The following is a 115,343-nucleotide window of genomic DNA, read 5'->3' as shown; positions in this document are numbered from 1 at the left end:
TGTCCATGTATGATGTTTTAATTATCGGCGCTGGCCCGGGCGGCATTTATGCCGCCTACGAGCTGATGAAGCTGCAGCCGGAGCTCAAGGTCATCGTCTTTGAGACCGGCCATTCGCTGGAGAAGCGCCGCTGCCCGATCGACGGAGTGAAGGTGAAATCCTGCATCAACTGCCCGGTCTGCTCGATCATGACCGGCTTTGGCGGTGCCGGCGCTTACTCGGACGGCAAATATAATATCACGAACGATTTCGGCGGCACGCTCTACGAGTATATCGGCAGGGAGAAAGCGCTCGACCTGATGCACTATGTAGACGAGATCAACATGAGCCACGGCGGCGAGGGGACGAAGATTTATTCCACCGCGGGCACGAAGCTCAAGAAAATCTGCATGCAGAACCAGCTGATGCTGCTGAACGCCCAGGTCCGCCACCTGGGCACCGACATCAACTACGTTGTCCTCCAGAATCTCTACAACGAGCTGAAGGATAAAGTGGAGTTCCGCTTTGACACCCGCGTCCATCACCTGGAGAAGCTGGAAAATGGCTACCGGGCGGAGTACGAGGGCGGATACGCAGACGCGGAGAAGTGCATTATCTCCGTCGGCAGAAGCGGGAGCAAATGGATGCAGACTGTCTGCCGCGATCTTGACATCGCGACGAAGTCAAACCGGGTGGATCTCGGCGTCCGGGTGGAGCTTCCGGCGGAAATCTTTTCCTCCATCACGGACGAGCTCTACGAGAGCAAGATTGTCTACCGGACGAAGAAATTCGAGGACAATATCCGCACGTTCTGCATGAACCCCAGAGGCATCGTGGTCAACGAGAACACGAACGGGATCATCACGGTGAACGGGCACAGCTTCGAGGATGAGTCGAGAAAGACCGACAATACGAACTTCGCGCTCCTCGTCTCCAAGCATTTCTCGGAGCCGTTCAACGATTCCAACAGCTACGGCGAGAGCATCGCGCGGCTCTCCAATATGCTCGGCGGCGGGGTGATCCTTCAGCGCTTCGGCGACCTCGAGCGCGGGCGGAGGAGTACCGTGAAGCGGATTCAGGAGTGCACGGTGCACCCGACGCTGAGCGCGACCCCGGGAGACCTGTCCCTCGTGCTTCCGAAGAGGATTCTCGACGGGATCATCGAGATGATCTACGCGCTCGACAGGATCGCGCCGGGCACGGCCAACGACGACACGCTTCTCTACGGCGTGGAGGTCAAGTTCTATAACATGTCGGTCGACCTGAACGAGCGGCTGGAGACCCGCTATCCCGGGCTCTATGTCATCGGCGACGGGAGCGGGGTGACGCATTCCCTGTCCCACGCCTCCGCGAGCGGGGTATTTGTCGCGGACGAGATTGTCGGCAAGGCAGAGTAAATCGCATAACGGGAATTCCCACACCCGGAGAGGCGAAGCCTCACGGGACAGGGGGATCCGGATGCCTGCGGCGGGGAGGAGAGCTCCCCGCCGCTTTTTGGGTGCGCCCGGCGGCGGAGGGTGGGAATTTTCGGGTTAATGTCCAGGCTCCGTGCATTGGGGGATATTGCCAATAAATTTCTGCGGAGAGGAAGAAATAAATTTCCGTGAACTTTAGTTACTTTAGAGAATATTTATATTTACCGTTATTATCCCCAGGAAAATTAGCTATAGACTGAAATAATATAGGCAGAATACACAAGAAATATCGCAAATTTTGGCCGTTTTTCATCTTGTGCATCTTTCACAACGAGACTACACTGTAGGCGATCGATGAAAGGCATGTGCCATTTCATCAAATTTATCGAAAGGGGTTTTGTTATGGTAAGCTTTATTCTCTGTCTCCTGCTGCTGATCGGCGGCTACTTCACCTACGGCAAGTTCGTGGAGAATACCTTCGGTCCGGACGACCGCGAGACGCCGGCAGTCGCCATCAACGATGGCGTCGATTACGTTGTCATGCCGGAGTGGAAGCTGTTTATGATCCAGCTCCTCAACATCGCCGGCCTCGGCCCGATCTTCGGCGCCATGCAGGGCGCTGAGTGGGGACCGATCGTCTTCCTCTGGATTACCTTCGGCACGATCTTTGCGGGCGGCGTGCACGATTACATGTCCGGTATGCTCTCCGAGAGAAACCGCGGCGAGTCGATCTCTGAGGTTACCGGCCAGTACCTCGGCCCGGTCATGAAGAACATCATGAGAGCCTTCTCGGTTGTCCTCCTGGTGATGGTCGGCACCGTATTTGCCGTCGGCCCGGCGGGACTTCTGGTCACCCTGTGCAAGAACAGCGGAGCTACGGGCATCCTGATCAAGTCCGCATTCTGGCTGGCCATTATCCTGACGTATTACTTTATCGCAACCTTCATTTCCATCGATAAGATCATCGGTAAGATTTACCCGATCTTCGGCGTCTGCCTGATCATCATGGCGGTCGGTGTTGCCATCGGCCTTCCGCTGAACGGCTATCACACCCCGGAAATCTGGAGCCACTTCTACAACATGCATCCGGCGGCGACACCGGTCTGGTCCTTCATGTTCATCACCGTAGCCTGCGGCGCGATCTCCGGATTCCATTCCACACAGTCCCCGCTGATGGCGAGATGCATGAAGAGTGAGAAGCAGGGCCACTTCGTCTTCTACGGCGCCATGACTGCCGAGGGCATCATCGCCCTGGTTTGGGCAGCGGCAGGCTGCTCGATCTACGAGACCTCCGCGAACGCGGCCGGGGTGCTCGTGAACAGCGGCCTTGCGGAAATCCTGAAAGACGGACAGTCCGCGGCGATCTATGATGTCTGCTCGAAGACCATGGGCGGCATCGGCATTGTCCTCGCCATGCTGGGCGTTATCGCCTGCCCGATCACTTCCGGGGATACGGCCTTCCGTTCCGCACGGCTTACCCTCGCCGACTGGATGGGCATGAGCCAGGAACATGCGGCTAACCGCCTGAAGCTCTGCATCCCGGTTCTCGGGATCGGCGCCTTCCTTGGTTTTGGACAGTCCTTTGGCCTGTTCAGCTACGCGGTCATCTGGAGATACTTCTCCTGGACAAACCAGACGCTGGCCATGATCGTTCTCTGGTCCGCATCCATGTATCTGGCGATGGAACACAAGAACTTCTGGATTACCGCTGTTCCGGCAACCTTCATGAGCGCGGTTTCCGTAACTTACTTTGTTATGGCAAAGGAGTGCCTGGGCATGATTCCTGCCCTGACCTTGAATACGGCAGTTGCCTATCCGGCGGGTGTCATCGCCGCGGTCATTTTCCTGGCAATCTTCCTGAGCAAGTCCAAGAAATACAGAACTGCGTAAGGAACGTTAGTGTGCTATAATTGCATAAGTCCATCAGAGGGTGGCGGGAAAATGGAAACATTTTCCCACCACTTTGCGGTTTTCAGAGAGGTGAATGTGATGCTGTTTGTCCCGAAACCCCTCGGGAACATTGTGCTTAAGCGGGATGTCCTGGAGGAGGATAAAAAGAAGTGCCTGAAGATCGGCCCCTGTGGGATCGGGAAGAAGGCGGTCTATCTGAACAGCTTCTATATCGACCGCTGCTATTATGTGGCTTACGCGGACATCCGGCGCTGCTTTAAGAGAGTCGCGATGTCGAAGGGCGGTTATTCCGGAAAGGGTGCCTTCGGCAGCATGGCTTATCTTGTTGTCCAGATGTCAGACGGAACCGAAAAGCAGTGCAATTTCAAGTTTGAAGACCAGGTTGACCAGTTCCTGCGGGTGCTTGCTGAGGATCATCCGGAGATCCCGACCCACAGCGCCGCCGCGGAGAAGAAGCTCGCCGAGGCGGAAGAAGCGGAGAAGAAGAAATATCTGCAGGAGCTTTCCCCGGAGGCGGAGCGCTCCGTGGGGAATCTCCGGAGCGCGCAGGATTATCTGGACAGAAATCCGGATCTGTCGAGGCAGCTGGCTTATGCCGCGAGGGAGAAGCGGACGATCGACCGGATCAATCCGACCTACCAGATTTTTGCCGTGATCATTGTACTGGCGGCGGCAGCAGCGGTCGCATTTGGTATCTGGGCGATGCTGAACCGCAAGGGATGGGCGGTCTACTTCGTCCTGTTCGGCTTCGCGTTTATTTTCCTGGTTTCGGCGACGCGGATCCTGCCGACGGCAGGAAGGAACCGCCGGTCCGCCCAGAGGGACTGGGACCAGGCGCTCTCGGAAATGCGTGCTTTTGTGTCTGAGGATCCGGGATTTCCCATCCCCGCGCAGTACGCGCACCCGATCGTGCTGGAGCGGATGATCCGGGCGATCCGGATGGGCCGCGCGGTGACGGTGGCAGAGTCCCTCACTGTGGTCAAGGAGGACTTAAAAGCCCTCAATTCCCAGGTGAAGGTCTCCCAGAAGGAATACGACGAGGTGGTGGCGGTAAAGCCGCTGTTTCTTGTCATGAATTATGAATAGAGAGAGTAGAGGAAAATCCTGTCATGGCTGATGAACATCGCTTGGAAGAACTCCTGGAATTTCTGCGGAAGGAGGGGGTCCCGGAGACCCTGGTTGACGGTGTAAGGAAATATCGTGCCGATTATCCGGTTCCCCCGGAGGCGGCGGACCGAGTGCCCTGCCCGGATTACCGGTATTACGGAAAAGCGGTCTGGGAGAAGGCGCTGGCGGTGCTTCTCACGGGGGAAAATCTTCTCCTGGCGGGACCGAAAGCGACCGGGAAGAACGTCCTTGCTGAAAATCTCGGCCTGGTTCTCGGCCGCCCATGCTGGAATATCAGCTTCCACATCAATGTTGACGCTGCCTACCTGATCGGGTCAGACACCTTCGACGGCAGCAGGGTCGTCTTCCGTCCGGGGCCGGTGACGCTCTGTGCCAGGAACGGGGGCATCGGCATTCTGGATGAAATCAACATGGCGAAGAACGAGGCGCTCGCCGTACTTCATGAGACGCTGGATTTCCGGCGGGAGATTGAGATTCCGGGCTATGACCGGATCCCGCTCGACCCGGCGTGCCGGTTTATCGGGACGATGAATTACGGCTATGCGGGTACCAGGGAAATGAACGAGGCGCTGACCAGCCGCTTCGCGGTGTTGGATATGCCGGTGATTGACGAGGACGACCTGGCACGGCTGATTACAGATCAGTTCCCAACAATGAAGAGGAGCGCCCGCGGGCAGTTTATCAGGCTTTTCTACGAGCTGGAGAAAAAGACGGAGAATGCCGAGATTTCCGACCGATCACTTGACCTCAGGGGCATGCTGGATGCCATCCGGCTGATTTCCGTGGGGATCTCCGCGGGAGACGCCCTGGATATGTGTATCACCAACAAGACCTTCGACCGGTACGAGCAGGGGCTCATCCGGGATGTCATCCGGGCGAGGATCCCGGAGAAGCTGGCCGGGAAGGATATCTTTGCCTGAAAACGGCGGAAGGATGCGGATGCCTGACTTATGCTGAGAAGACATTACAGCGGCGAGCAGCGCCGCGCGCTCAATATCATCTGGAATGCGGCGGGCCGATACGACTTCGACCCGCCCTTCATGGCCTTTGACGAGCACGGAAATGCCGATTTCTATATGAATACCGTGATCGGCCTTGCCGAAAAGTGGCTGGACATGGGGAAACTTTCCCGCTTTTTTGAAAGCTTCGCGGCAAGCCCCCGGGCAAATGCCTTTGACGAGGTTTGCTGGCTCGGGATTGAGAACTGCGTCTACGAGAAGGAAATTCCGGAGAGGCCCATTCTCCAGGCGCTCCGCCGGGATCACGCGGAGGACTTCTTCCGGTATCGCGAGACGCTGTCCCGGCAGGAGATGATGAGCCGGAATATGCGGGTATTCACCCAGCGGGAGGCGCGATTTGCCATGGCCTGCGGACGGAAGCTCCCGATCCTTGCCCCTTGGGAGAGGGAGCTCTATGATGGGCTGATGCTCCCCGGGGATCTCGACACCGACGGCCTGATCGACAGGCTGCAGGAGATCCTGATCCGGTATTTCCGCTTTGACGATTTCTCCCTTGGCGGTGAGCGGGGGAGAACCGTGCTTTCCGAAGCGGCCGGCAATGTTCTCCGCCGGTTTTTCCACAGGGAGGTCAAGCACGTGGACTCCGCGGTGATCCGGATGGCCGCGCCGGCGGAGGGAGACGGCCATGCCGATGTGCACAGCGCGTCTCTCCGGGAAAAGCATGACGCGCTCCGCACGGAGGAGGATGAGGAGTACATCCGAGCCTGCTTCGGGGAGAGCATCTACGGGCAGAAGGAGCGCCGCGCGATGGATAATGCCCTCTGCAGCGGTGCCCACGGGGATTGCAGGCTCTGGTTTACCCGGGGAGAGCCGGCGAAAAACGCCGGAGCCTTCGAGGACGCTGTCCGCGCCGCCCATGACGCCGCGGAGCAGCGGAGAAAAAACGAGGCATACTTTTCCTCCTCCGGGGTGCTGATCGCCTCCGGCATCCGTCGGCTGTCCTCCCGCCTCCAGGTCATCCTGGAGAGCTTCGAGCAGCCGCTCCCGGTGCAGGCAAGATCCGGGCGGCTGTCCTCCGGGCGCGCCTGGCGCCTTGGTGTCCTGGATGATCCTTACGTTTTCGAGAAGCCGGGGGATGAGGTCGAGCACAGGTTGAAGGTAGACCTGCTTCTTGACGCCTCCTCCTCCCGGCTGGGCTCCCAGGAGGAGATTGCCGCCCAGGCGTATATCCTGGCGGGAAGCCTCGCCGAATGCCACGTCCCGGTGCGGGTCACGGCTTTCCGCAGCCTCCGGGGCTATACCGTGCTCCAGCTCCTCAAGGATTACGGGGAGAAGGATATCCGCCGCCTGACCGCCTATTACGCATCCGGCTGGAACCGGGACGGGCTCGCGATCCGGGCCGCCGCGGACCGGATGAAGGCGGGGGAATCCGCGGGGGAAGGTTACGTTTCGCCGGAGCACGAGTTTGACGGCAGGATCCTGATTGTCCTTACCGACGCCCACCCGGATGATTCCACCAGGATGCCCCCGGACGAGGGGAATATTTTCCCCCGGGAGTACGACGGCGCAGCCGCGGTGAACGAAACCGCGGAGACAGTGAAGGCGCTCCGGAAGCGGGGGCTTACGGTCTGTGCCATTTTCCTCGGCCTCACCGGATATCTGGAGAATCTCCATGTGATCTATGGGGATTCCTGCGTCCGCATCCAGAAGGTGTCCCAGCTCGCGGCGGGCGCGGCGGAGCTTCTGGAGAAAATTCTCCGGGAAGAATAGGTGCACTTTACAGGAAATTTACATTGTAATGATATTGGATTTGATCTTCCTCCACTAGTATGTAGTTGTCTGAGACAGCAGGACACATACTAAAGGAGGAATTTTTAATATGAAGAAGACAAAGCAGATTCTCGCGGCAACAGTTTCCGTGATGTGCATGGCAGCAGCAGTCGGCTGCGGCAGCAGCGGTTCCGCGACGACAACGGCAGCGGCGGGCACAAAATCCGCGGAGACCACGAAGTCGGCAGCGGCGGACACAAAGGCCGCGGAGTCCACGAAGGCAGCTGCTGGCGGCAATCTGTCCGGCACCGTGACCACGAACGGATCCACTTCCATGGAGGAAGTGATTGGTGCCCTGTCTGAACAGTTCATGTCGGATAACCCGGGCGTGACTGTCACCTATGATGCCACCGGTTCCGGCACAGGCATCGAGCAGGCAAGCAACGGTGGCTGCGATATCGGCCTTGCCTCCAGAGACCTGAAGGATGATGAGAAGGCGAAGGGCCTTGAGCAGACCACGATCGCCCTGGACGGCATTGCCATCATCGTCAACGAGAATAACCCGCTGGAGGACATCTCCATCGACCAGATCGCTTCCATTTACACCGGCGAGACGACCAACTGGAAGGATGTCGGCGGCAGCGATTCCGAGATCGCGGCGATCGGCCGTGAGGCAGGTTCCGGCACCCGCGACGGCTTCGAGTCGATCACAGGCACAAAGGATAAATGCAAGCTTTCCCAGGAGCTGACCTCCACCGGCGCGGTGATCGAGGGGGTAAAGAACTCCCCGAACGCGATCGGTTATGCTTCCTTCTCCTCTGTGGAGAACCAGAGCGGCATCAAGGTTCTCAATGTCGAGGGCGTGCAGTGCAGCGAGGATACCATCGCTGACGGCTCTTACAAGATCCAGAGAGACTTCAACCTGATCACCAAGAACGGCGAAACCCTGAGCCCGGCAGCACAGGCATTCTATGACTACTGCACTTCCGCGGACTCTGCGGACCTGATCAGCGGCGCCGGTGTCGTTCCGGCAACAAAGAAGAATTGATGAAACGGTAATCCATACATCCGCCTGAGGATTCAGACGGGATACCGCCACGGACTTTCTGCGAAGGTTCGTGGCGGTATCCGTACCAGGCGGTCCTCTTCCGGACAGAGAAAAAACGGAAATATTCGCGGCTTTTCAGGAAAGCAGGTAAACATATGAAAAAGGTTTCTGCGGGAAGGCGGGTTTCGGAGATCATCCCCCATGCGCTCTTCTTCATCTGCGGCGCCATGGCGGTGGCCTTCGTGATCGCCATCTCCATCTATCTGGTGATTTCCGGGCTCCCGGCGATCGGCCAGATCGGCATTGGAAATTTCCTCTTCGGCACGGTGTGGGCATCCACGGCCGCGGATCCGAAATACGGGATTCTCCCCTTCATTTTAACCAGTTTCTACGGCACCTTTCTCTCGGTGCTGATCGGCGTGCCGATCGGTCTCATGGTTGCCGTCTACCTCTCCAAGGCGGCACCGAAGCGGATCGCCGCGGTGATCCGCACGGCGGTACAGCTCCTTGCCGGTATTCCCTCGGTGGTTTACGGCCTCGTCGGCATGATCGTGCTGGTTCCGGGAATCCAGAGGGCTTTCCGCCTCTCCTCCGGGGCGACCCTTCTGGCAGCGATCGTCGTCCTGGTGATCATGATCCTCCCCTCGATCATCAATGTCTCGGAGACAGCGCTCCAGGCTGTCCCCAAAGAGTATGAGGAAGCGTCGCTTGCGCTCGGCGCGACGAGAGTGGAGACCTGGTTCAAGGTGTCTGTGCCGGCGGCGAGATCAGGCATCGCCGCAGCGATCGTCCTCGGTGTCGGCCGTGCGATCGGCGAGGCTATGGCCATCATCATGGTCTCGGGGAATGTCGCCAACATGCCCGGGCTCTTAAAGCCGGTGCGGTTTATGACCACGGCGATCGCCTCCGAGATGTCTTACGCTTCCGTGGGATCTCTGCAGAGAAATGCGCTGTTCTCGATCGGTCTTGTCCTTTTTATTTTTATCATGATCATCAATATTGTCCTGAACATCTTCATCAAGGGAAGGAGCAAGTGATATGGATTTGCGCCGAAAATTGTACAACCGGTTCATGACGGTCATTCTCTATTTCTTTTCCGCGCTGACCGTTGTTCTTCTGGCCTTTCTGATCGGGTACATTTTCTATAAGGGAATTCCAAACATCAGCTGGCAGTTCCTCACCACACAGATCAGCTACCGTAACCACACGATCGGCATCCTGCCGAATATCCTGAACACCCTGTATATCATCATCGTGACGATGGTGATTGTCCTTCCCCTCTCCGTCGGCGCGGCGATCTACCTGACGGAATACGCCGCCAATAAGAAGATCGTGGCGGTTCTGGAATTTGCCACCGAGACACTCTCCGGCATCCCGTCCATTATCTTCGGCCTGGTCGGCATGCTGATGTTCATCCAGGTGCTTGGCCTGCAGCCCGGGATCCTGGCCGGCGCATTTACCCTGGTGATGATGAACATCCCGACGATCCTCCGTACAACGCAGGAGAGCCTGAAAACTGTCCCGGACAGCTACCGCGAGGGCTCTCTCGCCCTCGGCGCCGGCAAATGGCACATGATCCGCACCGTGGTTCTCCCGAATGCCATCGACGGGATTGTTACCGGATGTATCCTGGCGGTCGGCCGGATTGTCGGCGAATCCGCCGCCCTCCTGTTCACCGCAGGCTTCGGGCTGAAGCTGCTCGGGTTTGCGGATGCCCTGCAGACATCCTCGGCGACGCTGACCGTTGCCCTCTATGTCTATGCCAGCGAGCGAGGGGAAACCGGCGTTGCCTTCGGGATCGCCGTGATCCTGATCCTGCTGACACTTCTCATGAACTTTCTGGCTGAGATTGCAGCGAGAAAGCTGAGAAAAGTTTGATTCCGTATTTCCGTATAAGGTAAGGGACAATACCCTGGAAAGTGAGAAGATGATGACGGCTTCAGCCGAAAAAAAGCAAACAGACAAGGAACCGATGAAAACTACACAGAAAACCGCGTCGGATATCCCGATGGCAGGAAAGAGGAGTGTGATGTCCTCCGCCATTGCGGCGGCAGCCGGGCTTACGGACACCCCCTTCGAGCCGCCGGTGATGGGGGAGGCCGCGATCGAGGTGAATGGCCTGAACCTCTGGTACGGCGACCATCACGCCCTGAAGGATGTCTCGGTCAATTTGCCGAAGAACCAGATCACGGCGCTGATCGGCCCGTCCGGATGCGGAAAATCTACCTTCCTGAAAACCCTGAACCGGATGAATGACCTGGTGCCGGACGTGAAGATCACCGGAAGCGTCCGGTTTGACGGGATGGACATCTATGACCCGTCGGTCGATGTCACCGATCTTCGGAAGCGTATCGGCATGGTCTTCCAGAAAGCCAATCCGTTCCCGATGAGCATTTATGACAACATCGCCTATGGCCCGCGCATCCATGGGATCCGGAACAAGGCGAAGCTGGACGAGATTGTCGAGCGGTCCCTTCGCGGTGCGGCAATCTGGGATGAGGTGAAGGACCGCCTGAAGACCAGCGCGCTCGGCATGTCCGGCGGCCAGCAGCAGAGGCTGTGCATCGCCCGCGCCCTCGCCGTCGAGCCGGACATCATCCTGATGGACGAGTCCACCTCCGCCCTCGATCCCATTTCCACGGGGAAGATTGAGGAGCTGTGCCTTGAACTCAAGAAAAACTATACGGTGATCATGGTTACCCACAACATGCAGCAGGCAGTGCGTATCTCTGACTGGTGCGCGTTCTTCCTCCTGGGAGAACTGGTAGAATTTGGAACGAGTGAACAGATCTTCTCGATGCCGAAGGATAAGCGCACGGAGGATTACGTCACAGGGAGGTTTGGCTGATATGCGCGCGAATTTTGATGAACAGCTGGAAATACTGAACCAGGAAATGATCCGGATGGGGATGCTCTGCGAGACCGCGATCTCCAGGGCATCGGATTCCCTCCTGAACTATGACATGCATGAGGCGAAGTCTCTGGTCGACCTTCTTGAACAGGTCAACCAGAAGGACAGGGAGATCGAGGCGATCTGCCTGCAGCTTCTTCTCCGCCAGCAGCCGGTGGCCAGGGATCTCAGGACCATCTCCGCGGCGCTGAAGATGGTCACCGATATGGATCGTATCGGTGTGCAGTCCGAGGAGATCGGGGAGATTGTCGCCAGGGGGTCGATCCGGAATGTGGATGACAAGCTGCCGATGGCGGATATGGCCGGCAGCGTCATCCGCATGGTCACCGAGGCTGTCGATGCCTTCGTCAAGAGAGATGCCGAAATGGCCAGAAATGTGATACACTATGACGATGTAGTAGACAACTATTTTGACGAGGTGAAGAGGCTCCTGATTGAACAGCTGAAGAATCAGGGGGAGAGCGGGGAGGCCGCGGTTGACCTGCTGATGATCGCGAAGTATTTTGAGAGAATCGGCGACCATGCGGTCAACGTGGCGAACTGGGTGATCTTCTCGATCACGGGAACCCGCGAGCAGGTAGACTGAATGATGATTTTTTGCGTGGAAGATGATGACAGCAGCCGAGAACTCATGGTTTACGCCCTGGCGGCTGCCGGCTATGAAGTGCAGGGATTCGCGGACGGCACCGCGTTCCGGGAAGCATTGAAGCACATAACGCCGGATCTCGTCCTGTTGGATATCATGCTGCCGGATGAGAACGGGATCACTATCCTGAAGAAGCTCCGGAACCGGGCGCAGACCGCGGATGTTCCGGTGATCATGGCGTCGGCCAAGGGAACCGAGTATGACAAGGTGGTCGGCCTCGACCTGGGCGCGGATGATTACCTGGCGAAACCGTTTGGCATGACGGAGATGGTCTCCCGGGTGAAGGCGGTGCTCCGCCGCTCATCCCGGCATAAGGCGCCGACACTGCTCAGGGCCGGCCAGGTCGAGCTCAACGAATCGGCACACACGGTTCTTGTTCACGGCAAACCGGTGGAGCTCACCCTCAAGGAATATGAGCTGCTCCGGCTGTTCATGGGTAATCCCGGCAAGGTGTTTTCCAGGGAAGCGCTTCTCGCGAGCGTCTGGGATATGGATTTCGGAGGCGAGACACGGACGGTGGATGTCCACGTCGGGACGCTCCGGATGAAACTGCAGGATCAGGGGGAGCTGATCCGCACCGTGCGCGGTGTAGGCTATAAAATGGAGGACCGCTGATGACCAGGAAGATATTCCGTTCCATATTTTTTGCGACTTTTATCGGCCTCTTTGTGTCCTTTCTCCTCACGCTCGGCGCCCTGTACCAGTATTTCAGCGGGCTTTCCGGGCGGGAACTGCATACCCAGCTGGATCTCGCCGCGCGCGGTGTGGAGAATGAGGGGATCACTTATCTCAAATCCCTGGATCTTCCGAACAGCCGGATCACCTGGATCGATGCGGAAGGGAATGTCCTCTATGACAATGAGGCGGATCCCGGAACCATGGGCAATCACGCGGGACGCCAGGAGGTCTCCGAGGCGCTCTCCTCGGGATACGGCGAGAGCAGCCGCTATTCCGACACGATGACAAAACGCCTTCTCTACTCGGCGGAGAGGCTCTCCGACGGAACCATTCTCCGGATGTCTGTCAGCCAGTACAGTGTCTTTACGCTGGTGCTCGGCCTTCTGCAGCCCCTGATCGCTGCGGTTGCGCTCTCCCTGGCCTTCTCCGGCTTTACGGCGATGCGTCTCGCGAGGCGCATCGTCCGTCCGCTCAACGAGATCGACCTGGATCACCCGCTGGAAAATGCCGGGTACGATGAGCTCTCCCCGCTGCTTCACCGCATTGACGCGCAGCAGGATGAGCTGGCGGAGCGCGAGGGGGAGCTCGGGCAGAAACAGCGGGAGCTGGATACCATACTTGAAAATATGGCGGAGGGTATGATACTCTTAAAGCGCAGCGGGAAAATCCTCGCCATCAACACGGCAGCGGCGGAGCTCCTGGACACGGAGCGCGGGGTGATTGGGCGCCAGATTCTCACGGTCAGCCGAAACCTGGACCTCCAGAATGTGATCGAGAAGGCACTTGCCGGGGAGAGGGCGGAGAAGGTTGTCCCCTTTCACGGGGAGAGCTATCAGGTCAGCGCCTCCCCGGTCGAGGCGGATGGAGAAATCCGCGGCGCCGCGGTTATCATGTACGATGTGACGGAGCGGGAGCAGGCGGAGCAGATGCGCCGGGAGTTTTCAGGCAATGTGTCCCACGAGCTGAAGACACCGCTTCACGCAATCTCCGGATATGCCGAGCTCATGAAGGACGGCATGGTGAAGCAGGAGGATATCCGGCCGTTTGCCGGCAAGATTTATAAGGAAGCGCAGCGGGCGATTCAGCTGGTCCACGATATTATCAGCCTGTCCCATCTGGACGAGGGTGCCGACGACATGAAGCGGGAGAAGGTTGACCTCTATGCGGAGGCAAATGCCGCGGTCTGCCGGCTTCTCACCGAGGCGAAGAATGCGAAGGTTACCCTGACGATCGGCGGTTCCCATGCGGAGATGACCGGCGTCCCGGATCTTCTGGAGGCCATCACCTACAATCTCTGCGACAATGCGATCCGCTATAACCGGCCGGGCGGGCTGGTGCATGTGGAAGTCCGCGGGGAGGGCAGCCGCGCTGTCCTCGATGTCCAGGACAACGGCATCGGGATCCCGAAGAAGGACCAGAAGCGGATTTTTGAGCGCTTTTACCGGGTGGACAAGAGCCATTCCAGGGCAGTCGGGGGGACCGGGCTCGGGCTCTCGATTGTGAAACACGCGGTCATGATCCACCACGGGCAGATCGACTTAAAGAGCGCGGAGGGCAGGGGTACGCGCATCACGGTGTCATTTCCCACAGATCTCAAGGCGGACGAGCCGGTACAATACCTCCCGGAGAGCGGAAGAGAGGACAAGGCGGAATGAAGATCAATTTTAACGAGAAAAAAGGGTTTATCTGCGACATGGACGGCGTGATCTACAAGGGCAACCAGATTCTGCCCGGGGTCACGGAGTTTATCGACTGGCTCCAGCAGGAGCACAAGAATTACCTTTTCCTGACGAACAACAGCGGGATGACGCCGAAGGAGCTCCACCAGAAGATCATGCGGATGGGCCTGGATGTGCCGATGGAGCATTTCTATACCAGCGCGCTTGCCACCGCGCAGTTCCTGAAACAGCAGGCTCCGGGATGCTCGGTCTTCGCGATCGGCGAGGCCGGCCTTCTGAACGCGCTCTACGACGCGGGGATCACGATGAACGATGTCAATCCGGATTATGTCGTCATGGGCGAGGGCAGGACCTACTCGCTGGAAACGCTTACCCAGGCGGTCAACCTCGTTCTCGGCGGGGCAAAATTGATCGGGGCAAATTCCGACGTGACCGGGCCGATTGAGGGCGGTATCGCGCCCGGCTGCCGCGCCCTCGTCGCGCCGGTGGAGATGGCTACCGGAAAGAAGGCGTATTTCTGCGGAAAGCCGAATCCCCTGATGATGCGGACCGGCCTCCGGATACTCGGCTGCCATTCCGAGGAGGCGGTGGTTGTCGGCGACCGCATGGACACGGATATCGTGGCCGGCACGGAGAGCGGCATGTCCACCGTCCTTGTGCTCTCCGGCGTCTCCACGCCGGAAACCGTGAAGCGGTTTGCCTATCAGCCGACGATGATCCTGGACGGCGTCGGCGATATTGTCACCGAGGCGGAATCGTCCCTTCCGGGGGCGGAGAACGCCTCATAAACCGGCGGCTTGCCGCCCCGGCCAGACCAAACAGAATACGATCCCGGCACTGGCATGTTTCGATCTGCCTGTGCCGGGATTTTTGTCTGTCCATGAGGGCGGAATAATGTTAAGATGGAATCGGCCGGACGATTTGTTCCGGCAGATGGACACGATTGGGAAGAAAGGATGTGCGGGGATGCACAGGATATTGCTTTTTGACCTGGACGGGACACTGACGAAGTCTGATCCGGGGATTGTGAACGCGGCGTTATACGCCCTCGAACATATGGGAATCACGGTGGATCATCCGGAGGAGCTCCGGAAATTCATCGGGCCGCCGATCCGCCGGTCCTTCGAGGAGGATTACGGGATGAGCGGCAAGGAGGCGGAGACGGCGCTCGCCTATTACCGCGAGTATTACACCCGGAAGGGGCAGTATGAAAATTCTGCCTATCCGGGAATCCCGGAACTGCTGGAAGCGCTCCGCCGCAGGGGAAGGACGCTCATGGTCGCGACAGCCAAGCCGGACGCCTACACGGAGGAGATTCTCCGGTTCCTCCATCTTGACCGGTATTTTGACTATGTGGCGGCAGCGACGATGGATGGCTCAAGATCCGAGAAGATCGATGTCATCCGCTATGCCATCAGCCTTGTCGGCGCGGGACACCGGGAGGACATGCTGATGGTCGGCGACCGGGAATTTGATATTCTCGGTGCCCGCGGGACGGGCTTGGACTCTGTCGGTGTTCTCTACGGCTATGGAAGCCGCGGGGAGTTGGAGGCTGCCGGCGCCGGTAAGATCGCGGCGACCGTGGAGGAACTCGGCGGCATTCTTCTGCATGAGGAGTAAAGATGAGGAAATTCATGCGTTGGGCAGGGATATTTGTCCTGGCAGCCTGCCTTGCCTTTGCTGTCCCAGCCGCGGGGCGCGCGGATTTCGGAGACTATTCCGGAAACAGCGACTATAACAGCGGCGGCAGCAATGGCGGGGACCGCGGCAGCTATGGCGGGGACTACGGCGGCTATGGCGGAGGCAGCTACGGCGGCAGCTATTACGGCGGCTACCCGGGGTTTTATGATCAGGATGATGGCTCGGAGGATGGTGCGGATCCGGCCGTGATCCTGTTCGTCATCGCGGTGATCACACTGATTATCCTGGCCAATATGAAGCGGCAGGGCAGAAAGCGGGGGATGCGGCGGGAAGTTCCGGTGATGACCAGGGAGCCGTCAAAGGGAAAGCCGATATCCACTTATCGGGAGATTGACCCGGGATTCGATGAGGCGGCTTTCTCGGAGAAGCTCTCCAATCTCTATGTCCAGATGCAGGATGGCTGGACCAAGAAGGATATTGCGCCGCTCCGGCCGTACTTTACGGATGCGTTTTTCGCCCAGATGGAGAGGCAGCTTGAGCAGAAGAAGGCGGCGCACGAAACCAACTATGTTGAGAGGATTGCCGTGCTCTCCGCCGCGCCCACGGCCTGGTACCAGGAAAATGGTATGGATCACATTGTGGCTGTCCTCCAGACGAGGATTGTGGACTATACACTGAACGACGACACCGGGGAGCTCGTGTCCGGGAGCCGGACCGCGGAGAAATTCATGACCTACGAGTGGGATCTCGCGAGGGAGACCGGGAGCAGGACAGAGAAGAATCCGGAGATCCGGACCGTGAACTGCCCGAACTGCGGCGCCCCGGTGCGGATCAACGCGACGGCGAAATGCCCGTACTGCGGTTCTGTGATCACGGTGAAGCAGAAAGATTGGGCCATCACCGGGATCCGCGGCCTCGCGCAGCGGACAGGCGGCCGATGAGGCGCTTATTTCCGGCCGGTGTTTTTGCCGCTGCCGGGGTGGGACTTCTTGCGGCGGCGGACCATTTCCCCGCATTTGCGGAGTGGTACCGCGCCCATATCTACCGGTCGCTCTCCGCGGCGTTTTCCCTGGTGAGCGGTATATTCCCTTTTTCCCTTTCCGAGATCGGGCTCTGCCTCCTCGCGGCCGCGGCGGCGGCAGATCTTGTCTGCTGCCTTGTCCGGGGCGGTGATGGAAAATGCCGGATCAGGAGGCTGTCCCGCCTCGGAATCCGCCTGGCCACCGCAGCCGCGGTACTGTTCTTCCTCTACGCTGTAAATTGCGGGGTGAATTACCGGAGCAGGACATTTTCCGAGCTCGCCGGGTTCCGGCGGGAGGAGGCGTCCGCGGAGGAGCTTTACAGCCTCTGCGATGATCTGGCGGAGGAGATCCGGAAGACGGATGATGAGCTCGGGACCAGCGCGGGCGCAGACGGGCAGACGGCAGAGACGCCCGCGCCGGATTTTGCCTATTTCCGGCGGACTGGGAAGCTCTGCCGGAGCGCCATGCAAAACCTGGGGGAGGCCTGGCCGGAGCTTCGCTTCCACTATCCGATGCCGAAGCCTATTCTCTGTTCGAGGTTTTTCTCCGAGCGCCAGATCACCGGCATCTACTCCCCGTTCACGGTGGAGGCCAATGTCAACCGGGAGATCCCGTACTATAACATCCCGTTTACCATGTGCCATGAGCTTTCCCATCTCTGCGGCTTCATGCGGGAGGATGAGGCAAATTTCATTGCTTTTCTTGCCCTCGCCGGGGAGGAGGATGCGGAAATTCGGCGGAGCGGCCTGCTCTGCGGCTTTGTCTACGCGGGAAATGCGCTTGCGGCGGCGGATCCCGAGCGGTACGCACTCTGTTACGGGAAACTCACGGACCAGGACCGGCAGGATCTTGCCTGGAATAATGCGTTCTGGGACCAGTTCCGGGGAAAGGCCGCCGAAACCCACGAGAAGGTCAATGACGCCTATCTCCGGGCGAACGGGCAGGCGGAGGGAACCGCGAGCTACGGCAGGATGGTTGATCTGATGCTCGCGTGGCACAGAAAATTATGATATACTGTTACTGTTCAGCACATGCGGAGGGAGAGCCCGCAGACCGGCCGCTCGCGGATGGCTTTGCGGGCTCTCCCTCCGCATGTGGCAAGACGCCGCGGGTGCTCGGAACTCCGCATCCCGCGAAGCAAAGCCCCGCGGGGGGCGGTGGCTGAACAGTTACAATAGCTTTAACTTCATCCATGCAGTTGCGGTTCAGCGCCGGAATGCGGGAATTCGGCCGCCCGGCGGGGGAAGATCGGGAAGGGTTTATGCTGAACGAGGATAAAATCCGTCGGATGACGGATCTTGCCATGTTTGAGAAGGAGCACAGCAGGGCAATCGGGGATGCCGGTCTCTATCATCAGGAGGATTATGCCGCGCGCTATGCGATCCGCGGCTTTTTCGGCTATACGGGCGCTTTCATCCTGGCCATCCTGATCGCGGCCTTCTGCCGCCTGGATCATTATCTCGGGGGCTTGACGATGGAACTTCTTGCCGCCCGTCTCCGGGAGCTGGCGGTTTTCTATGCTGCCGGCCTCCTGATCTATCTCGCCTTAGCCGTCTCAGCGGCGCTCCGCGCCTACGAGAAGGCGCGGGAATACCGCGGTATCTATCTGACTCGGCTGCGTTATCTGTCCCGCAGGTATGATTTTCAGCACCGGAAGGAACAGCTCTTGAGGGAGGAAAAGCGGGGATGAGAGCATTGCTGATTTTTCGGGAGCGCCTCCGGGCGTTCTATGCCAGATACAGCCAGCCGGTAGATTACGCGCTGCGCTTCCTGGCAGCCTTTGCGGTACTTCTCCTGGTTCTCCGGATGACCGGCTACCGGGAGGAGATCCACGGAATCCTTCTTGCCCTGGCCGCCGGACTGTTTCTGGCGCTTCTCCCGGCGGGAGCCGCCGTACTGTTCTCCGCCGGCCTTATCCTGGCGGAGTTCTCCGCGGTTTCCGTTGAGCTCACTCTGGCATCCGTCATGCTCTTTCTGGCCTTTGCGATGATCATGTTCGGCTTTCAGGTGCGCCATACGATCCTGATCCTTGTGGCGCCGCTGTTTCTCTATCTGCGGCTTCCCTACGCACTTGCCCTCGCGGTGGGCCTTCTGGGAACGTATGTCTCCATCATTCCCGCCGGAATCGGGATCTTTGCCTACTACCTGATGCTTTACGCCAGGCAGAATAACAGCATGTTCACGATCGGGGAAAATACGGACCGACTGGATATCCTGTCCCAGGTATTTTCCGGTGTCCTCGGCAATCCGTCGATGCTTCTGGCGCTTTCGGCCTGCTGCCTGTCGATCGTGGTTGTCCTGCTGATCCGGGACCTTTCCATCAATTATGCTCCCCTGATCGGCATCGCCAGCGGGCTCATTTTCCAGCTTCTTGCTGTTCTCATCGGGAGCCTCATGCTGAAACTGACGGTGATGCCGGTTTCCACCGCGCTCTCTGCCCTTGTCTCCCTCGGGGCGGCGCTCATCCTCTGGTTTTTCCTGTATTCGGCGGACTACTCCCGGACAGAGTATCTCAACTACGAGGATGATGACTACTATTATTATGTGAAGGCGGTTCCGAAGATGAAGGTTTCGCTGACCGACGTCCGGGTGACGAAAATCAACCGGGTGCATAAAGACGAATGATTTCGCGGAAATCCGCGGTTCAGCTATTGGAGGCAGTATATGTCATCGGCGTTGTCTTATATTTATGCCTGGTTCTCATTTGTGCCGAGAATGACAGTCAAGAATTTCATCGAGATTCTGATCATCAGCTATGTGCTCTATCAGATCCTGGTGTGGTTCAAGAATACCAAGGCCTGGACCCTTCTCAAGGGTATTCTCTTCATCCTGGGCTTCTTTCTCTTTGCGGCGGTCCTCCAGCTGGATACGATCCTCTGGCTGCTTGAGAAATGCTCGGTTATCGCAGTGACGGCGATCCTGATCATCTTTCAGCCGGAGCTGCGCCGCGCGCTGGAACAGCTCGGCAGCCAGGACGTCTTCGGGCGCTTCTTCCAGACGGAGACGGTGACGGAGGACGAGGAGTTCAGCAAGAAGACGATCCATGAGCTCGTCCGCGCTTCCTTCGAGATGGGAAAAGCCCGCACCGGCGCCCTGATGGTGCTGGAGAGGGAGAATTCCCTGATGGATATCGAGAGGACAGGGATCGCGGTGGACGGCATCGTGACCAGCCAGCTGCTCATCAATATTTTCGAGCACAATACCCCGCTGCATGACGGCGCCGTGGTGATCCGCGGAAACCGGGTCAGCGCGGCGACCTGCTACCTTCCCCTGTCGGAAAATATGACCATCAACAAGGCTCTGGGAACCCGCCACCGGGCGGCGGTCGGTATTAGCGAATCCACGGATTCCGTGACGATCGTGGTTTCCGAGGAGACCGGGAGAGTGTCTGCGGCGATCGGCGGAAGCCTCCGGATCCTGTCCAGCGAGGAGGAACTCGCGAATTTCCTGCAGATCCAGATGCTTGGCCCGGAAACGCGGCGCACAGGGCGGCTTCGGGACATCTGGAAGAGAAAGAGGATCCGCTGAGAGACATCCGTTCATTTTTGCTTTAGGAGAAAATATTGAAAATGAAGGAAATATTCCTGCGAAATCTCAGCCTCAAGGTTATCGCATTTGTCGCCGCGTTTTTTGTGTGGCTGGGGGTGGTCAACGCGGCCAATCCCGTGATCACCGTGACGCGCGATGTGGAGGTGAAAATCACCAACGAGGAGGTTCTCGAGAAATCCAACCTGACCTATGAGGTGGTGGGGAAGAATACAGCGACCGTCAGCTGCCGGGCGAGAACCCGTGACGCCTCCAGGATCCGGGCGGAGGATTTCTATGTCTATGCCGACCTGTCGGACATGTACGATGTGACCGGCGCCATCCCGGTGTATGTGGAGGTTACCGATAACGCGAACCTGATCCAGGGCACCCCGACGGTGACCCCCGGGGTGATCAAGGTCCAGACGGAGCCTCTCCAGACGAAGCAGTTCACCCTCAAGGCGATCACCTCAGGCACCGTGGAATCCGGCTATGAGACCGGCGAAATCAAGTTGGATCCGAAGACCGCCGTGGTCAAGGGGCCACAGTCCCTGGTCGGCCAGATCAGCTCCGTCGGCGTGGCCATCAATGTGGACGGCGCGGCGCAGGATCTTAACGGAACCGCAAAGCCGGGGTTCTATGACGCGAACGGGAACGCGATGACGATGAGTGAGCAGGTGCAGATTGAGGGCGGGGATGTCGCCTACAGCGTAGATATCCTCCGGCTGAAGGAGGTGCCGTTAAACTTCATTGTTGCCGGGAATGTTGCTGCCGGCTATGAGTATGCCGGTGCCGAGGCGACGGTCGCCACGGTGACCATTGCCGGGGAATCTTCGGCACTTGAGTCCGTGAGCGAGATCAGGATCCAGAACCCGGCGCTCAATGTGGAAGGGGCGACAGGCAATGTGAAGACCACCGTGGATCTCCGCGACTACCTGCCTTCCGGTGTCAGCCTGAGCGGCATGGACAATACAGAAATCTCCGTGACGCTGAAGGTTGAGCAGCTCCAGACACAGCGGGTTACCGTGCCGGCAAGCCAGGTCAGCCTGACCGGGGAGAACTCAGCCTATGACTATTCGGTCAATTCAGGGTTAGTCACCGTGCAGGTTCAGGGCCTTGCCGAGGATCTCGCCCGGCTGACCCAGAAGGAGCTCACGCTCAGCGCAGATGTCTCCGGCGCGGATGCCGGGGTTCACGCGGTCTCGGTGGATGTCTCGCTCAGTGCCGATTTCGCCGACCGTATGGAAGTCCTCAGCGCGTCACCGCTTTCGGTCACCGTCCGGTCCCGGAACGCGCAGGCGCCTCAGACGACGGCGGCGGAGACGGCGGCAAGCACCGATGCCGCGGAGGGAGACACCGGTTCGGACACAACCGCGGAAGGGGGAACGACAGGAACATGATGAAGGCAAAGGTCCGGATGAACATTCCCGGCGGGCTGCACCTGCGCCCCGCCCAGGAGCTCTGCAGCCGGGCGATGTGCTTTAAGAGCACGATAACCATGGAGGTACGGGGGGCGGAATACAATGTCAAGAGCGTGCTGAGCGTCCTTGGTGCCTGCGTGAGATCCGGGGAGGAGGTCGAATTTTCCTGCTCCGGGGATGACGAGGCATTTGCCCTCCGGGATATGGTGGAGGCCGCGGACAGCGGCCTTTCCGAGTACATGCGCCTTCTCCGCTCCGGGAAAGAGGAGAGGGCCGGGGATGCCGGGGAGGATGAGGAATGACCGTTTTTCTGTTCTGCCAGGCGGCGGCTTTCCTGTTCTCCCGCTGGAATGCCAACCTTCCCGCGGGGCTTGGGATTCTCGCTTCCGCCGCCTATCTCTACGCGGCGGAGGCGGGACGCTCCGGGTCAAAGCTTTCTCTCCGCGGCCTGTTCCTGCTCTCTTTTGTCGGTGGTGAGGGCCTTGCCTGCCTTAAACTCTCCTTCATCGGGGAAATGTGGTGCCCCGGGATGTGGCTTTCCGTGACGCTGGCCGTTCTGGGATTTTCCACGGCGTACGGCCTTCTCTCGGGGGAAAGCCTCCGGGAGATCTTTTTCCCGGGAATGGCGAGGGATGGCGCGTCCTCCTGGTCCGTCCATGCGGCATTCCGCGAGCGGGAACTCAGGGATGATCCGAGACGGTTCAGGGACGCCTCCGGTCCGGTGCTTCTCGCGGCCTGCGGCATCGCGATGGTTTCCCTGCTGAGCTTTCTTCTCGAGGCCAGGATCCTGGGGTACGTCCCGTTCTTTGTCCGGGGGGTCCCGCATGCCTATTCCGCCTTTCATGTCCACGGCCTGCATTATTTCACGGTGAGCTGCGTGCTCGTGCCGCCCCTATCGGTGATTTATTTCCGGACGGGGACGGGAAGGACATTCCGGGGCGATATCCTGGCGGGAATTGCCCTGGCTTGCGGGCTTGCGGTCCCGCTGCTCTGTGTATCACGGTTCCAGCTTGTCTTCGCGGTGTTTCTTGCCGGAGCGGTTTACTTCCGGATGGGTGGAAAAATCCATCCGGCGCTGATGGCTGCCGGCGGGGCAGCCCTGGCCGCGCTGCTTGTCATCCTCACCGCGGCGAGAAGCCACAGCGCGGAATACCTGAACGGGATCTTCGAGATGAAGAACAGCCGGCTGCCGCTGTTTGTGAGCCTGCCCTACATCTACATCGCGATGAATTATGAGAATCTGGATTATCTGATCCGCGCCCTCCCCGCGCATGCCTTCGGGAAGCGGATGCTGATGCCCCTGTGGACGTTCACCGGGCTGAAATCCATGTTCCCGGAGCTCGTCAATGCGCCGCTCTACTTTATTAAGGAAGAGCTGACGACGACCACGCTCATCTATGACGCCTGGTATGATTTCGGGACGGCCGGGGTGCTGCTCTTCGCGGCTGCCCTCGGCGCAGTGTCCGCCAGGATTACCGAAGCGTGCGACTACTCGGACAATCCGGTGGCATTCCTGTTCTACGCACAGTTTGCGGCGTACCTGGCCTTTTCCTTTTTCTCGGCATGGTTCTCCCTGCCGGTCACCTGGTTTTACTTCGGCGTCACTTTCCTCGCGGGCCTTATGGCCTATCTCGGGATCGGACGGCGCCGCTGAACAATAATGAAAATCTTCAAGGAGGAACAATCCCATGATTTCGCAGAAAATGCTTCCATTTCTTCAGAACAATTCCGCCATCCGTGCCATGTTCGAGGAAGGTAAGGAGATGGCAAAAAAGTATGGCCGGGAAAATGTCTATGACTTCAGCCTCGGCAACCCGTCTGTACCCGCCCCGGAGGAGGTGAACCAGGCCATCCGCGATGTCCTCGATGAGGAGGATTCCCTGTTCGTCCACGGCTACATGTCCAACAGCGGCTACGAGGATGTCCGGGCGGACATCGCCGCATCCCTGAACCGGCGGTTTGGCACGGCCTATGCCGCGAAAAACCTGATCATGACGGTCGGCGCAGCGAGTGCGCTCAATATCATCCTGAAATCCATCCTGGATCCGGGAGATGAGGTCATCACTTTCGCCCCGTTCTTTGTCGAGTATGGCAACTATGTCCGGAATTATGACGGGAAGCTGGTTGTCCTTCCGCCGGCAAGTGCGGATTTCCAGCCGGATCTCGCGGGGCTTGCGAAGGCTGTCACGCCGAAGACGAAGGCGGTCATCATCAATACGCCGAATAACCCGACCGGGGTCATTTACTCCGCGGAGAGCCTCCGCGGCATGGGGGACGTTCTCCGGGAGAAGGAGAGGGAGTTCGGCACAGACATCCTGATCATCTCCGATGAGCCGTACCGCGAGCTCGCCTACGACGGCTGCTCGGTCCCGTGGGTGCCGGATTTCTATGAGAATACGGTTGTCTGCTATTCCTACAGCAAATCCCTGTCGCTTCCCGGTGAGCGGATCGGCTACGCCCTGATCCCGGATTCCGTGTCGGACAGCGAAGACCTGATCCAGGTGGCAACGATCGCCAACCGCGTGAACGGCAGCGTGAACGCGCCGTCCCTGATCCAGCGGGTGATCCGCCGCTGCCTCGCCGTGAAGGTCAATGTTGCTGCCTATGACAGGAACCGAAATGACCTCTACAATGGCTTGACGAAGCTCGGATTCACCTGTGTACGCCCGCAGGGCGCGTTCTATCTGTGGGTGAAGTCCCCGGATGAGGATGAGAAGAAATTCGTCGCGGCCTGCAAGGAGGAGCACATCCTGGTTGTTCCCGGAAGCTCATTCTTCGGACCGGGCTATGTGAGAATCGCTTACTGCGTGTCGAATGACATGATCCACCGGTCGATGCCGGCGTTCGCGAAAGTGGCGGAGAAGTACGGCCTGTGATCGCTGCTCCACGAAACTCGGACTGCGCTTTCCCTTGTCCTCATCAGGTGGCTGGTTATTGCTAAGGGCTCTACTAATAAGGAGGCACCCGGATCAGAAGATCCGGATGCCTCCTCGTTTCAGTGAAAGCACTGGTTGGTTTACTTTCCCTGAAGGCTGCGTGCTTTTCGGAGATTCCTGAGTAACGGAGCAATGCATTGGAGTTTCGAGTTTCCTTTTCTTGAATCAGTTACCCTGCCGAGCCAGCACACAGATTTGTTTCTCCGTTCATAAGGTTAATGCGTTATGGACGGAATTTATTGCAAAACCGCCGAAAAAATTTCCGGCGTTTTTACCGACATTGTTCTATTTTATTCGATGGAAATTCTTTGTCAAGGTCAAAACCGAGGGAACGGAGATATTCGAGGATCACCCGGGCAGCTCCGGCAGGGCCGATCCGGTCGGTGGAGATGACCAGGTCATAATTCTGGGCATCCGCCCAGTCCCGCCCGGTGTAATAGCGGTAATACTCCCCGCGCTCCCTGTCCATCCGGCGGATAGCCTTCTCGGCATCCGCCTCAGAGCCGGCGGTTTTCTCCCGGATGCGGGAGACACGTTCCGCCCATGAACCGATGACATGAACGCGCAGAAGCACATCATAGTGGTCGAGGACATAATCGGCGCAGCGGCCGATGAACACACAGGATTCCTCCGCGGCAAGCTTCCGGATGACTTCCGACTGGAAGCGGAAGAGGTTGTCCGCAGACATCAGGTCCGGGCCGAAGGACGGAGCCCCCTCCTCAGGCGTCAGGTTTTTCATGATCCGGTAGAGCAGGCGGTTCCCCGCTTTCTCGTCAGCCAGGTGAAAATAGCTTTCCCGGATGCCGCTGGCATCAGAATTGATTTTCAGGATGTTTTTGTCGTAGCAGCAGATCCCGAGCAGTTCCGCCAGGATCCGGCCGGTTTCCGCGCCGCCGCTGCCGTACTGGCGGCCAATCGTGATGACCATGTGTTTCCCTGCCATAGCGCGCACCTCCTGTCCGAAGGCATGAAGCCTGTCAGTTTCCCTGAAAAAGGCCAGCTTCCCTTAAGCCGTCAGCTGTTCTCAAATTCGCCGGAGAAGACCTCCACCGCGGGTCCTGTCATATAGATGGTGTCCTTGTCCTGGTCCCAGGTAATGCCCAGATGGCCGCCGAGGAGGGCAATATCCACGGTGTTTTTGGTGAGCCCTTTCAGGATCGCGGCAGCTGCCGACGCGCAGGCACCGGTTCCGCAGGCGAGCGTCTCGCCGGAGCCGCGCTCCCATACCCGCATCTCCAGATGGCTGCGGTCGATCACCCGCACAAACTCTGTGTTTGTCCGATCCGGAAAACGGGGATGGTTCTCAAAATCCGGACCGATCTCCGGAAGATTGAGGGACGAGACATGATCCAGGAAGACGACAGCGTGGGGATTGCCCATGGAAATCCCCGTGAAGTTCCATGTCTTTCCGTCCACGAGAATTTCTTCGTCGATCTTCGACGTCAGCACCGGTTTTCCCATATCCACGGTGGCGGAGACAACTTTCCCATTTTCCGTCTGCATATCCAGCGTCCGGAGGCCGGAGCCGGTGAGCACCGTGATCCGCGTCCTGTCGACGATCCCGTGGTCATAGACATACTTGCCCACGCAGCGGATGCCATTGCCGCACATTGCGCCGCGCGAGCCGTCCGCGTTGTACATGACCATCTCGCAGTCCGCCTCCTCCGAGGGGCAGATGAGGATCAGGCCGTCAGAGCCGATGCCGAAATGCCGGTCGCTGACCTTTTTCGCCAGCTCCGACGGGTTCCGGACGATCTCCCGAAAGCAGTTGACATAGACATAGTCGTTGCCGATGCCCTGCATCTTAGTAAATTTCATCAGATTACCTCCTGTGCGGCCGGAAGGAACACTCCGGATCCGGCGGTCCGGCTCAGTCGAGGGCGCGCAGCTCCTCGCAGAAGCCGTTGCCGAGGACAATGCTGCCTACATAACCGACGCCGGCGACCATGTAGACTTCCCCGTCGTCCCGGATTTCCACCTCGAGGAGGCCGCCGGGCATGTGGACATACATATTCCGGTCGGCAAGGCCCATGCGGTAAGCTGCCGAGGCTGCCGCGCAGGCGCAGGAACCGGAAGCCAGCGTGTAGCCGACCCCGCGCTCGTAGATCTCAATCTGGATATTGGTCCGGTCAAGGACATTCAGCAGCTGCGTGTTGACTTTCTCGGGGAAATACTCGGCGGATTCGGAAATGTTCCCGATCCGGCAGACCAGCTCCTTCGAGATCTCATTCATCCAGATCACGCAGTGCGGATTCCCCAGGGAGAGGCAGGTGGTCACATAGGGGATCTTGTCAAAGACAAGGATCTCGTTGATGACCTCGCGGCGCTGCCCGGTCATGGGGATCTCATCGCTCCAGAAGGACGGGAGCCCCATCGAGACCTTGAGCCGGGTTCCCTCCTCATTCAGATAGAAGACGTGCTCCACCCCCGCGATAGTGTCGAAGGAGATGCTGTTTTTCTGCACATAATTGCGGTCGCGGAGGTAGCGCGCGATGATCGCCATGCCGTTGCCGCTCTTTTCCGCCTCGCTGCCGTCCGCGTTATAGATTTTCACGGACATCCGGTCATTGTCAAAGCAGGGGCCGACGAGAATCCCGTCCGCGCCGATTCCGAAATGGCGGTCGCACAGCCGGGCGATCGCCGCCCGGTGCAGTGGCATCGGGTTGCGGTTCGGGTCGTAGACCAGGTAATCATTGCCCATGCAGTGATACTTTTCCATGGTAATTTGTTCCATATGCAAGCTCCCATCCGGCCGGCAGAATGCCGGCCCAAGACTTTCCAACTGTTAACATTATATCCGAAATAAGAAAAACTTTCCACCAATTCCGACGTTTCAGGCGGAAATGCGCTATACTTGTCACTGTTCAGTACATGCCGGAGTTGAACCGTAATCTATGCGTAAAGGGGCAGAATTTTCTCGGGGAGGGAAAATACATGAAGACAGAGTTTGACGCGGGGGAGATGAACAGGCTGATCCGGGCAGTCGCCCGGGGGCTTGACCTGGATCCGACGGAAATCACCCCGGAGAGCCGGTTTGCCGAGGATCTCCTGGCGGATTCCTTCGATATGGCGATGATCCTTGCGGAGGTGGATGAGGCGTTCGGGACGGCGATCCCCTCCGAGGAGGCCGAGGTCATCCGAACGGTCGGCGACCTCGCCGCGGAGGTCCGCGCATACCCGGCATCGCGGAGGAAGGCGAGGCCGGTCCGCTGGTCGTCGGGCAGCACGCACTGACCGGCGGGAGAGCAGGAAGGCGGGGCATCCGGCAGCGGGGTTCTAGCCGCGGCCGGCCGTCGGGAAAGGGCGCAAAGGAACTGTTCACGCCACAGGGATCCCGAACAGTTGCGGCACAAAAAGAAATTCCCGGGAAAATCACATCTTGCTCTTGTATTTTTCCGGGCAGCCCGCTATAATAAGTCTGAATTGTTACTAGTTTAACAATAAAGGAAAATCTTAGGAGGATTCAAGCATGGCTGTAAGAGTAGCAATCAATGGTTTTGGCCGTATCGGCCGTCTGGCATTCAGACAGATGTTCAACGCGGAGGGTTATGAGGTTGTTGCCATCAACGATCTTACTTCCCCGGAGATGCTTGCATACCTGTTAAAGTATGATACCACGCACGGCAGATATCCGGGCAAGGTTGAGGCTAAGGAGCACTCCATCGTCGTAGACGGCAAGGAGATCACCATTTATGCCGAGAAGGATGCCGCAAATCTTCCGTGGAAGGCACTCGACATCGATGTTGTCCTTGAGTGCACCGGGTTCTACACCTCTAAGGATAAGTCTATGGCTCACATCAATGCCGGCGCTAAGCATGTCGTTATCTCCGCTCCGGCTGGCAAGGATCTGAAGACCATCGTTTACAATGTAAACCACAAGACGCTGACCGCTGATGACCAGATTATCTCCGCAGCTTCCTGTACCACGAACTGCCTTGCACCGATGGCAAAGGGCCTCAATGACCTTGCTCCGATCGAGGCCGGCTTCATGACCACGGTTCACGCTTACACCGGTGACCAGATGGTTCTCGACGGACCGCAGAGAAAGGGCAACCTCCGCAGATCCCGCGCGGCTGCCATGAACATCACCCCGGCTTCCTCCGGCGCTGCCAAGGCAATCGGCCTGGTTCTTCCGGAGCTTGACGGCAAGCTGAACGGTGCTGCCCAGCGTGTTCCCACCGCAACCGGTTCCACCACCATCCTCGACGCGATCGTGGACAAGGAAGTTACGGTTGAGCAGGTCAATTCCCAGATGAAGGCTGAGGAGACCGAATCCTTCGAGTACAACACCGATGAGATCGTTTCCTCCGATATCATCAACAGCACGGCCGGTTCCATTTTCGATGCCACCCAGACCAAGGTTCTTCCGATGGCCGGCGGCAAGACGCTTGTCCAGGTTGTTTCCTGGTACGACAATGAGAACTCCTACACGAGCCAGATGGTTCGCACCATCAAGTACTTCGGCTCTCTGATCAGCAAGTAATTTCAGAACGGTCAGGATATAGCAGAGAGGTCCGGTCCAGCATTGGGCCTGGCCTCTCTTTTCATCAGAAAAAAACATGTGTGTCCGGGCACATTTCCCGGATCCCCGAAAGGAGAGAATCATGGCAGCATTAAATAAAAAGACGGTAGATGATTTTGACGCGAAGGGCAGGAGGGTTCTTGTCCGCTGCGATTTCAACGTGCCGCTGAAGGACGGAAAGATCACCGATGAGACCAGAATCAACGCGGCACTGCCTACGATCGAGAAGCTGATCGGCGAGGGCGCCAAGGTGATCCTCTGCTCCCATCTCGGCAAGGTGAAAAAAGGGCCGAACGAGGGCGAATCCCTGAAACCGGTAGCCGCCAGCCTGTCCGCGAAGCTGGGCAAGGAAGTACACTTCATCGATGACTGGAATGTCACCGGCCCGGATGTGACGAAGGCAGTCTCCGAAATGAAGGACGGCGACGTCATTCTTCTCCAGAATACCCGTTTCAGAGGCAAGGAGGAGACCAAGCCGGAGGAGGCCGGCGACAAGTTCGCGCGTGAGCTCGCCGATCTCGCGGATGACTATGTCTGCGATGCCTTTGGTTCCGCGCACAGGGCACATGCTTCCGTATCCGGCGTGACGAAGTTCATCCGCGAAAAGGGCGGAAACTGCGCGGTCGGCTACCTGATGCAGAAGGAGATCCGCTTCCTCGGCAATGCCGTGGAGAATCCGGTCCGCCCGTTTGTCGCCATCCTGGGCGGCGCCAAGGTTGCGGACAAGCTGAACGTGATCTCCAACCTGCTGGAGAAGTGCGATGTCCTGATCATCGGCGGCGGCATGGCGTACACCTTCGTGAAGGCTCAGGGACATGAGATCGGTGAGTCTCTCTGCGATGAGACCAAGCTGGATTACTGCCGTGAGATGATTGCCAAGGCAGAAAAGCTCGGCAAGAAGCTGCTCCTTCCGGTTGACGCGGTTACGACCGACCATTTCCCGGATCCGATTGACGATCCGGCGATCGCGGTTGAGGTTGTGGATATCGACAAGATTCCGGCCGACAGGATGGGCATGGATATCGGACCGAAGACGATTGCCCTCTATGAGGATGCGGTGAAGAGCGCCAAGACCGTGGTATGGAACGGTCCGATGGGCGTATTCGAGAACCCGGTGCTCGCTAAGGGCACAAAGGCAGTTGCTGCCGCTCTCGCTGCGGCGGATGCCACGACGATCATCGGCGGCGGAGATTCCGCTGCCGCGGTGAACCAGCTCGGCTACGCCGACAAGATGAGCCACATTTCCACCGGCGGCGGCGCTTCCCTGGAATTCCTCGAGGGCAAGCAGCTTCCGGGTGTATACGCGGCGGATGATAAGGACTGAGCGCAAACGCGGATTTCCTCCGGCGCCTGGGGTTTCCCGGGTGCCGGAATCCCACGAATTGGAGGAAAATCATGAGTCGAAGAAAAATTATTGCCGGCAACTGGAAAATGAATAAGACCCCGTCCGAGGCGAAAGCCCTGGCGGAGCTGTTAAAGCCGCTGGTGGACAATCCGGATGTGGATGTCGTTTACTGTGTTCCGGCGATTGATCTTCTTCCGGTAGCTGAGGTGATCAAGGGCACCAACGTGATGCTGGGCGCGGAGAACGTCTCCGACCAGGATGCCGGCGCCTATACCGGCGAGATTTCCGCGGACATGCTGGTGGATGCCGGGGTTAAGTTCGTCATCATCGGCCATTCCGAGAGAAGACAGTACTACAGGGAAGACGACGCCTTCCTCAACCAAAAGGTGCTCAAGGCATTGGAGAAGGGACTTACCCCGATCCTCTGCTGCGGTGAGACGTTAGAGCAGCGGGAGGCCGGCGTGACCCTGGACTGGATCCGCCTCCAGCTCAAGAGCGACCTTCAGGGCGTCACCAAAGAGCAGGCTGCCTCCATGGTCATCGCCTACGAGCCGATCTGGGCGATCGGCACCGGGAAGACCGCGACCAGCGATCAGGCTGAGGAGGTCTGCGGCGCCATCCGCAAGCTGATTGCGGAGATCTATGACACCGACACCGCGGAGAAGATCCGCATCCAGTACGGAGGATCCATGAAGCCGTCCAACTGCCGTGAGCTTCTTGCCAAGCCGGATATCGACGGCGGCCTGATCGGCGGCGCTGCCCTCAAGGCGGATTTCGCGGATATCGTCAATTACAACAAATAAGATACACAAATCAAAGACAGGGTAAGAGAATTTATGAAAAGACCTACTTTATTACTGATTCTTGATGGCTACGGGATCTCCGACGACCACGAGCACAACGCGGTCTGGGAGGCAAAGACCCCGAATATGGACCGTCTGGAGAAGGAATATCCCTTCGTCCGGGGCAATGCCAGCGGCCTTGCGGTCGGCCTTCCGGACGGCCAGATGGGCAACTCGGAAGTCGGCCATATGAACATGGGCGCGGGGAGAATAGTCTACCAGGAGCTGACCCGGATCACGAAAGCGATCGAGGACGGGGATTTCTTCAAGAATAAGGCTCTCCTCGAGGCGGCGGAGAACTGCCGGAAGAACGGCTCTGCGCTCCACCTGATGGGGCTGGTCTCACCGGGCGGCGTGCACAGCCACAACACGCATATCTACGGCCTTCTGGAGCTCGCCAAGCGCGAGGGGCTGAAAAATGTCTATGTCCACTGCTTCCTCGACGGCAGGGATACTCCGCCGGCTTCCGGGAAGGGGTTTGTCGCTGAGCTTGAGCAGAAGATGCAGGAGATCGGTGTCGGCGAGGTCGCCTCGGTTTCCGGGCGCTATTACGCGATGGACCGCGACAAGAACTATGACCGCGTGGTCAAGGCCTACGATGTCCTGACGAAGGCGGAAGGCCAGAAGGCGGAGAGCGCTCAGGCGGGGATCCAGGCTTCCTACGACAAGGGCGTGAATGATGAATTTGTCGTTCCGTTCTATGTGGAGAAGAACGGCGCTCCGACCGCCACGGTGAAAGACGGCGACTCGGTGGTCTTCTTCAATTTCCGCCCCGACCGCGCGAGGGAGATGACCCACGCATTCTGCGATGATGAGTTCACCGGTTTCCCGAGGGAGAAGCGCCTGGATACCTGCTTTGTGTGCTTCACGGACTACGACCCGACGATCCCGCACAAGCTGGTGGCCTTCGGCAAGGAGGAGCTGAAAAATACCTTCGGTGAATATCTGGCGAAGAAGGGCATGAAGCAGCTGCGCATCGCCGAGACCGAGAAATACGCGCATGTCACCTTCTTCTTCAACGGCGGTGTAGAGACTCCGAACGAGGGGGAGGACAGGATCCTGGTTCCGTCCCCGAAGGATGTTCCGACCTATGACCTGAAACCGCAGATGAGCGCCCCCGAGGTGTGCGAGAAGCTCTGCGCGGCGATCCGCTCCGGAAAATATGATGTCATCATCTGCAACTTTGCGAACCCGGATATGGTCGGTCATACCGGCGTGGAGCAGGCGGCCATCCGGGCGATCGAGACTGTGGATACCTGTGTCGGCAAGGTGACGGACGCCATCCGTGAGGCAGGCGGCCAGGCATTCATCTGCGCGGACCACGGCAATGCCGAGCGCATGGTCGATCCGGAGACAGGAAAGCCCTGGACGGCGCACACGACCAACCAGGTTCCGTTCATCCTGTTCAATGCGGATCCGTCCTTCGGCCTTCGGGAAAATGGCCGCCTCTGCGACATTGTTCCGACCCTGATCGAATGCATGGGGCTGGAGCAGCCCGCGGAGATGACGGGAAAGTCCCTGATCGTCCGGAAATGAGGATGAATTACTGACGATCCGTGCATGATGAGATCCTCCTCCGGGATCTGGCCTGAGCCGGGCGGAAAAGCCCGGCTCTTTTTCTGTGTATACTTGCCTTTTTTTAATAAACAAGTATAATAATAGCGTGTTTAATCTGTTTCAACATCACGATGAAAATATAAAGGCAATCCGGCTTTTCCCGGAAGCACTTTTAGGAGGAAAAAATGACCCTGCTGACGTATCAGATTTTCAAGACGGTTGCTGATATGGGGAGCTTTCACAAGGCGGCGGATGTGCTCGGCCTCACACCATCGGCCATCAGCCACGCGATCTCTTCGATGGAGAATGAGCTCGGGTTCACCGTGCTCACCCGCAATAAGTCGGGCGTCACGCTGACCGGCTACGGCGAGCACCTGCTCCCCTACATCAATGCGGTGCTGAACTGCGACGAGAGCCTTCAGCAGGTTGTGGCAGAGTTCAAGGGGTTAAAGAGGGGAAAAGTCCGGGTGGGTACATTTGCCAGTGTCTGCTCCAACTGGATTCCCCAGATTATCACGTCGTTCCGCGAAAAATATCCCGCAATCACGATCGAGCTCTACCAGGGAACCTACGATGACGTGTCCTACTGGATCAAGAACGGGATTGTGGACTTCGGGTTCCTGTCCACTTCGAGCGCGGGGGATCTCCCGATCAGCCCGTTTTACCTTGACCCGCTGCTCTGCGTGGTACCTCACGGTTTCCGCAAGGAAGATTCTTCCGGCAGCATGACGGTTCATGAGATGGCGAAGCACCAGTTTGTCGTCCAGGCGAAGTCCACGGACGCGGATGTCCAGATCTACATGAAGGAGAACCATCTGGAGGTCAATTCAAGCTACCACGTATCGGACGACCTCTCCATGATCACGATGGTGGAAAATGGCCTCGGCATCTGCATTATCCCGGCGCTGACCGCGGAAAAGATCATGGATAAGGCGAAGGTGGACGTCTATCCCGTGGAGCCGGCTGCCTCGCGGATGATCGGGCTCTCGGCACTCAATCCGAAATCGATGGCTCCGGCGGTGCGGACGCTGTATAATCATATCATTGAGACGTACCAGAATACCGCACAGGATGCCTAGAGGGGAGAACCGTGATCGAAGTTTTTGAGCGCACAGAGCACGAATCCGCCTGATGGCAGCCATCAAAGGGTGCTCACCGCGCCGGTGGAGGCCGGAACCGCACGGAGAAACTCCGATACGTATTCTCTGGAAGACAGCAGCATGGGAAATGTGATAGAATAAAGTAAGCCGGAGAACGCCGGAGATTTTGCAGAAAGAGGCAAGGTGGCATAAATCCGGTATTTCCCAGCAAATCATTCATCTCAACAGGGAGGCAGTAAGTAATGTTCTATTCCAACATTTCCATCGCGGAAAAGTACGATTATCTGGACGACAAATTCAAGGCGGCATATCGCTGGCTCAGGGAGACCGATATCAAGGATCTTCCGGCAGGCGCTTACCCGATCCTCGGCGACAAGGTGGTCGCCAATGTGCAGGAATATACGACCGATGCGAAGGAGAATCATTTCTTCGAGAGTCATAAGAAGTATTTCGACATCCAGTATATGGTTTCCGGCGAAGAAATGTTCGGGATATGTAAGGTGGATGGCCTGAAGCTCAGGGAGAGCCGCGAGGAGAAGGATCTGTATTTCTATGAGGAACCGGTATCTTCCGGCGAGGTTTATCTCCAGGAGGGCGACATGGCCGTTGTTGCCCCGGAGGATGCCCACAAGCCGAGATGCTCGGCAGGGAAGCCGATGGCGGTGAAAAAAGTGGTCATCAAGGTGGCTGTCGACTGAGCCGGAAGTTTGGCTGATACATCATCATTTTTGCCGTTCAGGAGGAAGGACAATATGCAGGCAGTTTATGATTTGGGAAATGGCATGAGGCTGATCGACCTCTCCAAGCTGGTTGATCCGGCAACCGAGACCAGGAGGTGCAAGCTGCACCGCTTTAACACGGGCGGGCCGATCCCGGATTTTCATACGAATTTTGATATCATGACCCATCTCGGCACGCATGCGGAGTGCCCGTATCATCACAATGATGACTGGCCGGATGTGACCGGGGTTCCGCTCACGACATTTATGGGCCGCGCGGTCTATGTGAATTTCCGCGATACCGTGAAGCCGAACGGGCACATCACGGCGGCCGACCTTGACCGCGAGGCAGGGAAAGTGAAGGAAGGCGATATTGTCATCATCGATTCCGACTACAAGCTGAATCCGTTCACGCCGGACACCAATACGGAGAAAGATCACCGGCTCTGTGTCAATGCGGAAACTGCCGAGTGGTTTAAGAATAAGAAGGTCAAGGCGGTAGGCTTCGGCGACGGCGTCTCGGTGGAGAGCAGCAATGAGGATGTCAAGCCGTTCCACGATATTCTTCTGGCGGAGAATATCGTATTCATCGAGGTGCTGAAGAACCTCGAAGAGCTGAAGCGGGATGTGTTCTTCATGTCCTATGCCCCGCTGCCGATCAAGGGCCTGGATTCCAGCCCGGTTCACGCCTACGCGATTGAAGGAATAAAAGAATTTTCGTGACGGTTCGGAATACAAGAGACAAGAGTTTTTTCAGTGTTCCCGGGAGCTTAAAGCTTCCGGGAATTCTTTTTAATGTTTTTTGTCCTGAGTTTGCCAGCATTGACGCAAATGATGCGGTAGGCGGAAAATGTTGCCCGGAGACAGAAAAAAACCCGCTCGGGGGAGCGGGTTTTCAGAGGGGGGTATGAAAAAGGTATAGGCAAAGGCTTTCGCCTTAAAATCGGGGGGAGGTGGCGGGAATGCAGGCATTCCCGCCAGCGTATGAAAAAGTTGCAGCAGCAAGATAACTTGTTTTTGTTATCTTGATCATACTCTACCCGGAAATTGTGTTCAATTCGTGTCCGGAAAATCAAACTTTTGTGAACAACCGGGGCGAGGACTTTCTTCCTCCCACGTCCGTTCACTGATGATGTACCTCGGCCGGTGCTTAGCTTCCATGTAGGTTTTCCCCACGTACTCGCCGATGATGCCGAGGCTGAGCAGCTGGATGCCGCCGAGAAAGCAGACGATGCAGACGATGGATGCCCAGCCGGCGACCGTGTTGCCCGTGATTGCCATGGCGATTGCCCAGAGAATCCCGAGAAATCCGAGCAGGCTGACGATGGCGCCGGTCCCGGCGATGAGAGAGATCGGCTTGATCGATAAGCTCGTGATGCCGTCAATCGCGAGCGCGAGCATTTTCCGGAGCGGGTAATGGCTCTGCCCGGCTATGCGCCCATGGCGCTCGTAATACACGGAAGTGCTCTTGAAGCCGACGAGGGGGAACATACCGCGGAGGAAAATGTTGACCTCATGATAATCGGCGAAGTGCTGCAGCACCCGGGAGCTCACCAGCCGGTAGTCCGCGTGGTTGTAGACGACCTCAACCCCCATCCGGTTCAGAAATCTGTAGTATTCCTGCGCCGTTGTTCGCTTGAACCATGTGTCTGTCTCCCGGGAGGAGCGGACGCCGTAGACGATCTCGCAGCCCTTCCGGTACTCCTCGACCATTTTCCCCATGGCGGAAATGTCGTCCTGCCCGTCGCAGTCAATGGAGATGGTGATGTCGCACCGTCCTTTTGCCTCCATAAGGCCGGCGAGCACCGCATTCTGGTGTCCCCGGTTCCGGCTCTGCGCGATGCCGAGAAAATGCCGGTCTTTTTTGGACAGATCGGAGATGATCTGCCACGTCCGGTCTTTCGAGCCGTCATTGACAAAGAGAATCCGGCTCTCTTCATCGATTTTTTCAGAATCTATCAGAAGCTGGAGCTCATCCAGGAAGAGAGGTGCCGTTACCGGCAGCACGTCCTGCTCGTTGTAGCAGGGGATGACGATCCATAAGATCGGTTTTTTCATAATAAATAAAATCCTTTCCCGACAAAAATCCAGATGCAATCTCTTCTATCTTAAATCATGCTGGAAAATTATTCTACCATGATCTTGGTGCTACTACCTAGGCGGTGCCGCGGGCAGTTGTGGCAGGTAATTTTCTGGCATGAAGACATATCCTTGCAATCTGTCTATAAAGATAGTAAAGTATGTTATTGAACGTATAATATCAGTTAATTTTGTAAATTAACCGAGATTTACCTAAATTTGCTCCGGCCGGCGGCATTGTGCCCGGGCGGAAACTTTTCAAGGGAGGAAAAGCGTATGAGAAAGTGTCGGCATCGCATCGCCGCGGCAGTTTCCGCGGCTGTCTTTGCCCTGATGTCCAGCCTGGGAGGATCCTCCTCGATGCAGTCCCTGGCGGACACAGGGGCGTTTACGAAGCAGGACACCGAAAAATACTCCGGGGGTATAGCATCTGAAATTCCCCTGCCTTATGCCACACCAGCGGAGATCGGGGAAGAAGGGAAGACCGCAGAGAAGGAAGCGAGCGAGGGGTCTTTGGCTAAGCCGGAGATTCCCCTGGTCAATGACCTTCCGGCAAATGAACATGCGGCGGAAACCCCGGCGGCGATTTCCGGAGCGGAGATGCCGGCGGTAGATTTCGATCCCGTTGTCTTCGGCGACGGCTCCAGGGTTGTCGTCAGCGCACCGGAGGGCGCATTTCCGGCAGGGGTTTCTCTCTCAGTCACCAGGGTGATGTCGGATCAGATTCTTGACGCGCTGAAAACGGCCTCCGGTACGGATAATCTCTCGGAGGAAAATGCCGCGGCCTATGATTTTGATTTCTATACGGAAGCGGAGGATCATCTCGAGCCACAGCAGGAGATTTCCGTGCGTTTTGAGAATCTAGGCCTTGCAGGCGCAAGCCGTCCGGAGGTCTACCATCTGCCGGATGAGGATGCCGATGATGCGGACCGCTTCGCGGCGAAAACTGACGAGGGTGCAGATGGAAAGATAAGCGCCGAAATCAGTACGGCGGAATTTTCCATCTATGCTGTTCTCCGGGCACCCGCGGATGAGACAGGCAGATTCTGGATTAACGATGCTTCGGATAAAACCTACACAAAGCTTCAAGAGGCGGTCATTGCGGCTTCTGTCGGAGATACCGTCCACATGAAAGGCCGGTTTGACGCAGAGGCGGTTTCCGGGGCAGCAGTGGATAGGGAGATTACGCTTGAGGCGGCAGGGAATACATCGATCGAAGGAGGAGATAACAAGAATGGATTTATCCTGAAATCTGGTTCCACAATCCGGACAGCGGATGGCGCCACCTTTACCATGAGCGGCTTTAATACCGCCCTGACCGTTGAAGACGGTGCTGCTATCAACGACGGCAGCTATGTCTTTGACAATGTCGGAAAGGGCCTGGTACTCAAGGGTAAGCTTGAGGGGACAGACAGGGAGAAGCTCAAGGTATCGATCGCTGCGAAGCAAGGCGCGGAGGGATTTGATACCGGGGCAGCGGCGACGATCAAAAAGGCGACGCTGGACTGGAAGGGCGGACATTACGATGGTTACACTTCCAGAAATCTTACTGCTGATGACGCGGATATCGAGATTGATGACGTGTGGTTGCAGGCAAATCCGATTCATGTGTCAAATTCTTATTTCAAGCTCAGCGGGAGGTTTAATAAAGACTCTTGGAAGGGTGGGCTTGTCCTGATCCTCACGAACAATGATGCTACCTTTATCAATTCCACCTTCGTGATTGAGCAATCACGGGTCACTATTGCCGGCGGAAGGGTTCTAACATTTAAAAATACCGATGTCACAGTCAAAAACAGTCCTGACGGTGGCTTCAATGTCAACGATGGGGCAACGCTTGCTGTCCATGATTCGGTGATCAGGGCGGAAAATGTGTCTCGTTTTCCACTAATTGGTGTTGGCATCTTCGAAACCGCCCACCTGGTGTTTGACGGTTCCTCCCGAGTGGAAACTCAGGCAAAGTCTTCAATGGATTCTGTAGGCGCAATGGACGGAACCTACGTTGTGACCGGCGGAAGCTACCGCGTCTATGAGGAGTCACTGTCCAATGCTGGGGCAATACCGACGAATGGGGCGGATAACGGGGATGAAAAGCTGACTTTATTTACTCTGGCAGACAGTTCGGTCACTGAGCTTCATCCGGTGAACTGTCTGGGGAAAAAATACACTTACCCTGTCAAAGACGCTAATGAAGACGGCAAAAAACATGTCTGGTGCCCGAAAGTCACGGTTACCTACCGGTTGAATAATTCCCGGGCGGTTTATGCCAACGAGCCACAAAAAGGCGACCGGACGTTCGAGACCATCCGCGGCTACAGTCTCTCTGCGGTGGAGGGATTTACCGATCCGGGCACTCCCCGTGATCCCAGCGGAAAAGAGTTCCAGGGCTGGTATTACCAGGACAGTACCGGGAAAGAGCAACCGTTTGACCCGCAGAAGACACGCCTTACGGCGGATACCGAGGTTTATGCCCGCTGGGCAGGGAAAATGGTGATCTATCACAATGGCGGCGGGGTTAATGCCATCCGGCAGCTGGATGAAGCCGGCACGTCTTTCCCTGCGGATTCTTATGAGCAGATTTCCGGGGATGAGCCGAATTTCCCAGTGGCAGGCAAGATATTCCGCTTCTGGACACGCGATGCAGCCGGAACAGGAACCCCGATCCAGCCGGGCGACCAGATTTCTTTCGGCAGCGGGGAAACTAAGGTTGAGCTCTACGCGCAGTATGACGACCTGCAGTATTCGGTGTCATTCTCCGCGAACGGGGGAAAGTTCAGTCAGAATTCGATCTATCATGATGCCAAATATTTCACCATCAGCAAGGACGCCAATGGCGGGGAAGTCGCTACGCTTAACCGGAAGGCGACCTATGGGAAGCAGCTTCAGGATATCCTGGGAGAACTGAATCACAATCAACTGAAGCTTTCAGCTGATATCGCGTCCATGCCGGGATTCAAGCTAAAATCGAGCACCGACTGGTACAAAGATCAGGCAGGCAGCGAACCCATCCGGTTTGTTGATTATTCCTGGTGGAGTGGGGAAAACCCGGTGATTACCTCGGATGTGACGTATTATCTCGGCTGGGAATGCCGCCTGGATCCGGTCGACAATAAGGGAACCATTGATGCCGACCTCTGGAACGGAGACCCATCAGATGAGGCGGGTAGCGAGGACATTACCCCGGTACAGACTGGGGATGCGATTTCCCTTACCGGTGCGGTGGATGTCAGCAATATTAAGTCACAGATTACAGCGCTAGCGGACAGATATAAGATTGACGAGACCGGGTATAAAAACATCCAAATCATTCACCCGCAAAGCGAATTTACCGCGGTTCTGGCGCTTCCGGAGAATGTTGAGATTCCGCAGAGCGCGGATCAGCTCAATGCCTCTGCGGAAGGCTTGGGGGACTGCTTTACGCTGGATCCGAAGATTGTGCTGGATCAATCCAAACGGACGGTGACGGTCAGCTTTCTCCTGAAGGAGGGAGTGACGAATTTCCAGACCCTCTTTGACCGGGTGAACCGTACGGGTGTACAAGCGAACTTGACCAATGGAGCGTCCGACACGATCCTGATCACAGTGGGCGGGTTTGCGGTTGGAAGTGGGCAATCCGGCAGCCAGTTTACGGTAACCGGAACTGTTCATGGGAACTTCTCTGCGGTTGCCAGCATGGGCGCTCAGGAGGGGCAAGGCGCGGATTTGCCTGCGGAAGCGCCGCAGAACATGCAATACTTCACCTTTGAATGGAATGGCGTGCAGAGCAGCCAGGGAAAGGATAAGGGGAGCAAGCAGGGCATTACGGCGACGTACAGGATTTATGAACCGGTTCACCTGGAACTCCCCGGAGATATCACGACGGTCGATCCTTCGGCTTCTCAGGACGCTCACGCAGACAGCAGGGCTGTCCGCGCTGTCTTCCCGGGAGAGACACTGGACTACGTGGGCAGGCTGGACATCAGCAGCATCCAGGAGCAGATCAAAGGTATCTGGGAGGATTACGGCAAGAGCGGCACTGCTGATCAGGAAGATATTGCGACAAACAAGGTGAGGAGTTTCTTCACGGCGGAAATCACGTTCCCGAAGGGGCTTACGGTTTCGGCATTGAACAAGGATAGTGTCGGATTTACTGAGAACGATCTCTTTGAAGTGACTGATGTGACAGCAGACAAGGAGAAGAATGCTGTCCGTGTTGTCATGGGCTTGCGGAAGACATACCAGAATTTTGCAGACCTTTATCGGGATGTGACCGGTGTACCGCCGATTCTTGAGGTCACAATTCCCGGAATCACGGTTGATCAGGAAACTTTAGGGGACACGGTTCTGACCGCTGTCGGGACAGTGACTGGCGATTTCTACGGTGAGGCGGTGAAGACGGACAGCGGGGCAGCAGTCCCTGCGCTTCGGATGCTGGACGCGTTCAGCGAAAAGCCGGCACAGCAGGACAGCAAGGCAAAAAAAGTATTCGCCTTTGCATGGAATGCGGTTCAGGGACTGGACGGTAAGGACGATCACCAGGCGAAGGAGGACGAGCGGACCATCGCGTATAGTGTGAAAACGGCAGCACGCCTCACCCTCCCCGGGGATCTGCTGATCAACGGCGATACCTGCCATGATTCGGTCTATCCGGCGAAGACGGGGGAGGAACTGGCCTACCGGGCAGAACTGGATGTCGCTGGGATTCAGGAGCAGATGAGGGCTGTCGAGGGCAGTTTTGCTGTCAGCCAGGACAGGTACGGTGATATTTCCCTGAATGGCCTCGCAAGTGAGTTCACTGCGGTTTTCCAGATTCCGAAGGAACTGGCGGCGGTGTGGCCGGCTAAAATCGGAGAATACCAACTGGAAGGCACGGGAGCATACAACATCAGCTCGGTGGAAAAATCGGGAACCACGGTGACCGTCCGGATGACGCTCCGAGAAGGGATAACAACCTATGAGGAGCTGAGAAGGGCGGTTCTGAACGATACCAATTCTACGCTGGCGCTGGAAGTTTCGTCGTTTGCGGTTCCGGATAGCCTTGCGGAAAAAACCATGTACACGGTGACTGGGACATTGGGCGGAATGATGAAGGCAAGTGCGGTTCTGAATGGAAAGACCCGGAGCTTTGCTTTCTCCTGGGAGGCTGAGCAGCGAAAAGATCCTGATGGGACGGACGCCATTCTTCCCAGCGATGACCGGACAATCAGCGTGACAGCGGAGATTCTGCGTCAGTCCACTCCGGATCAGCCGGTCACCCCGGATAACCCGCCTGACCCGCATCACAGCGGCGGCAGCGGAGGCGGCGGAGGCAGCCATTCCGGCGGAAGCTTCCGCCCCGGGGCGGTTGTGCCCCCGGAGAATGAAGATGTCCCCGGCATTGTTCATGGGGGATCCGAGGGGGACAATACATTTTCTACGTCGCAGCAGGCGGGGGATCTTGAGCCGGCAAAGGGCTCTGCCCCATCCCGCTTGCTCCGCCGTATCGTGAAAACGGGCGATAGCACGCCGATCCTGCTGTATCTGGCGGTGATTCTGGCTTCCGGCGGCCTGCTCGCGGTCTACGTGATGAGGAGAAGGAAGAAATAAAGGCTGTCAGCTCTGGATCCCACGTTCCGTGCAGCTTTGCCCACGGCATGTATGGAACAGTATTAAGTGAGCACAGGACACTCTCACGGCGGTGCCGCGGGCGGTGTGCGGGGAAACCGCGCTGCCCGCGGCACCGCTATTGTTTTCCCCTGCCCGGGCGTGCTATGATGGTGCAAGAGATGATGTGATTGGGAGGAATGCGTATGGCAGTGAAGTCAGTGCTTCTTTTTGAACTCCCCTTTGCGGAGGAGATGAGGCTCTCCGCGTTCTGCCGCGAGCATGGCGCCGAGGTTCGCGCCGTCCCGCGCGAGGAGTATGGGAGAACTTTGGGACAGATCGCGGGAATCGGGAATTTTCCGGGATTTCCCGGGATAAAGGGTGAAGATGGCCGGGCGCCGGCGGAGATCCCCGGCGCGCCGATGATGGTGCTGGCGGGATTTGCCCGGGATGAGCTGGAGGCGTTCCTCGCGGCGATGGGCGGGGAAAAGGTCCCCCCAGTGGAGCTTAAGGCTATGCTGACGCCGGTGAACGCGATGTGGACGCCGGGTATGCTCTATGAGAACCTCGCCGAGGAGCATGAAGCGATGACAGGCCGCCGACCTGGCAGGGACAGGAAGGACACGGAAGGATGACCGGCTACCAGCTGAAGGAGGGGACCTTCGACCGGCGTCCGCTCACCGAGGATGAGCTCTGGAACGGCATCTGGAATTATCTCGGCAGCGGGACCATGAAGCAGGCCAGCTATATTTTCGCGTTCTTTAACGCGATCCTGGAATCTCTGGATGAGATGGACGGGAAGGGGAGGATTTCCTACGATCGCCTGTTCGACAGTTTCGCGGAGAGCTATTGGATCCTGGTGTTTCGTTACGGCATCGAGCAGCGGCCGGTGCAGGGCAGTGCCGAGAGCTCTGTCCGCCTGGGGATTCTTTCCGCGGCAGAGCGCTGCGGGATCCATGCGTATGTCCCGTACCGCCTGCTGTCCCCGGAGGTTCGGAAGGCGCTTGCGGATGAGATGAAAGCCCGTACCCGCCTCTACGCGGCAGGCACACTGTTCGAGGCAACCGGGCAGATTCTCTATTCCTTCAATTCCCAGGAGGAGTGGGTCGAGATGAATCCGGCGGCGGTACCCTTTCTGCGGGAAAACCTGAGAAAGCTCAAATCCCTCAACTTCGACGCCTGGGCTGCTTATCTTGCCCGGATTGACGGGAAGAAGGCTCGGGAGGAGACCGCGGGGAAGCTGTGCCGGGAGCTTCAGCACGAAGGGGAAAATCTGTATAAAACGGTGTTCTACCTGAATTTTTAACGGTTCAGCGCATGGCGGGGATGTCTGCAGGGAGGCTGCCTGCCATCCGGCGGATATTTCCTGCTTGACAACTGGGTACATGGTGCGATAAATGTTAGACAGGGTTCCCAGCGGGAAGATTTTCCGCAGCGAGGGGATCCGCAAGGGCTAAGACAAGATGAGGAGGCACCAGATGGAGAATACTTTCAAGGGAATTACGGATCCGTTCGTCCTGAAAAATGGCGTCAGGATTCCCTGCGTCGGGCTGGGAACCTTTAAACTAACGAATGATGCGGAAGGTGTGCAGGTGATTGAGAGCGCGATCGTTGATTGCGGATACCGGCATATCGATACCGCTGCCGCTTACAAGAATGAGGCTTCTGTCGGGAAGGCAGTCAAGGCGAGCGGTGTTCCGCGCGAGAAGCTTTTTGTCACCACGAAGGTATGGAACGTGGACCGCGGCTACAGCCAGGCGCGCCAGGCGTTTGACCTGTCCCTGGAGCGGCTCGGCCTGGATTATGTGGATCTTCTGCTGATCCACTGGCCGGCGACGCAGAAGCACTACATGCGCTGGGAGCAGGTGAATATCGATACCTGGCGGGCGCTCTCCGAGATTTATGCCGCGGGGAAGGCGAAGGCCATCGGTGTGGCGAACTTTAAGCCCTCGCACCTGGAGGCGCTTATGGACGAGGAGATCCAGCCGATGGTAGACCAGATTGAATTCCATCCGGGCTATTATCCGAAGGAGACCGCGGAGTTCTGCCGGGAGAATGGCATCCTGGTGGAGGCATGGAGCCCTCTCGGCCGGGGCAAGGTTCTCGAGAGCCCGGTTCTGGAGAAGATTGCCGCCGCGCATAAGAAGAGCACGGCGCAGGTCGCGCTCCGCTGGATTCTCCAGCATGACGCCCTCCCGCTGCCGAAGACCACGCATCTTGAGCGGATGGAGGAAAATGCGGATATCTTTGGGTTTACGCTGACGCCCGCGGAGATGAAGGCGATTGACGAGATGCCGGAGACCGGCTATACCGGGCAGGATCCGGATACGGTCGATTTCTGATCCCCGGCTGCCGGAGAAACACCGCAGGATCGAGGAGGGAACACTGCCGGATCGAGGAAGGCCTGCCGAGGAACCGCGGGAGGTTCTGAACAGATCCCTGATTTGCGTATAAAGGCGGAACTTTCACAAAAACGATAATAAAAGCAAGAATAAAAACTCCGCCCGGACATCTTTTCCTGAAGATGTCCGGGCGGAGTTCTCTTTATGCAGAGCACTTAACAAGCGTGAGCCTGGTGCGGGTTATGCGAATTTGCTTTGTGAGGACACGCATAAGCGCAGTTCGAACCTGGCAAATTTGCTTCACACCGGCTCGTCGTGCGCGCTCTGCCAGCGGATCAGGCGGAACACGAAGATATACATGAAGATGATGAACAGGACGAAGACAATGTTGGAGAGGCTTGTCCCGAGCATCGCGCAGGTGTCGTAGATGCCGTGCATTATGACCGCGAAGAACCAGCCGAGGAACAGGCAGAAACGGCTCGCGTGCTCATTATGGAGATCGGCGTAGAGCCTTGCCTGGCCGTAAAATGTCCCCATGACCACGGCGAAGCCCATGTGCCCGGGGATCGCGAGCAGCGCGCGGGGAAGCGCGACGCCGAGGCCGTACTGGAAGACGTAATTGATATTTTCCACCGCGGCAAAGCCCAGGGAGACAAATACCGCGTAGACAATCCCGTCGAAACGGTAGTTGAAGCACCGCTCATGGAAGCTCATCTTATAGAGAAAGAAAAATTTGCTTCCCTCCTCGACGACGCCGACGACGAGGAACGCCAGAATGATGGTGTAGAGGGCGTCGTCCCTGTCCGGATAGCTGAAGTTCAGCAGCGTCTCGCCGATGAGCTCCAGGACCATGGAGACGATGGTGGCGAGGAAGCCGCCGGCAAGCAGCCGCCGGAGGATCCACCAGGGTTCCTTGTCTGCCTTATCCTCGTTGTAGATATACCGGAGCAGAAAGACGGCCGGCAGGATCGCCGCGAGGACGTAGATCATGAGGTAGGTGTGAAAGGTGACGATAGGAAAGAGAAGCATGTGGGATACCTCCTTGCGGGAAATTCAGGGGTCCTGGTGCCAGGCCCGGGGAAAGCTTGCAGCGGCACACCCGCGCGGGACCCGCCGGTCTGCCGGCAGCTGCGTATAAAGGCATCGGCACGCGGTGGTGGAAGCACGCAGGCATTTTCCAGGATTATCATAGCGCAGCGGGGACTTGGACGTCAATCCTGGGGCAAAACCTTTAACCGGTGGCAAATTGGCGGGAAATGTGCTATTCTAAGACAAGATTTACAGCCTGATCAGCGCCCGTTTCCCGGAAAACGGGGCAATCGGAGATCTGCCTCAGGAAGAGAAGGAGAGCTTATGGAATACATGCTCTGTTATCCGTCTTCGGAGAACATGAACCGCGAACATTGTGAGAAGGTACACAATATTCTGGCCAGAATGTCGGAAAGGTATAAACTCAGGATCGAACCGGAACCGGTGAAGAGTATCTACTATAAATGCCCGGATTTTTACCACCGGTTCAAGATTTACAAGCCGCTTCAGGAATCCGCCGCCAGCGGCGGGGAGGCTTATCTGTCACGCGAGGAGGAGGAGATGATCCTCAGTGTGTGCCGGAGCCCGGAGGAGGAGCAGATCATGAAGGACTGCATCTACGCCTACCCCAATGAGAGCGGCATGGTGCTGAAAGCGTTCCGCGACCGGGGGGATAAACGGGCGAGAGCAGGGCGCGGCTGAGGGGACAGAATGAGCGGAAAATACTACCCAGAGAATAATCATCACAGAGAGAATCCGTTCCTGACGGTGCTGGCCATGATCCTGGAGATCTTCTATGCCACCTTCAAGACGCTGGCCGTGCTCGGCATCGTGACGGTGCTCGCCGGCGGCGGCTTTGCCTGGCATAAATTTATGCCTGTGGTGAAGGGCTACGAGAAGGAGGTTGCAGATGTCGTGGATCGAAGCGATCTCGACACCTTCCGCCTTCAGGAGACCAGTTATATCTACGACGCGAAGGGCGACGCCCTGGCGAAGCTGACCGGGGACGAGGATTCCAGCTATCTTTCCTATGAGGATATCCCGAAAAGCGCGGTGAATGCCTTTGTCGCCGTCGAGGACAGGACCTTCTGGGAAAATCCCGGGATCGATGTGAAGGGAATCGCCCGCGTGATCGTGCATTATCTGCGTTCGACCGGCGATGAGATGCACGGCGCTTCCACGATCACCCAGCAGCTCGCGAGAAACCGTTTCCTGACCAGGGAAGTTTCCCTCGAGAGAAAAATTAAGGAAATGATCATTGCCCGTGACCTGACGAAGAAATATTCCAAGGAACAGATCATGGAGTTTTACATCAATGATATCAACTACGGCAATTACTTTTACGGCCTGGAGGCAGCGGCTAAAGGGTATTTCGGAAAGAACGCGAAGGATCTCACCTTAAGCCAGATCTGCTATCTCTGCGCGATCCCCAATTCCCCGACCTACTATAATCCGTACAATCACCCGGAGCGCGCGCTCGAGCGCCGGGACAAGATTCTCGACGATATGAAGGACTGCGGGTTCATTTCGGAGGAGGAGTGCAAACAGGCGAAAAATGAGCAGATCACCGTCGCAAGGCAGAAGGTGCCGCTGCACAATTACGAGACGACCTATGCCATCGACTGTGCGGTCCGCTACCTCATGGAGAAGGATGGTTTTTCCTTCCAGTATGGCTTCCGGAATAAGCAGGATTATAAGGATTATGTGAGCCGCTACAACGAGGCCTACGAGCAGGAGAGAAATGCCCTGTACACCGGCGGGTACAGCATCTATACGTCGCTCGACCCGTCCATGCAGTTGAAGCTCCAGGACGCGGTGGACAGCACCCTGTCGTTCAGTGACAAGACCTCGGACAATGGCATCTATGCCTTCCAGGGAGCCGCGACCGCCGTGGACAATGCAACCGGGAAAGTGGTCGCCATTGTCGGCGGGAGGACGCAGGATACGACGACGTACACACTGAATCGGGCGTTTCAGAGCTACCGCCAGCCGGGCAGTACCATCAAGCCGGTGATCGTCTACACGCCGGCGCTGGAAAATGGCTGGACCTCGGGCAGCATGGTCACCGATATCGATGTCAGTGAGGCGAAGGTGCCGGGAACCAGTGTGCGCGAGCTCTCCGGGGATACGATGACGCTCCGCAGGGCGGTTGAGCGGAGCCGTAACGGCGTCGCCTGGTCGGTCTACGACAGCCTGACCCCGGATCTCGGGCTGGCTTATCTCACACAGATGCGGTTTGACAACATCGTCCCGGATGACTACAACGATGCCACGGCGCTTGGCGGTTTCACCTACGGTGTAACGACCGAGGAGATGGCCGGCGCGTACTCGGCGATCGCGAATCATGGCGAGTACCATAATCCCACCTGTATCGTGAAGCTGATCGATAATTCCGGTAATGACGTTTTCAAGGATCCGGAGGGAAGTCAGGTGTACCAGCGCGAGAGTGCCGATGTGATGGTCGACATCATGAAGGGCGTCATCACGGACGGTACCGCGTCGAGCATGGGCTGGGACAGCGATGTGGAGGCGGCAGGAAAAACCGGAACCACCAATGGCAGTAAGGACGGCTGGTTCTGCGGCGTGACGCCGTACTATACGATTGCCGTCTGGGTAGGCTATGACCAGCCGAAGGAGCTCTCGAACCTGTACGGCGCCACTTACCCGGCCGCCATCTGGAAGAAGGGCATGAGCGGCCTCGTCGAGGGCAAGGCCGCAGCAACCTTTGACAAGCCGAGCCTCGACAAGGGCTACGGCACCGGAACCTATCTCGCCTCTTTGGAGGATTCCGCCAAGATTTCCGACGGCTATACGGTCCGCCAGTTCCGTTCTGATCATGTCCTCGCCGATGAGGCGCTGCAGCTGCTGGATTCCTATTATAACGGGGACGGCGGCGACACGGAGACGGACCGCGCGGAGAACCTGATTGACAGCATCCGTAGCGATTCCATGAAGCTTCGGATGCAGGATATCCTGAAACGCGGAAATCCGGGAAAGTCCTCCCGGCGGAGTTCTTATACCGATAGCTGGGAAACGACGGAAGCCTACGAGACGGATGAGAATGGCAATGCGGTGACCAGGGATGCCGGTGAGGGCACACAGGGCGGAGCCGGTGAAGGGGCGTCCGCGACGAAAGCCGTAAAACCCGAAAAGCCCGAAAAGCCCGCGGAGCCGACAGCGGAACCCAGGGAGGAGAATCACCCCGTGGAGACGGCGAGCGGCCGCGTGACACCGGTTGAGGTGCCAACGGAAGCCGGCGGTGCGGACGCTCCGGGCTGATGGGCGGATAGACTGCATTCTTGTGGGAATTGCCGGAAGAACCGGATTTTTCCGCACAGATTCGGGCGGATTTGGGCAAGGGTTCGGAAGCCTTATGCTGCCCGCTTTGGTGAATATTGCGAATTTCCCCCCGGGGATATTCCCGCTCTCTGCCGATATTTTCTACAAAATTCGGAGATTTACCGGAGTTTTCGGACGATGAATTGACAAAGAAAAAACACCGTTTTATACTTCTAGTTAATCCAGACATCTTAGGAATTGCTCAAATTATAGATTTATTAAGTGGATGTGTTTCAGGGAGGAACGAACGATGGTTGTCAAGAAGGAGTTCAAGCGTGTAAGCGCGAAAGCAGCTACCCGTCCGGCAGAGAAGACCGTAGAGGTTAAGAAGGCAGAGCCGGTAAAGGCCGCTGAGGAGAAGAAGGCGGAGCCGGCAAAGGCTGTAGAGGCTAAGAAGGCAGAGCCGGCAAAGGCTGCCGAGGAGAAGAAGGCGGAGCCGGAGAAGGCTGCGAAGAAAGCTCCCGCTGCGAAGAAGGCTTCCGCGGTCAAGGAGAAGGTATTTGTCCAGTATGCCGGCAAGGAGCTGGATACCGAGAAGCTTGTTGCTGCCGCGAAGAAGGCCTATGAGAGAAAGACCGGGAGCAAGGCGGACGAGATTAAGTCGGTTGACCTCTATATTAAGCCGGAGGAGAATGCCGCTTACTATGTCATCAATGGCAGGGGCGAGGATGACTTCCGGATTGATCTCTGATCACTGGCCCTGCTTTGAAAAATTACCGGTTATCCGGTGGACGGAACACCCTGTGGATGATGAACATCTCCGGGGGTGTTCCGTTTTTTTTAGCAGAGCACTTAACTGCTTGTCCCTACAGGGATAATGAAAACCATCGATTTTTATAAGTTTCGGGAGGGTGAAGATGAGATTGCCGGAGGAATTTTGCGGGCGCATGCGGAAGCTTCTGGGTCCGGAGGCGGAGGAGTTTTTTCAGTCGTATGAACGCGGCCGAAATTACCGCGCGCTCAGGGTCAATCCGCTCAAGGGGAGCGCGGAGGAATTTGACCGGAAATGGCCGGAGACGCTGCGCCGCGTGCCCTGGACGCCGGAGGGAAGGTATTTTGGGGAAAATGCGGCTGCTTCCGCGCGCCCCGGAAGGCATCCGTATCACGCCGCCGGGGCATTCTATATCCAGGAGCCGTCCGCGATGGCGCCGGCGGAGCTCCTTGCCCGGGGAGAAAGCCTTGAAGGGCTTCGGGTGCTGGATCTCTGCGCCGCACCGGGGGGAAAGACCACGCAGCTGGCCGGGAAGATGGCGGGGCTCGGTGTCCTCGTCAGCAATGAGGTGATCCCGGAGAGGGCGAAGATTCTCTCCCAGAATGTTGAGCGGATGGGCATCCGGAATGCTTTTGTCATCAGCGAGGAGGTCGGCAGGATCGCTGCCGCATTTCCCGGCTGGTTCGACCGGGTGATGGTGGATGCGCCGTGCTCCGGGGAGGGCATGTTCCGGAAGGAGGAGGCGGCACTCACGGAGTGGAGCGTGGACAATATCCGGCGGTGCGCGGAACGGCAGCGGGAGATCCTGGACGCTGCCGCCGAATGCGTATGCCGCGGCGGGTATCTCCTGTATTCCACCTGCACCTTTGCGCCGGAGGAGGATGAGGGGAGCGCGGCGGAATTCCTCCGCGCACATCCGGATTTCCATGTGGTTCCCGTGAGGAGAACCGCCGGCATGAGCACCGGGCACCCGGAATGGGTTCCCGGCGCCCCGGAGGAAATCCGGGAGGCTGTGCGGTTCTGGCCCCATCTGGCGGACGGGGAAGGGCACTTTATGATTCTGCTGCGGAGAGACGGCGGCGGGTCCGCCGTGCCGGCGGAGGCCGGCACCGGCCGCGCGTCCGCGAAGCTGGGGGATTGTGGCCGTGTGCCTCAGGATCTGCGGGGCAGAGGGCGCCGCAGATCCGCTGTGCCGGCGGAGGCTGGAAAGGGGAATACCCGCCGCGGGAGAACCGCCTTTCGAAAGCCCGCTGCCGACCTCGCGGAGGCGGAGCGGCTTTTTGCCGGGTTTGCGGCGGAGGCACTGGCTCTCCCGGAGGAAAGCTGGGATCTGTCTCGGCTGTTTTACCGGAATGACCGGCTCTGGCTTCTTCCGGAGGAGGGAGATGAGGTTCAGCGGAGGTTTTCCGCCGGCGGCATTTCCCATGTGCTCCGGCGCGGCCTGGAGCTGGGAGAAATCCGGAACGGAAGGTTTACCCCGGCTCATGCGCTGGCCCTGGCCCTTCGCCCCGCGGAGGCAAGGAAGGTTCGGGATTATCCGGCGGATTCGGCGGAAATCCGGGCCTATCTTCACGGGGAGGCGATCCGGGAGGCTGCGGGCGGAAAGGCTGCGGCGGACGAAAAGGAATATGGCGGGGCAGCCGGGAGCGCAAGCGGCGGCAAAGCTGCGGCGCGGGATAAGGCGGAGAAGGGCTGGGTGCTCATTGCCGTTGACGGCTATTCCTGCGGGTTTGCCCGCCTCGCCGGCGGTGTCCTCAAAAACCATTACCCGCGCGGCCTCCGGACGAAATACTGAGAGTTGACTTGATATGGAAAAGCAAGTAGAATTTCGATGAAGACAAGCTCGAAAGGAACCGAATTTTCAGAGCAGACAGTCGTAAGCAGCAAAGGAGAGAAAGACATGGCGAAGGTCAGTATTGTTATGGGCAGCGACTCCGATATGCCGGTGATGGCACAGGCGGCGGAGATCCTGGAGAAATTCGGCATTGATTACGAGATGAGGATCATTTCGGCGCACCGCGAGCCGGACGTATTCTTCGAGTACGCGAAGGGCGCGGAGGAGAGAGGCGTGAAAGTCGTCATCGCCGGAGCCGGAAAAGCAGCGCACCTGCCTGGAATGTGCGCGGCGCTGTTCCCGATGCCCGTCATCGGCATCCCGATGAAGACCAGCGACCTCGGCGGTGTGGATTCTCTCTATTCTATTGTCCAGATGCCGTCCGGCATCCCGGTAGCGACGGTCGCGATCAACGGCGGTAAGAACGCCGGGATTCTCGCGGCGAAGATCCTGGCGGTGTCCGATCCGGAACTCCTCGCGAAGCTCAAGGCATATACCCGCGAGATGAAGGAAGGCGTTGAAGCCAAGGATCAGAAGCTTGCCGACGAGGGTTACCGCGCATTCCTGAAGTAAGATACCGCTCTCCCGATTGTGAACCCGTGGAAAACGGGGCAGAGACATTTTCCAGGAGGAAATCTATGGATTATAAGAATTCCGGAGTTGACATCGAGGCCGGCTACAGGTCGGTAGAACTGATGAAGCAGTTTGTCCGCGGGACGATGCGCCCCGAGGTGCTGGGCGGCATCGGGGGGTTCTCCGGCGCGTTCAGCGCGAAGGCCTTCAAGGACATGGAGGATCCGGTCCTGCTCTCGGGGACTGACGGCGTCGGCACGAAGTTAAAGCTGGCGTTTGTGATGAACCGGCACGACACCATCGGCATTGACGCGGTCGCCATGTGCGTGAATGACGTAGCCTGTGCCGGCGGCGAGCCGCTGTTTTTCCTCGATTACATCGCCTGCGGGAAGAATATTCCCGAGAAGATCGCAGATATCGTGAAGGGCGTTGCCGAGGGCTGCCGCCAGGCGGGATGTGCCCTGATCGGCGGCGAGACCGCGGAGCATCCGGGACTGATGCCCGAGGAGGAGTATGATATCGCCGGCTTCTCTGTCGGCGTCGTTGACCGGAAAAACATGATTACCGGGGACAGGCTTGCGGCAGGGGATGTGCTGATCGGTATGGCGTCCACCGGCGTCCACAGCAACGGATTTTCCCTGGTCCGCCAGGTATTCCGGGATGAGCTGACCCCGGAGGGGCTGAATACCGAGTATCCGGAGCTCGGCGGGAAGCTCGGCGATGTCTTGCTGACCCCGACCAGGATCTATGTGAAGGCACTGAAGGCTGTCCGCGATTCCGGTGCTGATCTCAAGGCCTGCAGCCATATCACCGGCGGCGGTTTCTATGAGAACGTGCCGAGAATGATGAAAGAGGGCACGAAGGCGGTCATCCGCAAGGACAGCTACCCGGTGCCGCCGATCTTCGGGCTGATGCAGAAGAAGGGAAATATCGACGAGAAGGTCATGTACAACACCTTCAATATGGGCATCGGCATGGTGCTCGCGGTCGCTGCTGCGGATAAGGATAAGGCCATGGAGGCGATCCGGTCCGCGGGAGATACGCCCTATGTGATCGGCGAGGTCGTTTCCGGGGAAAAGGGAGTCGAATTATGCTGAAGGTTCTGGTGATGGTGTCGGGAGGCGGCACCAACCTCCAGGCGATCCTCGATGCGGTGGACAGCGGGAAGATTGCCAATACGGAGATTATCGGCGTCCTCTCGAATAATCCGAACGCTTACGCCCTGGAGCGGGCGAAGAAGCATGGGATTCCCGCCCTGGTGCTGTCGCCGAAGTCTTTTGCCACGAGGGCGGAATTCAACGAGGCGCTGACGGAGAAGGTTTCCTCCATGCATCCGGATCTCGTGGTACTTGCCGGATGCCTCGTGAAGATTCCGGAGCAGATGGTACAGAAATTCCGCAACCGGATCATCAATATCCACCCGGCGCTCATCCCATCCTTCTGCGGCGTGGGCTATTACGGGCTGAAGGTGCATGAGGCGGCGCTCAAAAGAGGCGTCAAGGTCACCGGCGCGACGGTGCATTTTGTGGACGAGGGCACAGATTCCGGGCCGATTCTCATGCAGAAGGCGGTGGATGTGCTTCCGGGCGACACGCCGGAGATTCTCCAGCGCCGCGTTATGGAGCAGGCAGAGTGGGTGATTCTCCCGGAGACGATCAACAGGATCGCCCGCGGGGAGATCCGGCTTGGAGAAAGTGAGGACAGACGATGAAGGTATTGATTGTCGGAGGCGGCGGCAGGGAGCATGCCATCGTCTACAAGGTGGCCCAGAGCCCGAAGGTGGAGAAAATCTACTGCGCACCGGGTAATGCCGGGATTTCCGAGCTGGCAGAGTGCGTCCCGATCGGCGCCATGGAATTCGACCGCCTCGCGGATTTCGCCGAGGAAAAGAAGATCGACCTCACGGTGGTCGGCATGGACGACCCGCTGATCGGCGGGATCGTCGACGTCTTCGAGGCACGCGGCCTCCGCGTGTTCGGCCCGAGGAAAAACGCGGCGATCATCGAGGGATCGAAGGCATTTTCCAAGGAACTGATGAAGAAATACGGCATCCCGACGGCAGCCTATGAGACGTTCACCGACCCGGACAAGGCGCTGGCCTATCTGGAGACGGCGAAGATGCCCATCGTGCTCAAGGCTTCCGGCCCGGCGCTGGGCAAGGGCGTCCTGATCTGCCAGAACCTCGAGGAGGCGAAAGCCGGCGTGAGGGAGATCATGGTAGAACGCCATTTCGGCGATTCGGGAAATGAGATGGTCATCGAGGAGTTCCTGACCGGCCGGGAGGTTTCTGTCCTCTCCTTTGTGGACGGCAAGACCATCCGGATCATGAGCTCCGCGCAGGATCACAAGCGCGCGAAGGACGGCGACCAGGGCCTCAACACCGGCGGCATGGGGAATTTCTCCCCGAGCCCGTTCTACACGGATGAGGTGGACAAGTTCTGCCGCGAGCACGTCTACCAGAAGACGGTGGATGCCATGGCCGCGGAGGGGCGTCCGTTCAAGGGCGTGATTTTCTTCGGCCTGATCCTCACGCCGGACGGTCCGAAGGTTCTCGAATATAACTGCCGTTTCGGCGATCCGGAGGCGCAGGTCGTGCTCCCGCGCATGAAGAACGACATCATCGACGTCTTCAACGCCTGCATCGACGGCACACTGGACCAGGTGAAGCTGGAATTTATCGACGATGCCTGCGTGACGGTCATCCTCGCCTCGGACGGCTATCCGGTGAAATACGAGAAGGGATTCCCGATCCGTGGCCTGGAGAAGTTCAAGGGGAAAAAGGGCTATTATGTGTTCCACTCCGGGACAAAATTTGATGCCGACGGCAATGTGGTCACCAACGGGGGCCGTGTCCTCGGGGTGACAGCTCTCGGCAAGACCCTCCAGGAGGCGCGGGCAAATGCTTATGCCGCGACGGAGTGGATTGATTTTCAGAACAAATATATGCGGCATGATATCGGCAAGTCGATTGACGAAGCCTGACGGGATCATCGCTCCGATTTCTTCCGTACAAGCAGACCGGACGGCCTTCGCCGCCCGGTCTGTGAATTACGCAGAGCACTTTCAACAAGGAGACATTGCATGTACAATAACCTGCTGACCATCGGAAAGTTTACCATCCACGGCTACGGCCTCATGATCGGCATCGGCATCATCTGCGCCTACCTCCTCGGTGAGCGCAGGGCGGCGAAGGCAGGCCTTGACCCGGACCGGGTTTTTACGATCACGATCTGGGCGGCCATCGGCGGCATGCTGGGCGCGAAAATCCTCTACCTCCTGACCGATCTTTCTGGATTCCTCGCAGATCCCCGGGAGTACCTCATCGGAAGCTCCGCCGGGTTTGTCGTCTACGGCGGCATCATCGGCGGAATCTTCTCTGGATGGCTCTGCACCAGGGTCTATCACCTGCCTTTCTGGCGGTATTTTGATGTTGTGATGCCCTGTATAGCGCTTGCCCAGGGCTTCGGGCGGATCGGCTGCCTGCTTGCGGGGTGCTGCTTTGGGGAGGAATGGCACGGGCCGTTTGCAATCACCTTTTCTCATTCGGACTTTGCGCCGAACGGCGTGCCCCTCTTTCCGACGGAGCCGGTGTACAGCGCGCTGGATTTCCTGCACTGCTTTGTCCTGACCCAGGCATCCCGGTATCTCCGCGTGCCCGGCCAGACCGGCGCACTCTATCTGATCCTCTACGCGGCAGGGCGCTTTGTGATGGAGTTCTTTCGCGGGGACGCGATCCGCGGCTTCATCGGACCGCTGTCCACATCGCAGTTTATCTCGATCTTCATCTTTGCTGCCGGAATCCTGCTTTTTCTCTGGCTGCCGAGGCTGAACACCGGGGAGGCGGGACAAGCGGAGGAGAAGGCCGGGAAGGCAGGGAAAGCGTGAACGGAGGACGAAGGAGTTAGGATATGATTCAGGATATTGCACCCCATGTATTTGACAATACGTACCAGATTATCCCACCGAGAAATGATGATTATGCGCTCTGCATCCGCAAAAGCGAAGTGATCCTCATTGGCAGGGATCCTGCCGCAGCGCCCGAGCCGGTGCCGTCGGCAGATCCGGAGACCGGCGTCCTCGGCATCCCGATGTTTTCGGAGATCCGTACGGTATTCCCGCACGCCGGGGAGCGGGCGGTATACCTCTTTGCCATCGACGAGAAGCGCTATTTTCTCATCGATATCCGCGAGGAGGAGAATCCTGTCCTTCCGGAGGGCGGCCGTTTTCTCTGGAAGGGCAGCAAATTTCTCCGGGCGATGGATCCGCAGTATGAGGCGTTCGCGGCGATTACGGCGGTTCAGCTTGCCCGCTGGCGGGAGAGCCGGAGGTTCTGCGGGCACTGCGGGACGCCGCTCGAGGACAGCCTGAAGGAGCGCGCGCTGGTCTGCCCGAAATGCGGTCAGACGGAATATCCGAAGATCTCACCGGCGATCATCGTCGCGGTGACGGACGGTGACCGCCTGCTGATGACCCGCTACCGGGGGAGAAGCTACAAGAGCTACGCCCTGGTTGCCGGCTTTGTGGAGATCGGGGAAACCTTCGAGGACACCGTGCACCGCGAGGTGATGGAAGAGACCGGGCTTAAGGTGAAGAATATCCGTTACTACGAGAGCCAGCCCTGGGGATTCTCGGATACCGAGATGGTCGGCTTTTTTGCCGAGCTCGACGGCGATGACCGGATTACGCTGGAGGAAGATGAACTCTCTGAGGCAGGATGGTATACCCGGGACGAGATTCCGGATGACTGGCGGATGACCAGCATCTCCGCGAAGCTGCGCATGGCCTTCAAATATGGCGAGAAACGTGTTGCGAAGGAGAATGGGTAAACCGGGCTCCTTCCGCGTGCGCTGAACAGTACCATATCCCATGGCATATGTTAGAAATTTCCTGTTTACTTTCGACAAAAAAACAATTAAAATAGTTAACAAATCACTTTGTGAGACTTGAGGTATAATTGTGTCTGTTTTCTTACGCCGATTGTAAAATGAAGTTGGACATCTGAATAAAATAAAGATCCATGGCAGGATCTTTGGTAGAATGTAAGTCACCACAACAAACTTTCTACAGGAGAATCGCCACCATGGACTACTCTCATTCTACCATATCTTCCCATATAAAAGGCAAACATCTTTCGTATGAGGAACGGGTTCTTATTCAGATTCGTCTTAAAGACCACTACTCCATCCGGGCAATTGCCCGTGAGATCGGCTGCTCACCGAACACTGTCTCGAACGAAATAGCACGTGGCTCCGTTGCCTTGTATAACGGCCATGTGACCCGTTATAAGGCGTCTGCCGGTCAGAAAGCCTATGAGGACAACCGAAAGCACAGTTGCCGGCATTATGACTTCCTGAGCAGATCAGCGTTTCTGGAGTATGTGCTGAAACACTTTACAGAAGATGGCTGGTCATTGGACGCCTGCACTGGACGCGCTGTTCTCGATGGTGAATTTACCAGAGAGCAGATCGTCTGCACAAAAACGCTTTACCGCTATGTTGATCTTGGCCTCTTTGGCATCAGGAACCATAACCTTCCTGAAAAGCTGAAGCGTAAGTCCAAGAAACATAGAGTTCGGATCAACAAGAAAAAGCTGGGTCGCAGCATTGAGGAACGTCCCAGAGAGATCGAGTCCCGTGAGGAATTCGGGCACTGGGAATGTGACCTCGTATTGGGTGCCAAAACCCGGGATGATCAGGTCCTGCTCACTCTTGCTGAACGCAAAAGCCGTGAGTTCCTGATGCTTCCTATTGCAAACAAGACATCAGCGTGTGTCATGAAGGCAATTAAACAGCTTCAGGAGACTTACAGCGAACACTTCGGTGAAGTGTTCAAAACGATTACGACCGATAACGGTTCGGAATTCGCCGACCTTTCAGAACTTGAGAAGATGGCTGATACGCTTGTCTACTATGCCCATCCCTACACATCCTGCGATAAGGGAACCGTAGAGCGGCATAACGGCCTGATCAGAAGGTTCATACCAAAGGGTAAGCGGATTGATGACTTTACCGGTCAGCAGATCTCCGATGTGGAGACCTGGTGTAACTGCCTCCCACGGAAGATCCTGGGTTACAGAACCCCGGATGAAATCTTCGAGGAGGAAATCGACCGAATCTACCAGGCTACTGCCTAGCGGAGGGTGTCCAACTTGTTATTGCAATTTACCGTCTGTTTTCTTAGCAGACGAGCAGAAATGTAAGCAAAGGAAGACAATTCTATGAATGCTGGGCAGAGTGGAGAGACAACGTTGGAAGTATTCATGTTTGGCGGTTTTTCGGTAAAGCAGGACGGCAGGCCGATTTCCCTGGGGAATAACCCGACGGCCAACGCACTGAAGATGATTGAGATCATATTTCTGAATAATTCCCAGGGGATTTCGAAGGAAGAACTTCTGCGGGATGTTTTCAACGGCAAAAACCTGTCCGACAAGAATAACAGTTTCAATAACCTGCTGTACCAGGCCCGCCATCTTCTCCGCGATGCCGGGGTCGAGGGCACACATTATATTGAGAACCGGCGGGGAAAAATTTCTGTCGAGAGCGGGCTTTCGGTGTCCACGGATGTTGACCGCTTTAACCTGCTCTGCAGCAAGGCGGAGCTTGCCGGCGAGGAGGAGAAGTACCGTTTCTTCCGGGAGGCGTTCGACCTGTACCGGGGAGAACTGCTTCCTGACTTTATTACCGAGAACTGGGTTCTCCAGGAGCGGGAGCGCCTGACTGCGGAGCTTGCCCGCTGTGTCTGCTATCTCACGGAGGCGGAAAAGAAACGCGGGGATGATGATGAGGTCATCCGGCTCTATCACCGGGCAAATGAGGTGGATCCGGACAGCCGCTGGCAGGCCGGTGAGCTGGAAGCCTGGGGCAGGAAGGGCGATTATGCTGGGGCGTCAGCATTTTTCCAGGAGACTGCCCGGTATTATCTGAACGAAATGCAGATCCCGATCCCGAAGAACATCCGCCAGGTGGAGGAGAAGCTGATCGCGGGGGAACATCCCGGGATGTCGCCTCAGGATGAGATGCTGCTCCGCCGGAGCGCAAAGCTCGCGGGAAGCGGGCATAAGTCCATGATGGCGCCGTATGCCTGTCCGGAAGAGTGCCTCGGGCCTGTGTGGCAGGCGCTGGTCCGGAATATTGAACGCCGGGGTCATATCCTGTACATCCTGATTCTCCAGGCGCGCACAGAGACCCTTCACGGGGATGCACTCCCCGCGGAGATCGACGAGGCTATCCGAAAGACGCTGATCGATGTCCTGAACACGGAGGATATCTATACGAGGCTTGCGCAGGGAATATACGCGGTGATTCCGGTCAATGTCCGCCGTGAGGACAGCCTGAGGCTTCTTCGCCGGATGGACGAGCGGTTCCGCGACCTGGCCGGCGGGGAGAGCAGTTTCAGCGGAAGGATTGTCCGGTACGATGAACTTCCGGAGTTTCTGGAGACATACGCCATCTGAGAATACTTGACAGCTCCTTCATTTTCTGCTAGGGTCATAGCTTGCCGGGGTGTGCGTCCATGCGCCGGAGGTCACCGCCTTCCCTTCGGGGAAGCCAGGAAATGGAAAGCAGAAATGGAGGAACAAAGATTTTGATTGAACTTTTGAGGGATCCGCTGACTGATGCCGTTGTTGACACCGTCAAGTTGATTCCCTTTCTTTTTATCACTTATCTGATTATGGAGTATCTGGAGAGCAGGACATCGGACAAATCGGCGGCGCTCCTGGCGAAGACCGGACGTTTCGGCCCGCTGTTCGGCGCTTCGGTCGGCGTGGTTCCCCAGTGCGGGTTCTCCGCCGCGGCGGCCAGCCTCTATTCCGGCGGTGTGATCTCCCTGGGTACGCTGCTGGCGGTTTTTCTCTCCACCTCGGACGAAATGCTTCCGATCTTTATCTCCGAGAAGGTTGCGCCGGGCACCATCTTCGCCATCCTGTTCGGGAAGCTTCTGATCGGCGCGGCCAGCGGGGCTGCGGTGGACGCGGTGATGCGCGTATTTTTCAGCCGCCGGCGCACGGAGAAGCATATCCATGACCTCTGCGAGCAGGAGCACTGCGGCTGCGAGGAAGAGGAGGACGGGATTCTCCGTCCCGCCATCCGCCACACGCTGCATATCACGCTGTTCATTTTCCTCATCACGCTGGCGCTCTCGATCCTGTTCAGCCTGATTGGGGAGGACACGCTCGGGGCATTTCTCTCGAATAAGCCTTACCTCGGCGTCTTTCTCTCGGCGCTGGTCGGGCTCATCCCCAACTGCGCCGCTTCGGTTATGCTGACGGAACTCTATCTTCACGGTGTGCTGGCCGTCGGCCCGATGATGGCCGGGCTTCTCGTCAGCGCGGGGGTCGGCCTCCTGGTCCTCTTCCGGACCAACCGGCACACCGCCGACAATCTGCGGATTCTCGGCGTCCTGTACGCCCTGGGTGTCTTCTGGGGCCTTTTCATCAGCCTGTTTTTCTGAACTCGGAGGGCAGTGCTCTCCGTGAATTTTGATGAGCAGTCATTTCATGCAATGTTTTTAGCGCGTTCCCGCGCGGGGCAGTCCCTGTCCCCGGGAGCGCGCTTTTTGCTTCTGTTCAGCGCATACATGGGGGGATAGCCGCAAACCGGCCGCTCGCGGACGGCTTTGCGAGCTCTCCCCCCATGCCGCTGTTCACAAAGTTTACAAAGCTTCATCACAGATTGCCCATTTTCCTCCGGTATGCTTTTGGCTAAAGAACAGGACAAACCTTTCGATGCAGGAGGTGGTTTCTATGGCACAGACGATATTCAAGCGCTGCGAGAAGAAATTTCTGCTGACCGAGGGACAGTATCGGGCGGTCAAACCGCTGATAGAAAGGTATATGCTTCCGGACCGGTTTACCAACTATCCGATCTCCAATATCTATCTGGATACGCGGAATTTTGACCTGATCCGCTTATCGCTCGGGAAGCCGAAATATAAGGAAAAGCTCCGGGTACGCTTTTATGGGACGGCGGCCGGGGAGGATTCCCGGGTTTTTGTCGAGATTAAGAAAAAATTTGACGGCGTGGTGTACAAGCGCAGGGTGGAAATGTCCCTCAAGGAGGCGAGAGATTATCTTGAGGGGGATATTTACCCGGCGAAGGACAGCCAGATCCTCCGGGAGATCGATTACATGAAGAACCGGTATGGCCTCCGGGCAAAGGCATTCATCGCCTATGACCGGGAGGCGTATTCCGGAAGGAAGGATCCGGAGCTCCGGGTCACCTTCGACCGCAGGATCCGCTGCAGGGACAGCTGTCTCGATTTCACCGCGGGCGATGGCGGGGAAGAGCTTCTGGAGCCCGGCCTGGTCCTGATGGAAGTCAAGATTCCCGGGGCAATGCCGCTGTGGATGAGCCGGGAATTCTCCCGGCAGGACATCTTCATGACTACCTATTCCAAATACGGAACCTACTACACCCGCTGCCTCATGCCGCGCGGCTATGCGGTTTCCTGCCCGGCGGCAGCCGTGGCGGGAGCGGCAGTCACCGAGAGAAGAAAGGGGATGCAGTATGCTTGATGAAATCCGGACAAGAAACGGCAACCTGACGATCGTCTGCGGGCGGGTGCCGGATCGTACCGAGGAACTTTGATCGTAAGCCGATCAGGCAGGAGGAAGGCCAATGAGAAAAAGAAGATTTGCGGGAATGATGCTTCTCTTTGCCGGTGTGCTGGCTGCAGCCGGGTGCGCCGGGAACGGCGGCACGGGAACCTCGTCACAGGGTACGGTATCGTCAATTTCGGCATCCGGAACCCGGGATTCCCAGGAAAGCGTCCGGGCGGAGATTTCCGGCCAGGGATCGTCAGTGACGATTTCCGGGGACGGCGTAAGCGCGGAAGGCTCGGTGATCACCATCACGGAGGCAGGAACTTACCGGTTTACCGGCACGGTTGATGAGGAAAAAATCGTGGTCAGCGCGGATAAGGATGCGGAGGTCACCCTGATCTTCGACGGATTTTCCATCACCTGCTCCGACGATTCCCCGATCGCTGCGGACCAGTGCGGAACCTTGACGGTTGAGCTCGCCGACGGTTCCGAGAACAAAATTACAGACGCGAGAAGCGAGAAGACGGCGGAATCTGAGACCGCATCGGAATCCGGAACTGCATCGGCATCCGGCACCACGTCGGGTTCCGGGACCGCATCGGCATCCGGCACAACGGAAGATTCGGATGACGGGAGTTCGGAGGATCATGACGCGGCGGTTTACGCCAAGAATAACCTGATCCTCACCGGCGGCGGTTCCGCGGTGATCAGCGGCGGCTATAACGAGGGTGTCCACGCGAAGGATGACCTTACGGTTGAATCCGGCACATGGACGGTCACGGCTGCCAATGACGGCATCAAGGGAAAGGATTCGGTCACCGTGAACGGCGGAACGCTTTCCATCACCTCCGGCGACGATGGTATTGAGTCCAACAACAGCTCGGATAAGACGAAGGGTGCCGTCACCGTGAACGGAGGGACGATCTCGATTACCGCGGAAGGCAAAGGCCTGCAGGCCATGAGCAGGATCATCGTTAATGACGGCAGCATCGATATCCTGGAGAGCAAGGAGGGCATGGAAGCCTTAACGATCAATCTGAACGGCGGGATCATCAATGTGAAAGCGGACGATGACGGGCTGAATGCAGCTGATACATACGCAGATTCCACCTCGGAAACGTCCGGATTCGGCGGAAAGGGCAATATGGAGGCGGTCGATGGCTGTTCGATCACAGTGAGCGGCGGAACAATCACAATTGATGCCGCAGGGGACGGCGTGGACAGCAACGGGGATCTGACGGTGACCGGCGGCACTCTGTCTATCGCGGGTCCGACGAGCGGCGGCGATGGCATCCTGGATTATTCGGGAAATGCGGTCATTGAGGGCGGAACGGTGATCGGTACCGGATCCGCGGGCATGCTCCAGTCGTTCGGCGGGGATTCCGGCCAGTATCAGGTCGTGGAATATTATGACAGCACGCAGAGCGCCGGCACGGAGATCACGATCACTGACGCGGACGGGAATACCCTGGCTTCTGTTACCCCGGAGAAGGACTACGCGGCGCTGATTTTCAGTTCGTCTGAGCTTACAGAGGGGAAGACAGTTACGATCACGACAGGAGACAGCAGTGAACAGGTGACCATCAGCGGTTCGACGACGACCGTGGGCACTGCTCCCGCAGGCATGGGCGGCGGTTACGGCGGTATGGGCGGCCAGGCTCCTGACGGAAACCGGAACGGCATGAACGGCAGGCCCGTCGGAAAGACCCCGGACGGCGGAAAAGCCCCGGGAAGCACAGACAGCGGCAGCACACCACAGGCGGCGTCGAGCTGAAAACATCCTTCCAGACCACGGACTAGCTGAACAGCAAAAACCCGCGCACCGTGCACGGAGGGTACCGCCCAGCGGGATCGCGGAGTATAATAAGAAAAAGGTCGTCTGGCACATCCCGCAAAGGGAACTTTGCAGGATGTGCCGGACAGTTCTGTGCGGAAAAAGACAGTTCTGTGCGGAAAAAGACAGGGATGCGCTGGGAAAGAAGGGGAGGATCCGCAATGGCACTTTATCTGACGACACTCTGCTATATCGAGAAGGACGGGCAGTACCTGATGCTGCACCGGGTATCCAAGAAAAATGATATCAACAGGGATAAATGGATCGGTGTCGGGGGAAAGTTCGAAAAAGACGAGAGCCCGGAGGAGTGCCTCATCCGGGAAGTCCGGGAGGAAACCGGATACACGCTGACCAGCTGGAAATGCCGCGGCGTCGTGACGTTCATCTCCGGGAAGGGAACCAGCGAGTACATGTGGCTTTACACCGCGGACGGATTCACCGGAACTCCGATTCCGTGCGATGAGGGCGTCCTCGAGTGGGTGGACAAAGAAAAAGTCCCCGGGCTCAATCTCTGGGCCGGGGACCGGATTTTTCTCAAGCTGCTCGATACGAGAGAGGAATTTTTCTCCCTGAAACTCGTCTATGACGCGGATGACCGCCTGGTTACTGCTGTCCTTGACGGGAAAGAGATTCCCGCAGAATAGGGGTTCCCCGTTTTTGCAGATAGCTGATGAACTGGAGGATGCTCCGGGTTTCCCCGGCGGGATTGAGGGCAAATCCGATCGTCCGCGGCCGGATTTTCGGCTTCATCGGGATTTCGATCAGCGATCCGTCCTCCAGTTCCTTCCGGACAAATTCGCGGTCCACACAGCCGATGCCGAGCCCCGTCTTGGCAAATTCGATCAGGAGATCCATGTTGTCCGCCTCGAGAATGTTCTTGGGCTCAATGCCATTTTCCGCCAGGTAGCTGTCCACATAGATCCGCGTCATGTTCCGACGGTCGAGCATGAGGATCATGCCGGCCTCGAAAATATTCACTCTGGCACCCTCGCGGATGCGGAGATTGTCCAGGTAGCTCTGCGTGCAGACGAAGGTATCGCTGATCTGCATCACCGGGTAGAAGGAGATGGACTTCCGGTTTTTCGGTTCGGAGACCAGGCCGATATCGATCTGCTGCTGCTCCAGGAGGGAAATATTTTTCGCGGTGTCCTGGCTCTGGATCAGGATGCGGATGTGCGGGTTCTCCGCGATGAAGCCCTTGAGGTAGGGGAGGAGGACGTAGCGGCAGAGGGTGTCGCTGCAGCCGAAGCGGATCTGGCCGATGTTGAAGTTCTGGATGCGGCGCAGCTCGCTCTCCCCCTGCTCCAGCGCGCTGAAGGCAGTGCTCACGTGGTCGTAGAGCACCCGGCCTTCCGGGGTCAGGGTGACGCCGCGGGAGCTTCTCCGGAATAGCGTCACGCCGAGCGACTCCTCCAGCTTGCTGACCGCCTTGCTGATGGCCGGCTGGCTGATGAAAAGCTCCTTCGCGGCGTGGGAGATATTTCCTGTCTTTGCGACCGTGTAAAATACGCGGTACTGTGACAGATGCTGTTCCATGGCATCCCCTCCTTTGGTTATAATACAAATCACTAATATATATTTGCATTATACAAAGCCGGATGCTATAATGCAAGTACTTATTAGCAGAGCACTTAGCAATAGCCAGCCACTTAACGAGGACAAGCGGAAGCGAAGTCCGAGCTTAGCAAATTTGCTTTGCTTCAGAAGAAGGGGCCGGAACCGCGAGCTTCAGCGGTTTTGCGGAGAGAAGACCGGGATCCGGTCTATGGAGGATGAAAACATGGGAATGACAATGACGCAGAAAATTCTGGCAGCCCATGCCGGGGTCAGCCACGTGGAGGCAGGGCAGCTGATCGAGGCAAATCTTGACCTCGTGCTCGGCAACGATATCACCTCCCCGGTGGCAATCAACGTCATGAAAGGCATAGACCGCAAGACGGTATTTGACCGGGATAAGATCGCCCTCGTCATGGATCACTTTGTTCCGAACAAGGACATCAAGTCCGCCGAGAATACCAAGCAGTGTCGGGATTTCGCGAAGGAACACGGCATCACCCATTACTATGACGTCGGACAGATGGGCATCGAGCACGCCCTCCTGCCGGAGAAGGGGCTGGTTGTGGCCGGCGAGGCGGTGATCGGCGCGGATTCGCACACCTGCACCTACGGTGCCCTGGGCGCATTTTCTACCGGTGTCGGCAGCACGGACATGGCCGCGGCGATGGCAACCGGAAAGGCATGGTTCAAGGTACCGGCGGCGATCCGGATCCATGTGACCGGGAAACCGGGAAAATGGGTCAGCGGCAAGGATGTGATTCTCCACATCATTGGCGAGATCGGCGTGGACGGAGCCCTCTACCAGTCGATGGAATTTGTCGGCGACGGGATCCGGTACCTCTCCATGGACGACCGCTTCACGATCTGCAACATGGCGATCGAGGCCGGCGGAAAGAACGGGATTTTCCCGGTGGATGATGAGACGCGGGCATACATGAAGGAGCATTCGTCGAAGCCATTTACCGAGTACACGGCAGATCCCGACGCGGAGTATGTGAAGGAGATTACCGTTGATCTCTCCGCGCTCAAGCCGACCGTGGCCTTCCCCCATCTTCCGGAGAATACGAAGACCATTGACGAGGTCGGGACGGTCGCGATCGACCAGGCGGTCATCGGCTCCTGCACGAACGGGCGGATCTCCGACCTTCGGGCCGCCGCGGAGATCCTGAAGGGGCACAAGGTTGCGGAAAATGTTCGCTGTATTGTCATTCCGGCGACACAGGCGATTTACCTGGAGGCGCTCAAGGAAGGGCTGATCGAGACCTTTATCCAGGCGGGCGCCATCGTCAGCACGCCGACCTGCGGGCCGTGCCTCGGCGGATATATGGGGATCCTCGCGCACGGGGAGAAGTGCATCTCCACCACAAACCGCAACTTCGTAGGGCGCATGGGCGCGGTGGATTCCGAGATTTATCTGGCGAGCCCGGCAGTCGCCGCGGCGAGCGCCATTCTGGGACGCATCGCCGGACCGGATGAAGTTTTGGACTGACGAATCAGGAGGTTTATGCTATCATGAAAGCGGACGGACATGTTTTTAAATACGGAGACAATATTGACACCGACGTTATCATCCCGGCGAGATATCTGAACGCCACGGACGGGGCTGAGCTGGCCAAGCACTGCATGGCGGACATTGACAGCACGTTTGTGGAGCGGGTTAAGCCCGGCGACATTATTGTGGCCAACAAGAATTTCGGCTGCGGCTCCTCCCGCGAGCACGCGCCGCTCGCGATCAAGTGCGCGGGCATAAGCTGCGTCATCGCGGAGACATTTGCCCGCATCTTCTACCGGAACGCGATCAACATCGGCCTGCCGATCATCGAATGCCCGGAGGCGGCAGCGTCGATCGCGGACGGTGATGAGGTTGAGGTGAATTTTGACAGCGGCGTGATCACGGACAAAACCACCGGGAAGCGCTTTCAGGGGCAGGCGTTCCCGCCGTTCATGCAGAAGATCATCTCCGCGGGAGGACTGGTCGGCTACATCAATGAGAAGTAAGGACAGCCCGCCGATGTCTCCGGAAAATTTCTGAGAAAAGAGGACAGGACATCATGGCGAAGAACACGAAGACAAATGTGATGCGGCAGCTGGATCAGGCGCGCATCCCCTACGAGACCGCGGAGTACGAGTGGAGCGAGGACGACCTTTCGGGGAGCCACGCGGCAGACGAGCTCGGGATGGAGCATGGAAGCATGTTCAAGACGCTGGTTCTCGTGGGCGACAAGACGCCGCACCTGGTCTGCTGTATTCCCGTTGACGATGAGCTGGACCTGAAGAAGGTCGCCAGAGAGACAGGCAACAAGCGGGTGGAGATGATCCATGTGAAGGAGCTTCTTCCACTGACTGGCTATATGCGCGGGGGCTGTTCCCCGATCGGAATGAAGAAAAAATTTCCGACCTGGATCCACCAAACCGCGGAGAATTATGAAAAGATCGCGGTCAGCGCCGGGATGCGCGGGCATCAGGTGATTCTTGATCCGCGGAAGCTTGCAGATTTTGTGGAGGCGAAGTTCGCCGATCTTGTCCGGGGGGACTGAGAAAGTCCGCAGGGAGGATTCTGTTCAGACCCGTGTGGGGGAATGAAGCTGAATCCTCCCTGTTTTTCTGCCCATCAGGGGGAGCACATCCCATATTTTCCCCGTTTTCTCCGAAAAAGTGAAAAAATAATCACCAAAATTTGCCTGGGGCAGGAAAAATCCCGATGGAGAATAGTGACAAAAAGCGAGGAGGGCAGTCCGGAAAAATTTTCAGGCTATGCACAAAATAATTACAAATATATTAAATTACGAACGATAATGTCACAAAAATGTAAATAACTTATTGACACTCATTTCCCGATTTCCCTATAATGTTCTCGTTTCTAACAGATTTGTTATTTTTTGAGAGCCGGGGATGCCGGGAAGGAGAACGGAAATGCAGATGTTCTGCGAAATCCTCCAGGCAGCCTGCTATTATATCCGTGAGTTCGCGGTGCAGCTGACCAAAAAGATGTACCGCAATTCCGCGGTCTTTCTCTCCGCGATCACGGTGGTGACCGTATTCTCCTTCAGCTCCAACTCTTACGGCGGGGCGGGGAGAAGCGCGGTGTCCGCCCACCTGGAGGAATCGTCGGAGGCCGGAGAGGATTCGGAGGGAATCCCGCCGGACGGGGATGCCGCGGAGGTGATGGGCGCTGAGGACGCCGGAGAGGCAGAAGAAAAGCTGCTGCTCGGTGCCAAAACCGTAGGCGCCGCCATGGATTCCGCCGCCGAGGAAGCTCTGGAGAGCCGCTCCGCCGCCGCGGAGAAGATTCAGCCGAAGGTAGCTGAACAGAAACAGCAGGCCGCTGCCGAGGCGGAAAAACAGGCGAGAAAAGAGCGGGCGGTGATCCGCTATGACGATTACGACCTGGAGTGCCTTGAGCATATTGTCCAGGCGGAGGCCGGCGGGGAGGATGCCGAGGGCAGGCTTCTCGTGGCGAATGTGATTGTCAACCGGGTGAAAAGCAGCGAATTTCCCAATGATTTGTATGACGTGATTTACCAGAAAGGACAGTTTCAGCCGGTGGCGAACGGGGAGATTGACCGCGTGACGCCCACGGAGGAGACGAAGAAGCTGGTCGAGCGCGCCCTCGAGGGTGAGGATCACTCCGGCGGCGCCCTGTACTTCATGAATCGCGAGGAGGCGACCCGGATGAACGCGCGATGGTTCGACGGGAGACTGACCTTTGTCATGAGCCACGGCGGACACGAGTTTTACCGCTAATCCTCTGTCCTCTCTGTATTTTACCGCATTGTCTGACTTGTCGGGGATTTCCCCCTATTCTTACGCAAACCTTTGAAAACTACATATTTTTTTCTCTGAAGAACCGGTGCCGGGATAGGTCTGCCCAAAATTCTGTCCGCAGTGTATAATCAGGCCAGGAGCAGGATTTTGAGAAGGAGGGGGTTCAGTGGACGAACAAGTAAAGCGCATGCTCATGAGGAGCGCGATGGATCATCTCGGAAATGCGTATGCGCCGTATTCCGGGTTCTTTGTCTCGGCGGCGCTGCTTACGGAGGACGGCTCGGTCTTTTACGGGGTCAACTGCGAAAACGCTTCTTACCCGTCGGGCATCTGCGCTGAGCGGGCGGCATTCTCCGCGGCGGTGAGCGCCGGGCACAGGAGATTTGCCGCGATCGCGATCGTCGGAGGAAAACAGGGGAAAATCGAGGGAATCTGCGCGCCGTGCGGCATTTGCCGGCAGGTGATGCGGGAATTCTGCGATCCGGCGGCCTTCCTGATCCTGCTTGGCACGGGGGAGGATGATATCCGGGAGTACACGCTCGATGCGCTTCTCCCGGAAAGCTTCGGGCCGGCGAATCTTGGGAGGTGACGCGCGGATGAGAATGTATGACCTGATCGAGAAGAAAAAACACGGGAGGGCGCTCTCCCGGGAGGAAATCCGGGAGATGATCTCCGGGTTTGTGTCCGGGGATGTTCCGGATTATCAGATGTCTGCCATGGCGATGGCGATCTGGTTTATGGGGATGAGCGATGAGGAGATCACGGAGCTGACCCTCGCGATGGCGGATTCCGGGGAGAAGGAGGATCTCTCCCCGATCCGAGGATTTAAAGCGGACAAGCACAGCACAGGCGGTGTGGGCGATAAGACCACGCTGATCTGCGGCCCGGTGGCGGCTGCCCTTGGCGTCCGTGTCGCGAAAATGTCCGGGCGCGGGCTTGGCTTTACCGGTGGAACGATCGACAAGCTGGAGGCGATCCCGGGCTTTTCTACGGAAATCGCCCCGGAGCGCTTCTTTGCGCTCGTGAACCGCGTCGGCATCGCCGTGGTCGGGCAGAGCGGAAATCTCGTCCCGGCGGACAAGAAACTGTACGCCCTCCGGGATGTCACGGCAACCGTCGACAGTATCCCGCTGATCGCCTCCTCCATCATGAGCAAGAAGCTGGCCGGCGGTGCTGACGGCATTGTTCTCGATGTGAAGACCGGGAGCGGCGCGTTCATGAAGACGATGGAGAACTCGGTGAAGCTTGCGGAGACCATGGTCCGCATCGGCACGATGGCTGGGAGAACCTGCACGGCGCTGATCACTGACATGGATGTCCCGCTCGGGCATGCCATCGGCAATGCGCTCGAGGTCCGGGAGGCGCTTGAGGTGCTCCAGAACCACGGCCCGGCAGATCTCCGGGAGGTTTCCCTGCGTCTCGCCGCGGAGATGCTCCACATCGCCGGGAAGGGAAGCCCGGAGGAGTGTTTCCGGATGGCGGAGGGCGCTCTCCGGGACGGGAGCGCGATGGCCGTCTTCCGCAGGATGGCAGCTGCACAGGGCGGGAGCACGGAATATCTGGACGGGCTTGCCGCCGGGGCAATGCCGGAGGGCGAGGCGAGCGTAAGCGTCGCCTCGCCGGCGGACGGATTCATCAGCGCGATGGATACCGAGGGCATCGGGACAGCCTCGGTGCTCCTCCACGCCGGAAGAAGCAAAAAGGGGGAGGAGATTGACCACGGCGCGGGGATCATCCTCCGGAAAAAGTATGGGGACCGGGTGAAAAAGGGGGAGCCGGTTGCCACGCTCTACGCCGCGGATCCGGCGCTTTTCGGCGAGGCATCCGCGAGGTTTCTCGCCTCCTTAACCTTTGCACCCGAGGAACCGCCGGCGAGGCAGCTCGTCTATGCCCGAGTCGGAAAAGATGGTTTACAAGACCTATCCCCTGTTGTATAATCGTGTCAGAAATTCAGAAAACAGTGTTGATTTATCCTGGGATGCTCGATAACTCCTGTCGTTTTTGATCCTACATCTGACTAACGGGATTCCGATATCTCCGGATTGATGTCATGCCTCTTTCGGGTGGAAGGCAGATTTTCGGATGGGGTTGCCCACCTGGCTTTCGCTAGGAGTCAATTTGGCAGGAGCCGGCACCTTGGGATTGATTTTTCGTAAGCAGCGATCCACTTCGCTGCTTACTGTTGTATTAGCAGAGCACTTAACGATAACCAGCCACTTAACGAGGACAAGCGCAAGCGCAGTCCGAGTTTAGTGGAGTGGCTATCCGCGGAGCGGAGCACGAGCCGTCAGGCGAAGTGCGAGTTTAGTGCGAGCTATGCAAATTTGCTTGGCGAGGACAAGCGTAAGCGCAGTTCGAGCTTAGTGGAGTGGCTATCCGCGGAGCGGGGCACGAGCCGTCAGGCGAAGTGCGAGTTGAGCGCGAGCCCGGCGGATGGGGAGGTTGATCATGGAAAATCGCTCGTTTCGGGAATATCTGTACCTTGGACTGACCGCCCTGGCGGTTGTGGCGGCAAGCCTGGTCCTGTGGGTCTGCTTCCAGCACTGGTCCGGGTTCGCCAGGCTGGTCGGTTCCTTTTTCGGTATCCTGGCGCCCTTTATTGATGGCGCCGTGCTGGCCTACCTGCTCTCTCCGATCTATAATGCGGTCCGGCGGTTTATCATTGATTTTCTGCATAATTCTTCCCGGGCGAAACGGATCGCGCCGGCGGTCGGCTTTATCGCGAAGGCTGTCGCGACGCTGATTTCCGTATTCCTGGTGATTTTCACGGTTGTCGGCGTGATCAGCCTGATTCTTCCGCAGCTCATTTCCAGCATTATCGGGATCTGGGAATCTCTCCCCGGTTACTGGGATACCTTCAATACCTGGGTCTCCCGCCTTCTCTCCAGCAATCCGGAAATGAAGGCGATCGTCTCCAACCTGCTCCAGTCCGCCTATGACACGGTCATCAGCTGGGGAAGCGGGGCGGACGCCGTGTCCCCGGAGAGTGCGGCAGGACACGTCAATATTGTCCAGGCTTTCTCCGGCCTCATCAACCAGCTCTCTGACGACGGCATCGCGGGGATCGTCGCGCAGCTCGGAAACAGCGTCCTCGGCATCCTGACACAGATCAAAAACTGGATTCTCGGCCTGATCGTCATGATGTATTTTCTCAATATCAAGGAAGTCCTGCTCGCGCAGATCAAAAAGATTATCTACAGCATTTTCCCGGTCGGCCTAGCCAATGAGATCGTCTATGAAGCCCGCTATGTCAACCGCGTGTTCGGTGGGTTTATCGTGGGCAAGATCATTGATTCCATCATCATCGGATTCCTCTGCTTCTTCTGCATTTCCCTGATGAAAATGCCATACCCGATGCTGATCTCGACGATCATCGGGGTGACCAACGTGATTCCGTTCTTCGGGCCGTTTTTCGGCGCCATTCCGTCGGCGATCCTGGTTTTACTGGTCAGCCCCCTGAAATGCCTGTATTTCCTGGTTTTCATCCTGATTCTCCAGCAGTTTGACGGCAATATCCTTGGGCCGAGGATACTCGGCGGCTCCACCGGCCTGCCGAGCTTCTGGGTCATGTTTGCCATCCTGTTCTTCGGCAGCCTCTTCGGCTTCGTCGGGATGATCATCGGGGTGCCGCTGCTCGCGGTCATCCTGAACCTGGTGTCCCGCGCGGTCAATCATTCCCTGAAAAAGCGGAACCTGCCGCTCGCGAAAGCGGACTATATGGACTTTGCGGGGATGGACGAGGCGAGCGGGAAGATCATCCCGAAGGATAAGGCTGGAAAATGATTTCGCATCCGGGTTTCCGGGAGCTTGCGGCCGGGCTGCCGCGCGGACAGCGGAAGGGAGAGGAGAAACACATGCCGGGCAAGAGAGGAATTGACCGAAAGAAGCGGCCGGCGGGGCGGATATGGCTTCCCGCGGCTGTCCTCTCCCTGGCTTTTTTTGCCCTTTTGCTGGTTTTTGCGTTCGGCCGTCCCATGACCCGGGGAAACAGCCTGCGCCGCGATGAGGCGGCGAAGGCGCTCGCCCTCGCGGTCACGGACAGGGACAGCCTCTCCGAAAGCCTCGAGGAGGACGGCAATCTTGTCGACCATGACGGGGAAGCCTGGAGCGACAAGTATGTGAGCTTTCTCCTCCGGGAGGGGTATCTTGCCGCAAAGAAGGGCGGGGAGACGAGAAAAGTCCGGGATTCCTGGGTGAGGGCAAAGTTCACCTACGGCGATGCCGCGCGCGCGGCCGAGAAGGCGAAGAGCGGGCTTTCCTCCTCGCTCGGCGTTCCTGAGTCCGAGTATCAGAAGGCAATGCCGGCGGAGGCATTCTGGCTCTTTTATGACGCTTTTGTCTCGGCGGTGGATCCGGACGGCGAAGTTTCCCGGGGCGAGGCAGTCGCCTGCGGGATCAGCAGCGCGGTCGGCGCGCAGGAAGCTTCCTCCGGGGAACCTGCCGGCGATACATCCGCAGGAGAGGGGGGAAAACTCCTGCACACCGCGGCGGGGGATGTCTATTTCGCCGAAGGCCTCGACCTCTCCGGCATCACTGACCGGAAGGTCAGCATCATGCGGCGCGGCAGCGAGCTGATCCGTGTCCCGCAGGTGATTTCCGACGAGGTTACCTACCGGAACGTCTGGGTCTCGCGCAGCCATGGAAAAATCTCCATGGTCATCGGGGATCTCACCAGAGACCTGGGAAAGCCTGAGGACACGGCAAGGGATGCTGCGGAGAAGATCAACAGCGACGGGCAGATCGCGGACATTTCCCTGGATAAAGGCAGGATCACCGGCGTTACGTTAAAGACCGGGAGCTGCGAGGGCAGGATTCTCAGCATCAACGGGCGCGTGATCGAGGTCGAGGGCTACGGCCAGATGACCATGGAGGAGGATTTCCGCGTCTACCGGATCTACGGGCAGGTCAGCGAACAGAATGTCCAGGACATGCTGGTCGGCTATGATCTCGGCCGGCTGGTCATCGAGGATGGCAAGGCCTGCGCGGCACTTCTGACGCACAGCTTCTCCGCGAAGAACATCCGCGTGCTGATCACGACCGATGATTTCTCGAATGTTTTTCATGATATGGCGGTTTTTACCTCCGACGGCGGCTTCAAGGTAGCCTGCGGGGGCGCGGAGAAGGAGTATGCCCCGGGGGAGAAATTCCGCATCGAGGAGGGCGATGAGCTTTTTCGGAAAGGCCGGGTAACCCTGACGCCGCTGGACGGGGCGAAGGGGATCACGATCGCCTCGGTCAACCGGGCGTACGGGCATCCATCCTGCCCGGGGACGATCGAGGTAAGCGAGGAGGAGAGCGGCCTTCTGATCATCAATGACCTGGACCTCGAGGATTATCTGGAGCGGGTGGTTCCCAGCGAGATGCCGGCGGAGGCTGAGGAGGAAGCCCTGAAAGCGCAGGCGGTCTGCGCGAGGACGTACGCATGGCGGCAGATCCGGGCAAATGCTTACCAGCGCTACGGCGCTCATGTCGATGATAGTGCAAAATATCAGGTGTACAACAATTATGGACCGGAGAGCCGGACGAACCAGGCGGTCCGGGACACCCGCGGACTTCTTCTCTGCTATGACGGGAAGCCGGCGGAGACATATTATTATTCTACCTCCTGCGGCTACGGCACAGACACCACGATCTGGAATGACAGCGCGGAGGACACACCGTATCTCAAGAGCCGGCGGCTCTCCCTCGGGGAGGACGGGGATATGCCAACCACGGAGGAGATGACCGGGGAGGAGGTGTTCCGGAAGGTAATCCAGAAGAAGGATCCGGCCGGCGTTGACTCCGCCGCGTCCATGTACCGCTGGACGACGGAGATCAGCGCAAGCTACGCCGCGTCGCGCGTCACCGGGATCGGGGATATTGTCGGATTCTTCGTGTCGAAGCGGGCACCCGGCGGAGCCGTACTCTCCATGGAGGTGGTTGGCACCGAGGGGCGCAAATATCTCCGAGGGTCGGACACGATCCGGAAGATTCTCGGCGACGCGGGGCTTACCTACCTCTGCGGCGACGGCACGAAGGTTTCCGGCCTCTCCATCCTGCCGAGCCCGTTCATCTACATCGATGAGACGGCGCGGGATGAGACGACCGGGGAACGGACATTTACCATCTGGGGTGGAGGCTTCGGCCACGGCATCGGCATGAGCCAGAGCGGCGCGCGGGCGATGGCGAAGGCGGGAAAGGATTACCGGGATATCCTGAATTTCTTTTACCCGGGGACGGAACTTCGGACGGTGGACAAGGCCGGGTGACGGACGAAATGTTGTCTCTGTCACAAAATGTTTGCAAAATCCGGCCAAAATGCCTTATAATAATAAGGCGTCTGCGGTGCTTTGCGTAATGCAGGGTTCCGGACAGGCATAAGAATATGAAAAAACCACGGAAGGAAAGGTCGGACGATGACTTTACTGGAAAATTGGAGAAACCTTGCCTACGGCAACGGACTTGACAAAAAACATCAGGATGAGCTCTGGAAAGCGTATTTTCAGGTAGAGAAGGGAATCTACAAGCAGATCCTCGCGGATCCGGAGACCGAGGTCAAGGGCACGGTCCGGGAGCTCGCGGAGAAGTATGGCACCGATATCCAGACGATGACCGGTTTCCTGGACGGCATCAGCGAGAGCCTCAAGGGATATCAGAATCCGATTGAGACGATGGATGAGGACACGGAGGTCCGTATCCTGATCGATCCGGAAAAGCTCTACTATAACATGTGCGAGGCGAAGGCAAAATGGCTCTATGAGCTCCCGGAGTGGGACAAGATCCTCAGTGAGGAGAAGCGCACCGAGATTTACCGCGCGGAGAAGGCGTCCGGAACGGTCCGCAGGGAGCACAAGAAGATCTATCCGAACGACCCCTGCCCGTGCGGGAGCGGCAAGAAGTACAAGAAGTGCCATGGCAGAAACGCGCAGTGACGCGTGACGCCCGGCAGAACACGGCCATAGCAGAGGACGGCCCCGGCGGGCGGATTTCCGCCGGGGCCGCCCCGTCGTTATCCTTATGCTTCGGAGGAAAGCATGGAACACCATGATGTCAATGCATACACCGGCTTTGCTGAGGTGTACGATCTTTTTATGGACAATGTCCCCTATGATGACTGGTGCCGTTACCTCGTGGGGCTTCTCCGGGACTCCGGCATCCGGGACGGCCTGGTGCTGGATCTCGGCTGCGGCACCGGCAATATCACCGAGAGGCTGGCAAAGGCCGGCTATGACATGATCGGTGTTGACGCCTCGGAGGATATGCTCTCGTGCGCGCTGAAAAAGCGGGACAGCTCAGGGAGCGATATCCTCTACCTGCAGCAGGATATGCGCTCCTTTGAGCTCTACGGCACGGTCCGGGCAGTGGTCTCCCTCTGCGATTCTATGAATTACATTCTGGATTACGGTGATCTTGTCAAGGTCTTCCGGCTGGTCAATAATTACCTCGATCCGGGCGGCAGGCTGATCTTTGACCTCCGGACAGAGGCTGATTATGCCGCGATCGGCGAGCGGACGATCGCCGAGGACCGGGAGGAGAGCAGCTTTATCTGGGATAATGACTATGATCCCGAGACCCGGGAAAATGACTACGAGCTGGCCCTTTTTATCCGGGAGAGCGGGGACAGGTACCGGAAATTCACGGAGACGCATGTCCAGAAGGCCTGGAGGCCGGAGGAGATCCGGCGCGCGCTTGCCGAGGCGGGGCTCAGGGAGATCGCTATGTATGACGCATTTACCAGGGATCCGGTCCGCAAGGACAGCGGGCGGATCTATGTGATCGCCGAGGAGCAGGGAAAGGAAAGAAAATCTGATGGAAAAACAGAATGATTATATGATCCGCGGAACAGCCGGGGGAGGCCAGGTCCGCGCGTTTATCGCAACAACGAGGGATATGGCGGAGTACGGGAGAAAGGTTCACCGGACGACCCCGGTGGCGACCGCTGCCCTGGGGCGCCTGCTCACTGCCGGCGTCATGATGGGGACGATGATGAAGGGCGACCGGGACGAGATCACGGTCCGCATCGACGGCGACGGGCCGATCCGTATGGTGCTCGTCACCGCGGACAGCCACGGGACAGCCCGCGGCTGTGTGGGAAATCCCAATGTCCTCCTGCCGTTTAAGGAAAATGGGCATCTCGATGTCGGCGGTGCCATCGGCAAGGGATCGCTCAAGGTGATCCGGGACACCGGCCTCAAGGAGCCCTACGTCGGCGAGGTCAACCTGGTTTCCGGGGAGATCGCGGAGGATCTCACCTACTATTTCGCGGCGTCTGAGCAGGTTCCCTCGGCGGTTTCCCTGGGGGTTCTCGTGGACACCGACACGACGGTGCGGAGGGCCGGCGGCATGATCCTGCAGATGATGCCCGATGCCGGAGATGAGATTATCGACGACCTGGAAAATACGTTAAAGAAGCTTCCCAGCATGACGGAGCTCCTGGAGGCCGGGAAGACGCCGGAGGATATTTTCCGGGAGGTGCTTGGAAACTGGCAGCCGGAGATTCTGGAGAAGATTCCCCTGAGCTATCGCTGCAACTGCAGCCGGGAGCGCGTGGAGCGCGCGCTCATCAGCATTTCCGCGAAGGATCTCCGGGAGCTGATTGAGGAGGACAAGACCATCGAGGTCGCCTGCCAGTTCTGCGATAAGAAGTACAGTTTCACCGTGGACGACCTGAAAGAGCTCGGCCGCCGGAAGCTGATGGGGCGGGTGAACGTCGTGGATAAGAACTGAGAAAAAGCCGTCTGGGGGGGGTCCCTCCCCGCGTGAGCTGAATACCTGCAAAAAGGCCTCCGCCGAAGCGGAGGCCTTTTCATCAGCTCTTCATTTCAATATAACGTGCTCAACAAATATATGTAACAAATACATAATTGTGATACAGGTACACTGATCGGAATGATGATTAGTCGTTGATTACGGTAACGTTGGTAGCCTGCGGGCCCTTAGCGCCCTCAACTACGTCATACTCAACCTTAGCGCCTTCATCGAGGGACTTGAATCCTTCCATGTTCAGGCCGGTGTAGTGTACGAATACGTCCTTGCCTTCCTCATCGCTGATGAAGCCGTAACCCTTCTGGTTGTTGAACCACTTAACTGTACCCTTATGCATTTTGATACCTCCAAAAAAATAAAGAAAATAAGTTCGCTGTAGATTTACAGCACTTGAAGATTAGCATAGTTTACCAGGGGTGTCAATTATTTCTTGTGTCAATTTTTCACAAAATATGCGACAATTCCTACCTGTTCAGCACATGCGAGGAGGTCCGAGCTTGTACATTTCCCGGCAGGACGCTAAAATGGGATCGTGTACCACTATTCTATTTCTGTGAGGAGGGAACCGCATGGTGCCGCTCAGGAATATCATCGGCCATTTCAGCACAATCACTAGACATAAGATCCTGGTGGGAAAGGAGTGCTTCCGCGTCGGCCTCTACCGGCAGGGGGTTCTCCACGACCTGTCCAAATACAGCTGCGAGGAATTTTCCTCGGGGGTCCGCTATTATCAGGGCAACCGCAGCCCGAACGCGGCGGAAAAGGAAGCGCTCGGCTATTCCCGTGCCTGGCTCCACCACAAGGGGAGGAATAAGCACCACTTTGAATACTGGATCGATTTTGAACCGGGGAGGAGCGGGAAGCTCGTCGGCAACCCGATGCCGCTCCGCTATGTGATCGAGATGTTTCTCGACCGGGTCGCGGCGTCGAAGATCTACCGCGGGAAGGACTACACGGACCGGAGCGCCCTCGATTATTACAATATTCTGCGCGGCGCCGGCTATATGCACAGAAAAACCCAGCATGAGCTGGAATTTCTGCTGAACCTGCTCGCGGACCGCGGCGAGGACTATACCTACGCATTTATCCGCGCCCTGCTTCTCCGGGAGAAGGTCCGGAGGATGGATCAACGCCGGGAAGCACTCAGGAGCTTAGCCGGGCGGATTCTCCGAAAAGCAGAAGTTCCAGTAAAGGCAGCCCGCCAGTTAAAGGAGCAGGCGGAGAACCTCGCGCACATACTCCTCGGCTGACTCGGGGGAGGAGAACAGGTCTTCCCGCCATGGCGCGAAGAGGAGCGGCGAATGGTAATCCTGCTGCATCACCGGGGTGAAGACTGCGGAAGGCTCCGGGAGGAAGATCCCGGACGCCCTGGTGTAGCAGGTTTTGGCGGTCGCCTTCCTCCGGTCCGGACTATCCATAAACTTGGCGATGCTCCGGTGGATGGCGCAATCCCTGTCCGCAAAATAGTAGTAATCCTTGTAATCCGGGTAGAAATGCCGTAGCTCCCCCTCATAGAGCGGGAGCGTCAGCCGGACTTTCCTGCCGGTGAGAAGCGCGGTGCCGAGAATCGGGGAAACCTCCCGTCCGGAGCCGCGTTTTTTGTGGTCCAGGGTGATGGCGGTATGCACAGAAACCGGGAGATCGGTGCAGCCGGTCCACTGGGCACGCAGGGAATGGGCGGCCTGCCCGGGGGGAGTTTTCACCACCTCGGTGGAATCCAGCGCGAATCCCCCGGAGAGAAAATCCCGGTAGGAGAGAATCGGCAGGATTTCCGGCATTCCGGCCACATCGTCGGCATTGTGCAGGAGGAGAAGGCGGCGTTTTTCCCCATCCCTGTCATGAAGGAAGTCCTGGTAGACCCCGATCAGCTCGCCGCCGCCCATCTTGTCCTCGCGGCGGATCCCGAGAAAGCGCTCAATATCCTTCTGTTTCAGGCCCGGGAGGGCGAGAAGGCCGCGGAGCTTCCGCGCCTCCTGGTAAATGTCGAGGTCTTCGGGAAATGCCGCGCGGATCCCATATCGTTCCGCTCTTGCTCGGATGAACGGGAGGTCAAAATTTTTTCCGTTAAAGTGAATCAGCAGCCGGTACGGATCAAGAAAGCGGAAAAAGGCGTCAAGGAGTTCGGCCTCGTCGCCCCGGTCGGCGAAAAACTGGACAATCCGGAGGCGGTTTCCCTCCGGGATGCCGCAGCCGATCAGATAGATCGCGTTGTTCTCCCGGGAAAATCCGGTCGTCTCGATATCGATAAAGAGAATTTTCCGCTCATCACCGAGCCGGGCCAGGGGATAGGGTTCCCCACAGGAGACGGTTTTCCTGACGATTTCCATGAGACACACTGCCTTTCTCTCCGCGGGAGCCGGGGAAACGGGGGGGATTTTCCCACAGACCCGGACAGCCCTGACGGAGTTTTCGATGGCTTTGAGTATACCATCCCCGGATTGCATTGAAAAGTGGGGCATGATACAATGGCATGGACTATAGATGATGGAAAAAGAGGCAGATTCTGTGATTTCTTATATCAAAGGCATTCTCACCGAGAAGGAGGAAGACCGGGTGACGGTCGAGGCCGGACAGGTGGGTTTCATGATCCAGGTTCCCCTGTCAGTGCTGGAAAAGCTCCCGCCTCTGGGGAGCGAGGTCCGGATATACACCTACATGCAGGTCCGCGAGGACGATATTTCCCTGTTCGGCTTTCTTGACCGGAGCGATCTCCGGATGTTCCGGGATCTTCTGGGCGTCAGCGGCGTCGGGCCGAAGGGCGCGCTCGCGATTCTGGGCGCGCTTGATCCGGGTGCCTTGCGGTCAGCGATTTTTCTCGCGGATGACAAGGCAATCGCCAGGGCGCCGGGCATCGGCATAAAGACAGCAAAAAGAATCGTCCTGGAGCTTAAGGACAAGGTGAAGCAGGAGGATATTCTGGATATCCCGGCCCAGGATACCGTCGGGGAGGCGGCAGATCCGGAGGCGCCGTCCGCGGCAAGGGAGGCCATTCAGGCGCTTGTCGCCCTGGGATACAGCACCGCCGAGGCATCCCGGGCGGTAGGCAGGGTTGAGGTTGCGCCGGATATGGATTCGGAGGCGGTGCTCAAGGCGTCGCTCCGGTATCTCTCGTTCCTGTAGGCGTATGGATTGGCGGTAGATAGCAAATGATGAAGCGTATGATCAATACGGAGGTCACGGAGGAAGATCTTCAGATCGAAGGCAGCCTCCGGCCGAAAAAACTGGACGATTACACCGGGCAGGCGACGCTCAAGGGGAAACTCAGGATCTATATTGACGCGGCGAAAAGCCGCGGGGAATCGCTGGACCATGTGCTCCTGTACGGGCCGCCGGGACTCGGCAAGACGACGCTCGCCGGCATCATCGCGGCGGAGATGGGGGTTCACATGAAGCAGACCTCCGGGCCGGCGATCGAGAAGCCGGGGGAGATCGCGGCGGTACTGAACGGGCTCCAGGAAGGGGATGTCCTCTTTATCGACGAGATCCACCGCCTGAACCGGCAGGTGGAGGAGGTTCTCTACCCGGCGATGGAGGATTTCGCGATCGACATCATGCTGGGCAAGGATTCCACAGCGCGGTCCATCCGTCTGGATCTTCCGCATTTCACCCTGGTCGGTGCGACTACCCGCTACGGGCTTCTCTCCGCGCCGCTCCGCGACCGTTTCGGCATCGTGGAGAAGCTGGATTTCTATGAGCCCGCCGAGCTCAAGGCGATTATCCTCCGCTCGGCGCGGGTGATGAATGTGGAGATCGACGAGGACGGCGCCTTCGAGATCGCGAGAAGGTCGCGGGGAACCCCGCGGCTTGCGAACCGCCTGCTCAAGAGAGTCCGGGATTTTGCACAGATCAAGTACGGCGGGAAGATCACGAGGGAGGCCGCGGATTTTGCCCTGGATATCCTGAAGGTGGACAAGCTCGGCCTCGACCACAATGACCGGGCATTTCTCGATATGATTATCGGCAAGTTTGACGGCGGCCCGGTCGGCCTGGAGACCCTTGCCGCGGCGCTCGGCGAGGATTCCGGAACGATCGAGGATGTCTATGAGCCGTACCTTTTGATGAACGGCCTGATCAACCGGACGCCCCGGGGGAGGATCGCGACAAAGGCGGCCTATGACCACCTGGGTTACCCCTGGCGTCAGAAAGAGCAGGATGGCGCCTGACGGACCGCCGAATGGCGGGAACAGCGGACCCGCGGCGGGCGGATACCGATCGGTGATGGATTGATGAAGACGAGGATGTGCTGAGTATGGCAGAGATGAATAATAAAAATTATACGGAAGTTCTGATCGGCGGGAAGATTTACACGCTGGGCGGGCTGGAGGAGGAGAATTATCTCCAGCAGGTCGCTTCCTATCTCAATGAGAAGATTGTCCAGGTGCGCACAATCGACGGCTTTACCCGGCTGCCGGATGATTATAAAAGCCTGACCCTGTGCCTCAATATCGCGGACGACTACTTCAAGGAGAGGGAACACAGTCATGTTCTCGCCTCGCAGAAGGAGGAGCTGGAGAAGGAGGTCTACCGGCTCAAGGCTGAGCTGGTCAATGCGAAAGTCAGGGCGAGAAGCCAGGCCGCCGGAAATCCGCGCGCGGGCAGATCCCCGGAGGATGAAAAGAAGGCATGAGCACGGAAAAGAGAACACTTGAGCTTCTCGCTCCCGCAGGTTCGGTGGACAGCATGAAGGCTGCCGTTGCCGCGGGAGCGGACGCGGTATATATGGGCGGCAGCCGCTTCGGGGCGAGGGCTTACGCGGAGAACCCGGAGAAGGAAGAACTTCTCCGGGTGATCGATTATGTGCATATTCACGGGCGGAAAATCTACCTGACGGTCAATACCCTCCTCCGCGACCAGGAGATGGAGCAGCTCTGCGACTACCTTCGTCCGTATGTGGCCGAGGGGCTGGATGCCGTCCTCGTCCAGGACATGGGGGTCCTCGGCTGCTTGAACAGGAATTTTCCCGGGCTCCCGCTCCACGCGAGCACCCAGATGACGGTGACGGCGCCGGAGTTTGCGAACCTTCTGCGGAAATACGGGGTGACCAGGATTGTGCCGGCGCGGGAGCTCTCCCTCGCGGAAATCCGGGATCTCCGGCAGAAAACCGGCCTCGAGGTGGAATGCTTTGTCCACGGCGCGCTGTGCTTCTCCTACAGCGGCCAGTGCCTGTTCTCCAGCCTGATTGGCGGAAGGAGCGGGAACCGGGGGCGCTGCGCGCAGACCTGCCGTCTGCCGTTCGCCGTCACGGGGCCGGATTTTTCCCGGAAAAAGAGCTTCCCGCTCAGCATGAAGGACCTGATGACACTGGATTTTCTGCCGGATCTTCTGGATGCCGGCGCCTACTCCCTGAAAATTGAGGGGCGGATGAAAAGCCCGCGGTACACGGCCGGCGTCGTGGAGATTTACCGGAAGTACGCGGATCTCTGGCTCTCCGGGAAGATGGATGCCGGAAACTGGCAGGTAGACGGAGAGGATCGGAGGCACTTGCTCGACCTTTTTGACCGCGGCGGACAGACCGACGGATATTTCCGCCAGCACAACGGGCCGGACATGATCGTCTTCGACGCAAAGCCGCCTTTCCGTGAGGAAAACCGGGCGTATACCGCTTACCTGGAAGAACATTATCTGAACGCGCCGGTGCGTGAGCCGGTCACAGGAACCTTTTCCGCGGAAGCCGGGCAGCCGATGGCGCTTTCGCTTACCCTTTCCGGCCGCGGTATTTCGGCCGAGGTCAGGAGCGGAAAGCCGGTGGAGGCGGCCAAAAACCGTGCGGCGGCGCCGGAGGAGATCCGGAAGCAGCTGGAGAAGACCGGAAATACGGAATTTCAGATGGAATCGCTGGAGGTTCATGCCGGCGGGGGCATCTTTCTCCCGGTGCGGGAGCTCAATGAGCTCCGGCGCAGCGGGCTGGAGGCGCTTACGGAGAAGCTTCTCGCGTCCTATCGAAGGCCTGTCCCGGAAAAATCGGCGCCTGACCCGGCCGCGGCTCCGTTTCCTATCCAGGACAAAATCGATGGCAGGGAGGAGCCGGCGCTTTCCTTCCCGGTGACTGTCCTTCTGGAAAACAGCGAGTTGCTTGGCACCGCGCTCGAGGAGCCCGGGGTCAGCAGGCTGATCCTGGACAGTGCCGAGTTCGGCCCTGAGACCTGGAAAAATGCGTCTCTTCGCGCGCACGACCGGAATATGGCGTGCTTTCTCGCCTTTCCGCGGATCTGGCGGACCGAGGCGAGAGAGTGGCTCCGCGGCGCGGAGAGGGAGCTTTTTACAGCCGGCTTTGACGGCCTCCTGCTCCGGACGGGGGAGGAGATTGCCGTGGCCGGCGCATTTTTCCGGGACAAGCGGTGGCGGGGGGATATTCTCCTCGACAGCAGCCTCTATACGATGAACCGGGAGGCGGAGAGCATGTTCCGCCGCCTCTGCCGCGACGCGGGAATCCCGGATGAGAGGGTGCAGGCGACACTTCCCTTTGAACTCAGCGGCCGCCAGATCGCGCACCGCGGGGCCGCCCGCTGCGAGCTTCCGGTCTACGGCCGCATCCCGGTCATGGTGACCGCGCAGTGTTTCCGGAAAAATGCGGATCGCTGCACACAGAAGCCCTGCCGCATCGTCCTGACGGATCGGAAGGGGATGAAATTTCCGGTCCGGAACCAGTGCCGTTTCTGCACGAATGTGATCTACAACGCTTCCCCGCTCTCCCTGCTCGGGGAGAGGAAGGAGGTCTCCCGGCTCATGCCGGATTCGGTACGCGTGACGCTGACTGACGAGACGCCTGAGGAGGCGGAACAGATTCTTTTCGCGTTCACGGACGTATTTTCCCGGGGAGGCAAGGCGTCCCGGGAGGAGGAAGAACGGCTTACGGGCGGGAATTTTACCCGGGGGCTGTTCCGCAGAGGGGTGGAATAATATGGCAAATGTGGTAACGCAGCTCGCCAGGTACATGATGATTCTGCTGATCCTGCTGTACACGTACTATAATTTCCGGTATTTTTCCCTGTACTGGCAGGAGGACCGGAGTTATGTCTGCGGAAACCAGGTCAAGTGCATGTTTCTCATCCTGATTCTCGCGGACACGGTGATCTGGCTGAGAACCGAGGATGTCCTGACGCTGGCGTTCTGCCTGGTGCAGATGGCTTTCCTCGCCGGGTATCTCGCGGCCTCGATGGCGATATATCCGGGAATTTCGCGGATTCTCCTCAACAATATCTGTATGCTGATGGCGGTGAGTTTCATTATGCTGACCCGCATCAGCTCCGAGCGGGCGATGCGGCAGTTTGTCATCGTGCTCGCGAGCGCGGTGCTTTCTCTCCTGATCCCCGCCCTGATCGGCAGGGTATGGCAGCTTGCGGAGATTCCCTGGGTCTATGGCATCGGCGGCATCCTTCTTCTTGCTGCCGTCGCAGTGGTCGGGCAGGCGGCCTTCGGCGCACAGCTCTCGCTCCGGATCGGCGGATTCTCCTTCCAGCCGTCGGAGTTCGTGAAGCTCTCATTTGTCTTCTTCGTGGCCGCGATGTTCTACAGGGCGAAGGATTTCCGGACGATCGTCCGTTCAGCTGTCGCCGCGGCGCTTCACGTCCTCGTCCTCGTCGCCTCGAAGGATCTGGGCAGCGCCCTGATCTTTTTCACGGCGTATCTCCTGATGCTCTTCGTGGCGGTGAATGGCTGGCAGTACCTTATTGCCGGTATTGCCGCGGGGTGCCTCGCGGCAGTTCTGGCCTATCATCTGTTTCACCATGTCCAGATCCGTGTTGAAGCCTGGCAGAACCCCTTCGCGGACATTTCCGGGAATGGCTACCAGATTGCCCAGGGGCTTTTTGCCATCGGCACCGGCGGGTGGTTCGGCATGGGCCTCTATCAGGGCATGCCCGAAAAAATCCCTGTGGTCACGAAGGATTTTATCTTCGCGGCCATCTCCGAGGAGTTCGGAGGCATCTTCGGGATCTGCATTATCCTGATCTGCCTCGGCTGCTTCTTGCAGTTTATGCGCCTGGCCCGGCGCATGGAGGCGGGGTTCTACCGGCTGGTTGCCTTCGGCCTCGGCGTCATCTATATCGTCCAGGTCTTTCTCACGATCGGCGGCGTGACCAAGTTCATCCCATCCACCGGCGTGACCCTGCCCTTTGTCAGCTACGGCGGAAGCTCCGTGCTCAGCAGCTTCCTGATGTTCGCTGTCATCCAGGGGATTTACATCCTGAAGGCGGATGACGATGACTGGAAACCGGAACCTGCCGGGGCAGGCACCCAGCAGGAAATGGAGGAGAGCGATATTGAAGATCTTTGACAGAAATCGGCGGGAGGATCCGGAGAAAAGGGACCGCAGGCGGGCAGGAAGAAATATCGCCGTCGTGACGGTTTTCTTCACGGCACTCTTCTTCGGGCTGATCGGCTACTATGCGTATTTTATCCAGTTCCGCGCGCCAGGGATCATCGGAAGCCCGTATAATCCCCGCCTGGACAAGTTTGCGGACCGGGTCGTCCGCGGAAGCATTGTTTCTGCCGACGGCAAGACGCTCGCGGAAACGAAGACCGGGGATGACGGCAAGGAGGCCAGGCACTATCCCTATGATTACCTTTACGTCCATTCGGTCGGCTATTCCGGCAAAAATGGCCGGAGCGGCCTTGAGTCGCTCGCAAATTTCTATCTGCTGAGCTCCCATGTGAATCTCATCGAGAAGACCGTCAACGAATTTCAGAATAAGAAAAATCCCGGCGACAGCCTGGTGACGACGCTCCGGTCGGATCTCCAGGAGACGGCGAGCGGGGCGATGGGATCCAACCGGGGCGCGGTCATCGCGATGGAGCCGGACACCGGGAAGGTTCTCTGCATGGTATCCCAGCCGAATTTTAACGCGAATGAGCTGGATGCCCGCTGGCAGGAGCTCACGCAGGACAGCGATTCCAAGGCCGCCCTGCTCAACCGTGCGTCCCAGGGGCTCTACCCGCCGGGGTCAACATTCAAGATTCTGACGCTTCTCGAGTATATCCGGGAAAATCCGGACAGCTGGATGAATTTTACCTACAACTGTACGGGAACCTTCAAATCCGACGGGTATTCGATCCGCTGCTATCACGGCGAAAAGCACGGCGAGCAGACGATTCTCCAGGCATTTGCCAATTCGTGCAACGGCGCATTTGCCCAGATCGGGGAGTCCCTGGATCCGGTGCGTTTCCGGGAACTGGCCGAGAGCTGCTTTTTCAACAGCGCGCTCCCGTATGACCTGGTCTCCAGCAAGAGCCTGTTCTCCCTGAATGGGGATGCCTCGAACTGGGAGAAGGCGCAGACCGCCATCGGGCAGGGCAAAACCATGATGACCCCGCTTCTGGATTGCATGATCACGGCGGCAATCGCGAACGGCGGCACGGTGATGAAGCCGACGCTGATGGACCATATGGAAAATGCTGCCGGACAGGCCGGGAAGACTTTCCTCCCCGAATCTGAGGGCAGCATCATGTCCGCGGAGGAGGCGTCTGCGCTCACGGAATTTATGACGGAGGTTGTGAAATCCGGCACGGGATCAGCCTTCCGGGATGCCTCCTACAGCGCGGCCGGCAAGACCGGCACTGCGGAGACCGGCTCGGACAGCGCTTCTCACGCCTGGTATGTCGGCTTTGCCCCGGTAGAGGACCCGAAGATCGCGGTCTGCGTGCTTGTCGAGAACGGCGAATCGGGCGGGCGGACGGCGGCTCCGATTGCGCGGGCGGTGATAGACAAATATCTGCAGAGATGATATGATAATGACAGAATTTTCTGACCAGAGGACATAGTCTGGCATACTGCCGGCGGATGGCGGGCGGCGTGCCGAAGAAGGAGGAAAGTGCAATGAAATTTTATATCTGCAAAAAGTGCGGAAGCATCCTGACATCTTTCAACCATGTCTGTGCCGGCCTGACCTGCTGCGGGGAGCTGATGAGCGAGCTCGTTCCGGGGACGACGGACGCCGCTGTGGAGAAGCATGTTCCTGTCGTGAGCATCGACGGGGAGAATGTCTGTGTCAAGGTTGGCGAGGTTGAGCACCCGATGGTGGAGAAGCACTACATCCAGTGGATTGTCCTGGAAACAGACAAGGGCTATATGACGAAATATCTCAAGCCGGAAGAGAAGCCGGAGGCAGCATTCCGCCTGGCTGACGGCGAGAAGGCTGTTGCCGCGTATGAGTACTGCAACCTTCACGGCCTCTGGAAGAAGGAGCTGTAAGCCCAGGGAACGGTCTGCAGAGTAAAGATCGAATAAAGATGGAAATAAAGGAAGGATCTCCGGTTCAAGAGCACCGGGGATCCTTTTTACGCCGAGCACTTAACAATAACCAGCCACTTAACGAGGACAAGCGAAAGCGCAGTCCGAATTTAGTGGAGTGGCTATCCGCGGAGCGGGGTGCGAGCCCAGCGGGCGAAGCACAAGTTTAGTGCGAGCTATGCGAATTTGCTTAGAGAGAACAAGCGAAAGCGCAGTTCGAACTTAGCAAATTCGCTTATGCCGTATGCTTTTTCCAGTCGGACGGATGCCGCCGGGAGAGCTGGTCATTCCGGTATTCGCCGGTGAAGGTCACTTCTTTTCCGAACCAGGCGGGCGGCTGGAACGCCATGGCCTCTTTTTCGGAGGAGAAGCCGACCTCGGCGACCGCGAGCCCGGTGTACTCTCCACTATAGAGGTCGAGTGCCGCCGGAAGGGACTGGCCGGGCAGCGGGATGCGGTAGCGGCGCTTGCGGATGATGATGCCGTCAGATTTTCGGAGAAGATGCTCATAAGCTTCCCGGTTGAGACTGAACTGCGTCTCTTTCCGCTGAAGCCTTCCCTCAGACTTTAACGTGAGAAGGTAGTGGTTGCCGGAATGGCGTACCCGCACGACCGGATGGACGGAGAGATAGCCCTGTTCGATCTCATGAAAGGGGAAAGAATCGGGGGAAAAGGGGAGAGTCCGCACATCGATGAGATATTTGCGCTCAATTTCCATAGTTTGGCCTTTCTGCTGCCTGCGCTGCTGTCTTCATGAGTTATGCCGGATATGATATAGCATGGGAAAGCCATGGCGTCAACTGTTGCGGCTTTTAGAAAATTGCAGCAAATTGTCTGATCTAATCCGGCAATTTTGAATAAACCTGTGATATAATCAAACATACGGAAAAGTTTTCGCTGGAAAGGATGGAAAGTATGGCGACGGTTTATGCATTTCTTGCAGACGGCTTTGAGGAAGTCGAATGTCTTGCCGCGGCGGACGTACTCGTCCGTGCCGGTGTTGGGGTCCGGCTGGTCTCGGTAACCGGGAAGCGGGAGGTTCACGGATCCCATCACTTTGGTATCCGTGCGGACGCGCTGATTGAGAAAGTGGATCCCCTGGATGCTGACCTGCTGATGCTGCCCGGAGGGCAGCCGGGAACGGAGAATCTGTATGCCTGCAAAATGCTGCGTGATGTGCTCCTCGAGGCGGACAAGAAGGGAAAGCGCATAGCCGCCATTTGCGCGGCACCGTCGATCCTGGGGCGCCTTGGCCTTCTGGAAGGCAAGCGCGCAACATGCTATCCGGGATATGAGGGTACCCTCACCGGGGCAAAGCTGACCGGCGCCGGCGTCGTGACAGACGGTAAGATCACGACAGCGCGGGGCGTCGGCTTGGCGTTCGATTTCGGGCTGGAGATGGTCAGGCTTCTTGCGGAACCGGCGGTGGCAGCAAGTGTGGCCGAGAGGATGCTGTACGAGGCGTAAGGAAAACGGATCTTCGTTACTGTTCAGCCCCCACATCGAGCGAAGCAAAGCTTCGCTCGATGTGGGGGTCCGGGCGTCTGCGGCGCCTGGCCACATGCGGAGGGAGATCCCGCAAAGCCGTCCGCAGGCGGCCTCTTTGCGGGATCTCCCTCCGCATGTGCTGAACAGCAACAAAGTGCTTTTCAATTAAAATTTGTTGTGATATAATGCTATCTCGTAGTGTGGCGCCTATCGGCAGGGCGTCGTCAGATCATGCAAGGAGGACTCCCGAAAAATGAGTGTAAAGGTTGAGCAGTTAGAAGAAAAAAACATGATTAAGCTGACCATTGAGGTTCCGGCGGAGAAGTTTGATGCCGCGATTCAGAAAGCTTACAATCATGATAAGAACAGATTTAATATTCCCGGATTCAGAAAAGGCAAAGCGCCGCTCCAGATGTTTGAGAAGATGTATGGCCTGGGCATGTTCTACGATGCCGCGGCGAACACTGTGATCAATGAGTCCTATCCGGATGCCGTAAAGGAGTCGAAAGAGGAGATCGTTTCCAACCCGAAGATCGATGTTGTCCAGATCGAGAAGGGCAAGGATTTTATCTATACCGCGGAAGTAGCCACGAAGCCGGAGATCACGCTCGGCGAGTACAAGGGACTTGAGATCAAGAAGCCGGATACCGAGGTGACGGACGAGGATATCAATAAGGAGCTTGAGAATGCCAGAAACAGAGCGGCCAGAAAGGTTGAGGTTACGGATCGTCCGGTTAAGGATGGCGATGAGACCGTAATCGACTTCAAAGGCTTTGTCGACGGCAAGCCGTTTGAGGGCGGCGAGGGCGAAGACTATCCGCTGACCATCGGTTCACATCAGTTTATTGAGGGATTCGAGGAGCAGCTGATCGGCAAGAACCTGAACGAGAAGAATGAGATCAACGTGACCTTCCCGAAGGAGTATCATGTGGCTGACCTTGCCGGCAAGCCGGCGACCTTCGAGGTTACCGTGAAGAAGATCACCGAGAAGCAGCTTCCGGAGCTGAACGATGAATTTGCGGACAATGTCTCCGATTTCTCCACCCTTGAGGAGTACAAGGCTGACCTGAAGAAGAAGATCGGCGAGCGCAAGGAGCGCGAGGCTAAGACCCAGACCGAGAATGAGGCTGTGGATAAGGCGATTGAGAACGCTTCTATCGAGCTTCCGAAGGCCATGGTTGACACTGAGGCCAGGGGCATTGTTGATGAGTACGCGCAGAGACTTCGCAGCCAGGGCCTGAACCTTGCCGATTATATGAAGTATACCGGCCAGACGATGGACAAGCTCCTTGAGCAGGTAACTCCGGATGCCGAGAAGAGAATCAAGACCAGGCTGGTTCTGGAGAAGGTTGCCGAGGCCGAGAACATCCAGGTGAGCGACGAGGATTACAACAGCCAGATCGAGAAGATGGCTGCCGACTACAACACCGATGCGGAGAAGTTCAAGAAGTTTATCGATGAGAGCCAGGAGACGCAGATCAAGGAAGATATGAAGGTACAGAAAGCCATTGATCTTCTGGTGGATCAGGCAAAGTTAGTCTGAGAACAGACAACACGGATCAGATAACGTTCTGCGAGATTTCCCGGAAGCCCTGCTTTCGGGAAATTCCCTCTTTACGGGATGATCTGTTTTTCGGAAAGGAGTTAAAGCTTATGGCGTTAGTTCCTACAGTACTGGAATCGACAAGCCGCGGAGAGCGCGCTTATGATATTTATTCCCGCCTTCTCAAGGACAGGATCATTTTCCTGGGGGAGGAAGTGACCGATGTAACCGCCAGCCTGACGGTTGCCCAGCTTCTTTTCCTGGAAGCCGAGGATCCGGAGAAGGATATCAGCCTCTACATCAACAGCCCGGGCGGTTCCGTGACCGCGGGCATGGCGATCTATGATACCATGCAGTATATCAAGTGCGATGTGTCCACCATCTGCCTCGGCATGGCAGCCAGCATGGGAGCCTTTCTCCTGGCCGGCGGCGCGAAGGGCAAGCGATATGCCCTCCCGAACGCGGAGATCATGATCCATCAGCCTTCCGGCGGCGCACAGGGACAGGCGACGGAGATCCGCATTGTGGCGGAGGAGATCCTGAAGACCCGGAAGCGCATGAATGAACTTCTTGCCGCCAATACCGGAAGACCGATCGAGGAGATCGAGCGGGATACGGAGCGCGACAACTATATGACCGCTGAGGAAGCCAAGGCTTACGGCCTGATTGACAGTGTCATTGAAAAACACTGAGGGTTAGGCCGAAAACGGAGGGAAAGTTCCCGGAGAGAGGAATCGAGGTGGGCTGATGCCTAACAGAAATGATAACCAGATACGCTGCTCCTTCTGCGGCAAGACGCAGGACCAGGTCAGAAAGCTGATCGCCGGCGCCAACGGCGTCTACATTTGCGATGACTGTGTAGAACTCTGCTCGGAGATCATGGAGGAAGAATTTTCCGGCAAGGGGAAAAAGGGAAAACGGGCGAAAAAGCCCGATTTCAGCGGAATCAATCTCCCGAAGCCGCATGAAATCAAAGACTTCCTTGATGAGTACGTCATCGGCCAGGATGAGGCGAAAAAAGTCCTCTCGGTTGCGGTTTACAATCATTACAAGAGAATTACCAGCCAGGATGAGTCCGATGTTGACCTGCAGAAGAGCAATATCCTGATGCTCGGGCCGACCGGTTCCGGCAAGACGTATCTCGCGCAGACCCTGGCGAAGATCCTGAACGTGCCGTTCGCGATCGCGGACGCCACCACGCTGACCGAGGCCGGCTATGTCGGCGAGGATGTCGAGAACATCCTGCTCAAGCTGATCCAGGCAGCCGATTACGATGTCAGCAAGGCAGAGTACGGCATTATCTACATCGACGAGATCGATAAGATCACGAAGAAGTCGGAAAATGTCTCCATCACCCGCGATGTCTCCGGCGAGGGCGTACAGCAGGCCCTGCTCAAGATTCTTGAGGGCACGATGGCCAGCGTGCCGCCCCAGGGCGGAAGAAAGCACCCGCAGCAGGAGCTGATCCAGATTGACACGACGAATATCCTGTTTATCTGCGGCGGTGCCTTTGACGGGCTGGAGAAGATCGTCGAGAGCCGGCTCAATTCCGGTTCCATCGGATTTAACGCACAGGTGATCAACAAGAACAGCGCGGATGTGGACAGCCTTCTCAGCCAGGTTCTCCCGCATGACCTCATCAAGTTCGGCCTGATCCCCGAATTTATCGGCCGTGTCCCGGTGACCGTCTCCCTGAAGACACTGGATGAGGACGCCCTCGTCCGGATCCTGACCGAGCCGAAGAACGCCCTGATCAAGCAGTACCAGGTACTGTTTGACCTTGACGGCGTGAAACTGGAATTCACCGACGAGGCTGTCCGGGCGGTGGCGCAGAAGGCGGTGGCGCAGAAGACCGGCGCCAGGGGCCTCCGCTCCATCCTGGAATCCATCATGATGGATGTTATGTATGATATTCCGTCTGATCCCACGATCGGCATCTGCACCATCACGAAAGATGTGGTGGAAGGGAAGAGCGGCCCGGAGATCACCTACCGTGACAACACGGTACCGCGGAAGGCTTTCACAGGCAAGCGCGGCAGCAAGCCGGGAGAGATTGCCTGATCCGTCAGCGGGCTGCGGGGTGTGCGTTTTCGTACACCTCACAGCCCGCTATTTTTACGCAGAGCACTTAGTGAGCGCGAGCCCAGCGGGCGAAGCGCGAGCTTAGTGCGAGCTATGCAAATTTGCTTGGCGAGAACAAGCGTAAGCGCAGTTCGAGCTTAGCAAATTTGCTTACGCAGAGCACTTTAACCAGCCACTTAACGAGGACAAGCGAAAGCGCAGTCCGAGTTTAGTGGAGTGGCTATCCGCGGAGCGGGGCGCGAGCCCGGTTAGCGCAGTTCGAGCTTAGCAAATTTGCTTACGCAGAGCACTTAGCGGGGCGCGAGCCCAGCGGGCGAAGCGCGAGTTTAGTGCGAGATTAAGCATTTGCTCACTACGGAGGAAATGAACGAATGGATGAAGACATCATGACACTGCCGGTGGTTGCCCTGAAGAACCTGACGATCCTCCCGGGGATGTCGGTGAATTTTGACGTCGCGAGGAAGAAATCCATCGCGGCGATTGAGTACGCCATGTCCGGAAATCAGCAGGTTTTTCTCACCGCGCAGTTGGATCCCGAGGCGAAGAACCCGGGCCTCAAGGATCTGTACTCGATCGGCACCATCGCCATTGTCCGGCAGTACGTGAAGACACCGAACGGCATGATCCGGGTCTCGGTTGAGGGGAAGGAGCGGGGATCGTTAAACGCGCTGACCGGAAATGGCGCCTTCCTGAGCGGCCAGATCGTGCGCCGGAAGAGAACCGGGGCGGAGGAGATTTCCCCGGTGGATCATGAGGCCATGCGCCGGGTGCTGATGGAAAACCTGCTGCACTACGCGCAGATGATCGGGCAGCAGCCGGTTCTCGAATACTGCCAGGAGGTGTCCTCGATGGACACGCTCGAGGCGATGCTCGACGATATCGCCTGCAAGCTCCCCTGGCAGTTCCAGGAACGCCAGCAGATGCTCGAGGCGGACACCGTCCGCGCGGAGTTTGACGCCGTCAACAAGGCGCTGCTCACGAATGCCGAGGTGGTCAGGCTCCGCCGGGAGTTTGAGGAGAGCGTAAAGAATACCATCGACAAGAACCAGAGGGACTACGTCCTCCGCGAGCAGTTGAACGTCATCCGGAATGAGCTCGGGGACAATACGGAATCTGAGGCGGATGAACTTCGGGACAAGGTGAAGGCGCTCTGCGCCGACGATTCCGTGAAGGAACGCCTGAACAAGGAGATCAGCCGTTTTGAGGAGATGCCGCCGGGCAGCCAGGACGGCAATGTGCTCCGGACTTACGTGGAGACCCTCCTGGAGCTTCCCTGGAATAAGACGACGGAGGACAACAAGGATCTCGGCCATGCGAAAGAGATCCTTGAGAAAGACCACTACGGGCTGGAGCAGGTCAAGAACCGCGTTCTCGAATCCCTCGCGGTGCGGATCCTGACGGACAAGGGAAATGGCTCGATCATCTGCCTGGTCGGCCCGCCGGGAACCGGCAAGACCTCCATCGCGCAGTCCATCGCCCGCGCCCTGGGGAAAAAATATGTCCGCATCAGCCTCGGCGGCGTGCGGGACGAGGCGGAGATCCGCGGGCACCGCAAGACCTATGTCGGCGCCATGCCGGGACGCATTGTGGAAGGCCTCTCGGATGCCGGCGTCAGCAACCCGCTGATGCTTCTGGATGAGATTGACAAGGTCAGCAGCGACTATAAGGGGGATACCGGATCGGCCCTCCTGGAGGTTCTCGACAGTGAGCAGAACAGCCATTTCCGGGATCACTATGTGGAAATCCCGATTGACTTGTCGAACGTGCTTTTCATCGCTACTGCGAACACGACGCAGACCATCCCGAAGCCGCTTCTTGACCGCATGGACATCATCGAGGTCTCCAGCTACACGGAGAACGAGAAGTTCCATATCGGGAAGGATTACCTGATTCCGAAGCAGATCCGGCTGAATGGCCTGAAGAAGGGGATGCTCACGATCTCGGATGAAGCCCTCCGGAAGATTATCCACAATTATACGGCGGAGGCCGGCGTCCGGAACCTGGAGCGCAGGATTGGCGACATCTGCCGGAAGACTGCACGGGAAGTCCTGGAAAATAAGAAAACGGCTGTCCGCGTCAATTCCGGCAATCTGGAAAAATATCTCGGCAAGGAGCGCGTCCCTGAGGAGGAACACAACCACGAGGATCAGGTGGGGATCGTCACCGGCCTTGCCTGGACGAGTGTCGGCGGCGTCACCCTGCAGATTGAGGTCAATGTGATGCCGGGCAAGGGCGGACTGATCATGACCGGCCAGATGGGCGATGTCATGAAGGAATCCGCCCAGATTGCCCTGACCTGGGTGCGCTCCGTCGCCGTGCGCTACGGCGCGGAGGAAGACTTCTTCGAGAAGCACGACATCCACATCCACATCCCCGAGGGCGCGGTGCCGAAGGACGGCCCGTCGGCAGGTATCGCGATGTCCACCGCCATGCTGTCCGCGGTTTCCGGACGCAAGGTCAGCGGAACGGTGGCGATGACCGGCGAGGTGACGCTTCGCGGCAACGTCCTCATGATCGGCGGCCTCAAGGAGAAGCTTCTCGCCGCGAACCAGGCGGGGATGAAGAAGGTGCTGGTTCCTGACCGGAACCGCCCGGACGTCGCGGAGCTCGCAAAGGAGATCACGCGGGGAATGGAGATCGTGTACGTGAAGAGCATGGAGGAAGTGATCCGCCAGGCATTTACCGGAGGTGAGGAAGGCCGATGATCATCAAAACAGTGGAACTTGAGCGGGTCTGCGGCGTGACCAGCGTTCTCCCGAAGAACACCCTGCCGGAATTTGCCTTCGCGGGCAAGTCCAACGTCGGGAAATCGTCTCTGATCAATGCCCTGATGAACCGGAAATCCTTCGCCAGGGTATCCGGGACGCCGGGGAAGACGCAGACGATCAATTACTACCGCATCAACGACGCATTTTACTATGTGGATCTTCCTGGCTACGGCTACGCGAAGGCCGGCGAGGCTGTGAAAGCACAGTGGGGGAAAATGATCGAGGACTACCTGCATCAGTCGCGGGCGCTCCGGGCGGTCTTCCTGCTGGTGGACATGCGCCTCGCCCCGTCCGACAACGACCGGCTGATGGCCGGATGGATTCTGAACCACCGGTTTCTCCCGATCGTTGTCGCGACCAAGGCGGATAAAATAAAAAAAAGCCAGCGGCCAAAGCAGCTGGCTGTCATCCGGGATGGACTGAACCTCCCGGAAAATGCGGAGATCTATGCGTTCTCCGCGTTGAATAAAGAGGGGCGTGACGAGATTTGGAACCGGATGGACGCCCTGCTCACGGATTCCCGCCCATCAGCTGAGCCATGAGAAAGGTATAAATCGCCTCGCTTTTCTCCTTCCATCGGCTGCTCATGTGGCGCGCGGTCTCCTCGTCGGGGACGGAGAGGTCGAGGGCAATCATTTTTGACTTGCCCTCGCGCACCTCGCAGTGCACCGTGTAGTCGGATCCTTCTGTCCGGTAATAATCGGAGATCACGCTGACCTCCTCATAGATTTTCAGATGATTCTCGCGGAGAAACGAATCGATGTCATTTCGGATCTCCTGCGAGATTTTTTTGCCGAAAAAGCCGAGGGTCTGTGTCCCGTCCCCGGTGATCTCGTAGCGGGTGGAACTGTGCAGCTCCTCCTTTTTCAGAAGGCCTGCCTGTTCCAGCTCGCTCAGGGCCTGCTGCAGGGAAAAATAGTTCGTGTACTCCCTGGTCAGGAAGAAATCCTGAAACTGGGCGCCGGTCAGGGGCATATTGACCCGGTCCAGCATGTAGAGGATCATCAGTTTATATAGTGTGACGGGTTCAGCCATACCGGTTCAACCTCCTGGCGTCAGATATACTTTTTCACGGCCGCGGCAACGGCGTCGGCAACTCCCGGCTCGAAGGGGTAAGGCAGGATGTGCTCGTCGGAAAGCTCACTATCCGGGACAAGCGCGGCGATGGAATTCGCCGCGGCGAGCTTCATCTCCTCGGTGATGGCCTTTGCCCGGCCTTCCAGGGCGCCCTTGAAGATGCCCGGGAAAATGAGGACGTTATTGACCTGGTTCGGGAAATCGGAGCGTCCGGTGCCAACCACGCGGGCGCCGGCGGCCTTCGCCTCGTCCGGCATGATCTCCGGGACGGGGTTCGCCATCGCGAAGAGGATGGCGTCTTTGTTCATCGAGGCGACCATTTCCCCGGTGACAATATGGGGAGCGGATACACCGACGAAGATGTCGGCGCCCTTGAGCGCGTCCGCCAGCGTTCCCGTCTTCCGGGAAAGGTTCGTCACCTCCGCCATTTTCTCCTGCATCCAGTTAAGTCCCGGCTGTCCCTTGCAGATGATGCCGGACTTGTCGCACATCGTGATGTCCGGGAACCCGTAGCGGAGAAGAAGCTTCGTGATCGCGACGCCGGCGCTGCCCGCCCCGTTCACCACGACACGGCAGTCTTCCTTCTTTTTGCCGGTCACCTTGAGGGCATTGATGATGCCCGCGAGGACGACGATCGCGGTTCCGTGCTGGTCGTCGTGGAAGACCGGGATCGGCAGGAGCGTTTTCAGCCTCTCCTCGATCTCAAAGCAGCGGGGAGCGGAGATGTCCTCCAGGTTGATCCCGCCGAAGCCGGGGGCGATGCGGACGACCGTATCGACGATCTCGTCCGGATCCTGGGTATCCAGGCAGATCGGGAATGCGTTCACATTGCCGAATTCCTTGAAAAGGACGCATTTCCCCTCCATGACCGGCATGGCGGCGTAGGGGCCGATGTTCCCGAGGCCGAGAACCGCGGAGCCGTCGGACACGACGGCCACGGTGTTGGCCTTGATCGTGTAGCGGTAGGCCGCCTCCGGATCCCTGGCGATCACCTTGCAGGGCTCCGCGACGCCGGGCGTGTAGGCGAGGGCGAGATCCTCATTGCTGCTCACCTTCATCTTACAGCGTGTTTCCAGTTTACCATTCCACTCCTCATGGAGTTTAAGAGCTTTTTCAGCATTTGTCATGGCGGGAAATGTCTCCTTTTTGCTTGCTGTGTCTGTGTGATGCCGGGAAGATTCCCGGCAGAGGAATTCCGATCTGTGCGGAACAGTTTCATTCTAGCAACATTGAAAGTTCAAATCAAGAAGACATTCGCTAGTGTAATTTGCCGCTATTTATGCTATGATATCAAAGAATGTCCGTTTGCGCCCTTTTTTGGGCGCGGGCGGTAAGTACGTGACCATCCGGCAGCCGGGAAGAAGTTCCGGCGCGCCGGGGCGAACAGGGCAAGGTGGCAGAGAGATATGAAGGAACGCATCAATCGCCTGGCAAGGGGGATTATCGATTACGAGAAGCCGGAGATGAGCTGGCAGCCCGAGATGGTGGAGGAGACGGCGCGCGCCGGCTCTGTTTCCGCGCGGGAGATTTTTGTCAGCAGCAGAAACCGGATGAACGTGAAGGGTTTTGTCTATTCCTCCAATCCCAGGGTGAAGGTCTCTAAGGACAACAATTCCTTCGGCGGCCTCCGGTGCCACATTCCCTACGAGGTGGATACTTCCTGGCTTGAACCGGGCAGCCGCATCGAGGGCAGCTTTCATCTGGTGACCAACTGCGGGGAGGTTGAGATCCCCTATGAATTCACCGTGGATTCCGGCGCGCCGGGGGAGAAGATTGCCAGCTTAAAGACCGCGCAGGACTTCTTCCAGGTGGCGGCGAAGGACCAGGAGACGGCGCTGCGCCTGCTGGATTATGAGGATTTCGTGCGGGCGCCCTTTATGCAGGATCTCCATGTGCGCGCCCTCTATGACGGCCTCCGGAACAGCCACGGCAGCCGCCAGAATTTTATGGAAGAATTTCTGATCGCCCTCGGCGTGAAGAAGCCGATCCGCCTGATGACGGATTCTGCGAAGAAGGTATACCATGACCTTGCGGAGCGCACGGAGGACAGCATTGTCATCCGCCGGGATTCCTGGGGATATGTCTCCCTGGATGTTGAGGCGGACGGCGATTTCCTCTACCTCCCGAGAAAAAATCTGACCCAGGCGGACTTTTCCGATGACGCTCTCCGCCTGCCTTTTGTTATTCTCCCGGAGCAGCTGCATACCGGGAAAAACTGCGGTGCCATCCGGATCCATTCCACGCTGCTCGAGACGGTGATCCCGATCGAGGTCATCGCCGGCAGCGGGGCAGACCCGAAAATCCGTGCCTTCCAGAAACAGCTCTCGGACTATATGATGAGCCGCGTGGGTGTGGCAGCCGGGGCGCCGGTGGACATCCACACCACCGGAAAGATGGCCAGGGATCTGGAGAAAATGCGCAGGAACGGAATGTCCCCGGAGCTTGACGAGTTCCTCACGATCGATAAGGACGTCCTCGGCGGCCATCTTCCCGAGGAAGACCGGGTAAAATGGCTGGAAAGTCACGGCTTTGGCGGGGACAGGTGGGACCGTGCCGGAGACCGGATGGCGGCACTTCTCGCCGCCTCGGCGCCTGATGTCTCTGTCCCCGGGGAAAAGGGAAGCACCGGGGAGGCGGGCGGCACCGGGGACGAAGATGTCTGGCTCGGGACTGAGCTCGGGCGAATCAGCCTCACCTATCTGGAGGAGCTTTTCCAGCGCGGCTTACGCAGCCCGTTCCTCTACCGGGCGGCGCTCGGGAGCTTCGAGCTGGATCCCGAACGGCTTCGGAACGCCGGCCTTTTTGAGATCCTGACCCTGAATTACGGGGTGAGGAAGGCGCAGGTGAGCCGGAGCCTCGCCCTGCGCGCCGCGGAGGTTTTCGGGGGCATGCGCAGGTATCAGCCTGTCGCGACCCGCGTCCTCATGGCGCTCTATGAGAAATACCGGGAGGAGGACATCCTGACGGCAGTCCTGGCGCTGCTCATCCGCGGCGGAAAGCGGGAGAGCAGGTATTTCTCCTGGTATGAACGGGGGATCAGTGCCGGGATCAGCCTGACCAGGCTGTATGAATACTACCTGTATGCGCTGCCGAAGGGCTACCGCGGGCTTCTGCCGGAGAAGGTGCTGGTCTATTTTTCACTCTCCCGCGACCTCGATGAGGCAAGCCGGGAGAAGCTGTTCAGCAATATTCTGAATTTCGGTGACAAGGACTCGCCGCTCTACGCGGAATTCGTCCCGATGATGGAGCAGTTTGCCCTGGACGAACTGTTCAAGGGGAGGATCAACAGCCGCCTTGCGGTGATTTACCACAGCATGATCTATGAGGAGCAGATCGACGAAAATCTCGCGAAGACCCTCCCGTCGATCCTCCGCGCGGTCCGGATCGAATGCCGGGTGCCGGAGATGCGCTATGTGGTTGTCGTCCACGAGGAACTGATGCAGGAGGATGCCTATCCGCTGGAAAATGGCCATGCCTACGTTCCCCTGTTTTCTGACCGGGATGTCCTGCTCTTCCAGGACAGTGACGGGAACCGCTACGCGTCTGTGAAGTACGCGAGAACCCCGGCGATGACCGGCGTGGACGGGCTTGTCGATACCTGCTTTGCGATCTATCCGCAGCATACCCAGCTTCTCGTGAACGCCTGCTATGCAGCGGGAAGGAAGGAGGAGCTTACCGGGGACGACGCGGGGAAGCTCGCCCTCGCGGAGAGAACCATGAAGCTGCACCCGCTGTTCCGGGAGAAGATTCTCGAGGTTCTCCTCAAGTTTTATCAAAAGAAGCAGGAGGCGGAGGGGCTCTCCGACACGGAGGCGCTCTACCTCCAGAACCTGAATAAGGACCAGATGGACGCCCGCCAGCGGAATACGGCCTGCGCCATCCTGGCCGCGCGGGGCGATTACCGGGATGCCTGGGCGATGTATACCCGGTATTACCTGGTGAATGTCGAACCGTCCCGGCTCGCGGAGCTTGCCTCCCATGTGATCCTGGACAGCCTCTTTGCCGAGGACAGCCTTATGCTGGATCTCGCCTTCCGGCTGCTTCGGGCAGGGAAAGCGGACAGCGTCATTCTGGACTACCTCTGCGAGCATTATAACGGCACCACGGAGGAAATGTACCAGGTCTTCACGGCGGCGCTCCGGGATCATGTGGAGATGTATGACCTCGAGGAGCGGCTGGTCGCCCAGATGCTGTTTACGGGCAGCACGGCGCGGCTGGACGTGGTCTTCGAGCAATATGCGGCGGGCGGGCAGACGAGCGAGAATGTCGTCCGGGCGTATTTCACGGTGCGCTGCGAGGAGTATTTTTTCAATGGCAGGGACGCAACAGACAAGGTATTCGCCTATCTGGAGCGCGTGGTCGAGAGCGCGCCGGACATGGAGCGCCTTCCGGACATTTACCTGATTGCGCTGTCCAAATATTACTCAACGCTCGCCGACCTGGCCGGGCCGCGCAGGGAGCTGTGCCAGAATATCGTGAACCTCCTCATCCGCGCGGGCAGGGTCTTTGCCTACTTCAAGGATCTCGCCAGGTTCATCATCATCCCGGGCAACATCCTGGACAAGGAGATGATCGAGTACCACGGCTCGAAGGATCGGATTCCTTACCTCAAGGTGCGCATTCTCCCGGAGGAGGAAGAATTCCACGACGAGGTCATGCGCCAGGTGTATTACGGCGTCTATATTCACGAGAAAGTGCTTTTTGAGGGCGAAATCATGGAATACCGCATCGAGGAGGATGACGGCAGGGGCGGGCGGAAGACCGTGAGCTCCGGCAGCGTCTCCTGCCGGGAAGTGCGGACAAGGGCTCCGGGCAACCGCTTTGCCTGCCTCAACGAGATGAGCCTCGCCCTCGAGTTAAAAAATGACTGCGATCTCTGGGACCGCATGGTCGAGTATCTGAAAAAAGAAGCTGCGGTGGCAAAATTATTCCCTCCGCAGTGAGGAATAAAGAGGGAACAAGTTCATGGATGGTTTGGTGGCAGGAATCGATCTCCGCAACAGCCGGACCCATATCTACTGTATGGATCCGGAAAAGGCATGGGTCATTCCGACAGTGATCTGCAAAAATAAGAACAGCGACGACTGGTATGTGGCGGAGGAAGCCTACGAGCACGCCCTGCTGGGGGATGGTGCCATGGAGGATCATCTGCTCACCCAGGTCGTGAAGGACGGGACAGCCACCATCAGCGGCACCCGCTATACAGCCCAGACTCTTCTGGAAATGTTCCTGAAAAAGTGCCTGGAGCTCCCGATGAAGGCACTGGACAAGAAGGAGGTCGCCTCCCTGGTGATCTCCCTCGAGACGCTGGACGTCAGGCTGATGGACAGCCTGATGTACTGCGCGGATTTTCTCGGCATTGACCGCCGTCGGGTCCGCATCGTCGGCCACTCGGAGAGCTTTATCTATTTCGTGATGGTCCAGCAGAGGCAGGTCTGGAGCAACCAGGTGGGCATGTTCGACCTGGAGGATGAAAACCTGCACTACTATGAGATGCGGGTGCAGCGGAATACCGCGAAGATGCACGCCCTCGCCGAGAGTGAGAAGATGGAGGAGGGCTTCCATCTGGATGTCCTGGAAAATGACGCCGGGCGCAAGGTCGGCGACCGGATTCTTACGGCGTGCGCGGACCGGTGCCTCGGAAACCGGCTGTTCTCCGCGATTATCCTGACCGGGCGGGGATTTGATTCCGGCACCGGCTGGGCGCCGGATTTTATGAAAAAGATCTGCGAGCGCCGGAGGGTCTTCACCGATCCCCATGTCTTCGCCCACGGGGCGGCGGTTCTCGCCGCCGATGCCGTGCGGAGGGAAGCGTTCTTTAATTTCGATGTCATCTGTGACGGGCATCTCAGCACCGAGGTCTCCGTGAATATCCTGGACAGGGACAAGGAGAGCCGGCTGGTGCTGGCGAAGGCCGGCTCCCGCTGGTATGAGACCAAGAGGTCGTCCGATTTCATCGTCAAGGGGCCGCTGGAGGTGGAATTTATCCTGGAGCCGCTTGGCGGCGGCCAGAAGCGCACCGTGAAGGTGCCGCTCACCGGATTTCCCAAACGGCCGGACCGGACGACGCGGATCCGGGTGACGATCGGCTTCCTCTCCAGGGCGAAAATGGTTGCCGTGATCCGCGATCTCGGTTTCGGGGAGCTTTTCCCGGCGACGGATACGGTGCTCAGGCAGGAAATCGACCTCTGAGGCGTGGCCGCGCTTCCTGCGGGGCGGATCCCTCCGGCCGGGAGAAGGGTTCCCGGAAAGAGGGAAGACGGATTCCCGGAGGGACGAACTCCCGGAAGGCAGGAGAGACGGGTTCCCGGAAAGGTGGTAGAATGAGTTTGATTCCCGTGGTGGCAGAGCCGGTGCAGCATCCCTATTATGTGGAGCCGCTGGGCGTTCATGTGGGATCCTCCAAGGAGCTCTGCTACGTCATCTATAACAACCCGCTGCTGGTCATGCAGAATTTCGTGAACGACCGCCTGATCGCGTTCATCCGGAACGAGCTCGGGTTAGTGTATCTGGCGGAAAAGCTGGTGTCCTGGAGGAACAGCGGGGAAGATCAGGATGAGCTGCTGATCATCATCCTGAATTTCTGCAACTATTATACGCCGAAGGAGGTCAACCGGTTCCGGCAGCGGATCGAGGCTTACCGGAAGCTGTCAACAACGGAATTTACCAAGGAGACGGCGGACTACTACTTCGGACTCAGGCAGTACGGCACGGCGGTGCAGTACTACGAGAAGATCCTGAACGACTGGCGGGTGAAGTCGCTGACCGACGAATTCACCGCCTCGGTCTGGAACAATATCGGCGCGTCCTATGCCGGAATCTTCTGGTTCGAGAAGGCGATGGATGCCTACGATGCGTCCTACAATTTCCGCAAGGATATGGACACCGTGAAGCGGATCTACCAGCTGACGCTGCTGAATCCCGAGCTCAGGATGAAGGCCAGGTATGATTCCCTGATCACCGAGGAGAGGAAAAATACCTGGAAGAAGGAGCTCTACGACGCGATGCAGGAAGCGGAAAAGAGCCCGGAGGTGGCAAAAGTCAACGCGCTTTTTGAGAAAAAGGATTCCCTCCGCCGCGCGGAGGGAGCGGAGGCAGTGATTTCCCGTTGGAAGCGGGAATACCGGAAGATGCTTTGAGAAAATGAGGTGACCCTATGCGCTGTCGGAATTGCGGAGCGGATGTGGACCCACGGGAGGAGTACTGCCCGGAATGCGGGGCGAGGCTGCGCCCAAGGCGGGGGCCGAACCGTACCCTGGAAGTGGAAAAAATCAGCCGTGAGGAGCTGGAGGCCATGGCGGCCGAGCAGGAATACCGCCACAGGAAGGCCCAGCTCCGCCGGATCGCCAAGCTGATCGGCGTCCTTCTGGCGTTTATGATCTATTTCGGCGGCTTTTATGCCGGATACCGAAAGGTCTTTGGCGACAAGAGCATGAGCGAGGTTTTCGCGAAGTTCGGCATCGTGCGGTCGGCCGCCGGGACGGAGAAGGACGACAGCGCCACTGCGGGCGCGGCGGAGACCGATGCGGCGGCGGAGACTGCCGAGATCATCGGCGGCGGAACCGCGGAGGCGGGGAGCGCGGAGATCATCGGCGGTGGAACCGCGGAGGCGGGGAGCGCGGCACGCTGAGGAAAGAGCCGGCGCCGGGGCGGCGCTATGCGGAAAAGGCGGCCGGTGTTGAGGCTGTAAACCGCGGCATTGACAAATCGGTCATCGGCGGTTAAAATTGCGAAAGTAGAAAAACAAAGGCTGTGAAGGTGCAAGTAGCGCGGAAGTAACCTCAAAGAGAGCGGGGGCCACTGGCTGAGACCCCCCGCAGGCAAGGCTTCCGTGTCGAAATTCCCACCGGAGCCGCGCTGCTGAAGTCTTCTCCGCGAAGATGCGTAGGCGGCGACGCGCCGTGCACGTTACGCATAAGACGAGTGCCTGTCCTTCTGGGCAGGAACCGGGGTGGCACCACGAGATTGTAAATCCCGTCCCCTGTGGCAGAAAAAGCCGCGGAGGGCGGGATTTTTTGCGCAGGGCACGTAACGGGCGCGAGCCCGGAGGGCGATGCGCGAGTTTAGTGCGAGCTGTGCAAAGTTGCTTACGCAGAGCACTTAATCCGGAGACCGCGGAGAAGGAGCAAAGGAGAAAACATGAAAGAAGAACTGCAGAGAATCCGAGAGGAAGCGCTGAACAAAATCGGCGGCGCGGACAAGCTGGACAGGCTGAATGAGATCCGGGTGGCTTACCTCGGCAAGAAGGGTGAGCTGACGGGCATTCTCCGCGGCATGAAGGATGTCGCCCCGGAAGAGCGGCCGAAGGTCGGCCAGCTGGTCAACGACGCGAGAAAAGAGATCGAGGCGGCACTGGAGGAAACGCAGAGGAAGCTGGCGAGGGCCGCCAGGGAGCAGCAGATGAAGTCGGAGAAGATCGACGTAACCCTTCCGGCTAAGCGAGGCGTTCTTGGCCACAGCCATCCGAACACCGTTGCCTTAAAAGAGGTGGAGCGCATTTTCACCGGCATGGGCTACGAGGTCGTGGACGGCCCCGAGGTTGAGTACGACGAGTATAACTTCGAGCGGCTGAACATCCCGAAAGGCCATCCGGCGAGAGATGAGCAGGACACCTTCTACATCAATGACCGGATCCTCCTGCGCAGCCAGACCTCGGGCGTCCAGGTCCGGGTCATGGAGAAGCAGAAGCCGCCAATCCGCATGATTGCCCCGGGGCGCGTGTTCCGCGCTGACGAGGTGGACGCGACACACTCCCCATCCTTCCATCAGGTCGAGGGGCTGGTTGTGGACAAGGGCATCACGATGGCCGACCTCAAGGGCACGCTGGACACCTTCGCGAAGCAGATGTTCGGGCCGGATACCAAGACCAAGCTTCGGCCGCACCATTTCCCGTTCACCGAGCCGAGCGCGGAGGTCGATGTCTCCTGCTTCAAGTGCGGCGGCAAGGGATGCCGGTTCTGCAAGGGCGAGGGCTGGATTGAGATCCTCGGCTGCGGCATGGTTCATCCGCATGTCCTGGAAATGTGCGGGATCGACCCGTCGGTGTATTCCGGCTTTGCCTTCGGCGTGGGCCTCGAGAGGATTGCCCTGCTCAAGTATGAGATCGACGATATGCGTCTTCTCTACGAGAACGACGTCCGCTTCCTGAAACAGTTCTGATCAGAGAAAAAAGGAGATTTTCCATTATGAATACATCACTTTCCTGGATTAAGGCTTATGTCCCGGATCTGGACGTCACCCCGAAGGAATACTGTGACGCCATGACCCTGTCGGGCACAAAGGTGGAGACCTGCACGCTCCTGGACAAGAACCTGGAAAAAATCGTGGTCGGCCAGATCCTCAGCATTGACCCGCATCCGGATGCGGATAAGCTGGTGATCTGCCAGGTCGACGTCGGGACAGAGAAGCTGCAGATCGTGACCGGCGCGGACAATATGCGTGTCGGCGACAAGGTTGCTGTCGTCCTGGACGGCGGCAAGGTCGCGGGCGGCCATGACGGCGGCCCGATGCCGGAGGACGGCATCCGCATAAACGCCGGCAAGCTCCGCGGCGTGGAGTCCTACGGCATGATGTGCTCGATCGAGGAGATGGGCTCCAGCCGGGAATTCTATCCCGAAGCCCCGGTGAGCGGCCTCTATATCTTCCCGCAGGATACACCGGTCGGTGCCGACGCTGTGGAGGTTCTCGGCCTTCATGACGCGGTCATCGAGTACGAGATCACCTCAAACCGCGTGGACTGCTACAGCGTCCTCGGGATCGCCAGGGAGGCGGCGGCGACATTTGACAAGCCGTTCCACCCGCCGGTTGTGGCGAAGACGGGAAATGGCGAGGATATCCACGACTATCTCAAGGTTTCTGTCGAGGACACCAAGCTCTGCAAGCGCTACTGCGCGAGAATGGTGAAGAACATCAAGCTCGGCCCGAGCCCGAAGTGGATGCAGAGAAGGCTTGCCTCCAACGGCATCCGCCCGATCAACAATCTGGTCGATATCACGAACTATATCATGGAGGAATATGGCCAGCCGATGCACGCCTTCGACTACGACCTGATTGCCGGCCATGAGATCATCGTGAAGCGGGCGAAGGACGGCGACAAGTTCCAGACCCTCGACGGCCAGGTCCGCACGCTGGACAGCACGATGCTGATGATCAACGACGCGGAGAAGGAAGTCGGGATCGCCGGCATCATGGGCGGCGAAAATTCCAAGATCACCGACGATGTGAAGACGATGGTGTTTGAGTGCGCCTGCTTTGACGGCACGAACAACCGCCTGACTTCCCGGAAGCTGGGCCTGCGCACCGACGCCTCCGGAAAATACGAGAAGGGAATTGACCCCAATACCGCGGAGGAGGCGGTGAACCGTGCCTGCCAGCTGGTGGAGGAGATGGGCGCCGGCGAGGTCGTCGGCGGCATGATCGATGTCTATCCGGTGAAGGCTGCGGGCAACCGGGTGAAATTCGAGCCCGATAAGATCAACGCACTGCTCGGCACGGACATTTCCCCGGAGACCATGAAGGGATACTTCCGGAAGCTTGACCTTGGCTTCGATGAGGAGACGCAGGAGGTGGTGGTTCCCAGCTGGAGGCAGGATCTCCACTACATGGCGGACCTCGCCGAGGAGGTTGCCCGGTTCTACGGCTATGCCAATATCCCGACGACGCTTCCGGGCAGCCGCACCGCCGGACGTATCCCGTTCGACAAGCGGGTGCAGGATGTCTGCCGGGAAACCGCGGAGTTCTGCGGATTTTCCGAGAGCATGACCTACTCCTTCGAGAGCCCGAAGGTATTCGACAAGCTGCTCATCCCCGCGGACAGCAGCCTCAGGAAGACGGTCACGATCAATAACCCGCTTGGTGAGGACTTCAGCATCATGCGGACACTTCCGCTGAACGGCATGCTGACCAGCCTCTCCACCAACTATAACCGCCGCAATAAGGAAGCGCGACTCTACGAGATGTCCAAGATCTATCTTCCGAAGCAGCTTCCGCTCACGGAGCTCCCGGACGAGAGGGTCCAGGTGATCCTGGGAATGTACGGGGAGAATTTTGATTTCTTCAATATGAAGGGTGTCGTGGAGGAAATCTTCGCGAGACTCGGCATGCGGGAGCTTCCGGAGTATGTCGCCGAGGCGGGGAAGCCGTTCCTGCACCCGGGACGCCAGGCGGAGGTGTTCTACGGCGGAAAGAAGCTGGGCTATCTCGGCGAGCTTCATCCGGATGTCGCGGACAATTATGACCTGGGGACGAAGGTGTATCTCGCGGTGCTCGATGTTCCGACACTCTGTGAATTCGCCTCCTTCGATTATAAGTACACCGGCATCGCCAATTTCCCGGCGGTCACCCGCGACCTCTCCATGCTGGTGAAGAAGGATATCACCGCCGGCGAGGTGGAGAAGATGATTCGCCAGAGAGGCGGCAGGCTTCTGGAATCCCTCGAGCTGTTCGATATCTACGAGGGCGCCCAGGTACTCACCGGCTACAAGTCCATGGCCTACAGCCTGACCTTCCGCGCAAAGGATCACACGCTGGAGGAGAAGGAGATCAGCACCGTCATGAAGAAGATTTTGAACGGGCTTGAGGGCATGGACATCAAGCTGAGAGCGTGACGCATGATTTATCTGGATAACGCGGCGACGACGCGGGTTTCCCCCGAGGTTCTCAGGGAAATGCTTCCGTTCTTCGGGGAAGATTTCGGCAATCCCTCTGCCCTGTACCGGGCAGGCAGGGAGAGCCGGAACGCGCTCAGTGCCGCACGGGAGCGGGTATCCCGCCTGGCCGGCGCCTCCCCGCGGGAGATTTTCTTCACCTCCGGCGGGACGGAGGCGGACAACTGGGCGCTGATATCCGCTTTCCTGGCGCTCCGGGATAAGGGAAACCACATCATCACGACAAAAATCGAGCATCCGGCGGTCCTCAGAACCTGCGAATACCTCGAGAAGACCTGCGGCGCACGGGTGACCTACCTCCCGGTTGACCGGGAGGGCCTCGTCCGCCCGGAGGAGGTTCAGGCGGCGATCAGCCCGGACACGATCCTTGTCTCTGTCATGACGGCGAATAATGAGATCGGCACGCTGGAGCCCATCCGGGAGATCGGAAAGATCACCCGGGATAGGGGCGTCCTCTTTCACACTGACGCGGTCCAGGCGTTCGGGCAGATCCCGCTTGCCGTGGATGAGCTTGGCGTTGATATGATGTCCGCGAGTGCCCATAAGCTCCATGGGCCGAAGGGCGTCGGCTGCCTGTTTATCCGGCGCGGGACGCCGGTTCGGGCATTTCTCCACGGTGGATCCCAGGAGTACAACCGCCGGGCGGGTACGGAAAATGTGCCTGGGATTATCGGTTTCGGGAAGGCTGCGGAGCTCGCCGGGAACCGGCTTGTGCGAAACGACGGCCGGGAAGCGGCGCTCCGCGATCTTCTGATCCATGAGCTGCTGGCGATTCCGGGGGTTTCCCTCAACGGGTCTTCGGTCAGGCGCCTGCCGGGAAATGTCAATGTGAGCTTTTCGGGCATTTCCGCCGAGGCGCTGCTTATCGTCCTCGACCAGAGGGGGATCGCGGCGTCGGCCGGATCCGCCTGCGCGAGCGGCTCGCTCAGCCCGTCCCATGTGCTGACCGCGATCGGCCTTCCGGAGGAGGCGGCACGCAGCACGGTGCGCCTCAGCCTCTCCGATGAAACCACGGAGGAGGAAATCCGTGAGGCTGCAGGGATCATCCGGGAGGAAGTCCTCAGGATGCGGGGCAGGTGAGCATTTTCCCGGAGAACCGGGTTCCGGGGATTACGGAAAGGATTGGAATGGACAAGCAGAAGAAAACCGTTGTCGTCGGCATGTCCGGCGGCGTGGATTCCTCGGTCTGCGCTTATCTTTTGAAGCAGCAGGGCTACCAGGTGATCGGCGTCACAATGCAGATCTGGCAGGACGAGTCGGAGGAACGCCTGGAAAATGAGGGCGGCTGCTGCGGGATCACCGCGGTGGACGACGCCCGCCGGGTGGCGGCGGTGCTGGATATCCCCTATTACGTGATGAACTTCCAGAAGGAATTCCGGGAGAAGGTCATCCGCTATTTCGATGAGGCGTACCTCCACGGAGACACGCCGAACCCCTGCATTGCCTGCAACCGGTATGTCAAGTGGGAGTCCCTCCTGGAGAAGAGTATGGCGATCGGCGCCGACTACATCGCGACCGGCCACTACGCACGGATACGGCAGCTGCCGAATGGGCGCCTCGCGATCGAGAATTCCAGGACCGCGGAGAAGGACCAGACCTACGCGCTCTATAACCTGACGCAGGAACAGCTCTCCCGCACGCTTCTCCCCATCGGGGAGTACACAAAGCCTGAGGTGCGGAAGATTGCCGAGGATGCCGGCCTTCCGGTCGCGCACAAGCACGACAGCCAGGAAATCTGCTTCGTCCCGGACGGCGATTACGCTTCCTTTATCGAGAAGGATACCGGTGTCCGCGTCCCGGAGGGGAATTTTGTCACGGCGGACGGCCGGGTGCTCGGGCGGCACCGCGGAATCACGCACTACACCGTGGGGCAGCGGCGCGGCCTTGACCTTCCGATGGGGCACCGTGTCTTCGTGACCGGGGTTCGCCCGGAGACTAACGAGGTCGTGATCGGGGAGGACAGCGACGTCTGGTCCAGGGAACTCACTGTGGATCACCTGAACTTTATGGGGATTCCCGGCCTCGCGGTCGGAGAGAGCCGGCACTTCCTCGGAAAAATCCGCTATAACCACCGGGGCGATCCCTGCACGGTGACCAGAACCGGCAGGGACACGATCCGCTGCGTGTTCGACCGCCTGGTCCGGGCGGTGACGCCGGGGCAGGCACTTGTCCTCTATGAGGACGACTGGGTTGCCGGCGGGGGGACGATTCGCCGGAGCTGAGCCGGCGGAACCGTCTGCAGACAGTCATTCTGCCGGGATTTGCACGACAGACGCGGAACAGTTTCAAAATCTGCTTGCGCTTTCGCGGCTTCTATGGTATCCTTTTCATGTTTAGCTGGGAGGTGTGAACGTGGTAAAGACGATTATTACGGTGATTTTTGTCATCATCTGCATCTTCCTTTCGGCGGTAATTCTTCTCCAGGAAGGCAAGCAGGCCGGATTGTCCGGCTCGATCAGCGGCATGGCTGAGAGCTACTGGGGGCGCAACAAGAGCCGCAGTATGGAAGGAAAGCTGGAGAAGCTGACAAAGGTTGCGGCATTTTTGTGGATTGTACTTGCGCTTGTACTTGACTTGAAATTCTGGTAATGACGAATGAGAAGGCACTTCCGATTTCCGGCGGTGCCTTTTTTGTTATGCAGAGCACTTAATGATAACCAGCCACTTAACGAGGACAAGCGAAAGCGCAGTCCGAGTTTAGTGGAGTGGCTATCCGCGGAGCGGGGCACGAGCCCAGCGGGCGAAGTGCGAGTTTAGTGCGAGCTATGCAAATTTGCTTTGTCCCGGGAGTGATTATCCGGGGAAAGATGAGAGTGTGTGATGGGAAAAAAGGAAAAGAGCAAAGAGGATAAGAAAGACAGGGATTCCGGGAAGAAATTCTGGGATAAGAAGAAAATCGGAGGCCGGCATAAGAGCCGGACGAAGAAGGCCGCATTTCCCGGGAAGGACGGCGGAGCCCGCGGGAAGGACGGCACCCCTCACGGGAAGGGCGGCAGGACCCGCGAAAGAGCCGATCTGATGCCCGGGAAGGGTAATTCTTCCCGAAAAGAGGAGGATAACCTGCTGGCCGGCACCTTCTGCGCAAATGCCCGCGGGTTCGGCTTTGTCGCCGTGGAAGGCAGGGAGAAGGATCTGTTCATTCCGCCGGATGCCTGCGGCGGTGCCATGAACGGGGACACGGTTGCCGTGCTTTTAACGAGCGAGGATCCGGAGACCGGAAAAGCTGAGGGTAAAATCATCCGTGTGACAGAGAGGGCAGTGACACGGCTCGTCGGGACCTTCGAGCGGGTAAATCATGCCGGCACAGTCGTGCCGGACGACCCGAAGATCGGCTTCGATGTCGTCATCCCGGATAAGGAGACGCTCGGCGCGGTGAGCGGGCATAAGGTTGTCGTGGAAATCACCGGTTACCCGACAGAGGAAGACAAGGTCATCCGCGGACGGGTGACGGAGATCCTTGGCCATGTGGATGATCCCGGCGTGGACATCCTCTCGGTGATCGAGGCGAGAGAGCTGCCGAAGGAATTTCCGGACGATGTCCTCCGGGAAATCCAGGATATCCCGGACAAGGTGTCCGAGGAGGAAATGCGGGGGCGCCTGGACCTCCGCACGCTGCGCACGGTCACCATCGACGGTGACGACACCAAGGATATTGACGACGCGGTATCCCTCACTACCTACCGGGCGGAGGATGGCAGCACGCATTACCGCCTGGGCGTCCACATCGCGGATGTCTCCCACTATGTGCGGGAGGGAAGTCCCCTGGATCAGGAGGCGTACAGCCGGGGCACGAGCATTTACCTGGTAGACCGGGTGATTCCGATGCTGCCCCACAAGCTGTCGAACGGCATCTGTTCGCTGAACGAGGATGAGGACAGGCTGACCCTGAGCTGCCTCATGGAATATGACAGCGAGGGGCGGCTCATCAGCCATGAGATTGCCGAGTCCCTGATCCATTCGGACCGCCGGATGACCTACGCCAAGGTGAACCGCATCCTTGAGGGGGATCCGGAGACCTGCGAGGAGTACCGCGGTTTTGTCGACATGTTCCAGGAAATGCAGCGGCTTTCGCATATCCTCCGTGCGGTGCGCCACCGGAGGGGCGCTGTGGACTTCGACTTCCCGGAGACCAAAATCGTCCTTGATCCAAAAGGGCGCCCGGTGGACATTTACCCCTATGTGCGCGGGGATGCCGAGCGGATGATTGAAGACTTTATGCTGGCGGCAAATGAGACGGTGGCGGAGGAGTACGCTTCCCGGAAGGTGCCGTTCCTCTACCGGATCCATGAGAAGCCGGATGAGGATAAGATTACGGAGCTCGCCTCCTTTGTCCAGACCTTTGGGCTGACGCTCCGGCCGCGCGCCGGCAGGGTGACGCCCAAGCAGATCCAGCAGCTCGTCGAGAGCGCGTCCGGGACGCCCCAGGAAGCGCTGATCAACATGCTTGTGCTGCGCTCCATGCAGCAGGCAAAGTATTCGGAGATGAACAAGGGGCACTTCGGCATCGCGGCGGAGTATTACTGCCACTTTACCTCCCCGATCCGCCGATACCCGGATCTGCAGATCCACCGGATCATTCACGAGACGATCAGCGGGCAAATGACGCCGAAGCGTGTCGCGCACTATGAGAGCCTGCTCCCGGCGGCCGCCGTGCAGACATCGGCGATGGAGCGCCGCGCGGACGACGCCGAACGGGAGACCGATAAGCTGAAGAAGGTTCAGTACATGGAACACCGGATCGGCGAGGAATTCCAGGGAACCGTCAGCGGCGTTACCGGCTGGGGCTTCTACGTCGCCCTGCCGAACACCATCGAGGGCCTTGTCCATGTGAACGACCTGGTGGACGACTACTATATTTTTGACGAGGCGCATTACCGCCTGGTCGGCCGGATGACCGGGCGGGTTTACACCATCGGCCAGCCGGTCAGGGTCCTCGTGACCGGCGTGGACCGGCTGATGAAGACCATCGACTTTATCCCGACGGACAAGCGCTGGGATGAAACAGGAGTGAAAAAGAAAAATGGGAAAAGAAAGCATTAAGCTGGTGGCGAACAACAAAAAAGCCTACCACGATTATTTTATCCTGGAGAAATACGAGACAGGCATCGAACTCTACGGCACGGAGGTCAAATCCATCCGCATGGGCAAGTGCAGCGTCAAGGAGGCCTACATCCACATCGATCACGGGGAGCTCTTCATCGAGGGCATGCACGTGAGCCCCTACGAGAAGGGAAATATTTTCAACAAGGATCCGCTCCGGGTGCGGAAGCTCCTGATGCACAAGAAGGAGATCGTCCGCCTGGAGAGCAAGCTCAAGGAGAAGGGACTGACCCTGGTGCCGCTGCAGGTGTATTTCAAGGGCAGCCTCGTCAAGGTCGAGATCGGCCTGGCCCGCGGCAAAAAGCTCTACGATAAGCGCGCGGACATCGCGAAAAAGGATGCCAAGCGGGAAATGGACCGGGAGTTCAAGGCCAGGAACAGCCGGTAAGGCAGGAGAGGGGCCGCCTGCGGCCGGGGGATAAGCCCTTTACAAATCCTGCGCAGTATTGTATAATATCTTTCACGGCAGACCGGGATAAGCCTGGCCTGCCGGATCAGGCTAAACATTCATTTCGGGGCAGTAACGGTTTCGACAGGGATTGTGAAGCTGGTGAAGCTATCCGCATGCAATGCGTCAAATGGCAAACTTAAATACAAACGCTAACGACAACGAATTAGCTCTTGCTGCTTAATTGCAGCTTGTGTCGGCCCTGAGGCACTCACACCTCGGGAATCCGGCATCGATATGTGAGAAACGATGGCAGGAAGGCTGCGCACTGTCAGGCGTATCAGCAGATACTGAAACCCTGAGGGTGTTTGTTCCCGCGGGGCAGAGGGAATGTTAAACAACAAACTATGATAGTAGAAGAACAGGGGATCGGTTTTTGGACACGAGTTCAACTCTCGTCTGCTCCATTTGTACAGTCTTATACGAACCAAGGAGATTTCCTTTTCTGTGGAGTGCGTACGGCCTTGGGTTTCGGTATTTGATAAGAAGAAACAGCCTGGAAAAAAAGAGAGGTGTGATGCGCACTTCTCTTTTTTTGCATCGTTTTCGCGACTTTTTGCGTCAGCAAAGTGCATGTCGATCTGTGAGGAGGCGCGCCATGAGAAAATTTTCTTTCATTCTGTCGGCGGGGGCACCGGTGCATGCCCGCCCCGCGGGGAAGATGGTGCGGATGGCGAAGAAATTTTCCAGCAGGATCACGCTGACCTGCGGAGGCAGGACGAGCTCATGCAAATGCCTGGTCTCGGTCATGCGCCTGGACATGAGACCGGGGTGCGCGGTGACCGTGCAGGCCGAGGGGCCTGACGAGGAGGAAGCGTACCGGGCGATGAAGAAGTTTATTCTCGAGGATTTTCAGAACGGGGAATTTTGAGGGGAGAAAATGAGCGCACAGCAGAAAACATCCGGGGAGAGAACCACCGCGCAGGCATCCGAGGCGCGGAATGATTTTACCAAGGGCAGCGTGAGCGGGGTGATCCTGAAACTGGCCATCCCGATGACGGTCGCACAGCTGGTCAATGTCCTCTACAACGTGGTGGACCGGATTTACATCGGCCTTCTGCCAAATGACGCGACGCTGTCCCTGACCGGGCTCGGCGTCTGCCTGCCGATCGTTTCCCTGATCATGGGATTTGCGAACCTGTTCGGCATGGGCGGCTCACCGCTCAGCTCGATTGCCCGCGGGCGGGGGGACAATGACGAGGCGGAGAAGATCATGGGCAATTCCTTCGCCATGCTTCTCTATACCGGCGTCGTGCTCACCGCACTGCTCCTTCTGG

99 protein-coding genes, 2 other RNA genes, 1 pseudogene and 1 other annotated feature (2 of these 103 only partly in view) are annotated in these 115,343 nt (G+C 58.1%); of the genes and pseudogenes, 91 read left to right on the top strand and 11 right to left on the bottom strand.

Going from position 1 to position 115,343, the window contains the following annotated elements:
* The 23 genes from ISF27_RS04700 to ISF27_RS04590 form a co-directional block, all read left to right on the top strand.
* Positions 1 to 1,376, top strand: partial view of an NAD(P)/FAD-dependent oxidoreductase gene (locus tag ISF27_RS04700; protein ID WP_407926048.1) — the 3' portion only. 1 nt of this gene lie to the left of the window's left edge; only the last 1,376 of its 1,377 coding nucleotides appear in the window; only part of the start codon is in view: it crosses the left edge, with 2 bases visible at positions 1 to 2; its stop codon occupies positions 1,374 to 1,376.
* Between the two features lie 420 nt (positions 1,377 to 1,796).
* Positions 1,797 to 3,284 (top strand): carbon starvation CstA family protein, encoded by a 1,488-nt coding sequence (locus tag ISF27_RS04695; RefSeq protein ID WP_194609528.1) that lies wholly within the window; start codon positions 1,797 to 1,799, stop codon positions 3,282 to 3,284.
* 51 nt (positions 3,285 to 3,335) lie between these two features.
* The gene (locus ISF27_RS04690) at positions 3,336 to 4,391 is read left to right on the top strand and encodes an ATPase P (protein WP_235986014.1); all 1,056 of its coding nucleotides are present in this window, start codon (positions 3,336 to 3,338) and stop codon (positions 4,389 to 4,391) included.
* A 23-nt stretch (positions 4,392 to 4,414) separates the two neighbouring features.
* Positions 4,415 to 5,353, top strand: a complete 939-nt coding sequence (locus tag ISF27_RS04685; RefSeq protein WP_194609526.1) for an AAA family ATPase — start codon at positions 4,415 to 4,417, stop codon at positions 5,351 to 5,353.
* Positions 5,354 to 5,383: 30 nt separating this feature from the next.
* Positions 5,384 to 7,162, top strand: a complete 1,779-nt coding sequence (locus tag ISF27_RS04680; protein WP_194609524.1) for a vWA domain-containing protein — start codon at positions 5,384 to 5,386, stop codon at positions 7,160 to 7,162.
* A gap of 109 nt (positions 7,163 to 7,271) precedes the next feature.
* Complete coding sequence (locus tag ISF27_RS04675) at positions 7,272 to 8,210, top strand: phosphate ABC transporter substrate-binding protein (RefSeq protein WP_194609522.1); 939 nt, start codon at positions 7,272 to 7,274, stop codon at positions 8,208 to 8,210.
* 155 nt (positions 8,211 to 8,365) lie between these two features.
* Positions 8,366 to 9,247: a phosphate ABC transporter permease subunit PstC gene (gene pstC / locus ISF27_RS04670; protein ID WP_194609520.1), complete on the top strand. Its 882-nt coding sequence runs from the start codon at positions 8,366 to 8,368 to the stop codon at positions 9,245 to 9,247.
* Position 9,248: 1 nt separating this feature from the next.
* A complete protein-coding gene (gene pstA / locus ISF27_RS04665; RefSeq protein WP_194609518.1) occupies positions 9,249 to 10,088 on the top strand; it encodes a phosphate ABC transporter permease PstA in 840 nt (279 codons plus the stop codon).
* A gap of 211 nt (positions 10,089 to 10,299) precedes the next feature.
* Positions 10,300 to 11,058 carry a phosphate ABC transporter ATP-binding protein PstB gene (gene pstB / locus ISF27_RS04660; protein WP_194609740.1) on the top strand — a complete coding sequence of 253 codons (759 nt, stop codon included), beginning with the start codon at positions 10,300 to 10,302 and terminating at the stop codon, positions 11,056 to 11,058.
* Position 11,059: 1 nt separating this feature from the next.
* Positions 11,060 to 11,707: a phosphate signaling complex protein PhoU gene (gene phoU, locus ISF27_RS04655; protein ID WP_194609516.1), complete on the top strand. Its 648-nt coding sequence runs from the start codon at positions 11,060 to 11,062 to the stop codon at positions 11,705 to 11,707.
* 3 nt (positions 11,708 to 11,710) lie between these two features.
* Positions 11,711 to 12,382, top strand: a complete 672-nt coding sequence (locus tag ISF27_RS04650; RefSeq protein WP_194609738.1) for a response regulator transcription factor — start codon at positions 11,711 to 11,713, stop codon at positions 12,380 to 12,382.
* Positions 12,382 to 14,100, top strand: a complete 1,719-nt coding sequence (locus ISF27_RS04645; RefSeq protein WP_194609514.1) for a sensor histidine kinase — start codon at positions 12,382 to 12,384, stop codon at positions 14,098 to 14,100. The genes ISF27_RS04650 and ISF27_RS04645 overlap by 1 nt, the downstream gene beginning before the upstream one ends.
* On the top strand, positions 14,097 to 14,912 hold the full coding sequence (locus ISF27_RS04640) for an HAD-IIA family hydrolase (RefSeq protein ID WP_235986013.1): 816 nt from the start codon (positions 14,097 to 14,099) through the stop codon (positions 14,910 to 14,912). Before ISF27_RS04645 ends, ISF27_RS04640 begins: the two co-directional genes overlap by 4 nt.
* 106 nt (positions 14,913 to 15,018) lie before the next feature.
* On the top strand, positions 15,019 to 15,744 hold the full coding sequence (locus ISF27_RS04635; protein ID WP_235986012.1) for an HAD hydrolase-like protein: 726 nt from the start codon (positions 15,019 to 15,021) through the stop codon (positions 15,742 to 15,744).
* A gap of 2 nt (positions 15,745 to 15,746) precedes the next feature.
* Positions 15,747 to 16,706, top strand: a complete 960-nt coding sequence (locus tag ISF27_RS04630) for a zinc-ribbon domain-containing transport protein (protein ID WP_194609512.1) — start codon at positions 15,747 to 15,749, stop codon at positions 16,704 to 16,706.
* Positions 16,703 to 17,797, top strand: a complete 1,095-nt coding sequence (locus ISF27_RS04625; RefSeq protein WP_194609510.1) for a DUF3810 domain-containing protein — start codon at positions 16,703 to 16,705, stop codon at positions 17,795 to 17,797. Before ISF27_RS04630 ends, ISF27_RS04625 begins: the two co-directional genes overlap by 4 nt.
* A 206-nt stretch (positions 17,798 to 18,003) precedes the next feature.
* Positions 18,004 to 18,477 carry a hypothetical protein gene (locus tag ISF27_RS04620; protein ID WP_194609508.1) on the top strand — a complete coding sequence of 158 codons (474 nt, stop codon included), beginning with the start codon at positions 18,004 to 18,006 and terminating at the stop codon, positions 18,475 to 18,477.
* On the top strand, positions 18,474 to 19,412 hold the full coding sequence (locus ISF27_RS04615) for an ABC transporter permease (RefSeq protein WP_194609507.1): 939 nt from the start codon (positions 18,474 to 18,476) through the stop codon (positions 19,410 to 19,412). The genes ISF27_RS04620 and ISF27_RS04615 overlap by 4 nt, the downstream gene beginning before the upstream one ends.
* A 90-nt stretch (positions 19,413 to 19,502) precedes the next feature.
* Positions 19,503 to 20,315 carry a diadenylate cyclase CdaA gene (cdaA, locus tag ISF27_RS04610; RefSeq protein ID WP_407926046.1) on the top strand — a complete coding sequence of 271 codons (813 nt, stop codon included), beginning with the start codon at positions 19,503 to 19,505 and terminating at the stop codon, positions 20,313 to 20,315.
* Positions 20,316 to 20,356: 41 nt separating this feature from the next.
* Positions 20,357 to 21,712, top strand: coding sequence for a CdaR family protein (locus ISF27_RS04605; protein WP_194609505.1), 1,356 nt, complete (start codon positions 20,357 to 20,359; stop codon positions 21,710 to 21,712).
* Complete coding sequence (locus ISF27_RS04600; RefSeq protein WP_194609504.1) at positions 21,709 to 22,035, top strand: HPr family phosphocarrier protein; 327 nt, start codon at positions 21,709 to 21,711, stop codon at positions 22,033 to 22,035. Before ISF27_RS04605 ends, ISF27_RS04600 begins: the two co-directional genes overlap by 4 nt.
* Positions 22,032 to 23,387 carry an O-antigen polymerase gene (locus tag ISF27_RS04595; protein WP_194609503.1) on the top strand — a complete coding sequence of 452 codons (1,356 nt, stop codon included), beginning with the start codon at positions 22,032 to 22,034 and terminating at the stop codon, positions 23,385 to 23,387. Before ISF27_RS04600 ends, ISF27_RS04595 begins: the two co-directional genes overlap by 4 nt.
* Before the next feature lie 34 nt (positions 23,388 to 23,421).
* A complete protein-coding gene (locus tag ISF27_RS04590; RefSeq protein ID WP_194609502.1) occupies positions 23,422 to 24,609 on the top strand; it encodes a pyridoxal phosphate-dependent aminotransferase in 1,188 nt (395 codons plus the stop codon).
* Positions 24,610 to 24,940: 331 nt separating this feature from the next.
* Here ISF27_RS04590 and ISF27_RS04585 read toward each other — a convergent pair whose 3' ends face one another.
* The 3 genes from ISF27_RS04585 to dapF (ISF27_RS04575) all read right to left on the bottom strand — a co-directional run bounded on the left by ISF27_RS04585 (position 24,941) and on the right by dapF (ISF27_RS04575) (position 27,403).
* Positions 24,941 to 25,612, bottom strand: a complete 672-nt coding sequence (locus tag ISF27_RS04585) for a cytidylate kinase-like family protein (RefSeq protein ID WP_194609501.1) — start codon at positions 25,610 to 25,612, stop codon at positions 24,941 to 24,943.
* 71 nt (positions 25,613 to 25,683) lie between these two features.
* Positions 25,684 to 26,487: a diaminopimelate epimerase gene (gene dapF / locus ISF27_RS04580; RefSeq protein WP_194609499.1), complete on the bottom strand. Its 804-nt coding sequence runs from the start codon at positions 26,485 to 26,487 to the stop codon at positions 25,684 to 25,686.
* A gap of 52 nt (positions 26,488 to 26,539) precedes the next feature.
* Positions 26,540 to 27,403, bottom strand: coding sequence for a diaminopimelate epimerase (dapF, locus tag ISF27_RS04575; protein WP_194609497.1), 864 nt, complete (start codon positions 27,401 to 27,403; stop codon positions 26,540 to 26,542).
* A 200-nt stretch (positions 27,404 to 27,603) separates the two neighbouring features.
* Between dapF (ISF27_RS04575) and ISF27_RS04570 the strand changes: the two genes are divergently transcribed.
* The 8 genes from ISF27_RS04570 (at position 27,604) to ISF27_RS04535 (ending at position 35,477) form a co-directional block, all read left to right on the top strand.
* Positions 27,604 to 27,903, top strand: a complete 300-nt coding sequence (locus ISF27_RS04570; protein WP_235986011.1) for a phosphopantetheine-binding protein — start codon at positions 27,604 to 27,606, stop codon at positions 27,901 to 27,903.
* Between the two features lie 235 nt (positions 27,904 to 28,138).
* Positions 28,139 to 29,152: a type I glyceraldehyde-3-phosphate dehydrogenase gene (gene gap, locus ISF27_RS04565; RefSeq protein ID WP_194609495.1), complete on the top strand. Its 1,014-nt coding sequence runs from the start codon at positions 28,139 to 28,141 to the stop codon at positions 29,150 to 29,152.
* Between the two features lie 121 nt (positions 29,153 to 29,273).
* Positions 29,274 to 30,515 (top strand): phosphoglycerate kinase, encoded by a 1,242-nt coding sequence (locus ISF27_RS04560; RefSeq protein WP_194609493.1) that lies wholly within the window; start codon positions 29,274 to 29,276, stop codon positions 30,513 to 30,515.
* A 71-nt stretch (positions 30,516 to 30,586) separates the two neighbouring features.
* Entirely contained in the window at positions 30,587 to 31,339 is a 753-nt protein-coding gene (gene tpiA, locus ISF27_RS04555; RefSeq protein ID WP_194609491.1) for a triose-phosphate isomerase, read from the top strand.
* 33 nt (positions 31,340 to 31,372) lie between these two features.
* Positions 31,373 to 32,914 carry a 2,3-bisphosphoglycerate-independent phosphoglycerate mutase gene (gene gpmI / locus ISF27_RS04550; RefSeq protein WP_194609489.1) on the top strand — a complete coding sequence of 514 codons (1,542 nt, stop codon included), beginning with the start codon at positions 31,373 to 31,375 and terminating at the stop codon, positions 32,912 to 32,914.
* 206 nt (positions 32,915 to 33,120) lie between these two features.
* Positions 33,121 to 34,014, top strand: a complete 894-nt coding sequence (locus ISF27_RS04545) for a LysR family transcriptional regulator (protein WP_194609487.1) — start codon at positions 33,121 to 33,123, stop codon at positions 34,012 to 34,014.
* A gap of 263 nt (positions 34,015 to 34,277) precedes the next feature.
* Positions 34,278 to 34,733, top strand: a complete 456-nt coding sequence (locus tag ISF27_RS04540) for a YhcH/YjgK/YiaL family protein (RefSeq protein WP_194609485.1) — start codon at positions 34,278 to 34,280, stop codon at positions 34,731 to 34,733.
* A gap of 54 nt (positions 34,734 to 34,787) precedes the next feature.
* Positions 34,788 to 35,477 (top strand): cyclase family protein, encoded by a 690-nt coding sequence (locus ISF27_RS04535; RefSeq protein ID WP_194609483.1) that lies wholly within the window; start codon positions 34,788 to 34,790, stop codon positions 35,475 to 35,477.
* 330 nt (positions 35,478 to 35,807) lie between these two features.
* Here the strand turns inward: ISF27_RS04535 and ISF27_RS04530 are convergent, their stop codons facing one another.
* A complete protein-coding gene (locus ISF27_RS04530) occupies positions 35,808 to 36,812 on the bottom strand; it encodes a glycosyltransferase family 2 protein (protein WP_194609481.1) in 1,005 nt (334 codons plus the stop codon).
* A 297-nt stretch (positions 36,813 to 37,109) separates the two neighbouring features.
* Between ISF27_RS04530 and ISF27_RS04525 the strand changes: the two genes are divergently transcribed.
* From ISF27_RS04525 to ISF27_RS04510, 4 genes are all read left to right on the top strand, one after another.
* Positions 37,110 to 42,398, top strand: coding sequence for a right-handed parallel beta-helix repeat-containing protein (locus tag ISF27_RS04525; protein ID WP_194609479.1), 5,289 nt, complete (start codon positions 37,110 to 37,112; stop codon positions 42,396 to 42,398).
* A 203-nt stretch (positions 42,399 to 42,601) separates the two neighbouring features.
* A complete protein-coding gene (locus ISF27_RS04520) occupies positions 42,602 to 43,030 on the top strand; it encodes a DUF3783 domain-containing protein (protein ID WP_194609476.1) in 429 nt (142 codons plus the stop codon).
* Entirely contained in the window at positions 43,027 to 43,701 is a 675-nt protein-coding gene (locus tag ISF27_RS04515) for a hypothetical protein (RefSeq protein WP_194609474.1), read from the top strand. The genes ISF27_RS04520 and ISF27_RS04515 overlap by 4 nt, the downstream gene beginning before the upstream one ends.
* A 172-nt stretch (positions 43,702 to 43,873) precedes the next feature.
* The gene (locus ISF27_RS04510) at positions 43,874 to 44,737 is read left to right on the top strand and encodes an aldo/keto reductase (RefSeq protein WP_194609472.1); all 864 of its coding nucleotides are present in this window, start codon (positions 43,874 to 43,876) and stop codon (positions 44,735 to 44,737) included.
* 300 nt (positions 44,738 to 45,037) lie between these two features.
* Here ISF27_RS04510 and ISF27_RS04505 read toward each other — a convergent pair whose 3' ends face one another.
* Positions 45,038 to 45,766 (bottom strand): PrsW family intramembrane metalloprotease, encoded by a 729-nt coding sequence (locus tag ISF27_RS04505; RefSeq protein ID WP_194609470.1) that lies wholly within the window; start codon positions 45,764 to 45,766, stop codon positions 45,038 to 45,040.
* Positions 45,767 to 46,090: 324 nt separating this feature from the next.
* Between ISF27_RS04505 and ISF27_RS04500 the strand changes: the two genes are divergently transcribed.
* The 16 genes from ISF27_RS04500 to ISF27_RS04425 all read left to right on the top strand — a co-directional run bounded on the left by ISF27_RS04500 (position 46,091) and on the right by ISF27_RS04425 (position 64,243).
* Positions 46,091 to 46,468, top strand: a complete 378-nt coding sequence (locus ISF27_RS04500) for a hypothetical protein (protein ID WP_194609468.1) — start codon at positions 46,091 to 46,093, stop codon at positions 46,466 to 46,468.
* Between the two features lie 9 nt (positions 46,469 to 46,477).
* Positions 46,478 to 49,045 carry a transglycosylase domain-containing protein gene (locus ISF27_RS04495; RefSeq protein ID WP_194609466.1) on the top strand — a complete coding sequence of 856 codons (2,568 nt, stop codon included), beginning with the start codon at positions 46,478 to 46,480 and terminating at the stop codon, positions 49,043 to 49,045.
* Positions 49,046 to 49,355: 310 nt separating this feature from the next.
* A complete protein-coding gene (locus ISF27_RS04490; protein WP_194609464.1) occupies positions 49,356 to 49,796 on the top strand; it encodes a DUF6465 family protein in 441 nt (146 codons plus the stop codon).
* A 166-nt stretch (positions 49,797 to 49,962) separates the two neighbouring features.
* A complete protein-coding gene (locus ISF27_RS04485) occupies positions 49,963 to 51,612 on the top strand; it encodes an RsmB/NOP family class I SAM-dependent RNA methyltransferase (RefSeq protein ID WP_194609463.1) in 1,650 nt (549 codons plus the stop codon).
* Between the two features lie 105 nt (positions 51,613 to 51,717).
* Complete coding sequence (gene purE, locus ISF27_RS04480) at positions 51,718 to 52,224, top strand: 5-(carboxyamino)imidazole ribonucleotide mutase (protein ID WP_194609461.1); 507 nt, start codon at positions 51,718 to 51,720, stop codon at positions 52,222 to 52,224.
* Positions 52,225 to 52,289: 65 nt separating this feature from the next.
* Positions 52,290 to 53,321, top strand: coding sequence for a phosphoribosylformylglycinamidine cyclo-ligase (gene purM / locus ISF27_RS04475; RefSeq protein ID WP_194609457.1), 1,032 nt, complete (start codon positions 52,290 to 52,292; stop codon positions 53,319 to 53,321).
* The gene (purN, locus tag ISF27_RS04470) at positions 53,315 to 53,935 is read left to right on the top strand and encodes a phosphoribosylglycinamide formyltransferase (RefSeq protein WP_194609455.1); all 621 of its coding nucleotides are present in this window, start codon (positions 53,315 to 53,317) and stop codon (positions 53,933 to 53,935) included. The genes purM and purN overlap by 7 nt, the downstream gene beginning before the upstream one ends.
* Positions 53,932 to 55,206 carry a phosphoribosylamine--glycine ligase gene (purD, locus tag ISF27_RS04465; protein ID WP_194609454.1) on the top strand — a complete coding sequence of 425 codons (1,275 nt, stop codon included), beginning with the start codon at positions 53,932 to 53,934 and terminating at the stop codon, positions 55,204 to 55,206. The genes purN and purD overlap by 4 nt, the downstream gene beginning before the upstream one ends.
* Before the next feature lie 99 nt (positions 55,207 to 55,305).
* Positions 55,306 to 56,109 (top strand): prolipoprotein diacylglyceryl transferase, encoded by an 804-nt coding sequence (locus tag ISF27_RS04460; protein ID WP_194609452.1) that lies wholly within the window; start codon positions 55,306 to 55,308, stop codon positions 56,107 to 56,109.
* 23 nt (positions 56,110 to 56,132) lie between these two features.
* Positions 56,133 to 57,050 (top strand): NAD(+) diphosphatase, encoded by a 918-nt coding sequence (gene nudC / locus ISF27_RS04455; protein ID WP_194609450.1) that lies wholly within the window; start codon positions 56,133 to 56,135, stop codon positions 57,048 to 57,050.
* 254 nt (positions 57,051 to 57,304) lie between these two features.
* The gene (locus ISF27_RS04450; protein WP_194609583.1) at positions 57,305 to 58,357 is read left to right on the top strand and encodes an IS30 family transposase; all 1,053 of its coding nucleotides are present in this window, start codon (positions 57,305 to 57,307) and stop codon (positions 58,355 to 58,357) included.
* 84 nt (positions 58,358 to 58,441) lie between these two features.
* Entirely contained in the window at positions 58,442 to 59,677 is a 1,236-nt protein-coding gene (locus ISF27_RS04445; RefSeq protein ID WP_194609448.1) for a BTAD domain-containing putative transcriptional regulator, read from the top strand.
* A gap of 131 nt (positions 59,678 to 59,808) precedes the next feature.
* Complete coding sequence (locus ISF27_RS04440; protein WP_235986010.1) at positions 59,809 to 60,675, top strand: putative manganese transporter; 867 nt, start codon at positions 59,809 to 59,811, stop codon at positions 60,673 to 60,675.
* Positions 60,676 to 60,967: 292 nt separating this feature from the next.
* Positions 60,968 to 61,738: a polyphosphate polymerase domain-containing protein gene (locus tag ISF27_RS04435; RefSeq protein WP_194609444.1), complete on the top strand. Its 771-nt coding sequence runs from the start codon at positions 60,968 to 60,970 to the stop codon at positions 61,736 to 61,738.
* 103 nt (positions 61,739 to 61,841) lie between these two features.
* Complete coding sequence (locus ISF27_RS04430; RefSeq protein WP_194609441.1) at positions 61,842 to 63,539, top strand: carbohydrate-binding domain-containing protein; 1,698 nt, start codon at positions 61,842 to 61,844, stop codon at positions 63,537 to 63,539.
* A gap of 221 nt (positions 63,540 to 63,760) precedes the next feature.
* Positions 63,761 to 64,243 (top strand): NUDIX hydrolase, encoded by a 483-nt coding sequence (locus tag ISF27_RS04425; RefSeq protein WP_194609439.1) that lies wholly within the window; start codon positions 63,761 to 63,763, stop codon positions 64,241 to 64,243.
* Here ISF27_RS04425 and ISF27_RS04420 read toward each other — a convergent pair.
* Positions 64,203 to 65,135 (bottom strand): LysR family transcriptional regulator, encoded by a 933-nt coding sequence (locus tag ISF27_RS04420; RefSeq protein WP_194609437.1) that lies wholly within the window; start codon positions 65,133 to 65,135, stop codon positions 64,203 to 64,205. The two genes, ISF27_RS04425 and ISF27_RS04420, sit on opposite strands and share 41 nt — an antisense overlap.
* Positions 65,136 to 65,379: 244 nt before the next feature.
* Here ISF27_RS04420 and leuC point away from each other — a divergent pair, with 244 nt between their 5' ends.
* The 12 genes from leuC (at position 65,380) to hslO (ending at position 77,627) form a co-directional block, all read left to right on the top strand.
* Complete coding sequence (gene leuC, locus ISF27_RS04415) at positions 65,380 to 66,645, top strand: 3-isopropylmalate dehydratase large subunit (protein ID WP_194609435.1); 1,266 nt, start codon at positions 65,380 to 65,382, stop codon at positions 66,643 to 66,645.
* A gap of 23 nt (positions 66,646 to 66,668) precedes the next feature.
* Complete coding sequence (gene leuD / locus ISF27_RS04410) at positions 66,669 to 67,154, top strand: 3-isopropylmalate dehydratase small subunit (RefSeq protein WP_194609433.1); 486 nt, start codon at positions 66,669 to 66,671, stop codon at positions 67,152 to 67,154.
* A gap of 53 nt (positions 67,155 to 67,207) precedes the next feature.
* Positions 67,208 to 67,693, top strand: coding sequence for a Cys-tRNA(Pro) deacylase (ybaK, locus tag ISF27_RS04405; protein ID WP_194609431.1), 486 nt, complete (start codon positions 67,208 to 67,210; stop codon positions 67,691 to 67,693).
* 376 nt (positions 67,694 to 68,069) lie between these two features.
* Positions 68,070 to 68,900 carry a cell wall hydrolase gene (locus ISF27_RS04400; protein ID WP_194609429.1) on the top strand — a complete coding sequence of 277 codons (831 nt, stop codon included), beginning with the start codon at positions 68,070 to 68,072 and terminating at the stop codon, positions 68,898 to 68,900.
* A 187-nt stretch (positions 68,901 to 69,087) separates the two neighbouring features.
* Entirely contained in the window at positions 69,088 to 69,510 is a 423-nt protein-coding gene (gene cdd / locus ISF27_RS04395; protein WP_407926045.1) for a cytidine deaminase, read from the top strand.
* A 7-nt stretch (positions 69,511 to 69,517) separates the two neighbouring features.
* Positions 69,518 to 70,858: a thymidine phosphorylase gene (locus ISF27_RS04390; RefSeq protein ID WP_194609427.1), complete on the top strand. Its 1,341-nt coding sequence runs from the start codon at positions 69,518 to 69,520 to the stop codon at positions 70,856 to 70,858.
* A gap of 30 nt (positions 70,859 to 70,888) precedes the next feature.
* A non-coding RNA gene (ssrS, locus tag ISF27_RS04385) (6S RNA) lies at positions 70,889 to 71,068 on the top strand.
* 301 nt (positions 71,069 to 71,369) lie between these two features.
* The gene (locus ISF27_RS04380) at positions 71,370 to 72,704 is read left to right on the top strand and encodes an AI-2E family transporter (protein ID WP_194609426.1); all 1,335 of its coding nucleotides are present in this window, start codon (positions 71,370 to 71,372) and stop codon (positions 72,702 to 72,704) included.
* A 71-nt stretch (positions 72,705 to 72,775) separates the two neighbouring features.
* Complete coding sequence (locus ISF27_RS04375) at positions 72,776 to 75,169, top strand: SpoIID/LytB domain-containing protein (RefSeq protein ID WP_194609425.1); 2,394 nt, start codon at positions 72,776 to 72,778, stop codon at positions 75,167 to 75,169.
* Positions 75,170 to 75,316: 147 nt separating this feature from the next.
* Positions 75,317 to 75,832, top strand: coding sequence for an SEC-C metal-binding domain-containing protein (locus tag ISF27_RS04370; RefSeq protein WP_194609424.1), 516 nt, complete (start codon positions 75,317 to 75,319; stop codon positions 75,830 to 75,832).
* 102 nt (positions 75,833 to 75,934) lie between these two features.
* Positions 75,935 to 76,726: a class I SAM-dependent DNA methyltransferase gene (locus tag ISF27_RS04365; protein WP_194609423.1), complete on the top strand. Its 792-nt coding sequence runs from the start codon at positions 75,935 to 75,937 to the stop codon at positions 76,724 to 76,726.
* On the top strand, positions 76,710 to 77,627 hold the full coding sequence (gene hslO, locus ISF27_RS04360; protein ID WP_194609422.1) for an Hsp33 family molecular chaperone HslO: 918 nt from the start codon (positions 76,710 to 76,712) through the stop codon (positions 77,625 to 77,627). Before ISF27_RS04365 ends, hslO begins: the two co-directional genes overlap by 17 nt.
* Positions 77,628 to 77,796: 169 nt before the next feature.
* Here hslO and ISF27_RS04355 read toward each other — a convergent pair whose 3' ends face one another.
* Complete coding sequence (locus tag ISF27_RS04355; RefSeq protein ID WP_194609421.1) at positions 77,797 to 78,003, bottom strand: cold-shock protein; 207 nt, start codon at positions 78,001 to 78,003, stop codon at positions 77,797 to 77,799.
* A 232-nt stretch (positions 78,004 to 78,235) separates the two neighbouring features.
* On the opposite strand from ISF27_RS04355, the pseudogene ISF27_RS04350 reads away from it, so the two are divergent.
* A pseudogene (locus tag ISF27_RS04350) lies at positions 78,236 to 78,775 on the top strand (DUF5662 family protein); the annotation flags it as partial.
* Positions 78,776 to 78,871: 96 nt separating this feature from the next.
* Here the strand turns inward: ISF27_RS04350 and ISF27_RS04345 are convergent.
* Entirely contained in the window at positions 78,872 to 79,993 is a 1,122-nt protein-coding gene (locus ISF27_RS04345) for a ribonuclease H-like domain-containing protein (protein WP_194609420.1), read from the bottom strand.
* Positions 79,994 to 80,171: 178 nt separating this feature from the next.
* Here ISF27_RS04345 and ruvA point away from each other — a divergent pair, with 178 nt between their 5' ends.
* The 7 genes from ruvA (at position 80,172) to ISF27_RS04310 (ending at position 87,855) form a co-directional block, all read left to right on the top strand.
* Positions 80,172 to 80,786, top strand: a complete 615-nt coding sequence (ruvA, locus tag ISF27_RS04340; RefSeq protein ID WP_194609419.1) for a Holliday junction branch migration protein RuvA — start codon at positions 80,172 to 80,174, stop codon at positions 80,784 to 80,786.
* Positions 80,787 to 80,812: 26 nt separating this feature from the next.
* The gene (gene ruvB, locus ISF27_RS04335; protein ID WP_194609418.1) at positions 80,813 to 81,829 is read left to right on the top strand and encodes a Holliday junction branch migration DNA helicase RuvB; all 1,017 of its coding nucleotides are present in this window, start codon (positions 80,813 to 80,815) and stop codon (positions 81,827 to 81,829) included.
* A gap of 86 nt (positions 81,830 to 81,915) precedes the next feature.
* A complete protein-coding gene (locus ISF27_RS04330; RefSeq protein ID WP_235986009.1) occupies positions 81,916 to 82,293 on the top strand; it encodes a cell division protein ZapA in 378 nt (125 codons plus the stop codon).
* On the top strand, positions 82,290 to 84,566 hold the full coding sequence (locus ISF27_RS04325) for a peptidase U32 family protein (protein WP_194609416.1): 2,277 nt from the start codon (positions 82,290 to 82,292) through the stop codon (positions 84,564 to 84,566). Before ISF27_RS04330 ends, ISF27_RS04325 begins: the two co-directional genes overlap by 4 nt.
* A gap of 1 nt (position 84,567) precedes the next feature.
* On the top strand, positions 84,568 to 85,941 hold the full coding sequence (locus ISF27_RS04320; protein WP_194609414.1) for an FtsW/RodA/SpoVE family cell cycle protein: 1,374 nt from the start codon (positions 84,568 to 84,570) through the stop codon (positions 85,939 to 85,941).
* Positions 85,928 to 87,388 carry a peptidoglycan D,D-transpeptidase FtsI family protein gene (locus ISF27_RS04315; RefSeq protein WP_235986008.1) on the top strand — a complete coding sequence of 487 codons (1,461 nt, stop codon included), beginning with the start codon at positions 85,928 to 85,930 and terminating at the stop codon, positions 87,386 to 87,388. The genes ISF27_RS04320 and ISF27_RS04315 overlap by 14 nt, the downstream gene beginning before the upstream one ends.
* 92 nt (positions 87,389 to 87,480) lie before the next feature.
* Positions 87,481 to 87,855, top strand: coding sequence for a desulfoferrodoxin family protein (locus ISF27_RS04310; protein ID WP_194609410.1), 375 nt, complete (start codon positions 87,481 to 87,483; stop codon positions 87,853 to 87,855).
* A 274-nt stretch (positions 87,856 to 88,129) separates the two neighbouring features.
* Here the strand turns inward: ISF27_RS04310 and ISF27_RS04305 are convergent, their stop codons facing one another.
* Complete coding sequence (locus ISF27_RS04305; RefSeq protein ID WP_194609408.1) at positions 88,130 to 88,612, bottom strand: CYTH domain-containing protein; 483 nt, start codon at positions 88,610 to 88,612, stop codon at positions 88,130 to 88,132.
* A 197-nt stretch (positions 88,613 to 88,809) separates the two neighbouring features.
* On the opposite strand from ISF27_RS04305, the gene ISF27_RS04300 reads away from it, so the two are divergent.
* The 6 genes from ISF27_RS04300 to yihA all read left to right on the top strand — a co-directional run bounded on the left by ISF27_RS04300 (position 88,810) and on the right by yihA (position 96,317).
* The gene (locus tag ISF27_RS04300; protein ID WP_194609406.1) at positions 88,810 to 89,361 is read left to right on the top strand and encodes a DJ-1 family glyoxalase III; all 552 of its coding nucleotides are present in this window, start codon (positions 88,810 to 88,812) and stop codon (positions 89,359 to 89,361) included.
* A 274-nt stretch (positions 89,362 to 89,635) separates the two neighbouring features.
* Positions 89,636 to 90,925, top strand: a complete 1,290-nt coding sequence (gene tig, locus ISF27_RS04295) for a trigger factor (protein WP_194609404.1) — start codon at positions 89,636 to 89,638, stop codon at positions 90,923 to 90,925.
* Positions 90,926 to 91,035: 110 nt separating this feature from the next.
* Positions 91,036 to 91,617 (top strand): ATP-dependent Clp endopeptidase proteolytic subunit ClpP, encoded by a 582-nt coding sequence (clpP, locus tag ISF27_RS04290; protein WP_194609401.1) that lies wholly within the window; start codon positions 91,036 to 91,038, stop codon positions 91,615 to 91,617.
* A gap of 55 nt (positions 91,618 to 91,672) precedes the next feature.
* Positions 91,673 to 92,986: an ATP-dependent Clp protease ATP-binding subunit ClpX gene (clpX, locus tag ISF27_RS04285; RefSeq protein WP_194609399.1), complete on the top strand. Its 1,314-nt coding sequence runs from the start codon at positions 91,673 to 91,675 to the stop codon at positions 92,984 to 92,986.
* A 392-nt stretch (positions 92,987 to 93,378) separates the two neighbouring features.
* Complete coding sequence (gene lon / locus ISF27_RS04280; RefSeq protein WP_194609397.1) at positions 93,379 to 95,712, top strand: endopeptidase La; 2,334 nt, start codon at positions 93,379 to 93,381, stop codon at positions 95,710 to 95,712.
* The gene (gene yihA / locus ISF27_RS04275) at positions 95,709 to 96,317 is read left to right on the top strand and encodes a ribosome biogenesis GTP-binding protein YihA/YsxC (RefSeq protein ID WP_194609395.1); all 609 of its coding nucleotides are present in this window, start codon (positions 95,709 to 95,711) and stop codon (positions 96,315 to 96,317) included. Before lon ends, yihA begins: the two co-directional genes overlap by 4 nt.
* On the opposite strand, the gene ISF27_RS04270 is transcribed toward yihA, so the two are convergent.
* Positions 96,286 to 96,810 carry a DUF4364 family protein gene (locus tag ISF27_RS04270; protein ID WP_194609393.1) on the bottom strand — a complete coding sequence of 175 codons (525 nt, stop codon included), beginning with the start codon at positions 96,808 to 96,810 and terminating at the stop codon, positions 96,286 to 96,288. The two genes, yihA and ISF27_RS04270, sit on opposite strands and share 32 nt — an antisense overlap.
* A 20-nt stretch (positions 96,811 to 96,830) precedes the next feature.
* A complete protein-coding gene (locus tag ISF27_RS04265; protein WP_194609391.1) occupies positions 96,831 to 97,979 on the bottom strand; it encodes an NAD(P)-dependent malic enzyme in 1,149 nt (382 codons plus the stop codon).
* 279 nt (positions 97,980 to 98,258) lie between these two features.
* On the opposite strand from ISF27_RS04265, the gene ISF27_RS04260 reads away from it, so the two are divergent.
* The 14 genes from ISF27_RS04260 to ISF27_RS04195 all read left to right on the top strand — a co-directional run.
* On the top strand, positions 98,259 to 101,795 hold the full coding sequence (locus ISF27_RS04260) for a DUF5717 family protein (RefSeq protein WP_194609389.1): 3,537 nt from the start codon (positions 98,259 to 98,261) through the stop codon (positions 101,793 to 101,795).
* A gap of 22 nt (positions 101,796 to 101,817) precedes the next feature.
* A complete protein-coding gene (locus ISF27_RS04255) occupies positions 101,818 to 103,044 on the top strand; it encodes a DUF5716 family protein (RefSeq protein ID WP_194609387.1) in 1,227 nt (408 codons plus the stop codon).
* A gap of 131 nt (positions 103,045 to 103,175) precedes the next feature.
* Positions 103,176 to 103,991, top strand: coding sequence for a hypothetical protein (locus ISF27_RS04250; RefSeq protein ID WP_194609386.1), 816 nt, complete (start codon positions 103,176 to 103,178; stop codon positions 103,989 to 103,991).
* A 17-nt stretch (positions 103,992 to 104,008) separates the two neighbouring features.
* Complete coding sequence (locus ISF27_RS04245; protein WP_194609384.1) at positions 104,009 to 104,482, top strand: zinc-ribbon domain-containing protein; 474 nt, start codon at positions 104,009 to 104,011, stop codon at positions 104,480 to 104,482.
* Positions 104,483 to 104,595: 113 nt separating this feature from the next.
* Positions 104,596 to 104,837 (top strand) — a binding site (T-box leader).
* 154 nt (positions 104,838 to 104,991) lie between these two features.
* Entirely contained in the window at positions 104,992 to 106,011 is a 1,020-nt protein-coding gene (gene pheS, locus ISF27_RS04240) for a phenylalanine--tRNA ligase subunit alpha (RefSeq protein WP_194609382.1), read from the top strand.
* 26 nt (positions 106,012 to 106,037) lie between these two features.
* A complete protein-coding gene (gene pheT / locus ISF27_RS04235; protein ID WP_194609380.1) occupies positions 106,038 to 108,458 on the top strand; it encodes a phenylalanine--tRNA ligase subunit beta in 2,421 nt (806 codons plus the stop codon).
* A gap of 3 nt (positions 108,459 to 108,461) precedes the next feature.
* Positions 108,462 to 109,598 carry a cysteine desulfurase family protein gene (locus ISF27_RS04230; RefSeq protein WP_194609378.1) on the top strand — a complete coding sequence of 379 codons (1,137 nt, stop codon included), beginning with the start codon at positions 108,462 to 108,464 and terminating at the stop codon, positions 109,596 to 109,598.
* Positions 109,599 to 109,645: 47 nt separating this feature from the next.
* Positions 109,646 to 110,740 carry a tRNA 2-thiouridine(34) synthase MnmA gene (gene mnmA, locus ISF27_RS04225; RefSeq protein WP_194609376.1) on the top strand — a complete coding sequence of 365 codons (1,095 nt, stop codon included), beginning with the start codon at positions 109,646 to 109,648 and terminating at the stop codon, positions 110,738 to 110,740.
* Positions 110,741 to 110,870: 130 nt separating this feature from the next.
* The gene (secG, locus tag ISF27_RS04220) at positions 110,871 to 111,107 is read left to right on the top strand and encodes a preprotein translocase subunit SecG (RefSeq protein WP_194609374.1); all 237 of its coding nucleotides are present in this window, start codon (positions 110,871 to 110,873) and stop codon (positions 111,105 to 111,107) included.
* Between the two features lie 231 nt (positions 111,108 to 111,338).
* On the top strand, positions 111,339 to 113,558 hold the full coding sequence (gene rnr, locus ISF27_RS04215) for a ribonuclease R (protein ID WP_207727376.1): 2,220 nt from the start codon (positions 111,339 to 111,341) through the stop codon (positions 113,556 to 113,558).
* The gene (smpB, locus tag ISF27_RS04210; RefSeq protein ID WP_194609372.1) at positions 113,539 to 114,006 is read left to right on the top strand and encodes an SsrA-binding protein SmpB; all 468 of its coding nucleotides are present in this window, start codon (positions 113,539 to 113,541) and stop codon (positions 114,004 to 114,006) included. The genes rnr and smpB overlap by 20 nt, the downstream gene beginning before the upstream one ends.
* A 126-nt stretch (positions 114,007 to 114,132) precedes the next feature.
* Positions 114,133 to 114,476: a transfer-messenger RNA gene (gene ssrA / locus ISF27_RS04205) on the top strand.
* Positions 114,477 to 114,664: 188 nt separating this feature from the next.
* Complete coding sequence (locus ISF27_RS04200) at positions 114,665 to 114,937, top strand: HPr family phosphocarrier protein (RefSeq protein WP_194609370.1); 273 nt, start codon at positions 114,665 to 114,667, stop codon at positions 114,935 to 114,937.
* A gap of 9 nt (positions 114,938 to 114,946) precedes the next feature.
* Positions 114,947 to 115,343: the 5' portion of an MATE family efflux transporter gene (locus ISF27_RS04195; protein ID WP_194609368.1), read on the top strand. Its footprint extends 1,034 nt past the window's final position; only the first 397 of its 1,431 coding nucleotides appear in the window; the start codon lies at positions 114,947 to 114,949; the stop codon falls past the right edge of the window.

This window comes from Clostridium vitabionis (assembly GCF_015351765.1).
Taxonomy (GTDB): Bacteria; Bacillota; Clostridia; order Lachnospirales; family Lachnospiraceae; genus Clostridium_R; species Clostridium_R vitabionis.
Note: the sequence above shows the minus strand (reverse complement) of the source record. Positions and strands in the feature narration are given on the sequence as shown.

What these genes read in the sequence shown, in the direction of transcription:
- ISF27_RS04695 (WP_194609528.1), top strand. Translation starts at nt 1,797, where the DNA reads ATGGTAAGCTTTATTCTCTGTCTCCTGCTGCTGATCGGCGGCTACTTC.
- ISF27_RS04690 (WP_235986014.1), top strand. Translation starts at nt 3,336, where the DNA reads ATGGAAACATTTTCCCACCACTTTGCGGTTTTCAGAGAGGTGAATGTG.
- ISF27_RS04685 (WP_194609526.1), top strand. Translation starts at nt 4,415, where the DNA reads ATGGCTGATGAACATCGCTTGGAAGAACTCCTGGAATTTCTGCGGAAG.
- ISF27_RS04680 (WP_194609524.1), top strand. Translation starts at nt 5,384, where the DNA reads ATGCTGAGAAGACATTACAGCGGCGAGCAGCGCCGCGCGCTCAATATC.
- ISF27_RS04675 (WP_194609522.1), top strand. Translation starts at nt 7,272, where the DNA reads ATGAAGAAGACAAAGCAGATTCTCGCGGCAACAGTTTCCGTGATGTGC.
- pstC (WP_194609520.1), top strand. Translation starts at nt 8,366, where the DNA reads ATGAAAAAGGTTTCTGCGGGAAGGCGGGTTTCGGAGATCATCCCCCAT.
- pstA (WP_194609518.1), top strand. Translation starts at nt 9,249, where the DNA reads ATGGATTTGCGCCGAAAATTGTACAACCGGTTCATGACGGTCATTCTC.
- pstB (WP_194609740.1), top strand. Translation starts at nt 10,300, where the DNA reads ATGGGGGAGGCCGCGATCGAGGTGAATGGCCTGAACCTCTGGTACGGC.
- phoU (WP_194609516.1), top strand. Translation starts at nt 11,060, where the DNA reads ATGCGCGCGAATTTTGATGAACAGCTGGAAATACTGAACCAGGAAATG.
- ISF27_RS04650 (WP_194609738.1), top strand. Translation starts at nt 11,711, where the DNA reads ATGATTTTTTGCGTGGAAGATGATGACAGCAGCCGAGAACTCATGGTT.
- ISF27_RS04645 (WP_194609514.1), top strand. Translation starts at nt 12,382, where the DNA reads ATGACCAGGAAGATATTCCGTTCCATATTTTTTGCGACTTTTATCGGC.
- ISF27_RS04640 (WP_235986013.1), top strand. Translation starts at nt 14,097, where the DNA reads ATGAAGATCAATTTTAACGAGAAAAAAGGGTTTATCTGCGACATGGAC.
- ISF27_RS04635 (WP_235986012.1), top strand. Translation starts at nt 15,019, where the DNA reads ATGTTAAGATGGAATCGGCCGGACGATTTGTTCCGGCAGATGGACACG.
- ISF27_RS04630 (WP_194609512.1), top strand. Translation starts at nt 15,747, where the DNA reads ATGAGGAAATTCATGCGTTGGGCAGGGATATTTGTCCTGGCAGCCTGC.
- ISF27_RS04625 (WP_194609510.1), top strand. Translation starts at nt 16,703, where the DNA reads ATGAGGCGCTTATTTCCGGCCGGTGTTTTTGCCGCTGCCGGGGTGGGA.
- ISF27_RS04620 (WP_194609508.1), top strand. Translation starts at nt 18,004, where the DNA reads ATGCGGGAATTCGGCCGCCCGGCGGGGGAAGATCGGGAAGGGTTTATG.
- ISF27_RS04615 (WP_194609507.1), top strand. Translation starts at nt 18,474, where the DNA reads ATGAGAGCATTGCTGATTTTTCGGGAGCGCCTCCGGGCGTTCTATGCC.
- cdaA (WP_407926046.1), top strand. Translation starts at nt 19,503, where the DNA reads ATGACAGTCAAGAATTTCATCGAGATTCTGATCATCAGCTATGTGCTC.
- ISF27_RS04605 (WP_194609505.1), top strand. Translation starts at nt 20,357, where the DNA reads ATGAAGGAAATATTCCTGCGAAATCTCAGCCTCAAGGTTATCGCATTT.
- ISF27_RS04600 (WP_194609504.1), top strand. Translation starts at nt 21,709, where the DNA reads ATGATGAAGGCAAAGGTCCGGATGAACATTCCCGGCGGGCTGCACCTG.
- ISF27_RS04595 (WP_194609503.1), top strand. Translation starts at nt 22,032, where the DNA reads ATGACCGTTTTTCTGTTCTGCCAGGCGGCGGCTTTCCTGTTCTCCCGC.
- ISF27_RS04590 (WP_194609502.1), top strand. Translation starts at nt 23,422, where the DNA reads ATGATTTCGCAGAAAATGCTTCCATTTCTTCAGAACAATTCCGCCATC.
- ISF27_RS04585 (WP_194609501.1), bottom strand. Translation starts at nt 25,612, where the DNA reads ATGGCAGGGAAACACATGGTCATCACGATTGGCCGCCAGTACGGCAGC.
- dapF (WP_194609499.1), bottom strand. Translation starts at nt 26,487, where the DNA reads ATGAAATTTACTAAGATGCAGGGCATCGGCAACGACTATGTCTATGTC.
- dapF (WP_194609497.1), bottom strand. Translation starts at nt 27,403, where the DNA reads ATGGAACAAATTACCATGGAAAAGTATCACTGCATGGGCAATGATTAC.
- ISF27_RS04570 (WP_235986011.1), top strand. Translation starts at nt 27,604, where the DNA reads ATGAAGACAGAGTTTGACGCGGGGGAGATGAACAGGCTGATCCGGGCA.
- gap (WP_194609495.1), top strand. Translation starts at nt 28,139, where the DNA reads ATGGCTGTAAGAGTAGCAATCAATGGTTTTGGCCGTATCGGCCGTCTG.
- ISF27_RS04560 (WP_194609493.1), top strand. Translation starts at nt 29,274, where the DNA reads ATGGCAGCATTAAATAAAAAGACGGTAGATGATTTTGACGCGAAGGGC.
- tpiA (WP_194609491.1), top strand. Translation starts at nt 30,587, where the DNA reads ATGAGTCGAAGAAAAATTATTGCCGGCAACTGGAAAATGAATAAGACC.
- gpmI (WP_194609489.1), top strand. Translation starts at nt 31,373, where the DNA reads ATGAAAAGACCTACTTTATTACTGATTCTTGATGGCTACGGGATCTCC.
- ISF27_RS04545 (WP_194609487.1), top strand. Translation starts at nt 33,121, where the DNA reads ATGACCCTGCTGACGTATCAGATTTTCAAGACGGTTGCTGATATGGGG.
- ISF27_RS04540 (WP_194609485.1), top strand. Translation starts at nt 34,278, where the DNA reads ATGTTCTATTCCAACATTTCCATCGCGGAAAAGTACGATTATCTGGAC.
- ISF27_RS04535 (WP_194609483.1), top strand. Translation starts at nt 34,788, where the DNA reads ATGCAGGCAGTTTATGATTTGGGAAATGGCATGAGGCTGATCGACCTC.
- ISF27_RS04530 (WP_194609481.1), bottom strand. Translation starts at nt 36,812, where the DNA reads ATGAAAAAACCGATCTTATGGATCGTCATCCCCTGCTACAACGAGCAG.
- ISF27_RS04525 (WP_194609479.1), top strand. Translation starts at nt 37,110, where the DNA reads ATGAGAAAGTGTCGGCATCGCATCGCCGCGGCAGTTTCCGCGGCTGTC.
- ISF27_RS04520 (WP_194609476.1), top strand. Translation starts at nt 42,602, where the DNA reads ATGGCAGTGAAGTCAGTGCTTCTTTTTGAACTCCCCTTTGCGGAGGAG.
- ISF27_RS04515 (WP_194609474.1), top strand. Translation starts at nt 43,027, where the DNA reads ATGACCGGCTACCAGCTGAAGGAGGGGACCTTCGACCGGCGTCCGCTC.
- ISF27_RS04510 (WP_194609472.1), top strand. Translation starts at nt 43,874, where the DNA reads ATGGAGAATACTTTCAAGGGAATTACGGATCCGTTCGTCCTGAAAAAT.
- ISF27_RS04505 (WP_194609470.1), bottom strand. Translation starts at nt 45,766, where the DNA reads ATGCTTCTCTTTCCTATCGTCACCTTTCACACCTACCTCATGATCTAC.
- ISF27_RS04500 (WP_194609468.1), top strand. Translation starts at nt 46,091, where the DNA reads ATGGAATACATGCTCTGTTATCCGTCTTCGGAGAACATGAACCGCGAA.
- ISF27_RS04495 (WP_194609466.1), top strand. Translation starts at nt 46,478, where the DNA reads ATGAGCGGAAAATACTACCCAGAGAATAATCATCACAGAGAGAATCCG.
- ISF27_RS04490 (WP_194609464.1), top strand. Translation starts at nt 49,356, where the DNA reads ATGGTTGTCAAGAAGGAGTTCAAGCGTGTAAGCGCGAAAGCAGCTACC.
- ISF27_RS04485 (WP_194609463.1), top strand. Translation starts at nt 49,963, where the DNA reads ATGAGATTGCCGGAGGAATTTTGCGGGCGCATGCGGAAGCTTCTGGGT.
- purE (WP_194609461.1), top strand. Translation starts at nt 51,718, where the DNA reads ATGGCGAAGGTCAGTATTGTTATGGGCAGCGACTCCGATATGCCGGTG.
- purM (WP_194609457.1), top strand. Translation starts at nt 52,290, where the DNA reads ATGGATTATAAGAATTCCGGAGTTGACATCGAGGCCGGCTACAGGTCG.
- purN (WP_194609455.1), top strand. Translation starts at nt 53,315, where the DNA reads ATGCTGAAGGTTCTGGTGATGGTGTCGGGAGGCGGCACCAACCTCCAG.
- purD (WP_194609454.1), top strand. Translation starts at nt 53,932, where the DNA reads ATGAAGGTATTGATTGTCGGAGGCGGCGGCAGGGAGCATGCCATCGTC.
- ISF27_RS04460 (WP_194609452.1), top strand. Translation starts at nt 55,306, where the DNA reads ATGTACAATAACCTGCTGACCATCGGAAAGTTTACCATCCACGGCTAC.
- nudC (WP_194609450.1), top strand. Translation starts at nt 56,133, where the DNA reads ATGATTCAGGATATTGCACCCCATGTATTTGACAATACGTACCAGATT.
- ISF27_RS04450 (WP_194609583.1), top strand. Translation starts at nt 57,305, where the DNA reads ATGGACTACTCTCATTCTACCATATCTTCCCATATAAAAGGCAAACAT.
- ISF27_RS04445 (WP_194609448.1), top strand. Translation starts at nt 58,442, where the DNA reads ATGAATGCTGGGCAGAGTGGAGAGACAACGTTGGAAGTATTCATGTTT.
- ISF27_RS04435 (WP_194609444.1), top strand. Translation starts at nt 60,968, where the DNA reads ATGGCACAGACGATATTCAAGCGCTGCGAGAAGAAATTTCTGCTGACC.
- ISF27_RS04430 (WP_194609441.1), top strand. Translation starts at nt 61,842, where the DNA reads ATGAGAAAAAGAAGATTTGCGGGAATGATGCTTCTCTTTGCCGGTGTG.
- ISF27_RS04425 (WP_194609439.1), top strand. Translation starts at nt 63,761, where the DNA reads ATGGCACTTTATCTGACGACACTCTGCTATATCGAGAAGGACGGGCAG.
- ISF27_RS04420 (WP_194609437.1), bottom strand. Translation starts at nt 65,135, where the DNA reads ATGGAACAGCATCTGTCACAGTACCGCGTATTTTACACGGTCGCAAAG.
- leuC (WP_194609435.1), top strand. Translation starts at nt 65,380, where the DNA reads ATGGGAATGACAATGACGCAGAAAATTCTGGCAGCCCATGCCGGGGTC.
- leuD (WP_194609433.1), top strand. Translation starts at nt 66,669, where the DNA reads ATGAAAGCGGACGGACATGTTTTTAAATACGGAGACAATATTGACACC.
- ybaK (WP_194609431.1), top strand. Translation starts at nt 67,208, where the DNA reads ATGGCGAAGAACACGAAGACAAATGTGATGCGGCAGCTGGATCAGGCG.
- ISF27_RS04400 (WP_194609429.1), top strand. Translation starts at nt 68,070, where the DNA reads ATGCAGATGTTCTGCGAAATCCTCCAGGCAGCCTGCTATTATATCCGT.
- ISF27_RS04390 (WP_194609427.1), top strand. Translation starts at nt 69,518, where the DNA reads ATGAGAATGTATGACCTGATCGAGAAGAAAAAACACGGGAGGGCGCTC.
- ISF27_RS04380 (WP_194609426.1), top strand. Translation starts at nt 71,370, where the DNA reads ATGGAAAATCGCTCGTTTCGGGAATATCTGTACCTTGGACTGACCGCC.
- ISF27_RS04375 (WP_194609425.1), top strand. Translation starts at nt 72,776, where the DNA reads ATGCCGGGCAAGAGAGGAATTGACCGAAAGAAGCGGCCGGCGGGGCGG.
- ISF27_RS04370 (WP_194609424.1), top strand. Translation starts at nt 75,317, where the DNA reads ATGACTTTACTGGAAAATTGGAGAAACCTTGCCTACGGCAACGGACTT.
- ISF27_RS04365 (WP_194609423.1), top strand. Translation starts at nt 75,935, where the DNA reads ATGGAACACCATGATGTCAATGCATACACCGGCTTTGCTGAGGTGTAC.
- hslO (WP_194609422.1), top strand. Translation starts at nt 76,710, where the DNA reads ATGGAAAAACAGAATGATTATATGATCCGCGGAACAGCCGGGGGAGGC.
- ISF27_RS04355 (WP_194609421.1), bottom strand. Translation starts at nt 78,003, where the DNA reads ATGCATAAGGGTACAGTTAAGTGGTTCAACAACCAGAAGGGTTACGGC.
- ISF27_RS04345 (WP_194609420.1), bottom strand. Translation starts at nt 79,993, where the DNA reads ATGGAAATCGTCAGGAAAACCGTCTCCTGTGGGGAACCCTATCCCCTG.
- ruvB (WP_194609418.1), top strand. Translation starts at nt 80,813, where the DNA reads ATGATGAAGCGTATGATCAATACGGAGGTCACGGAGGAAGATCTTCAG.
- ISF27_RS04330 (WP_235986009.1), top strand. Translation starts at nt 81,916, where the DNA reads ATGGCAGAGATGAATAATAAAAATTATACGGAAGTTCTGATCGGCGGG.
- ISF27_RS04325 (WP_194609416.1), top strand. Translation starts at nt 82,290, where the DNA reads ATGAGCACGGAAAAGAGAACACTTGAGCTTCTCGCTCCCGCAGGTTCG.
- ISF27_RS04320 (WP_194609414.1), top strand. Translation starts at nt 84,568, where the DNA reads ATGGCAAATGTGGTAACGCAGCTCGCCAGGTACATGATGATTCTGCTG.
- ISF27_RS04310 (WP_194609410.1), top strand. Translation starts at nt 87,481, where the DNA reads ATGAAATTTTATATCTGCAAAAAGTGCGGAAGCATCCTGACATCTTTC.
- ISF27_RS04305 (WP_194609408.1), bottom strand. Translation starts at nt 88,612, where the DNA reads ATGGAAATTGAGCGCAAATATCTCATCGATGTGCGGACTCTCCCCTTT.
- ISF27_RS04300 (WP_194609406.1), top strand. Translation starts at nt 88,810, where the DNA reads ATGGCGACGGTTTATGCATTTCTTGCAGACGGCTTTGAGGAAGTCGAA.
- tig (WP_194609404.1), top strand. Translation starts at nt 89,636, where the DNA reads ATGAGTGTAAAGGTTGAGCAGTTAGAAGAAAAAAACATGATTAAGCTG.
- clpP (WP_194609401.1), top strand. Translation starts at nt 91,036, where the DNA reads ATGGCGTTAGTTCCTACAGTACTGGAATCGACAAGCCGCGGAGAGCGC.
- clpX (WP_194609399.1), top strand. Translation starts at nt 91,673, where the DNA reads ATGCCTAACAGAAATGATAACCAGATACGCTGCTCCTTCTGCGGCAAG.
- lon (WP_194609397.1), top strand. Translation starts at nt 93,379, where the DNA reads ATGGATGAAGACATCATGACACTGCCGGTGGTTGCCCTGAAGAACCTG.
- yihA (WP_194609395.1), top strand. Translation starts at nt 95,709, where the DNA reads ATGATCATCAAAACAGTGGAACTTGAGCGGGTCTGCGGCGTGACCAGC.
- ISF27_RS04270 (WP_194609393.1), bottom strand. Translation starts at nt 96,810, where the DNA reads ATGGCTGAACCCGTCACACTATATAAACTGATGATCCTCTACATGCTG.
- ISF27_RS04265 (WP_194609391.1), bottom strand. Translation starts at nt 97,979, where the DNA reads ATGACAAATGCTGAAAAAGCTCTTAAACTCCATGAGGAGTGGAATGGT.
- ISF27_RS04260 (WP_194609389.1), top strand. Translation starts at nt 98,259, where the DNA reads ATGAAGGAACGCATCAATCGCCTGGCAAGGGGGATTATCGATTACGAG.
- ISF27_RS04255 (WP_194609387.1), top strand. Translation starts at nt 101,818, where the DNA reads ATGGATGGTTTGGTGGCAGGAATCGATCTCCGCAACAGCCGGACCCAT.
- ISF27_RS04250 (WP_194609386.1), top strand. Translation starts at nt 103,176, where the DNA reads ATGAGTTTGATTCCCGTGGTGGCAGAGCCGGTGCAGCATCCCTATTAT.
- ISF27_RS04245 (WP_194609384.1), top strand. Translation starts at nt 104,009, where the DNA reads ATGCGCTGTCGGAATTGCGGAGCGGATGTGGACCCACGGGAGGAGTAC.
- pheS (WP_194609382.1), top strand. Translation starts at nt 104,992, where the DNA reads ATGAAAGAAGAACTGCAGAGAATCCGAGAGGAAGCGCTGAACAAAATC.
- pheT (WP_194609380.1), top strand. Translation starts at nt 106,038, where the DNA reads ATGAATACATCACTTTCCTGGATTAAGGCTTATGTCCCGGATCTGGAC.
- ISF27_RS04230 (WP_194609378.1), top strand. Translation starts at nt 108,462, where the DNA reads ATGATTTATCTGGATAACGCGGCGACGACGCGGGTTTCCCCCGAGGTT.
- mnmA (WP_194609376.1), top strand. Translation starts at nt 109,646, where the DNA reads ATGGACAAGCAGAAGAAAACCGTTGTCGTCGGCATGTCCGGCGGCGTG.
- rnr (WP_207727376.1), top strand. Translation starts at nt 111,339, where the DNA reads ATGGGAAAAAAGGAAAAGAGCAAAGAGGATAAGAAAGACAGGGATTCC.
- smpB (WP_194609372.1), top strand. Translation starts at nt 113,539, where the DNA reads ATGGGAAAAGAAAGCATTAAGCTGGTGGCGAACAACAAAAAAGCCTAC.
- ISF27_RS04200 (WP_194609370.1), top strand. Translation starts at nt 114,665, where the DNA reads ATGAGAAAATTTTCTTTCATTCTGTCGGCGGGGGCACCGGTGCATGCC.